Origin of the sequence: Aquibacillus halophilus (assembly GCF_009649745.1) — a bacterium.
GTDB lineage: Bacteria > Bacillota > Bacilli > Bacillales > Amphibacillaceae > Aquibacillus > Aquibacillus halophilus.
Genome location: NZ_WJNG01000015.1, coordinates 1 through 115,343 on the forward strand (window position 1 = coordinate 1; position 115,343 = coordinate 115,343).

General features: G+C 37.1%; 99 protein-coding genes and 4 riboswitches (1 of these 103 running past the window's edge). Of the genes, 27 read left to right on the plus strand and 72 right to left on the minus strand.

Annotated elements, in window-relative coordinates:
* Positions 1 to 276 precede the first annotated feature (276 nt).
* Positions 277 to 423, plus strand: coding sequence for a hypothetical protein (locus GH741_RS16305; RefSeq protein ID WP_153737825.1), 147 nt, complete (start codon positions 277 to 279; stop codon positions 421 to 423).
* A 115-nt stretch (positions 424 to 538) separates the two neighbouring features.
* On the opposite strand, the gene GH741_RS16310 is transcribed toward GH741_RS16305, so the two are convergent.
* Both GH741_RS16310 and GH741_RS16315 read right to left on the minus strand, forming a co-directional pair.
* Positions 539 to 2,212 carry a catalase gene (locus GH741_RS16310; RefSeq protein WP_153738024.1) on the minus strand — a complete coding sequence of 558 codons (1,674 nt, stop codon included), beginning with the start codon at positions 2,210 to 2,212 and terminating at the stop codon, positions 539 to 541.
* A 112-nt stretch (positions 2,213 to 2,324) separates the two neighbouring features.
* Positions 2,325 to 3,896 carry a bifunctional metallophosphatase/5'-nucleotidase gene (locus GH741_RS16315; RefSeq protein WP_153737826.1) on the minus strand — a complete coding sequence of 524 codons (1,572 nt, stop codon included), beginning with the start codon at positions 3,894 to 3,896 and terminating at the stop codon, positions 2,325 to 2,327.
* A gap of 135 nt (positions 3,897 to 4,031) precedes the next feature.
* Between GH741_RS16315 and GH741_RS16320 the strand changes: the two genes are divergently transcribed.
* A complete protein-coding gene (locus GH741_RS16320; protein WP_153737827.1) occupies positions 4,032 to 4,778 on the plus strand; it encodes a MurR/RpiR family transcriptional regulator in 747 nt (248 codons plus the stop codon).
* Between the two features lie 129 nt (positions 4,779 to 4,907).
* Here GH741_RS16320 and GH741_RS16325 read toward each other — a convergent pair whose 3' ends face one another.
* The 4 genes from GH741_RS16325 to GH741_RS16340 all read right to left on the minus strand — a co-directional run bounded on the left by GH741_RS16325 (position 4,908) and on the right by GH741_RS16340 (position 12,830).
* Positions 4,908 to 5,051, minus strand: a complete 144-nt coding sequence (locus tag GH741_RS16325) for a hypothetical protein (RefSeq protein WP_153737828.1) — start codon at positions 5,049 to 5,051, stop codon at positions 4,908 to 4,910.
* Positions 5,052 to 5,663: 612 nt separating this feature from the next.
* Entirely contained in the window at positions 5,664 to 7,109 is a 1,446-nt protein-coding gene (locus tag GH741_RS16330; protein ID WP_153737829.1) for a glycoside hydrolase family 1 protein, read from the minus strand.
* A gap of 212 nt (positions 7,110 to 7,321) precedes the next feature.
* A complete protein-coding gene (locus tag GH741_RS16335) occupies positions 7,322 to 7,879 on the minus strand; it encodes a nitroreductase family protein (protein WP_153737830.1) in 558 nt (185 codons plus the stop codon).
* 172 nt (positions 7,880 to 8,051) lie between these two features.
* The gene (locus GH741_RS16340; RefSeq protein ID WP_153737831.1) at positions 8,052 to 12,830 is read right to left on the minus strand and encodes a 5'-nucleotidase C-terminal domain-containing protein; all 4,779 of its coding nucleotides are present in this window, start codon (positions 12,828 to 12,830) and stop codon (positions 8,052 to 8,054) included.
* Between the two features lie 208 nt (positions 12,831 to 13,038).
* Here GH741_RS16340 and GH741_RS16345 point away from each other — a divergent pair, with 208 nt between their 5' ends.
* Genes GH741_RS16345 through GH741_RS16360 form a run of 4 tightly spaced genes read left to right on the plus strand, consistent with a single transcriptional unit; the run spans position 13,039 to position 17,781 of the window.
* Positions 13,039 to 14,226: a galactokinase gene (locus tag GH741_RS16345; RefSeq protein WP_153737832.1), complete on the plus strand. Its 1,188-nt coding sequence runs from the start codon at positions 13,039 to 13,041 to the stop codon at positions 14,224 to 14,226.
* Entirely contained in the window at positions 14,223 to 15,218 is a 996-nt protein-coding gene (galE, locus tag GH741_RS16350) for a UDP-glucose 4-epimerase GalE (RefSeq protein ID WP_153737833.1), read from the plus strand. Before GH741_RS16345 ends, galE begins: the two co-directional genes overlap by 4 nt.
* A 7-nt stretch (positions 15,219 to 15,225) precedes the next feature.
* Entirely contained in the window at positions 15,226 to 16,716 is a 1,491-nt protein-coding gene (gene galT / locus GH741_RS16355) for a UDP-glucose--hexose-1-phosphate uridylyltransferase (protein WP_153737834.1), read from the plus strand.
* A gap of 15 nt (positions 16,717 to 16,731) precedes the next feature.
* The gene (locus tag GH741_RS16360; protein WP_153737835.1) at positions 16,732 to 17,781 is read left to right on the plus strand and encodes an aldose epimerase family protein; all 1,050 of its coding nucleotides are present in this window, start codon (positions 16,732 to 16,734) and stop codon (positions 17,779 to 17,781) included.
* A gap of 48 nt (positions 17,782 to 17,829) precedes the next feature.
* Here the strand turns inward: GH741_RS16360 and GH741_RS16365 are convergent, their stop codons facing one another.
* The 7 genes from GH741_RS16365 to GH741_RS16395 all read right to left on the minus strand — a co-directional run bounded on the left by GH741_RS16365 (position 17,830) and on the right by GH741_RS16395 (position 26,364).
* Positions 17,830 to 19,035, minus strand: coding sequence for an ROK family transcriptional regulator (locus tag GH741_RS16365; protein ID WP_153737836.1), 1,206 nt, complete (start codon positions 19,033 to 19,035; stop codon positions 17,830 to 17,832).
* A 138-nt stretch (positions 19,036 to 19,173) separates the two neighbouring features.
* Positions 19,174 to 20,157 (minus strand): aldo/keto reductase, encoded by a 984-nt coding sequence (locus tag GH741_RS16370; protein WP_153737837.1) that lies wholly within the window; start codon positions 20,155 to 20,157, stop codon positions 19,174 to 19,176.
* A 20-nt stretch (positions 20,158 to 20,177) separates the two neighbouring features.
* Positions 20,178 to 21,032: an NAD-dependent epimerase/dehydratase family protein gene (locus GH741_RS16375; RefSeq protein WP_153737838.1), complete on the minus strand. Its 855-nt coding sequence runs from the start codon at positions 21,030 to 21,032 to the stop codon at positions 20,178 to 20,180.
* Between the two features lie 151 nt (positions 21,033 to 21,183).
* The gene (gene ade, locus GH741_RS16380) at positions 21,184 to 22,983 is read right to left on the minus strand and encodes an adenine deaminase (protein ID WP_153737839.1); all 1,800 of its coding nucleotides are present in this window, start codon (positions 22,981 to 22,983) and stop codon (positions 21,184 to 21,186) included.
* A gap of 144 nt (positions 22,984 to 23,127) precedes the next feature.
* Positions 23,128 to 23,229: riboswitch (purine riboswitch) on the minus strand.
* 317 nt (positions 23,230 to 23,546) lie between these two features.
* Complete coding sequence (locus GH741_RS16385) at positions 23,547 to 24,404, minus strand: HAD family hydrolase (protein ID WP_338079521.1); 858 nt, start codon at positions 24,402 to 24,404, stop codon at positions 23,547 to 23,549.
* 85 nt (positions 24,405 to 24,489) lie between these two features.
* Positions 24,490 to 25,278 (minus strand): SDR family oxidoreductase, encoded by a 789-nt coding sequence (locus GH741_RS16390; RefSeq protein ID WP_153737840.1) that lies wholly within the window; start codon positions 25,276 to 25,278, stop codon positions 24,490 to 24,492.
* A 111-nt stretch (positions 25,279 to 25,389) separates the two neighbouring features.
* Complete coding sequence (locus tag GH741_RS16395; RefSeq protein ID WP_153737841.1) at positions 25,390 to 26,364, minus strand: ring-cleaving dioxygenase; 975 nt, start codon at positions 26,362 to 26,364, stop codon at positions 25,390 to 25,392.
* 573 nt (positions 26,365 to 26,937) lie between these two features.
* Between GH741_RS16395 and GH741_RS16400 the strand changes: the two genes are divergently transcribed.
* Together GH741_RS16400 and thiW are read left to right on the plus strand one after the other, a co-directional pair.
* Complete coding sequence (locus tag GH741_RS16400; RefSeq protein WP_153737842.1) at positions 26,938 to 27,090, plus strand: hypothetical protein; 153 nt, start codon at positions 26,938 to 26,940, stop codon at positions 27,088 to 27,090.
* Positions 27,091 to 27,208: 118 nt separating this feature from the next.
* Positions 27,209 to 27,324: riboswitch (TPP riboswitch) on the plus strand.
* A gap of 98 nt (positions 27,325 to 27,422) precedes the next feature.
* Positions 27,423 to 27,920 (plus strand): energy coupling factor transporter S component ThiW, encoded by a 498-nt coding sequence (thiW, locus tag GH741_RS16405; protein WP_153737843.1) that lies wholly within the window; start codon positions 27,423 to 27,425, stop codon positions 27,918 to 27,920.
* A gap of 158 nt (positions 27,921 to 28,078) precedes the next feature.
* Here the strand turns inward: thiW and GH741_RS16410 are convergent, their stop codons facing one another.
* The 9 genes from GH741_RS16410 to GH741_RS16450 all read right to left on the minus strand — a co-directional run bounded on the left by GH741_RS16410 (position 28,079) and on the right by GH741_RS16450 (position 41,004).
* Positions 28,079 to 28,546, minus strand: coding sequence for an NUDIX hydrolase (locus tag GH741_RS16410; protein ID WP_338079522.1), 468 nt, complete (start codon positions 28,544 to 28,546; stop codon positions 28,079 to 28,081).
* A gap of 109 nt (positions 28,547 to 28,655) precedes the next feature.
* The gene (locus GH741_RS16415; protein WP_153737844.1) at positions 28,656 to 28,892 is read right to left on the minus strand and encodes an indolepyruvate ferredoxin oxidoreductase subunit alpha; all 237 of its coding nucleotides are present in this window, start codon (positions 28,890 to 28,892) and stop codon (positions 28,656 to 28,658) included.
* 216 nt (positions 28,893 to 29,108) lie between these two features.
* Positions 29,109 to 29,948: an aldo/keto reductase gene (locus tag GH741_RS16420; RefSeq protein ID WP_153737845.1), complete on the minus strand. Its 840-nt coding sequence runs from the start codon at positions 29,946 to 29,948 to the stop codon at positions 29,109 to 29,111.
* A 111-nt stretch (positions 29,949 to 30,059) separates the two neighbouring features.
* Positions 30,060 to 31,577: a BCCT family transporter gene (locus tag GH741_RS16425; protein ID WP_153737846.1), complete on the minus strand. Its 1,518-nt coding sequence runs from the start codon at positions 31,575 to 31,577 to the stop codon at positions 30,060 to 30,062.
* A 200-nt stretch (positions 31,578 to 31,777) separates the two neighbouring features.
* Positions 31,778 to 33,322, minus strand: coding sequence for a BCCT family transporter (locus tag GH741_RS16430; protein ID WP_338079523.1), 1,545 nt, complete (start codon positions 33,320 to 33,322; stop codon positions 31,778 to 31,780).
* 420 nt (positions 33,323 to 33,742) lie between these two features.
* Complete coding sequence (gene helD, locus GH741_RS16435) at positions 33,743 to 36,100, minus strand: RNA polymerase recycling motor HelD (protein WP_153737847.1); 2,358 nt, start codon at positions 36,098 to 36,100, stop codon at positions 33,743 to 33,745.
* A gap of 276 nt (positions 36,101 to 36,376) precedes the next feature.
* The gene (locus GH741_RS16440; RefSeq protein ID WP_153737848.1) at positions 36,377 to 37,378 is read right to left on the minus strand and encodes an LLM class flavin-dependent oxidoreductase; all 1,002 of its coding nucleotides are present in this window, start codon (positions 37,376 to 37,378) and stop codon (positions 36,377 to 36,379) included.
* 90 nt (positions 37,379 to 37,468) lie between these two features.
* A complete protein-coding gene (locus GH741_RS16445; RefSeq protein WP_205677350.1) occupies positions 37,469 to 39,286 on the minus strand; it encodes an ABC transporter ATP-binding protein in 1,818 nt (605 codons plus the stop codon).
* A complete protein-coding gene (locus GH741_RS16450; RefSeq protein ID WP_153737850.1) occupies positions 39,286 to 41,004 on the minus strand; it encodes an ABC transporter ATP-binding protein in 1,719 nt (572 codons plus the stop codon). Before GH741_RS16450 ends, GH741_RS16445 begins: the two co-directional genes overlap by 1 nt.
* Before the next feature lie 244 nt (positions 41,005 to 41,248).
* Here GH741_RS16450 and GH741_RS16455 point away from each other — a divergent pair, with 244 nt between their 5' ends.
* The 6 genes from GH741_RS16455 (at position 41,249) to GH741_RS16475 (ending at position 46,784) form a co-directional block, all read left to right on the plus strand.
* On the plus strand, positions 41,249 to 42,121 hold the full coding sequence (locus tag GH741_RS16455) for a phosphate/phosphite/phosphonate ABC transporter substrate-binding protein (RefSeq protein ID WP_153737851.1): 873 nt from the start codon (positions 41,249 to 41,251) through the stop codon (positions 42,119 to 42,121).
* A gap of 168 nt (positions 42,122 to 42,289) precedes the next feature.
* On the plus strand, positions 42,290 to 43,066 hold the full coding sequence (phnC, locus tag GH741_RS16460) for a phosphonate ABC transporter ATP-binding protein (RefSeq protein WP_153737852.1): 777 nt from the start codon (positions 42,290 to 42,292) through the stop codon (positions 43,064 to 43,066).
* Positions 43,059 to 43,859 carry a phosphonate ABC transporter, permease protein PhnE gene (phnE, locus tag GH741_RS16465; RefSeq protein WP_153737853.1) on the plus strand — a complete coding sequence of 267 codons (801 nt, stop codon included), beginning with the start codon at positions 43,059 to 43,061 and terminating at the stop codon, positions 43,857 to 43,859. Before phnC ends, phnE (GH741_RS16465) begins: the two co-directional genes overlap by 8 nt.
* On the plus strand, positions 43,859 to 44,656 hold the full coding sequence (gene phnE / locus GH741_RS16470; RefSeq protein ID WP_153737854.1) for a phosphonate ABC transporter, permease protein PhnE: 798 nt from the start codon (positions 43,859 to 43,861) through the stop codon (positions 44,654 to 44,656). The genes phnE (GH741_RS16465) and phnE (GH741_RS16470) overlap by 1 nt, the downstream gene beginning before the upstream one ends.
* A gap of 635 nt (positions 44,657 to 45,291) precedes the next feature.
* Positions 45,292 to 45,414 carry a hypothetical protein gene (locus GH741_RS22165; RefSeq protein WP_276608243.1) on the plus strand — a complete coding sequence of 41 codons (123 nt, stop codon included), beginning with the start codon at positions 45,292 to 45,294 and terminating at the stop codon, positions 45,412 to 45,414.
* 182 nt (positions 45,415 to 45,596) lie between these two features.
* Complete coding sequence (locus GH741_RS16475) at positions 45,597 to 46,784, plus strand: MFS transporter (protein ID WP_153737855.1); 1,188 nt, start codon at positions 45,597 to 45,599, stop codon at positions 46,782 to 46,784.
* 79 nt (positions 46,785 to 46,863) lie between these two features.
* Here GH741_RS16475 and GH741_RS16480 read toward each other — a convergent pair whose 3' ends face one another.
* Together GH741_RS16480 and GH741_RS16485 are read right to left on the minus strand one after the other, a co-directional pair.
* On the minus strand, positions 46,864 to 47,787 hold the full coding sequence (locus GH741_RS16480; protein ID WP_420809406.1) for a DUF1002 domain-containing protein: 924 nt from the start codon (positions 47,785 to 47,787) through the stop codon (positions 46,864 to 46,866).
* 273 nt (positions 47,788 to 48,060) lie between these two features.
* Positions 48,061 to 48,672: a phosphonate C-P lyase system protein PhnH gene (locus GH741_RS16485; protein ID WP_153737856.1), complete on the minus strand. Its 612-nt coding sequence runs from the start codon at positions 48,670 to 48,672 to the stop codon at positions 48,061 to 48,063.
* 277 nt (positions 48,673 to 48,949) lie between these two features.
* Between GH741_RS16485 and GH741_RS16490 the strand changes: the two genes are divergently transcribed.
* On the plus strand, positions 48,950 to 50,194 hold the full coding sequence (locus GH741_RS16490; protein WP_153737857.1) for an MFS transporter: 1,245 nt from the start codon (positions 48,950 to 48,952) through the stop codon (positions 50,192 to 50,194).
* A gap of 55 nt (positions 50,195 to 50,249) precedes the next feature.
* Here the strand turns inward: GH741_RS16490 and GH741_RS16495 are convergent, their stop codons facing one another.
* Positions 50,250 to 50,624, minus strand: a complete 375-nt coding sequence (locus GH741_RS16495) for a RidA family protein (RefSeq protein ID WP_153737858.1) — start codon at positions 50,622 to 50,624, stop codon at positions 50,250 to 50,252.
* Between the two features lie 111 nt (positions 50,625 to 50,735).
* On the opposite strand from GH741_RS16495, the gene GH741_RS16500 reads away from it, so the two are divergent.
* A complete protein-coding gene (locus GH741_RS16500; RefSeq protein WP_338079524.1) occupies positions 50,736 to 51,137 on the plus strand; it encodes a secondary thiamine-phosphate synthase enzyme YjbQ in 402 nt (133 codons plus the stop codon).
* 321 nt (positions 51,138 to 51,458) lie between these two features.
* Here GH741_RS16500 and arfA read toward each other — a convergent pair whose 3' ends face one another.
* The 7 genes from arfA to queF all read right to left on the minus strand — a co-directional run bounded on the left by arfA (position 51,459) and on the right by queF (position 57,999).
* Positions 51,459 to 52,943 carry an arabinosylfuranosidase ArfA gene (gene arfA, locus GH741_RS16505; protein ID WP_153738030.1) on the minus strand — a complete coding sequence of 495 codons (1,485 nt, stop codon included), beginning with the start codon at positions 52,941 to 52,943 and terminating at the stop codon, positions 51,459 to 51,461.
* 627 nt (positions 52,944 to 53,570) lie between these two features.
* A complete protein-coding gene (locus tag GH741_RS16510; RefSeq protein ID WP_153737859.1) occupies positions 53,571 to 53,921 on the minus strand; it encodes a DUF2680 domain-containing protein in 351 nt (116 codons plus the stop codon).
* An 89-nt stretch (positions 53,922 to 54,010) separates the two neighbouring features.
* On the minus strand, positions 54,011 to 55,003 hold the full coding sequence (locus GH741_RS16515; RefSeq protein WP_153737860.1) for an NADPH:quinone oxidoreductase family protein: 993 nt from the start codon (positions 55,001 to 55,003) through the stop codon (positions 54,011 to 54,013).
* A gap of 50 nt (positions 55,004 to 55,053) precedes the next feature.
* Entirely contained in the window at positions 55,054 to 55,809 is a 756-nt protein-coding gene (locus tag GH741_RS16520; protein WP_153737861.1) for a C40 family peptidase, read from the minus strand.
* A 56-nt stretch (positions 55,810 to 55,865) separates the two neighbouring features.
* Positions 55,866 to 56,513: a hypothetical protein gene (locus GH741_RS16525; protein WP_153737862.1), complete on the minus strand. Its 648-nt coding sequence runs from the start codon at positions 56,511 to 56,513 to the stop codon at positions 55,866 to 55,868.
* Positions 56,514 to 56,818: 305 nt separating this feature from the next.
* Positions 56,819 to 57,457 carry a queuosine precursor transporter gene (locus tag GH741_RS16530; protein WP_153737863.1) on the minus strand — a complete coding sequence of 213 codons (639 nt, stop codon included), beginning with the start codon at positions 57,455 to 57,457 and terminating at the stop codon, positions 56,819 to 56,821.
* Positions 57,458 to 57,501: 44 nt separating this feature from the next.
* Positions 57,502 to 57,999 (minus strand): preQ(1) synthase, encoded by a 498-nt coding sequence (gene queF, locus GH741_RS16535; RefSeq protein ID WP_153737864.1) that lies wholly within the window; start codon positions 57,997 to 57,999, stop codon positions 57,502 to 57,504.
* A 391-nt stretch (positions 58,000 to 58,390) separates the two neighbouring features.
* Positions 58,391 to 58,437, minus strand: a riboswitch (PreQ1 riboswitch).
* 169 nt (positions 58,438 to 58,606) lie between these two features.
* On the opposite strand from queF, the gene GH741_RS16540 reads away from it, so the two are divergent.
* Positions 58,607 to 59,404, plus strand: coding sequence for a histidinol-phosphatase HisJ family protein (locus tag GH741_RS16540; protein WP_153737865.1), 798 nt, complete (start codon positions 58,607 to 58,609; stop codon positions 59,402 to 59,404).
* Positions 59,405 to 59,483: 79 nt separating this feature from the next.
* Here the strand turns inward: GH741_RS16540 and purU are convergent, their stop codons facing one another.
* The 6 genes from purU to GH741_RS16570 form a co-directional block, all read right to left on the minus strand.
* Positions 59,484 to 60,383, minus strand: a complete 900-nt coding sequence (gene purU, locus GH741_RS16545) for a formyltetrahydrofolate deformylase (RefSeq protein ID WP_153737866.1) — start codon at positions 60,381 to 60,383, stop codon at positions 59,484 to 59,486.
* Positions 60,384 to 60,502: 119 nt separating this feature from the next.
* On the minus strand, positions 60,503 to 61,699 hold the full coding sequence (locus GH741_RS16550; RefSeq protein ID WP_240795543.1) for an aspartate aminotransferase family protein: 1,197 nt from the start codon (positions 61,697 to 61,699) through the stop codon (positions 60,503 to 60,505).
* Entirely contained in the window at positions 61,692 to 62,495 is an 804-nt protein-coding gene (argB, locus tag GH741_RS16555) for an acetylglutamate kinase (protein ID WP_338079526.1), read from the minus strand. The genes GH741_RS16550 and argB overlap by 8 nt, the downstream gene beginning before the upstream one ends.
* 12 nt (positions 62,496 to 62,507) lie before the next feature.
* Positions 62,508 to 63,746, minus strand: coding sequence for a bifunctional ornithine acetyltransferase/N-acetylglutamate synthase (gene argJ, locus GH741_RS16560; protein WP_153737867.1), 1,239 nt, complete (start codon positions 63,744 to 63,746; stop codon positions 62,508 to 62,510).
* 12 nt (positions 63,747 to 63,758) lie between these two features.
* Positions 63,759 to 64,796: an N-acetyl-gamma-glutamyl-phosphate reductase gene (gene argC / locus GH741_RS16565; RefSeq protein ID WP_338079527.1), complete on the minus strand. Its 1,038-nt coding sequence runs from the start codon at positions 64,794 to 64,796 to the stop codon at positions 63,759 to 63,761.
* Positions 64,797 to 65,483: 687 nt separating this feature from the next.
* A protein-coding gene (locus GH741_RS16570) for an IS3 family transposase (RefSeq protein WP_153737868.1) occupies positions 65,484 to 66,646 on the minus strand; the annotation gives its coding sequence in 2 pieces (ribosomal slippage) (positions 65,484 to 66,364 and positions 66,364 to 66,646; 1,164 coding nt in all).
* Between the two features lie 483 nt (positions 66,647 to 67,129).
* On the opposite strand from GH741_RS16570, the gene GH741_RS16575 reads away from it, so the two are divergent.
* Positions 67,130 to 69,181 carry a LuxR family transcriptional regulator gene (locus GH741_RS16575; protein ID WP_153737869.1) on the plus strand — a complete coding sequence of 684 codons (2,052 nt, stop codon included), beginning with the start codon at positions 67,130 to 67,132 and terminating at the stop codon, positions 69,179 to 69,181.
* 99 nt (positions 69,182 to 69,280) lie between these two features.
* Here the strand turns inward: GH741_RS16575 and GH741_RS16580 are convergent, their stop codons facing one another.
* From GH741_RS16580 to GH741_RS16650, 15 genes are all read right to left on the minus strand, one after another.
* The gene (locus GH741_RS16580) at positions 69,281 to 69,661 is read right to left on the minus strand and encodes a DUF4870 domain-containing protein (protein ID WP_338079528.1); all 381 of its coding nucleotides are present in this window, start codon (positions 69,659 to 69,661) and stop codon (positions 69,281 to 69,283) included.
* 385 nt (positions 69,662 to 70,046) lie between these two features.
* Positions 70,047 to 70,769 (minus strand): amino acid ABC transporter ATP-binding protein, encoded by a 723-nt coding sequence (locus GH741_RS16585; protein WP_153737870.1) that lies wholly within the window; start codon positions 70,767 to 70,769, stop codon positions 70,047 to 70,049.
* Entirely contained in the window at positions 70,766 to 71,413 is a 648-nt protein-coding gene (locus GH741_RS16590; RefSeq protein WP_338079545.1) for an amino acid ABC transporter permease, read from the minus strand. Before GH741_RS16590 ends, GH741_RS16585 begins: the two co-directional genes overlap by 4 nt.
* A 235-nt stretch (positions 71,414 to 71,648) precedes the next feature.
* Positions 71,649 to 72,479: a basic amino acid ABC transporter substrate-binding protein gene (locus GH741_RS16595; RefSeq protein ID WP_153737871.1), complete on the minus strand. Its 831-nt coding sequence runs from the start codon at positions 72,477 to 72,479 to the stop codon at positions 71,649 to 71,651.
* A 285-nt stretch (positions 72,480 to 72,764) separates the two neighbouring features.
* Positions 72,765 to 73,655 carry an NAD(P)/FAD-dependent oxidoreductase gene (locus GH741_RS16600; RefSeq protein ID WP_153737872.1) on the minus strand — a complete coding sequence of 297 codons (891 nt, stop codon included), beginning with the start codon at positions 73,653 to 73,655 and terminating at the stop codon, positions 72,765 to 72,767.
* A 146-nt stretch (positions 73,656 to 73,801) separates the two neighbouring features.
* Entirely contained in the window at positions 73,802 to 74,707 is a 906-nt protein-coding gene (locus GH741_RS16605; protein WP_153737873.1) for an AEC family transporter, read from the minus strand.
* A gap of 87 nt (positions 74,708 to 74,794) precedes the next feature.
* Positions 74,795 to 75,229: a threonine/serine exporter family protein gene (locus GH741_RS16610; protein ID WP_153737874.1), complete on the minus strand. Its 435-nt coding sequence runs from the start codon at positions 75,227 to 75,229 to the stop codon at positions 74,795 to 74,797.
* A 15-nt stretch (positions 75,230 to 75,244) separates the two neighbouring features.
* Positions 75,245 to 75,997, minus strand: a complete 753-nt coding sequence (locus GH741_RS16615; protein ID WP_153737875.1) for a threonine/serine exporter family protein — start codon at positions 75,995 to 75,997, stop codon at positions 75,245 to 75,247.
* A 238-nt stretch (positions 75,998 to 76,235) separates the two neighbouring features.
* A complete protein-coding gene (locus GH741_RS16620; RefSeq protein ID WP_153737876.1) occupies positions 76,236 to 76,946 on the minus strand; it encodes a 4'-phosphopantetheinyl transferase family protein in 711 nt (236 codons plus the stop codon).
* Between the two features lie 167 nt (positions 76,947 to 77,113).
* Positions 77,114 to 77,986, minus strand: coding sequence for an ROK family protein (locus tag GH741_RS16625; protein ID WP_153737877.1), 873 nt, complete (start codon positions 77,984 to 77,986; stop codon positions 77,114 to 77,116).
* Between the two features lie 110 nt (positions 77,987 to 78,096).
* Positions 78,097 to 79,254, minus strand: a complete 1,158-nt coding sequence (locus tag GH741_RS16630) for an MFS transporter (RefSeq protein ID WP_338079529.1) — start codon at positions 79,252 to 79,254, stop codon at positions 78,097 to 78,099.
* A 139-nt stretch (positions 79,255 to 79,393) separates the two neighbouring features.
* Positions 79,394 to 80,008 carry a flavin reductase family protein gene (locus GH741_RS16635; protein WP_153737878.1) on the minus strand — a complete coding sequence of 205 codons (615 nt, stop codon included), beginning with the start codon at positions 80,006 to 80,008 and terminating at the stop codon, positions 79,394 to 79,396.
* 886 nt (positions 80,009 to 80,894) lie between these two features.
* Entirely contained in the window at positions 80,895 to 81,725 is an 831-nt protein-coding gene (locus GH741_RS16640; RefSeq protein WP_153737879.1) for an ABC transporter permease, read from the minus strand.
* Between the two features lies 1 nt (position 81,726).
* The gene (locus GH741_RS16645; RefSeq protein WP_153737880.1) at positions 81,727 to 82,701 is read right to left on the minus strand and encodes an ATP-binding cassette domain-containing protein; all 975 of its coding nucleotides are present in this window, start codon (positions 82,699 to 82,701) and stop codon (positions 81,727 to 81,729) included.
* A gap of 15 nt (positions 82,702 to 82,716) precedes the next feature.
* The gene (locus GH741_RS16650) at positions 82,717 to 83,160 is read right to left on the minus strand and encodes a MarR family winged helix-turn-helix transcriptional regulator (protein ID WP_153737881.1); all 444 of its coding nucleotides are present in this window, start codon (positions 83,158 to 83,160) and stop codon (positions 82,717 to 82,719) included.
* 223 nt (positions 83,161 to 83,383) lie between these two features.
* Here GH741_RS16650 and GH741_RS16655 point away from each other — a divergent pair, with 223 nt between their 5' ends.
* A complete protein-coding gene (locus GH741_RS16655) occupies positions 83,384 to 84,448 on the plus strand; it encodes an AbrB family transcriptional regulator (RefSeq protein WP_153737882.1) in 1,065 nt (354 codons plus the stop codon).
* A 29-nt stretch (positions 84,449 to 84,477) separates the two neighbouring features.
* On the opposite strand, the gene GH741_RS16660 is transcribed toward GH741_RS16655, so the two are convergent.
* From GH741_RS16660 to GH741_RS16685, 6 genes are all read right to left on the minus strand, one after another.
* Entirely contained in the window at positions 84,478 to 85,191 is a 714-nt protein-coding gene (locus tag GH741_RS16660) for a CAP domain-containing protein (RefSeq protein ID WP_338079530.1), read from the minus strand.
* A 200-nt stretch (positions 85,192 to 85,391) separates the two neighbouring features.
* Positions 85,392 to 86,414 (minus strand): asparaginase, encoded by a 1,023-nt coding sequence (locus tag GH741_RS16665; protein ID WP_153737884.1) that lies wholly within the window; start codon positions 86,412 to 86,414, stop codon positions 85,392 to 85,394.
* Between the two features lie 432 nt (positions 86,415 to 86,846).
* Positions 86,847 to 87,578, minus strand: coding sequence for a ZIP family metal transporter (locus GH741_RS16670; protein ID WP_153737885.1), 732 nt, complete (start codon positions 87,576 to 87,578; stop codon positions 86,847 to 86,849).
* 85 nt (positions 87,579 to 87,663) lie between these two features.
* Entirely contained in the window at positions 87,664 to 87,993 is a 330-nt protein-coding gene (locus GH741_RS16675) for a hypothetical protein (protein WP_153737886.1), read from the minus strand.
* A gap of 291 nt (positions 87,994 to 88,284) precedes the next feature.
* The gene (locus GH741_RS22315) at positions 88,285 to 89,589 is read right to left on the minus strand and encodes an ankyrin repeat domain-containing protein (RefSeq protein WP_153737887.1); all 1,305 of its coding nucleotides are present in this window, start codon (positions 89,587 to 89,589) and stop codon (positions 88,285 to 88,287) included.
* Positions 89,590 to 89,890: 301 nt separating this feature from the next.
* Positions 89,891 to 89,995, minus strand: a riboswitch (SAM riboswitch).
* A 54-nt stretch (positions 89,996 to 90,049) separates the two neighbouring features.
* Positions 90,050 to 90,499, minus strand: a complete 450-nt coding sequence (locus GH741_RS16685) for an Lrp/AsnC family transcriptional regulator (RefSeq protein WP_338079532.1) — start codon at positions 90,497 to 90,499, stop codon at positions 90,050 to 90,052.
* 244 nt (positions 90,500 to 90,743) lie between these two features.
* Between GH741_RS16685 and GH741_RS16690 the strand changes: the two genes are divergently transcribed.
* A complete protein-coding gene (locus GH741_RS16690; protein ID WP_153737889.1) occupies positions 90,744 to 91,376 on the plus strand; it encodes a YitT family protein in 633 nt (210 codons plus the stop codon).
* A 606-nt stretch (positions 91,377 to 91,982) separates the two neighbouring features.
* Here the strand turns inward: GH741_RS16690 and GH741_RS16695 are convergent.
* From GH741_RS16695 to GH741_RS16710, 4 genes are all read right to left on the minus strand, one after another.
* A complete protein-coding gene (locus GH741_RS16695) occupies positions 91,983 to 93,137 on the minus strand; it encodes a mannitol-1-phosphate 5-dehydrogenase (RefSeq protein ID WP_153737890.1) in 1,155 nt (384 codons plus the stop codon).
* Position 93,138: 1 nt separating this feature from the next.
* Positions 93,139 to 93,576, minus strand: coding sequence for a PTS mannitol transporter subunit IIA (locus GH741_RS16700; RefSeq protein WP_153737891.1), 438 nt, complete (start codon positions 93,574 to 93,576; stop codon positions 93,139 to 93,141).
* A gap of 18 nt (positions 93,577 to 93,594) precedes the next feature.
* Positions 93,595 to 95,697, minus strand: a complete 2,103-nt coding sequence (locus tag GH741_RS16705) for a BglG family transcription antiterminator (protein ID WP_338079534.1) — start codon at positions 95,695 to 95,697, stop codon at positions 93,595 to 93,597.
* A 198-nt stretch (positions 95,698 to 95,895) separates the two neighbouring features.
* Positions 95,896 to 97,308: a PTS mannitol transporter subunit IIBC gene (locus GH741_RS16710; protein ID WP_153737892.1), complete on the minus strand. Its 1,413-nt coding sequence runs from the start codon at positions 97,306 to 97,308 to the stop codon at positions 95,896 to 95,898.
* Between the two features lie 228 nt (positions 97,309 to 97,536).
* Here GH741_RS16710 and GH741_RS16715 point away from each other — a divergent pair, with 228 nt between their 5' ends.
* Positions 97,537 to 98,964 (plus strand): amidase family protein, encoded by a 1,428-nt coding sequence (locus tag GH741_RS16715; protein WP_153737893.1) that lies wholly within the window; start codon positions 97,537 to 97,539, stop codon positions 98,962 to 98,964.
* Positions 98,965 to 99,024: 60 nt separating this feature from the next.
* Here GH741_RS16715 and GH741_RS16720 read toward each other — a convergent pair whose 3' ends face one another.
* Positions 99,025 to 100,377: an MATE family efflux transporter gene (locus tag GH741_RS16720; RefSeq protein ID WP_153737894.1), complete on the minus strand. Its 1,353-nt coding sequence runs from the start codon at positions 100,375 to 100,377 to the stop codon at positions 99,025 to 99,027.
* A 196-nt stretch (positions 100,378 to 100,573) separates the two neighbouring features.
* Here GH741_RS16720 and GH741_RS16725 point away from each other — a divergent pair, with 196 nt between their 5' ends.
* Both GH741_RS16725 and GH741_RS16730 read left to right on the plus strand, forming a co-directional pair.
* Entirely contained in the window at positions 100,574 to 102,058 is a 1,485-nt protein-coding gene (locus GH741_RS16725; protein ID WP_153737895.1) for an HD domain-containing phosphohydrolase, read from the plus strand.
* Positions 102,059 to 102,252: 194 nt separating this feature from the next.
* Positions 102,253 to 102,408, plus strand: coding sequence for a hypothetical protein (locus tag GH741_RS16730; protein ID WP_153737896.1), 156 nt, complete (start codon positions 102,253 to 102,255; stop codon positions 102,406 to 102,408).
* A gap of 725 nt (positions 102,409 to 103,133) precedes the next feature.
* Here GH741_RS16730 and GH741_RS16735 read toward each other — a convergent pair.
* Positions 103,134 to 103,430: a 4a-hydroxytetrahydrobiopterin dehydratase gene (locus GH741_RS16735; protein ID WP_338079535.1), complete on the minus strand. Its 297-nt coding sequence runs from the start codon at positions 103,428 to 103,430 to the stop codon at positions 103,134 to 103,136.
* A gap of 175 nt (positions 103,431 to 103,605) precedes the next feature.
* On the opposite strand from GH741_RS16735, the gene GH741_RS16740 reads away from it, so the two are divergent.
* Positions 103,606 to 103,833 (plus strand): Fur-regulated basic protein FbpA, encoded by a 228-nt coding sequence (locus GH741_RS16740; protein WP_153737897.1) that lies wholly within the window; start codon positions 103,606 to 103,608, stop codon positions 103,831 to 103,833.
* Between the two features lie 17 nt (positions 103,834 to 103,850).
* On the opposite strand, the gene GH741_RS16745 is transcribed toward GH741_RS16740, so the two are convergent.
* The 7 genes from GH741_RS16745 to GH741_RS16775 form a co-directional block, all read right to left on the minus strand.
* A complete protein-coding gene (locus tag GH741_RS16745; protein WP_153737898.1) occupies positions 103,851 to 105,299 on the minus strand; it encodes an aldehyde dehydrogenase family protein in 1,449 nt (482 codons plus the stop codon).
* A 14-nt stretch (positions 105,300 to 105,313) separates the two neighbouring features.
* Entirely contained in the window at positions 105,314 to 106,366 is a 1,053-nt protein-coding gene (locus GH741_RS16750) for a homoserine dehydrogenase (RefSeq protein WP_153737899.1), read from the minus strand.
* A gap of 5 nt (positions 106,367 to 106,371) precedes the next feature.
* Positions 106,372 to 107,595: a M20 metallopeptidase family protein gene (locus GH741_RS16755; protein WP_420809407.1), complete on the minus strand. Its 1,224-nt coding sequence runs from the start codon at positions 107,593 to 107,595 to the stop codon at positions 106,372 to 106,374.
* A 5-nt stretch (positions 107,596 to 107,600) separates the two neighbouring features.
* Positions 107,601 to 108,800, minus strand: coding sequence for a cystathionine gamma-synthase family protein (locus GH741_RS16760; protein WP_153737901.1), 1,200 nt, complete (start codon positions 108,798 to 108,800; stop codon positions 107,601 to 107,603).
* 147 nt (positions 108,801 to 108,947) lie between these two features.
* A complete protein-coding gene (locus tag GH741_RS16765) occupies positions 108,948 to 110,159 on the minus strand; it encodes a M24 family metallopeptidase (RefSeq protein WP_153737902.1) in 1,212 nt (403 codons plus the stop codon).
* Positions 110,160 to 110,500: 341 nt separating this feature from the next.
* Positions 110,501 to 112,180, minus strand: a complete 1,680-nt coding sequence (locus GH741_RS16770) for a PucR family transcriptional regulator (RefSeq protein ID WP_153737903.1) — start codon at positions 112,178 to 112,180, stop codon at positions 110,501 to 110,503.
* 232 nt (positions 112,181 to 112,412) lie between these two features.
* Positions 112,413 to 112,739, minus strand: a complete 327-nt coding sequence (locus GH741_RS16775; protein ID WP_153737904.1) for a MerR family transcriptional regulator — start codon at positions 112,737 to 112,739, stop codon at positions 112,413 to 112,415.
* 207 nt (positions 112,740 to 112,946) lie between these two features.
* On the opposite strand from GH741_RS16775, the gene GH741_RS16780 reads away from it, so the two are divergent.
* The 3 genes from GH741_RS16780 to GH741_RS16785 form a co-directional block, all read left to right on the plus strand.
* Positions 112,947 to 113,114 (plus strand): Fur-regulated basic protein FbpA, encoded by a 168-nt coding sequence (locus GH741_RS16780; protein ID WP_153737905.1) that lies wholly within the window; start codon positions 112,947 to 112,949, stop codon positions 113,112 to 113,114.
* Between the two features lie 40 nt (positions 113,115 to 113,154).
* Positions 113,155 to 113,289, plus strand: a complete 135-nt coding sequence (locus tag GH741_RS22170; RefSeq protein WP_276608244.1) for a hypothetical protein — start codon at positions 113,155 to 113,157, stop codon at positions 113,287 to 113,289.
* A gap of 121 nt (positions 113,290 to 113,410) precedes the next feature.
* A protein-coding gene (locus GH741_RS16785; RefSeq protein ID WP_205677351.1) for a metallophosphoesterase family protein crosses the window boundary here: on the plus strand, positions 113,411 to 115,343 show its 5' portion. Its footprint extends 173 nt past the window's final position; 1,933 of the gene's 2,106 nt are visible here — the first part of the coding sequence; it begins with the start codon at positions 113,411 to 113,413; its stop codon lies off the right edge, out of view.

The window sequence follows — 115,343 nt, forward strand, 5'->3', positions numbered from 1 at the left end:
GCTGTTCCCATAGGAGTCTACGTATTCTGCCTTTCACTGGTAGTGGCGTTCTGAATATTGAGGGAAAAATAATTAGTTGTATGTTAAGAGAGTTTCCCGATCTTCAAAACATAGTTATTTAAAAGCTTGGGTACTAAACTACACTAGTTTTGAGCTTATCTATCTCCATTTCTTTATTGTTTCGAATAAGATGATGATTGGAGCGTAGGGCAGTCGACTCCAGCGGGAAAAGCGACGGCTGAAAATCCCACAGGAAGTGGTTTTCTTCCGAGGAAGTTGAAGCGTTGCCCGCGGAAAGCGACTGCCCGGAGCGCAAATCAACTAGTAGCTAGGCTACGTCGCATTTTATATCAACTGCGAAGGTTAAAAGGCTACAAAACTTACGAAAACGGAGAAATAGCAGTGAGAATTACAGACAAATGACAACTGCTGATATATAGGTAAAAAATAAAGACCAAATCATTATTCGATTTGGTCTGCAATTGATATGTTATTTCGTATGTTTTTCTAAGCATACTGGAATTCCTTGTTCTTTAGTCTAATATGGTTCGGCGTCGTGTCCTTTATCTTGTGCTTCGCGAACTGCATCAGCAGCACCAGTGCTACCAATTGGTGACCCTCCATGCTTAGGGAGCTTGCCTTTTGTCGGTGCAATCTCTTCACTATGTTCGGTATTCATCGAGCCGTCATTGTTCATACCCATTTTCAAGCCTTCAGCAACTCGATGTCCATAATCCTCATCACATTCGGTGAACATGTCAACCATCTTTTGTTGAATTCTTGGATCACAGGGTTTTAATGTGTTGACTAGGTTAGTAATTAAATCATCACGTTCCCAGTCCTCATGCTGACGGTATGTTTCACCTGCTTGCTGAAAGTCATTCTTCTTTTCAATCGACTCTCGAGTCAAGTATCCCTCAACATATGGCTTGTAATAATCGCCTCTTTGGCTTGTTTCTTTTAAGCCATCTATTGTTGATGGTTCATAGTTAATATGAGGATTAGCTGTTTCTGGGCGATCAACTTTATACGACATTTGTCCGCCTTCTTGGTTGGTCGCAACATGTTTTTTCGCAGCATTTACCGGCAATTGCAAATAGTTAGCTCCCACTCGGTATCGCTGTGTATCGGAATAAGAGAAGGTACGTCCTTGCAACATTTTATCATCGGAAAAATCTAGTCCGTCCACTAGGACTCCTGTACCAAATGCCGCCTGCTCAATTTCATTAAAATAGTTCTCTGGGTTTTTATTTAACACCATTTTCCCAACCTTTAAGAACGGGAATTTATCGATAGGCCATAGCTTTGTGTCATCGAGTGGGTCAAAGTCTAATTCTGGGTGCTCTTTATCCTCCATGATTTGTACAGAAAGTTCCCACTCTGGATAGTTCCCTTCCTCAATTGCCTGATACAAGTCTTGAGTAGCATGACTGAAATTCTCTGCTTGTATTTTATTTGCTTCAGCCTGAGTTAAATTCTTAAGTCCTTGTTTTAATGGCTCCCAGTGGTATTTAACGATGACTGCTTCCCCATCTTTATTTACCCAGCGATATGTATTTACGCCTGAACCTTGCATTTGACGGTAGTTAGCTGGTATTCCCCAAGGAGAAAATAAAAAAGTAATCATATGCATCGCTTCGGGTGTATTACTGATAAAGTCAAAAATTCGTTCCCCATCTTGAATATTTGTTACTGGGTCTGGCTTAAATGCATGGATAAGATCCGGAAACTTGATGGCATCACGGATAAAGAAAATTTTTAAATTGTTTCCTACTAAATCCCAGTTTCCATCCTCCGTATAAAACTTAACTGCAAAACCGCGAGGATCTCTAGCTGTTTCTGGTGATGAGTTACCGTGAGTCACTGTAGAAAAACGAACCAGCACAGGAGTTTTTTTACCAGCACCCGAAAATACTTTAGCCCGTGTATATTTTTCTACTGGCTCATCTCCGACTTTGCCATATGTCTCAAAATACCCGTGAGCTCCAGCGCCTCGAGCGTGAACCACACGTTCCGGTACCCGTTCACGGTCAAAATGGGATATTTTTTCTAAAAACTCATAGTTCTCTAGTGTTGATGGGCCACGTTTACCAACAGTTCGAACGTTTTGGTTGTTCCTAATTGGATGACCTTGTCTATTGGTTAGTGTTGTTTCATTTTCATCCTCTGCAAAACGCTTATCATTTGCTCCACCCGGTCCATTTTCTTCCATTTCTTCATCCTTCATCAGAAAATCCCTCCTACAAATATAAATATACTTGTCTAATATTTGTCTAGGAGGGAATTCTATTCATTTTATGGAATATTTTGATATGAAGGATTAACTATTTTATTACTTTCCAATTATAATCACATGTCGCCTCGATTGTTTCCCTTTGCAAAATATAGTTTGCGATTAGCTCAGTCATATCAGTAGGAATATCCTTCACAACTGGTTTTTCCTGGTACATCCTAAAGTTACCGCCACCACCAGCACGATAATTATTCATGACCACGTCATAGTGTTGGTTGTAGTCGATTGGTTTTCCTTGATAATTAAAGTGTGTCACCCGCTCACCAATCGGATTAGATATGTTCAATTCATACTCAATCCCTTCCCACATATCGTAGTTATAGTGTTGGGGTTTAGGTTCGACAAAAGCAGGGTTCACATCAATTTCACCATCCACATTTATGATAAAGTAGGTTGCAGACTGTTCTAAAGCTAATTTGATATCCATGCCTGAAATACGAATAACCTTCAATGTATTTGGATAGATGTAATTGGAAACAATGTCACGCATAGTTACATTGGATTTAAACCCTGGTGAAGCATTATTAAATAATGATGTATTGGATATATCTACATTTGCTATATTCATCTGTACTTTATTAATGAATTCTATTAATGGATTATCCTGTAAACGAATGGAAAATGAATCAGTAATCGTCATATCTCCATTTATTTTTCCAATTGGCTTGTCTAGCCAAGCTTGGGTAGCATCCTCGTAATCCTTAATTAAATCTACTACCTCTTTATCTGCTTCGACTCTATCATCAATTTCTATTAATGAGGGAACTGCTTCTTTTACCGCCCAAGTCTTATCTCGTTTTTCTAATTCAATGTCTACTTGTCCTAATAATTGACCATTATTACTTGGTTGAATAATAGTTACTCCATTAAGCTTGTCCGCTATAGATCGGTGCTGATGCCCTGTCACTAGCACATCGATGCCGTCTATCTCCATACACATCTGATAACCCTGATTCTCACCAGTCAATTCTTCAGTGGGTTCACCAGAATGGATGTCTCGCTCGAATCCACCATGATACGAAACAATCAACAGATCAGGTTTTTCAATCTCATGAATTTGATTCACCCATTTTTTTGTCGTCTCGAAGGCATCATTGAATGATAAGTTTTCAATGTGCTTTGGGTCCTCCCAATTCGGAATATAGTGGGTTGTTATTCCAAGGATTGCTACTGAAATTTCATTAATATTATGTATTATATAAGGCTTTCCAAATGCTGGTTCCTCATCAGATTCGTTCACTGTAGTAGCTGAAAGCCAAGGGAATTCCGATTGATTTATAACCTCTTTTAAATATTCTTGTCCATAGTTAAATTCATGATTACCGAGAACAGATGCAACATAGCCCAAATGGTTAGCAACCTTGACCATTGGATTGGGCGTTTTTGATTGGTATTTTGCATGATAAAACGTTAAAGGGCTTCCTTGAATTAAATCACCGTTGTCTAGTAACAGTACATTTTCTTTTTTTCTTTTTCGTTTAATAAGCGTTGATAGTTTTGCTAGACCGAGGTTTCGATCAACATGATCGCTATAGTTTGTTGGGTTAATATATCCATGCACATCACTAGTTACTAATAATGAAATATGTTTGTTATCACTCATTGATAATTCCTCCTAATAAAAGCGCAATGTTATTGTACCATGTCCTTCTTATGAAGGTAAAAGTCATAAAACCATTTGGGGAAAAGCATTTATCATATTATAATAGAGATAACTACTTTTGAAATGAGGAACACCATGTTTACTAGTGAACAAATCTCAGGTTTTTCTGAACTTGAATATGAACTTTATAATTATATTATTCATAATGAAGATAAGATTATATACATGAGAATACGTGATTTGGCTGACGAAACACATGTTTCAACCACTACTATTCTTCGTTTTTGTAGAAAACTAGGTTGCGAAGGGTTTTCAGAATTTAAGGTGAAATTGAAGCTAAAGCTAAAAGAAAATACAAACTCTAACAAACTAGCTAGCACAAAAAGCTCTGCGACAGAATTTTTAGAACGGACACTTACTCATGACTATGATGAAAAGATTGATAAAATAGCTTCCGTTATCGCTATAGCTAAAAGCGTTGTATTTATTGGTGTTGGCAGTTCCGGGATCCTTGCAGAGTATGGGTCACGTTATTTTTCTGGATTAAAGAAATTCGCTTTGTATATTAAGGACCCCTTTCTTCCCATTCATGGTCAATACCTTAAGGATAGTATTACTATCGTATTATCTGTGTCGGGTGAAACTCCTACAACACTTAGAATTGTCAATCAGTTCAAGCAAGAAGGTAGTACTGTAGTAAGTATAACGAATCATTCTGATTGCTCATTAGCTAAAATATCTGACTACAATTTATCGTACTATATTTCAACTGAGTTCGTTGAAGATGTGAACTTAACATCACAGATTCCAGTTTTATACTTACTCGAGAGCCTTGCCAAAGCAACCTACACAGCTATGGAGGCAGCAAAAACTTATGAATAGGGTTTGATAGTATCAATCAGTAACTACTTATCATAAATAAAATCCCAGTTCTATTAAGGTTGTTTTCTAAAAAACTATTGTTTTAGAAAGAATATCGATAAACTACGGCGTAACCTTTTGATAATTTTTTCACCTTTCCATAATCGGCTGTTGACTTGCGCTCCGGGCAGTCGCTTTCCGCGGGCAACGCTTCAACTTCCTCGGAAGAATACCACTTCCTGCGGGATTTTCAGCCGTCGCTTTTCCCGCAGGAGTCGACTGCCTCCGCTCCAATCATCATATAAGCAGAGTTATTAACAGTACTAGCATTGTAAATACACTAAGACTCATAAAAAGGTAGAAACCTCTACGCAATGAATTTTTCAAATTAGTAAGTAGTGATATTTCATGATATTAAGCATTTTTTGGAGTTTCTCAATTAAACATAAAGCGACTCTAAGCTGCTGATAAACACTCCCTTTCAATTGGAGAAATGTCCGTGAAACTTACTGATTACGGGTTTTTACTATCGCTAATCAGAACACCGCTACCAGTGGAGGTAGAATACGTAGACTCCTCGAAAATAAAGTTCAATTTTCTTCGTGCGATGTATTGCTACGTAGCATTCCTTGTCCTGTGGGAACAGTGCGTTCCGAAGACCCCGGAAGAATCGTTCTTTGATTCTGAGGAGGCTGAGGTCGTGCCCACGGAAAGCGAAGTATTCTGCCGAAACGGTGTATAGTAGCAGACGATTTAAAACATAAGGTAGAAAGCAAACCAGAAGCAAAAGTTACGACGCAATTTATATCAACTGTGAAGATCCAATAGAAACATAAATTATGAAAAGAGCCTTCATTAAAATGACTGTTCCTACTTTACGGAACAGTCATCTTTAATTCACTAGATTTAATTTCTATCTACTAATCCATTGGCTTCAATTACATCTTTATACCAATAAAAGCTTTTCTTCTTAATTCTTCTTAAATCCTTTGGTCCATCTTCATCACGATTTACATAAACGAAGCCATATCGCTTTTGATATCCATTTAACCAGCTTAGTAGATCCGTATAAGACCATGTGCAATAACCCATTACCTCTACTCCGTCAGAAATAGCATTTTGGATTTCTTTTACATGGCTCTCAAGGAAATCAATACGGTAATCGTCGTTTACTACGTCACCTTCCTCTAATGTATCAAAAGCACCTAAGCCGTTTTCTGTTATTAAAACAGGCAACTGATAGCGATTTGCTATTCTTCTCAATGCTATTCGCAAACCCTTTGGATCAATTGTCCAATCCCAATCCGTTGTTTCTAGATATGGGTTTTTTACTGTTTTATATACCCCAGGTAATCCAGAATCCTTCGATGTACCTTTTTTACCGCTTGTATTCATCTTTGCAGCACCAACGCCACCTTCTAGCGGGTTATGCTCAAATGTGCCTGTTTGATAATAGTTAAGACCCATAAAATCAGGTTTAGCATTGGCAAGCAGATCCATATCACCAGCTTCGATTATGGGTGCTAGCCCATTTTTCTCTAAATAGTTCCAGGCAGATTTAGGATATGTACCCCATACATAGATATCCATCCACCAGTGACTGTTCATTTCTTCAGCATTTTCTGCTGCAATAACGTTATCTGGATTACTATCAAATGGATAAGCAGGCCCGTAAGCAAAGCTTGGTCCAACTTTTCCATCTGGAACCAATTTTCTAAATGATTGAATTACTCTAGCATTTGCTAGATTTGCAATATGATTTGCCTGATACATTCTCTTCAAATCTTTTACACCCGGAGGATGAATTGCATCACGGTAGCCTAAACCAACGAAAATATTTTGTTCATTTAATGTAATCCAGTACTTGACACGATCGCCATAGCGTTCAAATAGGATGGAACAATAGGTATCGAAATCATCAATAATTTCGCGTGATTCCCAAGCTCCATATGCATCCATTAACGCCTGCGGAACGTCCCAGTGGTAAACAGTAACAAGTGGGGTAATGTCATGCTTAATTAACTCATCAATTAGATCATCATAGAATTGTAAACCTGCTTCATTTACTTCCCCACGGCCTTCAGGCAAAATTCTACTCCAAGCGATGGAAAAACGATATGCCTTCAAACCCATCTCTGCCATCAGTGCTACGTCTTCTTTATACCGATTATAGTGATCTACGGCTACATCACCGTTTGTGTCTTTGTATGTAGTTCCTTCTAGTTTTGTATATACGTCCCAAACAGAAGGACCTTTTCCGTCTTGATCCCATGCACCTTCAATTTGATATGCCGCCGAGGCTGAACCCCATAAAAAATCTTTTGGAAATGGCGTTAGTTTCTTATGCTCCATCTAATTACCTCCTATTAAAAACAGTATCTTCTTACCTTTATAGTAAACGAATAACTATATAAATAAAAATAGATTTGTAAATATAGTACTTTATTTCCTAATATGATACTCGTTACATTTCAGGAACGCTGTGTTTCTAATAGAATCAGGCTACTATTTTAAAAATAGTAGCCTGATAGGATTTATAAAGAAACTATAGTGATGGACTTCTTTTAATTTAATTCTGTAATTCGATTCGCGGCTTCCACTCGAGGTCTTGCTTTTGGTACTTTAGCAGGATACCCCATTTGGAGCATGCCAACAACTCTCTCGCCTGGTTTTACACCGACTATGCTTCTAAATTCTGGATGAATGGTTATCGCACCAGTTTTCCAAATCATGCCGATTCCTTGTTCCCAAGCTAATAAGCTAAGGTTTTGAATAACACAGCTAGTTGCAGCATAGTCTTCTTCACGAAGCTTTTGGTTTGGATTTTCTTCCATTAACACCATTACGAGTAAAGGTACATCATTTATCTTTTTGTATGCCTTTTCCCCGCCCGCTTTTTTCTCTTCTAATGTGTTACCTGTCTCTCCTATTTTTCTATTTACCTCTGCAACTCTTTTTTTAGTTTCCCCATGGACAAATACAAAGCGCCAAGGCTCAGTCATTTTATGATTCGGGACCCATATGGCAGCTTCTAGCATTTCTTTTACCTCTTCAACAGGAACTGCGCGATCCTCATATAATTGGATAGATCGTCTTTCTTGGATTAATCGGGATAAATTCATATCTCTACTCTCCTTACTATTTATAGATGGATTACAAATGAGAATGATTTTCAATTAAGTATAATACCTTTTTTCTTTTCCTGTCAACCGCGCTCTAATAATACTATGATGTAAATTATTAAAAATAACCCTTTCCTCATTTTGCAGGAAAGGGTTATTTGAAAATAAGTGATTAAACTGTTTTTCTTCTGTGATAAATAACGAACATCATACCTGCAAATATAAGCATTACACCAACTAGTAAAATATTAAAAGTATTTGTCGAAGTACCAGGTAGTTCTTCATCAGAATCACTATCTTCATCTTCTGATGAACCATCGCCTTTATCTGACTCATCCGAATTATCTTCCTCAGGCTCAGGTTCTGGAGTTTCATTTGAATCATCCCCTGGTTTTTCTTCATCCGGTTTGTCATCATCTTGAGCAATTTCAAATACTGCAAATTTACTAAAGTGACTTGTTTGAGCAGTTACAAATCCACCTTCATAAGTTCCGCCAATAGACTCCCACTCACCAGTTGCTTCATTAAAATAGCGAACTTCTAATCTACTGTCGTCTGAAACTTTGGAAGCATCTACTAGAAATTTTAATGTTACAGGTTCAGTAAACTCGTGTATTTCACCATTATTAATCGTGAAATCAAACACTTTGGTCACTGCACCTTCAGAACCCTCTACATCTGTTACTACTTCAACTTTAATAGAGACAGCTCCTGAAGGGAGAATGTTAGATGGAATAGAAACGGTTGTTTCACTGTTTTTAATCGTAAGTGTAATTCCTTTAGCTTTTAGTTTTTCCACTTGTCCGCTATCCAGATCTAAATCAACTTCCAACCCATCTCCTACATCAACCACTAGTTCTCCTTGATCCTTAACTTGATCAATACTGTTTGTGTCAATTTTTGCTTTGCCGTTTGTTACTTGTGGTTTTACTGTAATTTGTTCTTCTTGTTCAGATGGTTCGTCTTCAATGTGTTCAACAATGTCGTCAGCTTGTGTAGGTTTTAATTGGTATTCTCCGTTAAATACACTAGAAATACCCGTGATATCCACCACATCACCATCTGTAAAAGTAAAGTCTGAGAATGCTAATCCAGTACGGTTATCAACACGTACGAGGACACTATCATCACCTTGTGTTGCTATGAATTCAAATGTACCATAATCATTCACTTCTTCAAGACTAGAAATAGTAGCACCTTTAACAACGACTAGTTGTCCTTGGTTGGTATCATCAATTTCTGCCGGTGACAGATCTAATGCTGTAGGAAAATCAGAATTTCCTGTAATTTCTAATTCAGAAACGTCTGATAATTGGAACTCGCCATTATAGCTTGCAGCTTTAGCGGTTAATTTAACCGAATCTCCAACAGAAACACTGTCATCACCAAACACATACGTTCCTCCAGTGTCATCCTGAAGATAAAATCCATTACTACCCCAAGCCCCTGGTGTTGTTGTAACAATTCCCTCAACAGTTACTTTAGTACCCATTTCTGCGGCTCGTGCTTCAGCAATTGTTACTTCACCTAAATCTTCTTCTGAATCATCTTCTATCTCTACAATTCGACCTTCTGGACCGTAATCAATTGGATTATTTTCAGTACTTTCTAAACTCTTTACAAAATCTACAAAAGAATCTAAATCCATTGGACCCATTATTTCATTCTGACCAAGATCTTTAATTGGTCCTTCAGAAGTACCCATATAATTATTGACTGTTAATGTATAGGTTGTTGTATCTTCTTCAATCAGAGTACCATCCATAAACATGATATCGATCACTTCATTTGTTGTCGAATCCCATGTGTATTTCATCCCACTAACACTATAATCAGGGCCATACTGAGCAGATATTTGTTCATTTAAAATGGTGTATAGATCTGCACCTGTTACTTCAAACTCCATCAGTGTATTACCAAATGGCATGATGTTGTACAAGTTACCCCATGTAACTTCGCCTTCTAATAATTGATCTCTAATTCCTCCACCATTCATCATTGCGAAGTCACTACCCATGGAATATAACATTGCGTCGGCAATTAAGTTACCTAAACCATGGTCGCCATCACCTGTATAACTACCTGTCATGGTATTAGCGTTATATCCTAATACTTCATTCATCTTATCTGCAATTAGAGCTGCATACTTTTCCAAAATGTTAGTTACCGCTGGATCTGGTCCCATGACACTTTGATCAACAAATACAATTTCAGCTTCTTTGTTAACAATATCTCCAGTTGTACGGTCAATTTGGATATCCACATCTGCAAAAGCTTTTCCATATTCAGATGCCTGAACAATTAATTTGTTATCTACTACTGCATCCACAACTTGGTGATTATGTGCAGCAAAGATAATATCAACTGCATCATCGACACTGTTGGCTAGGTTTGCTGAATCACCAGTAGCGGAAGCACCACTTTGATCAGCAGGCATATGAGCTAAGACAACAATTGCCTCCACACCATCAGCTTTTAATTCAGAAACAGCTTTATTTACTGCTGCAGCTTCGTCAGTAAATTCAATGTCTTCTATTCCAGCTGGCATTACCATACTTGCTGATGCCTGTGTATTGACTCCGATAAAGCCTATTTTCTCTCCATCCACTTCTGCAACAGCATATGGTGGTAAAATCGTTTCACCTGAATCTTTATACACGCAATTAGCACACAAGTTAGCAAAATCTATGCCGTCATAATCAGCAGTTCCTAAACCTTCTGGGTGTTCTCCTCCATTTACCATGCGGAGTAATTCATCAGTACCTTCATCAAATTCATGATTACCAACTGTACCAAAATCAAAACCGATTTCTTCCATAATTTCTACAGTAGGTTCATCTTGGTATAAGCCCGATACTGGTGAGCTTCCACCAATCATATCACCTGCATGGACAATTAATGTATTCGGGTTTTCTTGTGCACGGTCCTTGATGAATGCTGACGTATAATCCATACGCCCAAACATTCCATCATCCGTACCATCGTCATCGATATCTAACTCGTATTCTTGATCAATTTTTCCATGGAGGTCGTTCATGCTTAACAATTGTAGCTCTAAAACATCTTCAGATGGAGGATCTACAGGATCTGATCCTACTGCGGTATATCCTTGCGCTTCTGCTTCTTCTGCACTTGCAAAGAAAATGCGTTTATCTACAGACACATCCTCCCATTCCAAAGGCTGGACATATTCTTTTGTATCAGAATTTCCTACATACCTATGAAAGTCTCCACCTTCAAGAATTGCACGGTATTCAAACGGAAGTTCAATCAATGGGTCTGCAGGATCCCAAATACCTAGTTCATTATCTAGCGCTAGTCTTGTAGCCGATTGATATAATTCATATTCAGCTTCATCCCCGACCGGCCAAATGAAATAAGAAACTGCATAACCTTTTTCAACCATTTCTAGATTCGTATTAATACCATCTTTATTAATTACTTGCGCCAATAATCTTCCATAGGCATCTGTTGGTTCTTCACCAACCTTAAGTGTTACTTCGTCGCCTTCTTGTAATAAAGTTTTCAAATAAGCGGAAGCAGCTTCACCGTGCTGGTCTTGATTATCACCATGAGCTCCGTTTGCCGAGCCCATATCCGTTTCTGGTGTATCGATATTGACAAAGCGAACACGATCTGCACCAAGTACTGGTGAATTTAAACGAATTGTATCCCCATCGGTTACATACATAACAGTTGATGTATATTCACCAGCAGCAGTTGGTGCTTCAGGCTGCTCATCAGCTAATTTAATATCAGCATCTTTTCTTGGAATTAGTTGATAAGAATTGTATTGACTTAAAATAGCCGTTACATCGTACCAACCTACCTCTAATGCCGTTAAATCTAATGTTCCTTCTATTACTCGTAATGTTGTGCCTTGGAAATTTGCATCAACAAATGAAATATTATAACCACCACCAGCAGGGCTATCTGGAATATTAGAAATGTACCCCGATACTTTTACCAGTTGTCCTTCTAGTGGTTCAGCAACACTTGCATCCTGCAAGTCTGCAATCGATATTTCTACAGGTTCCGGTAAAGCATTATCCTTACTTATTACTTCTAAGTCTTCTGAACTAGATGGCACAATTTCAGTAAGGTCATTATATACTGTAATTTTTCCAGTAACCTTTACTTTGTCCCCTTCTTCTAGCTCTGTGAAAATAGAAGCGTCAAAGTTAAATAGGTTAATACCAGCTGTATCATCTTGTATATAATTTGAAAGCTGACTAGTATGTAAATTACCAGATAGCACTAGCCCTTCAACAGTTACTGTTTGTCCTTCTAGTGACCTAGCTTCCTCGATTGTATATAAATCTTTTGGTTCCGTTGGTTCTTCTGTTGTATCCTTAAGGTGTGAACCTAAATGACTAAAGTCATCTTGCGCGAAACCCGTCCATTCTACTGAAGGGTCAAAAACATCACTTGGATTTGTGTCTCCAGCTAGAATTGATGTATTACGTACCAAGGTGGAATTCGCCGTGCTAACATCGGATCCCCAAGCACTACCTGGGTCCACTCCAACTTGTCCAAATGAATCAACAACACTATCATTATTTTTCAACACGATAGCGTCATCCCCGTTGAAATTAATAACAGAGCCTGTTTCATCCGTGACTGCCATAATATCAGCACTAGCTCGGGAATTTGCTAACACATATACCTCACCGCTAGCTAGAGTTCCCGATAATGTCATCGTACTATTCGGTGAACTTCCGCCATTAGTGTAAAGCTCAAGGCTATAAGTCGATAAATCTACTTCATTACCAGTCCCATTGTAAATTTCAATAGCCTTGTTGTATGAGCTCCCCTCAATATACTCCGATATAAACAAATCTTGGGATGTTTCTGCATTAACAGTGATTGCCAGTGTGCTAGAAAAGTTTGCTAGAATTAGTACAGCAATCAAAAAAACACTAATAAACTTTCTTTCGACAAAATTCCTCATTTGCTACCCCCTTGGTATATTTTCTTGTTCAAAGCCCATTTTAACACATAAAAACCGAATAATATTAAGTTATTGTTAAGTTATCTTACGGTTTTAGTAAAGATAGTACTTGTTTCCTAGACCCGATTTATTTATTGAGTTTTGCCTAATACTTTCGTATAATTAGTTTATAAATTAATTTAATTAAGTTTTGTTAGGAGGCTTTTAAATGAATACTGAAAAATTAATCTCCCAGTTTCAAACAACCTTCACGACAGACCAGTCCCCAAGAATCTTTTTTGCACCTGGACGGATCAATCTAATCGGTGAGCATACTGATTATAATGGTGGCCATGTTTTTCCTGCATCGATATCCTTTGGTACTTATGCCCTAGCATCTAAGCGAAGTGACAACAAATTACGTTTTTATTCAATAAACTTCCCAGAGAATGGTGTGATTGAGTGCGACTTATCTAATCTTAAATTCGATGATGGACATTACTGGGCAAACTATCCAAAGGGAATGTTTTATAACTTTTTAAAAGATGGATTCGATATACAAACAGGGGCTGACATACTTTACTATGGAAACATACCAAATGGTGCAGGTCTCTCATCCTCAGCTTCTATCGAGATAGCAACAGGTGTGTTAATTGAGAATTTGTATAAGCTAGACATAGATAGGATTCAAATGATACAGCTTGGACAATCGGTTGAAAACCATTATATTGGAGTAAATAGTGGAATCATGGATCAGTTTGCTATTGGAAAAGGTAAAAAAGATCACGCTATTTTACTCGATTGCCAGACCTTAAACTATTATTATGCGCCAATTCAACTAGATAGACATGTTATTATTATCATAAATACAAACAAACGCAGAGAGCTATCCGGTTCAAAGTATAATGAAAGACGAGCAGAGTGCGAACGAGCTTTAGGGGATTTACAAACCGAGCTTTCTATACAAAGCTTAGGGGATTTAACCGAGGAACAATTTGAAGATTCTAAACACCTAATCAAAAATGAGATTGACCGAAAAAGAGCTAAGCATGCGGTCTATGAGAACCAGCGAACACTACAAGCACTTGAACAGTTAAAACAAGGTAATTTAGAGCGATTTGGCTTATTAATGAACCAATCACATTTGTCCTTGCAGGATGATTATCAAGTGACTGGGATAGAGCTAGACACCATAGTAGAAGCTGCTTGGAGTCAAGAAGGTGTCTTAGGCGCGCGCATGACGGGAGCTGGATTTGGCGGTTGTGCAATAGCGATAGTACCTAAGGATTCTGTTGATTCATTTAAAAAAAATGTTAACCAAACATATAAGAATAAAATTGGCTATGAAGCTACTTTCTATGTTGCAACCATTGGTGATGGTGCAAAAGAAATATTTAAAAAGGAGTGTTACGAATGAGTGTATTAGTACTAGGTGGAGCAGGATACATTGGCTCTCATGCTGTATACCAGTTAATAGATCAAAAGCAAGAGGTTGTCGTGATTGATAATTTACAAACTGGACATCGTGGTGCGGTTCATCCAAAGGCGACTTTTTACCCAGGTGACATAAGGGATATCAATTTTTTGAGAGATGTTTTTGAAAACGAGTCGATTGATTCTGTGCTCCATTTTGCAGCCAATTCACTAGTTGGCGAGTCTATGGAGGACCCAATCAAGTATTTCGACAATAACGTTTACGGAACCCAAGTGCTTTTGCAAGCAATGAAAGAATTCAATGTGAAAAAGATTGTTTTCTCATCAACTGCCGCTACTTATGGGGAGCCAGATACTATTCCCATTACAGAGAATGAAAAAACCGCACCGACAAGTACCTATGGCGAAACAAAATTAACCATGGAAAAACTAATGAAGTGGTGCGAGGTTGCTCATGGCATCAAGTATGTATCTTTACGTTATTTCAACGTTGCTGGTGCGCGGAGTAATGGGGAAATTGGCGAAGACCATCAACCAGAATCACACCTCATTCCAATAGTACTTCAGGTTGCTCTAGGCCAACGTGAGCATATAACTATTTATGGAGAAGACTACAATACTGATGACGGAACTTGTATTCGCGACTACATTCATGTTGAGGATTTAATTGATGCCCATCTTCTAGCATTGGACTACCTCGATAATGGTGGAAATAGTGATGTGTTTAACCTTGGTAGTAGCCTAGGATTCTCAGTAAAGGAAATTATCGACACCGCACGGAAAGTTACCGGAAAAACCATATCCGCCAAAGTAGGGGAACGTCGGGCCGGAGATCCTAGTACTCTAATTGCTTCGTCAGACAAAGCGAAAAAGGTATTAGGCTGGAGCCCTAACAAAACTTCAATTGATAAAATTCTTGAAGACGCATGGAACTGGCATCAGGGGCATCCAGCAGGTTATGGGAAGGAAGTGTAATCTAATTATGTCTATTTTTCTGCAGGTTGCTCAACTAGTAGAAAAAGGAGTAGAAGCTCAATTAATAGAACGAGAAGATACTATCTATATTAGAAATCAGTTACTCGGACTCCTAAACTTGAAAGGCTTTGAAGAGGTTACAATCGTTGCAACAGAGAAATCTATCCCCGATTTATTGGAGGACATTGTTAGCTATGCAATTACAGAAGAGGTTATCGAGGATGTACTAGATGATAAAGAAATTCTCTCAGCTAAGCTTATGGACTGTTTCCTATCAAAGCCGTCAGAGGTAAATCAAACCTTTTATTCTAAGTACGAGGATTCTCCGGAACAAGCAACTAATTATTTCTATAATTTAAGTAAAAGTAGCAACTATATTCAAATGAATCGCATTAAGAAAAATATACACTATAAAACCGAATCACCTTATGGATCGTTAGACATTACCATCAATTTATCGAAGCCTGAGAAGGATCCTGAACAATTGAAGCGTGAACGAGCGATGAAACAAAAAATCACTTATCCTAAGTGCCTTTTATGTATTGAAAATGAAGGTTATGTTGGGCGTACTGGACACCCAGCTCGTTCTAACCACAGAATTATTAATGTGCCATTGGAAGGAGAAGATTGGTTCCTTCAATATTCTCCTTATGTTTACTACAATGAACATTGTATACTTTTATGTGCAGATCATCGAGAAATGAAAATAAACAAAGGAACTTTCCAACGGTTAACTGCCTTTGTGGAAAAGTTCCCACATTACTTTGTTGGTTCTAATGCTGATCTACCGATTGTTGGTGGCTCAATATTAAGCCATGATCATTATCAAGGTGGACACTATACTTTCGCAATGACCGATGCCAAGGAAGAATTTTTCTTTAAAATTAATCAATTTGACGATGTTGATGCTTCCATTGTTAACTGGCCATTATCTGTTATTAGACTAAGAGCTAAAGATAGAAACAAGTTAATTGATGCTGCTACGCATATTTTAGACAAATGGAGAGGTTACAGTGATACAAAAGTAGAAATACAAGCGTTTACTGATGACACACCACATAATACCATTACACCTATCGCTAGAGTACGTGATGGCTTGTTCGAATTAGATCTCGTATTACGAAATAACCGAACCACTGAAGAACACCCACTAGGGATTTTTCACCCACATCAGGACGTCCATCATATCAAGAAAGAGAACATTGGCTTAATTGAAGTAATGGGACTTGCCGTCTTACCCGATCGTCTCAAATATGAATTAGAAGAAATACGCAGATTTTTGTTAGATAATACAAATCATGTTACGGATTACCACGAAAACTGGGCCCAAGAAATAAAGGAAAAATATAGTACCACCGTTGATCCTAAGAGTGTTGATCGTATTTTGGAAGATGAATTGGGTAAAAAATTCACTAAAGTATTAGAGGATTCTGGTGTTTTCAAAACGAATAAAGAAGGTAGAGCTGCATTCGAAAAGTTCATTACAGCCCTTAACTAGGAAGGAGTATTATTTATGAAAATAAACACTAAAAAAATAACGGTACCTAATCAAGAATGGAAGCTATTTACTTTAGTTAATGACAACGGCATGGAGGTTAGTTTTCTTAACTATGGTGGCGCTATTACTAAGATACTAGTACCAAACCGCGACAACACCTTTGAAAACGTTGTCTTAGGATACAAGGAATATGAGGATTATATCGAAAATCCAGTCTTTTTAGGAGCACTAATTGGTAGAGTAGCTGGTAGAATTCAAGGATCTCAATTCGTCTTGGACGGGACTACCTACACACTACCTGCTAATAATGGGGAAAACCATCTACACGGAGGTCCTACCGGTTTTCACTCAGTCGCTTGGGAATCAGATGCTTTCGAAACCGAAAACGAAGTAGGGGTTAACTTATCTCATACTAGTAACGATGGTGATGGAGGTTATCCAGGAAATTTAACTATGAAAGTAACCTATACATTAGATAATAGTAACAATTTCTCAATCACCTATGAAGGAAGCTCGGATCAAAAGACAGTTTTAACAGCGACGAACCATTCCTACTTTAACTTAAGCGGGAATCTAAAAGAAAATATTCTAGAACATGAAGTGACACTAGACAGTAGTTCTTTTGTTGAGTTGGATGAAGATTTAATTCCAACAGGGAAAGAGATTGCAGTGGAAGGTACTTCTTTTGACTTTAGAAACGGCCAACGGATCAAAGTTGGAGCAGAATCAAATAATCCACAGAACAAAGTAGCAAGTAATGGCTATGATCAGAACTTTATTTTTGATGACAACAAAAAAGAAAAAGCAATTGTAAGGGATTATACTAGTGGCAGAGAATTAGTTGTAACAACCGACCAACCAGGTGTTGTACTTTATAGCTCAAATAGTATGGACGAAAGCCTTAACTTAGTTGAAGGAAGCTCTAGAAAATATTTGGGTTTATGCTTAGAAACCCAGTCTTCTCCCGCTTCTTTAAACCATGAAGGCTTTCCTGGAATTGTTTTAGATAAAGGCGAAAAATATCAATCCAAAACAACATTTTCGTTTAATTTAATAAATAAATAAAATTAAAAGATGGATAGGTCAGAAGAGCCTATCCATCTTTTAATTCAATTACCTAATTGTGACAGGTTGAAAAAGTTCGACTAATAATAAGGCAACTGCACCAATCGCGGTTGAGTTTTCTCCTAAATCGGTTAGGACAACCTCTGTTTGTTTTGCTGTAGTGGTAAGTACCCGCTCTTCAATCGCGGATTTTATTGGATCTAAAATAAATGAACCGGCCTTTGCTACTCCACCTCCAACGACAATTTTCGTTGGATTAAATACATGGATTAGATTAGTTAGACCTACACCAATAAAAGTTCCTGTCTCTTCAAGTATTCGTTTAGCCAAAGCATCACCCTTTTGTGCTGCTTGAAAGACTAATTCACCTGTTAGTTCGTGACCATCTGCAATCATTTCTGTTAATAAGCTTTTATTTGTTGTAATAGCGAGGCGTGCTTTTTCTACCATTGCCGGTCCAGAAGCAACAGTTTGTAGACACCCACGGTTACCGCATTGGCATTTTTTGCCGTTCATATCTAGAGTCATATGGCCTATTTCACCGGCTATACCATGCTCACCATGGTAAAGTTTCCCGTCAATTATCATTCCAGCACCGATACCTCGTCCAATGTTAATGGCAAGCATGCTACCTATCGAGTCATTTTGTCCAAACCACGCTTCCGCTAAGGCATAAGCTCTAGCATCATTTTCAACCTTGACGACCAAATCAAACGCCTCTTCCAATTCTTGTCTAATTGGAATGTCTTGTAAGTTTAAATTGGTTGCAAACAATGATGTTCCCGACTTCACTTCTACTACTCCGTGCATAGCCACACCTATACCAATGATTTTTTCTTTTAAATAATAAAACTCATCCATAAGTTCTGTTATTGCACCCTTTAATATACCTAGAAACTGCTCATTTGATGATACATTTCCTATTAAACTAGTGGATTTGCTTAAGATATTACCAGTCAAATCAGAAAGTATAACTTCTATATTACTTGGTCCGGCATCAACACCAACAATATAGAATTCACTATTGTTAATCACCAGCATTGTAGGCTTTCTACCGCCTTGGGAAACACCTAAATTGCTTTCTTTAACAATACCTTGCTCAATAAGCTCTTTTATAATAGTACCGACCGTGGGAGGGGTTAATTTCGTGTCCTTAGCAATTTGCGCTCTCGAAATTGGCCCATTTGTGCGAACTTTATTTAAAATAATAGATTTATTTAGTGACTTCATCCATTGGAAGCTGCCTCTTTGCATAAACAAACCCTCCACCGAAAAACTTTTACTCTATTATAACACATTATAAAATTAATTTATTAACTCTATAGGTAGCACCTTAAGACAAAAAAGGTAATCAACCTGTTTAGTTGATTACCCTTTTCTTCTTGCAAAAATTTAATATGGTCCACGAATATGTGAATGGATTTCATTTTGATAAAAATCTGCTAATTTCTTCATTTCATCGTTACTATAGTCTTTAACATCCACAGCACCTAAGTTATCTTCCACTTGTTTAACCGTCTTAAAGCCAGGGATTACAGAAGAAATGGCATCATGTTCTAAAATCCATTTTAATGCTGCTTTCGTCATGTTGCCTCTACCTTCAGCTATCCACTTTAATTGATTACTCAATTCTACACCTTTTGAAAACTCAATTCCTCCAAAAGTTTCACCAACGTTAAATGCTTCACCATTACGATTAAACTTTCGATGATCATCTGATTCAAATTGATGGTCTGTTGTAAATTTACCAGTAAGTAAGCCGCTTGCTAATGGTACTCGCGCTAGAATTCCTACTCCTTGTTCTTTCGCTTTAGGAAACAGTTCTTCCAAAGGCTTTTGACGGAAGATATTAAATATTACTTGTAGCGTACTGACATCTGGCTGCTCTAAACAAAACAGACCTTCTTCCACGGTTTCAACACTCACACCGTAATTGCGAATCTTCCCTTGTTGTTTTAATTTATCTAATACTTGAAAGACACTTCCCTCTTTTAGAATCTCTAGCGGAGGACAATGGATTTGAAATAAATCTAAGGAATCACGTTCTAGACGCTTTAGACTCGCTTCACAATAATCCGTTACTGCTTTCTCAGAGTATGTGTTCAGGTCGTGAATATCCCCAGCACGGCAAAACTTAGTAGCAACATGGATTTTATCTTCTTTTCCTTTTGTTGCTTTTGCCAGTAATTCTTCACTGTGTCCACCACCGTAAACATCAGCTGTATCAAAAAAATTAACACCAGCATCCATCGCTTTTTCTAAGCCCTTTAACGCCTCTTCATCACTCGTTTTTCCCCATGAGCCGCCAATAGCCCATGTACCAAAACTTAACTCACTTACTTCCATACCAGTCTTTCCTAATGGACGGTATTTCATATTAACACAACCTTTTTGCTTTATTTATCTACCTTTACGTAATCTCTCCAATTATGCACTGGCTTCCAGCCCAAAACCCTTTTAGCTTTTTCACTGCTAAATAATGTGTCGTAGCCTGTTATGTCTTCCCGGAAATCAGTTACATTTGGGTAAATCTGTGCCATTAAATCTCGGCTTTCTATATCCATACTAGAATTATCTGCACCAACATTTAATGCAACAACTCCTAAATCATCTTTTTCGACAGATAAACGATAGGCTGATGCAGCATCTCTAGCATCTATGTAGCTCCACATGATTGTTTTTCTTTCCTCTGGATTATGAATAAATCCCGGGAAATTTTTATACATATGCGGTGCGATTACGTTACCGATACGCAAAGATACCACTTGCATTCCAGTTCTATTATGGATCATTTCTGCAGTCTGTTCATTTACAATTTTAGACAGACCATAGCTATCCTCCGGCAATCTCGGATGGTCTTCATCGACAGGTACATACTGTGGTGTTAAACCCTTCTTCGAGAACACGACTCCATAGGAAGATTCGCTTGATGTAATTACCGCCTTCTTTATTCCTAAAGTTCCAGCGGCTTCTAATATATTATAAGTTGATACAGCATTAGTGCTAAACGTTACGTCACTTGGAAACATATATGCTCTTGGTATAGCAGCCAAATGGACGACAGCATCAGCTCCAGCTAGAACATCATATACTTCACCTAAGTTTGTCAGGTCTGCTAAGATTGTTTCGCAAAGTGGATTTTCAGGTAACTTTTGATCGACATTTAACACATCATATCCGTGATTTAAAAACTCCTCAATTACAGACGGTCCTAACAAACCACTTCCACCAGTAATAACTACCTTTTTCATCTATTTCACTCTCCTCGATTTTGTTTGCGCTTTCACATACTATTATACAGCCTATTAAGTGCTATTTGAATTAAAATGACTCAGGATAAACATAATTCTCCTCTTAGATGTGCCACAAATTTTTGTGAAACTCGAAGACTCTTTAGGTCATCTATTTATCTACATCATCTATTTCGACGCCGATTAGTTTAAATTTTGTTACATCGACAATACCACGATTAGAGATGCGACTATCCGGTATAACTGGTAAAGCAATCAGAGAAAAAGTCATGAAAGGAGCATTTAGTGGACAACCAATTTGATACCATGCCTTCTCCAATGCATTAACTTCCTCAACAACGACCTCTAATGGTTGATCTGACATCAAGCCAGCAATCGGCATTTTCACGTGGGCCAGTACTTTACCGTTTTCAACAACAGTCATCCCACCACCTGATTGAACCAATGTATTCGTAGCAACCGCCATGTCTTGTGGATTTGTCCCCATGACTAATAGGTTATGACTATCATGGGCTACCGTTGAAGCTACCGCACCTTTGTTTAATTTAAACCCACTTACAAACCCCAAGGATATTTGGCCCGAGGCGTGGTGCCTATCAATGCACGCTAGTTGAAGAACATCATGTTCTAGGTTAGGTTGTATTAATCCACCCAATACCGACAGTTCTGTTTCAATTCTTTCTGTTCTTGCACTGTTTTCAATAACCTTTATCGTATTTACTTTTGTTGTAGATCCTGCATTCTTTGATTTCATCAGAAAATCATCAACCAACAGTTTTCTACCCAGATTCATAGAATTTTTTACATGGTCCGGGTAATTAAATTCCGGAAACTCAGTGACTAGCTTATTATTGTCAACAACAACATCACCGTCAGTAATAACCATTGAAGGTTCGACTTGCTTCAGGTCATCAATCAACAAAATATCTGCGCATCTCCCTGGTGAAATACTACCCAAATCGCCTTCTTTCCTAAAATAACGCGCAACATTTATGGTTGCCATTTGGATCGCAGTTACTGGATCTACCCCCTCTTCAATCGCTCGGCGAACAACATGATTCAAGTGACCCTTTTCCACAAGTGTTTGCGGATAAACGTCGTCAGTAACTAATAATATATTACCTGTATGGACATGGTCCTCAGTAACAATCTTAATTACCTCTTTTACATCATGCCACGCAGACCCTTCCCGAATCATTACATGCATACCTAGACGTAGCTTTTCCAACCCTTGCTCCCTTGTTATTGTTTCATGACAAGAACTTACCCCAGACGCAATATACGCTTGGAGCATACGATCGCTTCCATCAGGGAAATGTCCAGTAACAGTCTTATCCACCTTAATTGTTTCTTCAATTTCACCAAGCATTTTTTCATCTCCATAAATCACTCCAGGAAAATTCATAACTTCACCCAAACCTACGACATTTTCCCATGTTAGGCCTTCTTTTATATCCTCGACATTCAATTGTGCACCTGCATCTTCTAAGTCCTCTGCTGAAGGAACACAGGACGGAAAGGTTGTAAAGACTTTTAACGGTAATTGCCGACCTTCCTCATGCATCAAGCGAACACCTTCTACTCCAATAACATTTGCTATTTCATGAGGGTCCATAAATATACCTGTTGTACCTTTGGCAAGAGCAGCTTTAGCAAACTCAGTAACCGAAAGCATCGAGCTTTCCACATGCATATGCCCATCCAAGAATCCCGGCGTAATATACCTTCCATTAGCATTGATTATTTTTGTCTCAGGGCCTACAGTGTGATCAACGTTTCCAACATATGCAATTCTTCCATTACTAACAGCAACATCATAGTTATTTAGTATCTCTCCTGAAATAACGTTTACTAGTCTTCCGTTTTTAATAACTAAGTCTGCCTTTGTTTCGCCTAATGCTACCTTTGCAAGCAGTCTGCTTACTTCATAAAGTCTTTTGCTATCTGCCATATAAGATTGCTCCCCCTTGAATAAAAGTATCTTCTGCTAGCAACCGACAAAACACAAAAAAGCCTTAGGCGACGTCTTCACCTAGGCAATCATGATATGGGATGCACGAGTTATAAATACACCTTTAGCTAGATATGTTTTATATCCTGTTCATTCCACACATGTAGTCCAGTGATTTTCGGTCAGTCGGTAGAGACGCTTGGACCATATTTCCAAGCTTATACATGAGTATTAAATTAAAATCAATTATACAGGATTCATGCTAGCAAAGACTAATAATTACTATTTTTCTCAAAAAACCAGATAATTAGAAGCTATCTGAAATTAACCTATTTTTATTCATTTGATTGTTACACGCGAACACGACATCAATTCAGCCACTTTTGGAACTGGCTAACATTTTATCGACAGACATGTCACAATATGGATAGGTACTTCTCCATATATCAGGTTGGCCATTTATTTTCAAACAAAAAACCGAGTGTCACTAAGGTACTGACCCCGAAAGTAAAATTTATTCACTCAAACTTTTTGGGGTAGCCACCTAAGCATTTAGTTTTTATTTATATATTTGATATTTGAAACTTATTCTTTAGATAGCGACAAACTCCATCTTCATCACATGAAAATTCAGTAACTTCATCAACAGCTTGTTTAATTTGGTCCGATGCATTTTGCATGGCAACTGAATATCCTGCAATCTTAAACATAGGTAGGTCGTTATTACTATCCCCGATCACAAGAGTTTCCTCTTCACTTATCCCAAATTCCTCGAGTATTCGTTTTATACCAGTTCCTTTATTCACATTAGCTACCATTACTTCAACATTATGTTCAGATGAGATAGATGTTGTGAAGTCTATCTCTTTCTTGAGCTGTTCTAGTTCATTTTTCCATTCATTGATATGTTCCTTACTTCGACTAAAAAAATAAAATTTAGAGAAATTATCAATTTCCAAAGCATCTTCCCATTTTATTTCTTTTTCTATTGCTTCTTTACGTGATAACCACTCATTTATTCCTACACTGTCCGGTTTGGGCTCAAGAATCTCAGCTTCAAGAATCGCTTTATCTTCTTTTAGCGATATCCTATCTCCTTCAATTGGAAAGAGTTCATAGTAAACCTTATTCTCACGTGCTTTATCGATAATCATCTTAACTAAGTCAATAGGAAGGGTGTGTTTAATCAGTATATCGTCATCTATTTGCGCCATCATTCCATTGGAGCTTATAATTCCATCCACTTTAAATCCAGCTGGAACTAATGGAGCAATCTCACCAAAGGATCGTCCGGTTGCAATAAAGACCAGAATACCCATGTCCCGAAGATCATCAATCACTTGTTTAGTATTTTGAGTCACTTGATTGTAATGATTCAAAATCGTTCCGTCCATATCTAGAAAAACCGCTTTAAATTTCAAGATGTTAATCCCCCTGTATTACTATCGCTATTTATCTTTCAAGCCCATTATTTAGTAAATCTCACTTAAATATAGAAAAACAAACTTATAATAACGATTCTGCACCATCAATATATAATTCCGTTCCAGTTACATGACTGGATGAATCAGACGACAGGTAATGGACTAAATCTGCTACTTGCTCCGGTTCACCCGGTTTGTGCTCCAGGGGCTGATTACCTTCAGGAAATTCGACTGGAATTTTGACCTTTTTTAAGTTGTTCTTATCCTGATAGGTGTTATCTCCAATATTTGTCTTTATTGAGCCTGGACAAATGATGTTCACCCTAATATTATATTGTGCCAATTCTAATGCTGCCATCTTTCCAAATGCCATTTGACCGGCTTTACTAGAACTATACGCCGACATACCTATGCTTGAAAACTTTCTATTTCCATTAATGGAACTAGTAATAATCACACTACCACCTTTTATTTTCATATGAGGAATGGAATATTTGACAGTCAAAAATGTACTTTTCAAGTTGGTTGTTAGCGTCTGGTCCCACTCCTCAGGACTTATATCTTCAATCGGGGCAACCTTCCCATTTATTCCTGCGTTAGCAAAGACAATGTCTAATCTCCCCCATTCTTTTGCAATTAGTTCGATACTTTCTTTTACTCTTGATGGATCCGAGACATCAGTATCTGTAATAATCGCTTCCGCACCAACGGCTTCTACTTCTTGTTTAACAGCCTCTGCCTTCTCTTCCTTTAAATCAATTAACCCGATGTTCACCCCTGCTTTTGCTAAACGGATAGCAGTAGCTTTGCCTATTCCTGAGCTTGCTCCTGTGATGATTGCTACCTTACCTAGTAAGGATTTATTCTCCATAGTGCACTCTCCTTTTTTATTTTATACTCCCCTATTTATTCCTCACTATGTCAAATCCAAAACAAATCAAAAGAAAATCCCGGTCAGTATTAACCGGGAGAAAAACACAATTTAATATAATTTCGTATTTAGTGGTTGAAGCTTAGCTTCAATCTCTGCTCTCTTATCCTCTAAGAAAGGTGGTAGAGCCACACTCTCACCGAGATGTTCAACATCTTCATCCGTTGTAAAACCAGGACCATCTGTTGCTAGTTCAAATAAAATCCCATTTGGCTCCCTGAAATAAAGAGACTTAAAATAATAGCGATCCACAAGGCCTGAGTTGGGAATCCGAAGTTGTTTAATTTTATCTTTCCATTCAGCTAATTCATCATAATTATCTACCCTAAACGCGACATGGTGAACACTTCCACGACCAGGTTTTTCTTGTGGTAAGTCTGTACGATGCTCGAGGTGAACCTCCGCGCCCGTTCCGCCTTGTCCAGTCGAATATACTTGAATATCTGGCTGTCCATCAATAAACGCTGGGTAGTCCCCCACATGGGTAAAACCTAAAACCTCAGTTAATATTTGAATAGTTGGTCCAGGACTTGGGACGGTTAACTTAGATGGGCCAAGCCCTATTATCCCTTTATCTTGTGGAACAGGGCTTTTATCCCAAGGTACTCCACCTGCAACACCTTGATTCTTTTCATCTGAAACCAAAGCTAAGCGTTGACCTTCTGGATCTTTGAAATGAATGGCCGAGCGACCAAATTGCTTTGAAATTCCTTCATGTTCAACATCGAGTTCTTCAAACCTCTTTATCCAATAATTAAGCGCATCATCACTTGGTACACGTAATGATGTAATGGATATACTATTGTTCCCTTCATAGGTATGTCCCGCCCTTGGAATTTCAAAGAAAGTAAGGTCTGTTCCTGGATTACCAACTTCATCAGCATAGAATAAGTGGTACATGCTTGTGTCATCCTGGTTAACAGATTTTTTCACTAAACGCATTCCTAGTATTTCCGTATAAAAATGATAATTATTTTTAGCGTTGGCTGTTATTGCTGATACATGGTGAAGTCCTTTTATTTCCATTAATCTAACACTCCTTCTTAAAATCTTTTTATTAATTTACGTTGCCATTACAATCTTAATCCTGTTATTTATACTTTAAATTTTATTACATGGTTATCTCGAATTCAAGACAATCGCTTTTACTATGCTCTTTTCTAAGTTGTTTTGCAAATTAGTTACGTCGCATTTGATATAAATTGCGTCGTAACTTTGTCACGACTTATCCCCATCCTTTATAGGATGAGTGATCATCCATCGCTTCGGAAAAACACTCCCTTTCCATGGGGAACGCCTCAGCCTCCTCACGAGAAAAAACGCTCGTTGCGGGGTCTTCAGACTGTTCCTTTCCCATAGGAGTGTCGCATTTTTTCCGAAGCTTAAAGTAGTTTTCTGTTCAAGTAAGATGGTACCCAAAGAAACGTTAATTCATAAAATTTCACTATTTACAAATCTGAAAATTTCATTGCATGGAGGTTTGTATTTTTTTATGAGTCTTAGTTTATTTACAGCGCTAGTACTGTTAATAACTCCACTTATATGTGGTTGATTGGAGCGGAGGGCAGTCGACTCCTGCGGGAAAAGCAAATGTTTTCGATGGGACGAGTAATCGCAGTCCCAACGGCTGAAAATCCCGCAGGAAGTGGTATTCTTCCGAGGAAGTTGAAGCGTTGCCCGCGGAAAGCGACTGCCCGGAGCGAAAATCAACATAGCAGCCGATTAAGGAAAAGTGAAAAAATTATCAAATAGTTACGTCGTAGTTTATGGATACTTAGTCACAACAGTCTTTTTGAAAATAGCCTTTTATTAATTCTGTTTATCTTTACTTGAACTCATGGTAATCTTATTATGAAGATTTATAACTGAATAATTCTACTAGGGGTGCCTATAAGTATAGGCTGAGAGAAAAGCACTAAAAAGCTTTTTAACTCTTACGGACCTGATCTGGATGATACCAGCGGAGGGAAGTAGTATTTGCAATTAATATAATAATATTAACCAGGTCCTAGTTCTCAAATGGGACCTGTTTTTTTATTCCTGCGACCGCCTAGTAGCTTTATCAAAAAGGAGGAGAGATTCATATGAACAACACACGACTATTAACAACGATGGCCGTTTTCGTTGCAATTGGAACAATCGGTTCCTCGCTACTTTGGTTTCCTACAGGAATAGCCAAGGCATACCCAGTTCAACATGCTGTTAACGTAATGTCCGCAGTTATTTTGGGGCCAATTCCTGCTATGGCAATAGCCTTCATGATAGGTCTACTACGGAATCTGCTTGGTTTAGGTACCTTGCTCGCTTTTCCAGGCGGGATGATTGGTGCATTATTTGCAGGCTTTCTATATCGGTGGACAAAGAAAAAATACATGGCAGCGACCGGTGAAATAATTGGAACAGGAATTATTGGTTCTTTATTATCCGTACCTTATGCCAACATCCTTATGGGGCAATCATTAGGCGCTATCGCCTTTGTTCCTGGTTTTCTGGTAAGTAGCTGTACGGGAGCAATAATAGGTTTATTTGTACTTTCAAGAATCAAGCATACTCAGTTAGTCTCAAACCCACTTAAAAATTAGTTATTAGAAGATGTTCAAAAAGTCCGGGAAAAATAGCTGCCGAATTTCTACGTCAGTTTGCTGTTCCGCTACTGCACTACCTTGAACTTCTCAGCTCTTTTGTTCCTCCTTTTTGAACACGCACTATTAGGATTAGCGGCGTACTAATGACGCCGCTCTTATCTTATTATCGGGGTCTCTTCGCCTGAAAGTAGATCCTTAAATACTCTATAATGGCTTTCAAAAAGGTTTTCGGGTAGTGCATCTAGCGGGAAGAATGATGCATCTAAGCTTTCCTCATTTTGGATAACAAGTTGACCCCGGAAATCAGTACAAGTAAACCACAGTTGTACTAGTGAGACTTGATCTCCACTTTGCAACGTTTTCTCATTACCTGGTCCTGAGTAGACACTAAATAGTTTTAGCTTTCCTAGCCGCAAACCTGTTTCTTCAAAAACCTCACGTCTAGCTGTGTCGGTAATTGATTCCCCTAGTTCCATGTAACCTCCAGGCAATCCCCACTTATTATTATCAGTACGTAAATGGAGTAACACGTGCCCTTGCTCGTTAAAAACTAATGCCCCCGCAACATTCATGATCACTTTTTCGTGTCCAACCATTGATCTAAGATAACTTATATAGTCCACTTCTACCGCATCCTTATCAATATTTTCATTGTGTCGCCTCTAGAAAATTGAGATTTAGCTCAAAATAAAACGACCAGCCAAGATAATAAGACTGATCGCTTTATGATAATTAATTTCCGAAATATTTTTCTGCCTTCTCCAGGTAAACTTCTTGCGCTGGCGTTAAATCGTACTCTTCCACAATCGCATCAACTGGACAAACTGACACGCAAGCACCGCAATCAATACAAATATCTGGATCTATATAAAATTGATCTTTTCCTTCTTCAATACAATCAACTGGACAAACAGTTACGCACTCTCCTGCCTTCTCTGTTTCGCATGGAGCTGTAATTACAAAAGCCAAAGTTGTTCCTCCTAACTTAGTAAAGAAATCATCCTACACTTAAATTAAATAACATTACTCAGTAGGTGTGCAAGGAATTCGCTTGTCGAACTTTAGATAGTTTTCCTCCAAACCTGACTTTTTACTAAGTTTCGGTGAGATTGACTGGGTTTAATTAATCCCAAAAATCTAAAAAGGAACTAAAAGAGACGCCCAGGAATCAGGCGTCTCTTAGTACTATGCTTTATTGAATTCATCTGGATCGGCAAATGCTCGTTCATTTGTATCTAGTCCATCAATTTTAGCCATATCCTCTTTTGTCAACTCAAAATCAAACACATCTGCATTAGCAATAATACGGTGCTCTTTCGTTGATTTTGGAATCGTTACTACTCCACTTTGTAGATCCCAGCGAATGATTATCTGCGCAATACTTTTCCCATGCTTTTCTGCAATTTCAGAAAGTGTAGGATCATCCAAAAGTTCCCCCTGTTTCAACGGTGACCATGCTTCCAGTTGAATTGCATGTTGTTTACAAAAGTCACGCAATGATTTCTGAGCAAAATTAGGATGGAACTCAACTTGGTTTACCATTGGCTTAATTTTTGCATCCTTCATTAAATCTTCTAAATGATGCTCTTTAAAATTACTTACACCAATTGCACGGACTTTTCCTTCATCGTAAAGCTTCTCCATTGCTCTCCATGTTTCCTTATATTTTCCCTGTGCTGGAACAGGCCAATGAATTAAATACAGATCCAAGTAATCTAAACCTAACTTATTAAGGCTTGTTTCAAACGCAGCCAATGTTGATTCATAGCCTTGATCCGAATTCCAAAGCTTAGAGGTTACGAACAGTTCATCTCGAGAAATTCCAGACTCCTTAATCCCCTGTCCTACGCCTTCTTCATTTTTATAAATTGCAGCTGTATCAATACTTTTATAACCATTTTTAATGGCGGCTTTTACAGAGTTAACTGCCTCACTTCCGTCTTCTACCTTAAAAACTCCTAAACCTAGCCAAGGCATCTTTACACCATTATGTAGTGTCGTTGTATCCTGCAAATTTTTCAGCATGAATGACTCCTCCTTATTATTTTATTATCTCAATTTTCTCATAACAAATGGATAATATAAATTTTATTGCTCAAAAACAATAAATAACTCCCCCAAAATTAGGGGGAGTATTTATTTTATTTTTTGTTCAACAGCTAATTTCCGCGCGCATTGGATAGCGCCCCATAATGTCGGTAGCATAATGAGCGAGACAGGAACTGCTGTTACGACTATAGAATTTTGAATTGCCGAAATACTGTTCTCACCAATTGCTAGTAGCATAATGGACATTAAACCAAATATCAGTACCCAGAACACTCGGATCAATTTATGCGGTTTATCATTTCCAGTCAGCGATACAGCAACTGTATATGATATCGAATCGACTGTCGTTGATACAAATACGAGTGTTACTATTAGAAACCCTAGTGCCAGGAAGAAGCCAAGTGGCAGTTGATCCATTATTGACATTACTGCTGCAGGCATTCCACCCTCAGCAAATGGTACAGAGATTGCTCCAGGCTTATCTAACTCAATTTTGAGTCCTGTTCCTCCAACAACGGTAAACCAGAAGTTAGTTATAAGTGGAGCGACAATTGATACCGCGATAATTAGCTCTCTTATTGTTCTACCCCGAGAAATTCGAGCTATAAATATAGCCATCATTGGACCATAACCTAAAAACCAACCCCAGAAAAAAACAGTCCACCAGCCTAACCAAGCTTGGTCGCCTTGATAAAGGGCCATCGTTAACATATTTTGAATGTGAAATCCTTCTGCTGATACAAATTTATTTAAAATAAACATGGTTGGTCCAACAAGTAAGATGCAGATTGCCAAAAATATCGTTAAACCAACATTTATTCTGCTTAAGAACTGAATTCCTCTATCTACTCCTGTTGCTACTGAAATTGCAGCAATTACTACTAGTGCGCTTACAATGATAATATTTGTTGTTAATGTATTAGGAATGTCGAATAACCAATGTAATCCATAGCCTAACTGCAAACCAAGAAAGCCAATTGGCCCCATTGTACCGGCGGCAACAGCTACAATTGAAACAACATCAGCAAAACCACCAACAATACTGTTATCACGGAATATTTTTTCTCCAAATACAGGATATAAAAATCCTCTTGGCTTCATCGGATAACCTTTATCATAATGAAGATACATCAGCACGATTGTGGCAAGCGTTCCTAGAATTGCCCAGGCAAGGAAACCCCAATGTAAAAAGCTTTGTGCCAAGGCCGGCTCAACGCCTGCATATGTGGATGAGACATCGTCAAATAACGGTGGGGTTGTTATAAAATGACTTAGCGGCTCAGCTGCAGCCCAGAATACCCCTCCACTAGCTAGTAGTGTACACAGGATCATTGCAATCCAACGATAATACCCATTATCAGGCTTTGCTTTTTTACCCAAACGAACTTTTCCTAGCTTACTAACAGCTAAACCTATTCCTATTACGAAATTTGCTAATAACAGTACTTCCCAGTATGAGCCAAAGTACTTGGCACAGAAGGCAAATGATGTATTTATCCACGATTCCACCATGTCCAGATCAATCATTGCTAAAACAACGAATAGTACTAATAATCCCCCACTTATAATAAAAACGGGTTTATCTGTTTTATTATCTTGTTGCATTATAAAGCCTCCTAAATTACAAGTGTATAAACCTGTTATTACTATTAACTACCCTTCCCTTAACATAATTTTTAATTAGTAAATTACCGATTATTTAAAAATATGAGCAAAAAAAACCTCTTTGTTCATGCAAAATGTAGTTGCATGAACAAAAAGATATAAAGTAGATCATATAATAGCTTGTGTAGTTCCAAGTACCATTACTTAGAAGTGATATTCTGCTCAGCAGCCAATTTGCGAGCAATTTGAACTGCTCCCCAAAGAGTCGGCAGCATGAGTAATGAAACGGGAACTGCAGTTACGACAATAGAGTTTTGGATAGCTGAGATACTGTTTTCGCCAATAGCTAATAATACACTTGATAGCACACCAAAAATCAATACCCAGAACACTCGAATCATCCTGCTTGGTTTATCACTACCAGTTAACGATACCGCAACAGTATATGAAATGGAGTCAACAGTTGTTGCGACAAATACTAAAGTAACAAATAGGAAACCAATTGCAAGGAAAAATCCAAATGGTAATTGATCCATAATTGCCATTACTGTAGCCGGCATTCCACCTTCAGCAAAAGGAACAGAAATCGATCCAGGATTATCTAACTCAGCTTTTAGGCCAGTTCCACCAACCACAGTAAACCAGAAATTCGTTACTAGTGGCGCAACAATGGATACGGCAATAATTAACTCTCGAATTGTTCTTCCACGGGAAATTCTTGCAATAAATATAGCCATCATAGGTCCATACCCTAGGAACCAGCCCCAGAAGAAGACAGTCCACCAACCAAGCCATGCTTGATCCCCTTGATAAAGAGCCATTGTCAGCATATTTTGGATATGAAATCCTTCTGCAGATACAAATTTATTAATAATAAACATAGTTGGTCCCAGGATTAGCATACAAATAGCTAAAAAAATCGTTAAACCAACATTTATTCTACTTAAAAACTGAATACCTCTATCAATTCCGGTAGCAACAGAAACAGCAGCAATTGCTACTAGTGCACTAATAACAATAATGTTTGTGACCAATGTGTTAGGAACATCGAATAAAGAGTGTAATCCATACCCAAGTTGTAAACCGAGAAATCCAATCGGCCCCATTGTACCTGCCGCAACAGCTACAATAGACACAATATCAGCAGCATTTCCAAGAATACTGTTTTTATTAAAAATTTTCTCTCCAAAAACCGGATATAGCATCCCTCTAGGCTTCATTGGATACCCCTTGTGATAATGAACATACATTAACACAATCGTAGCTAATGTTCCTAAGATTGCCCAGGCAAGGAAACCCCAATGTAAGAAGCTTTGCGCTAAGGCAGGCTCTACACCGGCCAAGGTTGATGAATTATCATCAAATAATGGGGGACTTGTAATAAAATGGCTCATTGGTTCCGAAGCAGCCCAGAAAACTCCGCCACTAGCAAGTAGTGTACATAAGATCATTGCAACCCAACGGTAATAGCCGTTCTCAGGTTTGGTTAATTTTCCCAATCGTACTTTACCATACTTTGAGATTGCTAATCCAAGACCAATAACAAAGTTCCCCAATAGTAACAGTTCCCAATAAGCACCAAAGAATTTAGCAGAAAATGCGAATGAGGTGTTAATCCATCCTTCTACCATACTTAAATCAATTATTGCTAAAATTACAAATAGTACTAGTAAACCTCCACTTATCAAAAATACGGTTTTGTCCGTGGAGTTTCTTATTATATTATCACTTTCTTTTTTTTGCACTTTTTTTCCTCCTAAGTTTGGTTAGGAGCAAGTGCCTACAATTCCTCTCTATGTCTATTCATTGCAGACAATTAGATGGAAATTATTCATTTAGTAAACTTCATAAGAACAAAAGATCAGAAAAGAATCGAATAATTTATCAAGTCCGAAATTCATCGGCTTGCTCACTAATAGTTTTACTACAATTTAACTGCAATACTTTTTCTTTCGTTCAAATGCCGAAAACCATATCTCTCCCTTCAAGATACATAGTATTACATAGCATACTATTATATATATAGGTTACTAATTCGTCAAATATTACCTAAATTGACAAAATTTAATTCGACATCCCACCAACTTGAAATCCGTCCTAGAGGGAAAAAGAAGGTCATTTAAAAAGGAACTGTCAGTATCAACCAACAGTCCCTCATGTAATAATTATTGTCCCTTATGCACGGCATGGATTTTATAGTGAATGAATTTGTTTCTAGGTACTACGTTGATGAATGCCGTTGGTTCACCTAACGAGAACATAGTTAACTCATGCATTGCTCTGGTTCCTGCTGTATAAAAAAGATTGCGTTCGAGTTCTTTACTGTATTGTGTGTTTGAAGCGTTATAAATAATAACAGCGTCAAATTCTATACCCTTTGCCAAATAGGCTGGGATTACTACGAGTCCTTTTTGAAATGTATGTGATTGTTGGCTCATTAGCTTTACTTCTATTTTGTTTTCCAACATCCGATAAACCATTTCGCTTTCCTTGACCGTTTTACATATCACAGCGACTGTTTGATGCCCTTTAGACTGAAATTTTTCAATTTCCTGAAGTAGTTTCTCATTTAAGATATCAGTATTTTCCACTTCAATCAAAACAGGCTTTTCACCTTCTCGGTTAAATGGCTCAATTAACTCACCATTCGGCATAAACGACTTAGTAAATTCGACAATTGGTCTCGTAGAACGATAACTTCGGGTTAAAGTTATTCGCTCATGCTTTTCCTTCATTTTGTCAGATAACAAAGTTTCCTGGTGTAGTGCGTGCGCATATATTGCCTGGTTTATATCACCAAGAAGCGTCATCCTACTACTTGGGAATAGTTTTTTAAGATAAGCGAATTGAATTGGCGAATAATCCTGAGCTTCATCAATAAAAACGTGTCTGATTGACCTATTTTCATGAAATCCTACCAACATTTTTTGAAAATATAGATAAGGGGTTGAGTCCTCCCAAGTAAGGTATTTATCCTTAATATTTTCAATTGTCTGTTGTGCGATAGCTGACCAGTTTTTAGGTAGATCAGCACCTTTTTTCTCAGTTTGGTAGGATTGCTTTAAAAGATGTATATAGGTATTTTTAATATCAACAAAGAACATCCGCTTAATTTTTTGCTTAAGTGGCTTTAATCTGTCCTCGATAACTAATTTCCTTAGCAATTTTTCCTCCCTTTCGAAATCATCAAAGGTATCATCGGAAAATTTGTTCTCCTCTTGCAACTGACGGTGAACGTTCAAATAGTCTTCTTTATCTAATAGCTCGCTTTCTTCAATTACCCAATCTTTTTCCCGTTCGATTCGTTCGAACTCGCTGATTTTGTTTAATAACCATTTAGCAACAGACTCCATTCGATTCGGAATGGCTATATTATTTTCTAAGGAATAAAAGTAAGATTTAATTTCTTGATTGGAAATTATTTCTTCTCCACGAAATTTAATGTTTCTGAACCTTAATCCCTCGTCTCCAAGCTTGTGAACGAATTCTTCAAGTTGGTGTTTAAATGTTAAGCTTGCTTTGTAACTAATTCCATCCACTCTTGTAGAATAGTCTTCACCTTTTCCAGTTAAGTAATATTCCATTTGATCAAAAGGTGATTCTATCGTGAACTGCCTACCTAACTGTGCGTCCACATACTGAAAAAAAGTTGTCTGTTTCATGTTTTCTTCCCCTAGTTCAGGTAAAACAGTAGCAACATAACTGTTAAACAATGGATTAGGAGAAAATAAGATAATGTCTTCTGATGAAAGCACCTCACGATAGCTATATAACAAATAGGCTATACGTTGAAGCGCTGCTGATGTCTTTCCGCTTCCAGCAACACCTTGCACAATAAGTAGATCACTTTTTTCGTTACGGATTATTTGATTTTGCTCACGTTGAATGGTGGCAACAATACTTTTCATGTTTGTATCAGCATTATTTCCTAAAACTGTTTGTAGGAGATGGTCTCCAATTGTTAAACCGGTATCAAATAATCCTTTGAGTTTAGAATTCCTAATAATGAATTGACGCTTGAGCTCTATTTCTCCATCAATCGTCCCTTCAATTGTTTGATATTGAGCATGGCCAGGTGGGTAATCATAATAAAGGCTTGATATCGGGGCCCGCCAGTCATAAATTAAAAATTCCTCGTCCTTCTCATCCATTAAAGATGATATTCCAATATAAATTGGCTCTGCTGTTGATTCTCCGTCTTCGGCAAAATCAATCCTGCCAAAATAAGGTGAGTCCTCCATGCGTTCAAGTGTTTTTAATTGCTCACTTACCTGACCATGGCTTCTTTCTCTTTCCGATAGGAACTCTGCCTGTTGCTTAAGACTTGCCTGTGTTTCTATAATATCATCCGGCTCATCTAAATTTACCGTAACATCATCCCAAAAATTCTTTCTTATATCGATGACCTTTTCCTTTAACCCTTTTGCTCTTTCATTAAAACTGGTTATTTTACTTTGTATTTCTTTTACAACTTGATCAACACGTTGTTGTTCTTCTTTCCATTCTGTATCTTTTTCATCCATGAATGACACCCCCAGTTTAGCGCTCTACTTATTATCATGTTCTTTTATCTATCATTAACAATTATTAAATTGACAAAAATATTTATTAAAGTAAACATAACAATCCAGACCTACGCTTTCAAGCATTTAGTATAGACTATTGGTGAATAGCCTAAACAAAAAAGTTACCACCTTGCATCATTGAAGCGAGGCGGCTTATATAATGTGTTATGTAGCTTAGATAGCAAAAGATCAAAACGAACAATAAGTTCTTTGAAGTCTAAATCATCTCTATTTTTATCTTAGATTAAAGACATCTGATAATAGCTGATAGCTTTTTACTTTACTATGAAAATCATACATGATGGTTGCCAACATAAATTCATCTGTTTGATACTCTTGACTATACCTAAGTAGTTGACTTTTGATTGTTTCCGGTGAGCCAACCAGTAATCGTTTGCGATTCTCCTCGACATAGTGCAGGTCAGTTGTTGAAAATGGATATTTCATCGCTTGTGCAGGCGAAATCACTCCGCCGCTTTGCTCCCCTTTAGCTATTTTAATAAATTGCACATCCAAACTAGAAGCTAGTCGCTCCGCTTCCTTATCCGTTTCTGCGCACACCACAAAAAAAGCTGCGATTGAGCATGAAGCTTCCTGCATTTGCGAGGACCGGAAGCCTTTCTGGTAATTTTTAACTATCTCTCCGCCATGCTGACCACTGATAAATTGCGCAAAAGCATAAGAAATACCATACTTAGATGCTAACCCTGCACTTCCGCCACTAGAGCCCAGCACCCAAAGCTCTGGAATTGTATCGATTTCAGGCATAGCTTTTAGTCCTCGGAAGCGATGTGTTTCATCTTTTGATCCAGTTAGATAGAAAATTAGATCTTCTATTTGTTGAGAGAAGTCATCGTGATGAATCGTTTTATTTTCTTGTAAAGCGCTTGTTGCAAGGGGAATCCCTCCAGGTGCTCTACCAACACCGAGATCGATTCGGTTAGGGTACAACGCTTCAAGTAGCCTAAAGTTTTCAGCTACCTTATAGGCACTATAATGTGGCAGCATCACGCCACCTGAACCTACTCGAATTCGAGAGGTATTAGCAGCTATATGTGGAATGAGTACTTCTGGGCTTGAGTGCCCCAATGTCTCTAAATGGTGTTCCGATATCCAAAAGCGATGGTATCCTAACCGCTCAGCAATTTGTGCTAGCCTTACAGTATTTAATAATTCTTGTTTGGCACTACTTCCTTCAGGAATTGGGGTTTGATCTAATATGCTTAAACGAATCATATTTTATTACCTCCCCTGTATATAACACAGTTTAAAGTTTGTTCTATCTTTATTTTAGTATTGTAGACAGTTATTCATGCATGTACTACCTTAATTCATTGTTCTACCCAGCTGAGAATGATACAAGGCTGCATAATGGCCACTCTTGTTCAATAGTTGACTGTGATTTCCTTGTTCCACTATCTCGCCCTGTTCTAACACTAAAATTTTATCGGCACGTTGAACTGTATTAAGGCGGTGAGCAATGATAAAGCTTGTTCTACCATGCATCAATTTTTTGAGTGCATCATTTATTTTTATTTCCGTTATCGTGTCAATACTACTTGTTGCCTCATCTAAAATTAGCATTGCAGGATTCGCCAGCATCGCTCTAGCAATCGAAATTAATTGACGTTGACCGTGGCTGATTTGTCCGCCGTCGGCATTTAGAACGGTGTCATATCCATTAGGTAAATCCGTGATAAAGGAATGCGCATTCGCTTCTTTTGCTACCCTTACAATTTCCTCGTCACTCGCATCTAGTCTTCCGTATCGAATGTTTTCGGTGACGGTTGTATTAAATAGAAAAGAATCCTGTAGAACAACTCCGATTTGTCTCCTCAAACTACTCTGAGTAATCTCGGTAATATCATGGTTGTCAATGAAAATCTGTCCTCTTTCCACTTCATAGAACTTTGATAACAAGGATATAATTGTCGTTTTACCTGCTCCTGTAGGACCTACTAGAGCTATCGTTTCTCCTTTATTCACATGAAAGTTAATATTTTTTAATGTAGCTACATCTGATTGATAGGAAAACGACACAGAGCGAAACTCAACCTCACCTTTTATGCTAGGTATCGACTTAGCAGAAGTGTCATCTTTTTCCTCTTCAGGTTCGTCAATAATATCAAAGACTCGCTCCGCACCGGCAACCGCTGACAAGATAACATTAAATTGATTAGCTAGATCGTTTAATGGACGAGTAAATTGCCGTGCATAGGCAGAAAAAGTAACAATAACACCAATCGATATCATTCCATTCAGAGCAAAAACCCCACCAACACCAACAATAATGGTAAAGCTAAGGTTATTTAGTGAATTCATCACCTTAGGAATGAATCCAGAATAGACTTGAGCCCAATACCCTGAATGTCTGACACGCAGATTCTTTTCATTAAATTCATTAATTACTCGTTCTTCTTGAGAAAATAATTTCACCATTTGATGACCTGACAGTGTTTCTTCAATGTATCCGTTCATGTCTCCTAAATTTTTTTGTTGTTCCTTAAAATATCTACCTGTTCTATTTGTAATCCAGTTCATTCCCCATATCAAAAGGGGAACAATTAGAAGTGTAAATAACGTGAGCAAAGGACTAAGCCAAAGCATGACACCAACCGTGCCTATTAATGTAAGAAAACCAGTTGCCAATTGAATAACCGATGAGTTAAGTGTTCTACTAATATTCTCCATGTCATTTGTTAATCTACTCATCAATTCCCCGCTAGACCTAGTTTGAAAAAATACAAGGGACAGCTTTTGTAAATGGGAAAACAAATGATTTCTCATTGTGAACACAGTATTTTGGGAAACGGTTATCATCCAATAATTTTGAAACCATAACACGATTGAATGGCTTATGAAAATGAAAACAAGTGTGTAAACTATTGTAAGTAAGGCAGACTGATTAACACCAGACACTAGTAGGTCAACTGCCACACCAAGTAAATAGGGACCTAACAAGGATAGGGCAGAGCTTATTAATACAAATCCAATGGCAAAATAAAACAGAATCTTATCCTCAGCCATGTACTGCCAAATTCTCTTCAAAGTACTACCAATCTTGTCAAGTGATGGCCTTTTCGGTTGGAGGTGTTGACGGTCTGACGAATCGGTGTTTTGGTTATTTTTATTACTACGGACCATCATAATTCACTTCCCTGTTGCTGCTGTGACTTAAAAATCTCTTTATATACCGTGTTGGTTTTCAATAAATAGTCATGACTACCTTGGTCGATTAGTTTGCCATGATCTAAAAGTAGTATTTTATCAGCCTCAATAACTGAGCTTATTTTTTCGGAGACGATAAATGTTGTACATGATTTGCTTTTGATTGAGTTAAGAACACTCGCTTCAGTTTTTGCATCTAACGCACTTGTACTATCGTCTAATAGCAGTATGCTAGGATTTCTGACAAACGCCCTTGCCAAATTGATTCGTTGCTTTTGACCACCTGAAAAGTTTACACCCCGTTGTCCTATGATTGTTTCATATTGATTAGGTAGGCTCATTATGTAGGGGTGAAGGTTAGCATCCGTTGCCGCTTGTATGATTTCTTGTAAACTAGCATTATTATTTCCCCAAGCGATATTTTCAAAGACTGTCCCAGAAAACAACTGTGATTCCTGCGGTACCATTGCCATTTCCTTTCTTAGAGCTTGTGAATCTAGCGTGTCTATTGGAACACCATCTACTAAAATCCTTCCAGATGTTACTGGGTATAGGCGGGGAATAAGTTTCAACAATGTAGACTTACCTGACCCCGTTTCACCCATAATCCCAATTGTGTCACCAACTTTAACCCTAAAGGATAGATCTGACAGTGCATTTACCCGTGAACCTGGATACCTGTAATTTACTTGATCAAACTGAATTTCACTTTGATTGCTCATTACCTTTGACTCACTATTTTTTGCTTCCTCCACTGGAGATGCCAATACTTCTGAAATCCTTGAAGCGGATGCTTTACCTCTTGAATAATTCATAATTAAAAAAGAAAAGACTCCGAAAGATCCCATTATCCTCGTTGCGTAATTAATGATAGCAACTATTTCACCAGTTTGTGCTCCTCCTACACTTATTTCAATGGAGCCAAACCAAATAATGAGAACCATTGCTATATTCATCCCTAGCATAACAACAGGCATAGTAATCTCCATCAGACGCAGAGCCTGTTTGTTGTCATCCATTAACGACATGTTGGAAGCGTTAAAACGTTGATTTTCATGTTCTGAGCGATTATAGGACTTTATCAAACGTATCCCTAATAGATTTTCTCTAAAAATTGAATTTAACGAATCTAGCTTCTTTTGGACTCTCTGAAATAACTTGACGCCTTGGATCATGATCCAAAACATAATAATAAATAGAATTGGGACTGCGACCAATAGAATCAGTGCTAAATTGACATTGACCGTAAATGCCATTACTACACCACCAACAACAAATAAAGGAGCCCTGAGCATAATACGCATTGCCATAAAAATGAATCCCTGAATTTGGGTTACATCGTTAGTCATCCGTGTACTGAGGGATGAAGTCGAAAATTTCTGTATTTTTTGAGTAGAGAGAAATTGAATATGCTCAAACAAGTCTCTTCTCACATCGTGACCGATTCCTTGACTTACGTTGGCTGCAAAGAAAGAGCTTGAAATACCGGCTATAAATGCCACTATAGTCAGAGCTAGCAGCACACTTCCCCAGGTTATAATCGTCCTCATATCACCATTCACAATACCTTCATCGATAATTGTAGCCATCACGATTGGCTGAACAAGCTCCACCACTAACTCTATGAACATTAAAAGTAATGCTATAAATGCTGAAAACTTGTATGTTATTATGTAACCTAGAATTTTTTTCATGTAAATTCCTTTCAAATAACAAATAAATGATAATATTATTATATAGAAAGTTAGTCTTAAACTCCATTTATATATTTTGTCGAAAACACGAACGATGGTGTTACATTTTCTAACAAACATTAAGAATTTACTGATGAGTTTGTAAATAGTTTGTAAAATTTCATTAAAAAGTCTAGTAATATAAGACAAACTATTGCATAATATGAATTGTCATCAATAAAACATATTTTAGGGGGATAAAAAAATGAAAAAGTTTCTATCTATTATTCTAGCTACACTTGCTTTGGTTGCTATCACTGGTTGTAGCAATGACGATACGCTTGTTATGGGGTTTGTACCTTCACAGGATTCTGACGAAATTGCAGATACGGTCGAACCGTTAGCTGAAAAACTTTCTGAAGAACTAGGTGTTGAAGTAGAAGGAAGAGTAATGACTAACTATACGGCTCTTGTGGAAGCGATGGGAACTAACGAGGTTCAGATTGGTTTTATCCCTGCATTTGGTTATGTATTAGCAAATCAAGAACACGATGTTGAAGTAATACTTAAATCAGAACGTTTTGGTAGTGGTACGTACAAAGCACAATATATCGTAGGTGCTGATTCTGGAATTGAAACACTTGCTGACTTAGAAGGAACTACTTGGGCATATGGTGATCCAACATCTACAAGTGGCTACTTATTCCCAGCAGCACAAATTATGGATGAGTTTGGCGTAGAAAATCCAGAAACTGAATTTTTTGCTGAATCTAAACAAACTGGTGGGCATGACCAATCTGCTATTGCTGTATTAGAAGGCGAAGCTGATGTTGCTACAACATTTGATGATGTAAGAACTGGTCTTGAAGAAGATTACCCAACAATTATGGAAGAAACAAAAATATTAACTTATACAGACGAAATACCAAATGACACTATTTCTGTAACAAAAGAATTAGATGACGAGTTAGTACAAGAAATTAAAGCAGCATTCTTAAGCTTTAATGATAACGAAGAAATGATTACAATTATGAATGAAGTATATAACTGGGATAGAATTATTGAAGCTGAAGACAGCGAATATGATGTTGTTCGAAGCACATTTGAAAAATTCGGTGATGATATTTCACTAGATTAATAGATTACTTTAATGTAATGCTACAGGAGAGAAGCTAGCTTCTCTCCTGTTTTACAATTTTCTCTAAAAATTGTTATTTTTTTCTGAACACAATGTTCTCATATATTTCTTACAAAAACTAATAGGAACTTCTTGACTTATGTACACCAACGACTATGGAGGTAAATCATGATTGAATTTAAAAATTTGTCCCTAGTATATCCGAATGGTAATGAGGGTCTTAAAAATATAAACATCAAAATTAATGAAGGCGAATTTGTTGTTATCGTTGGTTTGTCTGGAGCGGGTAAATCTACATTTATTCGTAGTATTAATCGATTAGTAACACCTACAGATGGTGAATTAATTGTTGATGGCGAAGATATATTAACGCACAATGGCAAATCCCTTCGTGCACTTCGCAAAAAGATTGGTATGATTTTTCAAAGCTACAACCTTGTAAAACGATCAACCGTGCTAAAAAACGTAATCTCAGGTAGATTGGGTTATACAGGTACATTGAAAAGTATATTTAACATGTTTCCAAAAGAAGATATGCAATTAGCATATGATAATTTAAAACGAGTAAACATTGAAGATAAATTATATAGTCGCGCCGATGAATTAAGTGGCGGACAGCAGCAACGTGTGAGTATTGCACGTGTTCTTACTCAGAAGCCTAAAGTAATTTTAGCAGATGAGCCTGTGGCTAGTTTAGACCCACCAACATCTCATCAGGTTATGAAGTACTTGAAACAAATAAATAAAGAGGACAACATAACAACAATTGTTAATCTTCACTTTATTGATATGGCAATGGAATACGCCGATCGAATTATCGGTATGAGAGCTGGTGAAGTCGTTTATGACGGCCCTGCCTCTGAAGTAACAGAAAAAACCTTTGAGGAGATATATGGCCGAACCATCCGCGAAGAAGATATGCGTGGAGGCGAGGATAATGAGTAAAACAGACCAGTTCACGCCGAACAGTCTTTATCCGGCTAAAACAAAACGGACCATTACACTGGCTTTCATTGCAGTCATAGGTTTTTATTTAATCAGCTCAATAACAACGGAATCTTTTATCATTAATTTCTTCTTGAAGCTTAGCAATATCACTGATTTGGTTGGTCGTTTCTTTCCACCCGATTGGGGATACGTCACTTATGTGTGGCCAAAACTATTTGAAACCATTCATATGGCAATTATTTCTACGACAATTGCCGTTATTATAAGTGTACCATTCTGTCTACTAGCTGCTCATAATATTACCACTAATAAATGGTTGTATAACTTTATGCGAATGGTTCTAAATATTATCCGTACAATACCTGACATCATTTTAGCTGTTGTTTTCGTTGGGCTATTCGGAATTGGTGTTTTCTCAGGTATTATAGCATTAATCATTTTTGCTGTAGGTATTTTAGTTAAGCTAATGAGCGAGATAATAGAAGCAATTGATATGAACCCGTCAGAGGCTATTAGAGCATCTGGTGGTAATACGATTCAAACAATCTGGTATGCAGTTGTTCCGCAGATACTGCCGCAGTTCATCTCCTTTAGCCTGTATGTGTTCGAAATTAACATTAGAGCATCGGTTGTACTGGGGCTAGTTGGTGCAGGGGGTATTGGACAATTAATCAATAAAGAAATTAACTTTTTAAACTATCCAGCTGTTTCAACGATTGTACTAATTATTTTTGCAGTTGTTGTTGTGATTGACTGGATTAGCGGAAAACTAAGGGAGGGAATCGTCTAATGAGTTTTAAACTTCCTCCTAAACCTAAAAACCGACCGGCAGTGGCTAAGAGAGTTATTAGTTTGCTTGCGTTACTTGCTCTATATATTTGGACAATAACGAGCGTTAATATCGATTGGGGTAGAGTTTTTAGTGAACGAACCCTTGAGAATTTTGATCGAATCATACCACAATTCTTCGATCCTGCCTTTGAAGAGACTGGTACTATTTTAGTTAAAATGATTGAAACTATCTTCATAGCTTACACAGGATCACTGGCAGCGGCTGTTATTGCTGTTCCACTTGCATTCTTGTGTGCTACTAATATGGTTAAGAATAAATGGTTAAACACTATTGGAATGTGGATTTTAGGTGCCGTTCGTGCATTTCCTGAAATTATTCTAGCAATTATTTTCGTTGCTGCTGTTGGACCGAATCCTTTTGCAGGTGTACTTGCGATTGCGATAGGATCGACCGGGATGCTTGGGAAATTATTCTCAGAGGTAATCGAATCAATTGATATGAACATCATTGAAGCACTTGAAGCTAGTGGTGCCAATAAGATGCAAATACTTTTTTACGGCATTATGCCACAGGTGTTACCTGAATTCTTATCTTATGCGATTTACAGATTTGAAATTGATGTACGTGCTTCCTCCGTACTTGGTATCGTTGGTGCTGGTGGTATCGGGACATTAATTACATTCGCATATCTAAACCGTAACTGGGATGAAGTTGGTATGATCCTACTTGTTATCATTATTGCAGTTACTATTATTGATCAGATATCCGGTTTTATCCGCAGACGTCTTGTTTAATAGACTTTATTAGACCACTTCCAAAGTTTTGGAAGTGGTCTTTTTATTTCTTTCGTTGTTTGCTTCGCAGTTGATGTAAAATACGACGTAACTGTTTCTTTTCCACCTTTATAAGATTAGTGCTTAATCAGCGTTGTTGAAAAACACTCGCTTTCCATGGGGAACGCCTCAGCTTCCTCGCGAGCAAATGTTTTCGATGGGCCGAGTAACCGCAGGCCCAAAATGCGCTCACTGTGGGATCTTCGGACTGTTCCTTTCCCATAGGACTAGCAACTACATCTCTGAATTTGCAACACACGAAGAAAATTGGTTTTTATTTTCGAGGAGTCTCGCATTTTTCCACAGCTAAAGTAGCTTTCTGTTCAAGTGAGATACAACACCATGAAACGTTTATTACATGAAATATAACTACTCTCTCGAAGAAACGATTGTATTTTTGAGGAGTCTTTGATTATCTGCACGTAGTATAATTTTGTGTTTAATAACTTAATAACTTCAATATCACAACAGCTGCTTACTCTTATGTAATGGTTGATTTGGAGTGCAGGGCAGTCGACTCCTGCGGGAAAAGCGACGGCTGAAAATCCCGCAGGACAAGAAAACGCTTCGAAAGCGATACATCGCACGCAGAAAAAGTGTTTTCCTTTTTCAAGGAAGTCGGTTTTCTTCCGAGGAAGTTGAAGCGTTGCCCGCGGAAAGCGACTGCCCGGAGCGGAAATCAACATAGCAGCCGATTAAGGGAAAATGAAAAAAAATAGCAAATAGTTACGTCGGAGTTTATAGATTTTCTGTTAGAAACAATTGCCTTATAGTACAAATCGCTTCAAAATTCATCAAACATTCGTTAGTATTAATATTTAGTGTTTCGAAATATATTTTCTGAAAGAAGTGATCGTTTATTTCACACCACGATAAAACTATCAAGCAAAACCTGCTTATCATGTGGTTTGCTAACTTTTTTATTGCTGGAAGTATCACTATGGTTTTGCCATTCTTATCGCTATACATTGATACATTAGGTGACTTCTCCGACAAATATGTTCAAAAATGGTCTGGACTTACCTTTGGAATTACCTTTGTTGCAGCATTTATTTGCTCTCCTATTTGGGGAAAGCTTGGAGATCGTTACGGAAGAAAGCATATTCTAGTTATCTCGGGAATAGGACTAGGTGTTTCCGTTTTCCTCATGGGTTTTGTAACCTCCGTACTACAGCTCTTTATCCTTCGATTTTTCATGGGTATTTTCACTGGATTTATTCCAATGTCACAAGCGCTTATTTCGACTCAAACGCCAAAAAACATTGCTGGAAAAGTGCTTGGAACCTTGCAAACCGGAAGTATTACTGGGAGCTTAATGGGACCATTGCTTGGAGGTGTATTGGCAGATACTTTTGGCTACGCTTCTACGTTTAAATGGATTTCTATTATCCTTATTGTATCTTCCGTACTAGTGTTAATTGGTATATATGAGTATCGGATTGAATCAGAAAAAGGGGATAAAACCAACTATTCGAGCAGAGAGGTGATATTACACATTGTTAAAAATCCACTACTATTAGTGGTCATGTTAATATCCATGTTCATTCAAATTGCTCACTTTAGTATCCAACCCATCTTGTCCTTATACGTTGGAGAGTTACACGGACCTGCCAACCTTGCTTTATTTTCTGGGATAGCATTTTCTGCGGCTGGACTAGGAAATTTAATGATGGCTAGAAATTGGGGCAAGCTTGCAGATCGGGTAGGATATATAAAAATTCTCATTCTACTATTGTTTATGGCTGCACTCTTCTATCTTCCCGGAGCCTTTGTAACTAATATTTGGCAGCTTGTTGCTTTAAGATTCCTACTTGGAATTGCTATTGGTGGTATTATTCCAGTCAGAATCGCCTATATAAGGCAGGAAGCACCGATTGCGATGCAGGGAGAGGTTCTTGGTTATAATACGAGTATTCGTTTCTTCGGTAATATAATTGGTCCGATAATGGGCGGTGCTATTGCTGGTTATTACGGATTCACAGCAGTGTTTATTGTGACGAGTAGTTTGCTTTTCATTTGTGCAGTTATTTTACTAGGCGCCATGCAAAGAACATCAACTGTCGCACAAAGGCGTTCACAATCAGCATAAAAAAGTCTATTAATCCAGAGTAATTATTTATTTCGCATCAAAAAGGCGCTATTGTATTTTCACAATAGCGCCTTTTTGTTTAATTAGTACTAAATAGGTTGCTAATTCCTGCAAATAAATCCTCGAAAAACGTGGCGACGCTTTTCCAAAAACCTGTATTTCCTGTTACCTCTTCTATCTTACTTTTAATGTCACCAGCAATATCCTCAAGCTGACTTTGCACATTACCAAAGTCGATATTTATCGCACGCATTTTTTCAAATAAGTTTGTAAGCATTTCACGATCTTCCGGGCTTAGTTCTATATTCAACGCATCTAATTGTTCTTGAACAATTCGTTCAATGTCCTCTTTTGTTGCAGGGTTTTGTTCAGAAATCGCTTTTTTAATCTCTGTCAATAGTTCACTTACCTTTGCCTGGTCCATACCTTCTTCATCAGCAAGATCAGTTGCTATTTCTAATTCTTCATTAGCCACTTCCATTCGATCCTTATCTAATGATTCACCATCAACATTGTAAGCTTTATATATTCCTGTTAATGCTGAATGCCCACTTACCTTCAATGGGGAAGCTACTTCGACCAACGCATTTTCAATTCCTGCTGTTAGTAATGCATTTGCATACATTTCAGTAGTTACTTCTGTGATGTTTTCAGAGCTTACTATATCTATTACCAGACCATTTCCCGGGTCTTTTCTCGTAATCTTAGCAGATGAATACATATTAGAGCTTGAATCCCCTCCAATATAATTCGCGAGGTCTTCACCAGTTACAATGTACTCTTGAACCATATCAGGGTTATCTACACCTAATAAGCTTCTTACCTCATCCTTTTGCGCATCAGACAACGCCTCACCTAGTACTAGAATTGGCAACCCATATTTCTCATTTATACTATCACTATTGTTGTTACCATCACTAGCAGCCACTTCTCCAACTATTGAAAAACTCATCGCCAGGAAAAATGCGCAAGTAATTGCCACTATGTTAAACCATTTAATCATAAAGTCAATCTCCTTTTTTAAGGTTGTCTTACACTTTCATTATGCATATTTTGATTAATTAATGGAAGGGGATATATAACTAACTTTCACCGAGAGGATTTACTGCTTTGATTAGTAGATTTAAATTAGAACGTAGTTAGCAATCAATTTATTGTTAGTATTAACATAGATTAAAAGATCGTCAATTGTCAACTAATACTGTACTACATTATGGAAAATATTGGGGAAAGGGAGATTTAAAAGGAGCCAAAACATCATGCGAGGGCTAGTCACTCATTCTACTTCGATCCTTGCTGTATGAGGAATGAAAATATATCGGCCTTGTTGATCAACGACAATCATATCTATTCCCTTTTGGTATTGACTGTTTATTATTTGCCTTTCTGCAATCCACCAGAACTTAAGTCCTCTTACACTGCAAATTACTTTACTTTCAGTATCCTCATCCGTTATATATAAAATCAATCCAGGATGATCCGTCGGTTTGCAGATATGATCAACCTGTAATATCAGTGTGACAGATTCTCTTGGATGAAGGTTAGGGGCTGGGAATATCCTTCCGATCGTGTCGTGAATTTCTAACTCCTGTAATTGTTCTGGCAAAAGAATATACTGTGCATAATTCAAATCCTCGATTCTTGCCTTAGTTTTCCACTCTAAAAACTGTGAAATTTCTAGACCATTACTTGATAGACAAGCAAAATTTGAATGCTCATTCAAGATAGTTAGAGCTATAGTGGCAAGGGGCTTAGATAAGCCTAAGCTTTGTAGGACCTCAATGGTTACATGTGGGTGAAAGGTATGGACTTTTTTTATAAATTCTAACTTATTGCAGGATAAAATTCTCGGTTCATTGATCAGAAAAGCTTGATTGAGACTCAACATGTTAACCCTCCTCGATTTGTTTGTAGTTTAACTGTATCTTAATCAAGACTACTTTTGGTTAAGCCACTGTAAAAGTTGTGTAAATTATTATTAAAGGCTACTCCTAACCTATATAAATCAACTCTTAAAAATTGTGAATCTGCTACAATGGGAATAAAGTGAAAATTAAAAATGATATGGAGAATTTAAATGACGATAATAGCTCAATGTAAATTCCAGGATAGCTTCGCAAAACAGCCCAAACAATATAGCCATCAGCTTAAATGGTACATATAAAATGGAAAATCTAAATTTAACAAAAAAATCTATTCTACTTCCCTATTTGATTGTATTTACGGGGTTCTTAGTGTTTGGCTTTTCAGAGAATGTTAGGGGACCTGCAATTCCAAGGATTCAGTCTGAGTTTGCTATCGATGAATTACAGGTCGGAATCCTATTAGCCCTTAACTCCTTTGGTTACTTACTCGCTTGTAGTTTCACAGGGGTGTTAACTACTAAACTTGGGATTAAACTAACATGTCTGCTAGCTTTTGGTTCGATTGCCATATCGGGCGTCTTCATCTATTTTTCAAACAGCTATTTCACATTTTCTTTTTCATACTTTTATATGTATATCGGAAATGGGATGCTTGAAATTGGACTTGCTATTTTAGCTGCAAGAATTTTCACCAAAAACACAGGGTTTATGATGAACCTATCTCATTTCTTTTATGGACTTGGTTCAACAGTAGCCCCTTTACTTGCTACAGGCTTAATGGGGTGGCACGTATATGGCGGAGGAGAGCTCGGATGGAGAGGCATGTATGTTGTCATCCTTTCCTTAGCTATTATTCCAATGATTCCTACTATTGTTGCCAAGCTTCCTGGTAACTCCATATCAGCAGAGGATCGCATGCCGCTAAAAGTTTATGTGAGGGATCCTATTGCATGGCTAATTGTAGGTATCTTGTCACTAGGAGTAACTGCCGAATTATCAATGGGCGGCTGGCTAGTCAACTTTTTAGAAAAATCATATGATTGGAGCTCAACCGCTTCAGCTTCTATGCTGTCTGTATTCTTTTTTTGCTTTATGCTATCTAGGTTGATTCTTGGGTTCATCACAGATAAAATTGGATTTCTAATATCGTTAATCATTTTCTCAGGAGTTGCTGGTTTTTCAGTTATAGCAGCTATTGTGATTGGACCTTCTGCTGTATTTTTATTTGCACTTGCTGGTGTTGGGATTGCGCCAATATATCCAACGGTTATGGCTTTGATAGCTAAACGTTATCCTAACGGAAGTGATACTGCTATTACCTTTACTGTCACAATGATGGGGATTGTTGTAGTGGTAGCTAACTTTTTAGTAGGAGCTATTATCGACCTTTTCAGGCATTGGTTCACTAATTTTAGCGGGGAAGAGATAGGGTTAATTCGAGGGTATCAAGCCGGATTTATCTTTATTGGACTATGCGCCATTTTTTGCTCATTGATAAGTGTTATACTGTATCGCCGTTTGCAAAAAGTAAACCAGATTCTTTAGCTCAAAGAAATTCTCCAATACAAGGAGTATTGGAGAATTTTCTGAATTACATCACTTATCTTTTTGCGATTACATCCATTTCGATGCTAACATCCTTCGGTAGCCTGCTAACTTCCACTGTTGCTCTTGCTGGGTACGGTTCGGTTAAGAATTTCGCATACGCTTCATTAATTGTAGCGAAGTCATCCATATTGGTAATATAGATGGTAAACTTGACAACATTCGTAAATGACAAGTTAGCTTCTTCGAGTACCGCTCCAATGTTTTTCATTACCTGTGTTGTTTGCTCTTCAATACCCTCTGCTATTTCTCCTGTTTCCGGAATCATTGGAATTTGACCAGAAACAAATACAAGGTCTCCCAAATCAATTGCTTGAGAATATGGTCCAATTGCTTGGGGTGCTTGATCGGTTTGTATCGCTTTTACCATAATTTATCAACCTCTCTAATTTGTAAATACTTTAATACTTAAAATTTTAACATACTATTGTTTTTTAGTAGAATAAACAATATCTAGAAAAACGGAAAGGACGTGGATGAAGTGGAAGGTAATTTACAAGTTAAAACGAGTTCTCATTCGCAAATGATTGACATTACGGACAGCTTGGAGAAATGGTTAACAGATAAGGGAGTAAAAAATGGGATACTAATTGTCTCCTCTCTCCACACTACAGCCGGGATAACAGTAAATGAAAATGCTGATCCAGATGTGAAAACAGACTTTTTAAGGAGATTAGACGAGGTCTATCCTTGGGAGCATCCTCGAGATAAACATATGGAAGGGAATACGGCATCTCACTTAAAAGCCAGCACAGTTGGACATGCGCAAACTCTAATAGTCTCAGATGGAAAACTTGTACTAGGTACATGGCAGGGCGTTTATTTTTGCGAATTTGATGGTCCAAGAAATCGTAAATATGCACTAAAAGTGATTGAAGGTTGACTAATAAAAAAACTCGGTTAAAGTAACCGAGTTTTCTTATGTTAGCTTGTCTGATTAATTTATTAATATAAACCCTTACATCTTCTCTCAGGTTAGAGAAAAACCATCTACAAATACTTCATCAAGCCTAAAGTTTTGGGGTGCTACCAACTATAAGCATAGTCAGTATTTTGAGCAAAGCAATCATTCAATTGCTAACCCTCAAAACTGCAGGTGGTTCGTCAACACTAATTGAGTTAAGGTTTAATGAAAACTTGGTAAGCAAGAGGTTACCGAAAGCACATACATATACCCCCTCACCTCAATCATTTACAAAGTTCATTACTTTTTCAATCGGATAACATTCCATGAAGTACGAGATAATCTGACTTCTAGCATACCGTTTTGTAATGTTGACGTTCCGTTTGTATGTGGTGCTACCGATTGATTGTCGGCTGTATTTACAGCTTTTAGGTCATCATTCTCAAGTACAATATGCTCTATTAAACTGTAACCTTCAAAACTTCTAACATCACTTGTTATAGTGATAGCATCATCTAAATTCTTATTCACCATAAAGATTGTTACTTCTTCATTTTCCTCATTATAAACTGCTGCACTATCAATGTACGGCACATCAGTAAAATCTTTACTGTCATACTTTGGAGATGAAATAATTGGTTTCAATGAGATACCTCTGCCATAAACCGATGCGTGCATATAAGGATAAAAAATCGTCTGCTTCCATGAGCGCCCATTATTCTCAGTCATTATTGGAGCAATAACGTTTACCAATTGAGCAAGACATGCCATTTTCACTCTGTCTGCATGTTGTAAAAATGTAATTAACATACTTCCAACAAGTAATGCATCTTCAAAATTATAATGATCTTCCAACTGTGGCGGAGCTATCGACCAAGGCTCAATCCTCTTATCAGCATCATTTGAGTGATACCAAACATTCCATTCGTCAAAGCTTAAGTTCATTGTTTTCTTACTTCTATGCTTAGACTTAATATAATCACATGTTGATATTACTGTTTTAATAAAATTGTCCATATCCATTGTTTTTGCTAAATAATTAGCAGGATCATTTTCTTGATTACCATAATAGGTATGCAGCGATATGAAATCAACTTCGTTATACGTATGATCTAACACAGTTGCTTCCCATTCAGGAAACGTGGGCATGCCTGACCCTGAACTACCACATGCAACTAGCTCAATAGAAGAGTCGACTAGACGCATTGCTTTAGCAGTCTCCCTTGCTATCCGTCCGTATTCAACTGCTGTTTTCTGGCCTACTTGCCAGTCTCCATCCATTTCATTTCCCAAACACCATGTCTTTATATTGTGAGGTTTCTCATACCCATGTGATTTTCTTAAGTCACTCCAATAGGTACCTCCAGAGAGATTACAATATTCAATAAGATTTTTAGCAGCTTCAATCCCCCTTGTTCCAAGGTTTACCGCCATCATAACTTCTGTGTTTGATTTTCTTGCCCAATCAGCAAATTCATTCGTGCCAACTTGATTTGTTTCAATAGTCCTCCAAGCAAGCTCAGTTCTTCTGGGGCGATTTTCCTTTGGACCGACACCATCTTCCCAATTATAACCAGATACGAAATTACCACCTGGATACCGGACAATAGGTACTTGCAAATCCTTCACTAGGTTTATAACATCCCTCCGGAACCCTTGTTCATCAGATTCGGGGTGACCAGGTTCATAGATGCCTCCATATACTGCCCTTCCTAGATGTTCAATAAATGATCCATAAATTCGTTCATCCACCTTAGCAATTTGATAACTTTTGTCTAAAATCATTTTTGCATTCAATTGATTTGCCACTTTTGCATTCCCCTTTATATGTATTTACATTATTGGTTCAGAAAACTATGTTAATTATTCTAATATTTTAATATTGATAAATTTTAACGATAATTCTGCCTCAGACACGAACTATTTACATTTTACACCAGTTAATTGTAAGTGAGACCTCCCCCCTCTTTATCGTAATCGCTTACATTCACCTCAGTAAAAGTTCCAAAAAATCAGGGCTAAATTCGCACTCTAAACTTACTTTTTCAACAAGTACCATTTACACCTTTCTAAACACAATGCCCCTTGTACGTATATCCTTACATTATAATTATATGATAATACTATTGGTACGTATATTCAATGGTTTTTGAAAATATTAATATTTTTCCTTCTTTTAATTTATTAGTTTTATAAATTTAATTGGAACACTGCGGGATCAACTGATGTCAGAGAACCCATATGATGTCCCTACGTGTTCTAGTAATGCTTAATAGTTTGCTTCCTCGGCGCAAGGAAACAAAAAAGTCTATTCATGTAGTACTTTGACTGAGACTGACCCACGTTTTTCCTATTAAAAAAGACTCAATCATTAGCCAGATTGAGTCTTAAAATTGTTTATTTTTGAGTTTCCTACTCGTTTTCCTTATGCTTCTTTTCATGATGCTTATGCATATCCCATTTCGGGATAAATCCATCTTCTTCTATTTTTGAAAAATATGCATCTAAATGTTCCTTCATTTTTAATGCATCCTCTTCCTCTAGTACGCCAAACTCTTGGTATTTGTTAATGATACCTTTACGCTGATTAATTAAATTTTCATAAAGTGTCTCCAGCTCCGTTAACTGCTGTTTTGATAGCTTTACATCTTTAAACTCTGGTTTATGACCGTGATCTTCCTCAGCCTGCATTTGCATGGTTCCAAATCCTAGTACTCCGACCGTCATCATTATAGCCATTACTATAACCAAAAATTTTTTCATTTGTTTTCATCCTTTCCAAATTAGTCACCTTAACTTTTACTATTGGAAAGGATACTATGCACTTGCCTAAAAAAAACCATTTATTCTATTTAATGTATCCTAACTATGGTTCTCCCCTGGATCTTGCCATTCAATATATTGCTCAACGTTTCAGGTAATTCTTTGAACGTAATTTCAGTCGAGAGGTATTCTAACGATTTTGGTTTTAGATCACCAGTCATACGTTCCCAGACCTGCTTCCTTACTTCCATTGGACAATAGGCAGAGTCTATCCCTATTAGACTAACTCCTCTTAAAATAAACGGAAAAACGGCCGTCGGTATAGCTGTTCCACCAGTTAAGCCACTTACTGCCACGGCTCCACCGTAGTTTATTTTACTAAGAATGGACGCTAATGTTTGTCCGCCAACCGGATCAATGGCAGCAGCCCAAAGTTGTTTATCTAGTGGCCTTACCTTATCTTCATACACTTCTTCACGTGAGATAACCTCTTTGGCACCTAGTTCGTATAAAAACGGATGAGCACTTTCTTTTCCTGTACTCGCTACCACATGATAACCAGACTTTGCTAGCATTGCTACTGCCATACTACCAACTCCTCCTGATGCACCCGTCACTAGAACTTTCCCTTTATTAGGTGTTAGGCCAACCTGTTCTAATCGGTAAATGGAGAGTGCAGCTGTAAATCCAGCTGTCCCATAAACCATTGATTCTTTTAATGACATACCTTCTGGCAAAGGAACAATCCAGTTTGCTGGAATCTTAGCATATTCACTATAGCCCCCATAGTGCGATACGCCAATCTCGTAGCTAGTAGCAATTACTTGATCCCCTCGTTTAAACCTTTCATCCTTTGATTCTACAACAATACCAGCTAAATCAATTCCAGGGACAAAAGGGTAACTCTTTACAATTGAACTGTTTGGCGTACTAGCTAATCCATCCTTATAATTTACACTTGAATAATGAACTTCAATTAATACCTCTGAATCTGGTAAATCTACTAGCAATAGCTCGTCCACCCGAGCAGAAAAGTCTTCTCCTTGTTTATCTAGACGGAAGGCTTTAAATGACTGTTTCATTGTATGTATTCCACTCCCTTTCAAAAATCACGTAGCGCAGTTTAGATGCGCTACGTATTAATGATAAACTCAACATCCTCATGTTCATAAATTAATTCAAAGTCGACACTAGCTAGCAAGTTTGTATATAAGTCTTCTGGTGAGTACCAAAGATAATCATTATCTAACTTATAGCTTGCACCATGAAAATAACTTAGCCAGATTAATTTAGAACAGTAGATATGCTCCCAAGGATCTTCTATTGACTGTGACAAATTATAGGAAAATACCGGTTCCTCAATCCCTTGATCCAAGTTATCCTTATACTTTTTCAAATAATTTGTTGCATATTCCACTGCAGCTTTACCATTCTTCTTTGATCTCGGTCTAAATTGTGCATGCACCGGATGTTTATCAAGAAATTGTTGGATTGTATCTTTTCGAATTGCAGGATGACCTCCAGGAGATTCAATTAGATTATCTTTATCAATAACTAATGCTGAATGCCCGATGTAACCTGTCATTGTTTCATTCAAATTATCACTAGCAACTAAAATGTCCCCTGGTTTGAAGTTGCGATCACGGGTACCCAAAGAATACTGTTCGCCGACCGCGGTTGGAAACCCTCTATCTAGATTATATGCAGCTATAATTAAGTGGCTAGGAGATGCTCGATTACTAGTGTGCAAATAAAAAGTATCACCTCTATAAAAGTTTGCCGCTAATTGGTGATCTAAATAAATAGCATAATAATTGAAGGGTATGTTTGATATCTGTCTTATTCTTATCCAATCTTCGTATTGTTCCACTGAAAAATTTCTATCCATTGTTTACCACCGCCCAACACCAATATATTCAAGGGCGGTAAAAAGTGTTAATTAATTTATTTAGACTCACTTCCCTTTTTAAGTCTAGTCTTTCTCCGAAATATACTGAACCAACTTGATTGATAAACGAGATCTATCGTCGTACTTATAACAAACCCGTGTAGTATCACTCCAATAATGGTTAATACTACGATTAAAATATGCGCATAAACAGTCGTTGGCTCAAAATCTGATTGACCAAAAAAAGTTAGTGACATCAAACTAGTCCCCAATGCATGCCAATAACTAGTTAACTTTGATTCTATTAGATAAAGCGGAATGTCAGATAAAAGTAAAATAAGTATGGCAATAGAAGAAACTAAAAACATGTTTTGCTTTTTTAATAGTTTCATAAACGGCATGGTATAGTATTTAGTTATGGTCTTTAATCTAAGCAAATGTAATATTCGTGCAAATCTAGCTAACTGGAACATTGCGTCTAAGGGAATCGCTGCAATTAGTAGGAACGGATTACTTTTAATGTATTGCCATCTGTTATCACTCTTATATAGACGATAAGCAAAATCAACTGCAAATATCCCCCATGTAATCCACACAATAAAGCTATTATATCCGGTATTATTCCAAATTGTTGCGATTGATAAACTGGCTAACAAGACCATGAATAGTTCATAAATGGTTTGTTTATGTTTGAAAATTTTCATGGTAACCTCTCCAAAATCACTGCATTGTGTTCAATAATACTATTATAAAGAAATCTTAGCTTTTAGAACAGCCCAACCACAAAACCACCTCCCATAATTTCTGGAGGTGGTTCCCATCATATAAGTCATGAGGCTCTTTTTCAAAAAATAGAGTTTTAGGTGGGGGATCAATTTGAAATCATATTTCTAGGATTTCCTTCCTATTTGCGTTAGACATTGGAAATCAATCTTTGTTCTGTATTTAATTAGTGTGTCTTCTAGGTAGAAAAGTGGTGTTTCCTTTTAGAAAGAAACACCACTCGTTATTATGATACTTTTATTTCAGACGGATAAGGATAACTACCTTTTTCTTTTTTGCCAAGCTTTACTAACAAATACGTAATTGGAGTATCGACAATCGCTACAATGAATTTAAAAACATATTGAGTTGCAATCATTCCAAGTAGAACAGATGTCGGAACTATTCCCCAAAAGGCAATGGTTATAAAAATAGTTGTATCAACCAATTGGCTAGTCATTGTGGATAGGTTGTTTCGTAGCCATAGCTTATTATCTCCATGCTTTTGCTTTAGACGGTGAAAAATAGAAACGTCTAGGTTTTGACTTACAACATAGGCTGCTAGACTAGCAAGCATGACACGGAAACTACCACCAAGAATAGTTTCAAACTCAGCTTGTAAACCAAAGATTGGTGCCGATGGTAGTTGAATAGCGATAAAAACAAATAATATCGCTATTACTTGGGTAAAGAATCCAGCTTGAACTGTCTTACGAGCCGCTTCCTTACCATATACTTCACCAATCACATCTGTGATTAAATAGGTAACAACATATACAATTGCTGCAGCAGGTAAAATAAAGTTTCCTACACTAAACAATTTCACACCCAAAATATTTGATAGAATCAAAAGACCAACAAATAACGCATTCAAATAAATAAACATTTATACTTCCCCTTTTCAATCCGGAGATAACTTAGCTAATCCTCTTATCTATTATCAATTTTCTCAGGATACATATCGTGATTCATCATTCGGTGATCTGCCATTTGTTCGAACTTAGTGCCAGCCTTGCCATAGTTGCAGAATGGATCAATTGATATACCACCACGAGGTGTAAACTTACCCCATACCTCTATATACCGGGGGTCCATTAATTCGATTAAATCATTCATAATGATATTCATGCTATCTTCGTGAAAGTCACCGTGGTTTCTAAAACTAAACAAATATAGTTTTAAAGATTTACTCTCTACCATTTTTTGATCTGGAATATAGCTTATATATACCACCCCAAAGTCAGGCTGACCTGTTTTTGGGCATAGTGTTGTAAATTCTGGGCAATTGAATTTTACAAAATAATCTCGATTTGGGTGCTTGTTATCGAAAGACTCTAAAACTTCAGGGCTATAGTCGAAAGAATACGTTGTTCCTTGACTTCCTAATAGTGATAGATCTTTTAAATCTTCATCTCTTCTTCCAGCCATATAAATTCCTCCTTATTTTTAGCTATTCAAAACCAAAGACTAATTTCTTAGTTATGTTGTTGATTTAAAATACGACTAAATATACCGCTTCGGAAATACACTACGCTTTCCGCGGGTGGCTGTTGAGCCTCCTCGTGCTACGCACTGTGGGGTCTCACCTATGCCTTTCCATCCCGCAGGAGTCTCCGTGTATTTCCTTTGCTCGTATAGTGTTGTGCTTGACAACTACATTAAATCCAACATCAGAGGGAGTGAACTCCCCGAAAATAAAACCAATATTCTTCCGTCAATGTTGATTCAGGAAGAAATTCAAGTTTTAATCCAACTTAGAAAACAGCCAAATAACAAAAAAGACCACGCCCCTAAGGGACATGGTCTATGATCACATGATATGTCCTTAGTTTTTTATAGAGGGTTTAAGCTAAGAACCTCTGCTTTTATGTGTAATTAATAATACTCGATTTATTATATAGACGACAGTAGTAGATGTCAACTAGAGTTTTTTGTTTCTGTTCATACCTCGATAAATGATAGAATAATATTTAGAGAAATTAAATTATATAGCTAACCTATAAAATTTAGATTTTAAAAGGCGGCGGTTCTATTTATGTATATGATTGATTACCACCATCATACCGATAATTCATTTGATTCCAAGGCAAAGATGGAGGAAGTGTGCGAGCAAGCGATTAAAAATGGGATTAAAGAGATTTGTTTCACCGAACATTACTCCGTTAACCCTGTAGCACCTACCTATGGACATATGGATTTCAGCAGATATCTCGGTCAAATTAATTATTGTCGAGAAAAATATCATAAATATCTCACTATTAAAGCTGGTATTGAATTATGCGAACCCCACTTGTTAAAAGGTGATTACGAAAATAAATTAAGAAAAAACGAATTTGACTTCATTCTTGGTTCCATTCACAACATAAACAATCAAAAACTACGAATCTATTTAAAAGATAAATCCGCCAATGAAGTATATCGTGGTTATTTTAGCGAATTGTACCAGTTAGTAGCCCATGCAGATATCGATGCTCTTGCGCATTTTGATTTAATGAAAAGATATGCTGTCAAGACAATTGGTACTTATAATTTTGATGATTTCAAAGAGATAATTGCAGCTATCTTGGAAAAAGGAATTGAGAGAGGCATCGGAATTGAAATAAACACCTCTGGTTTAAATAATAAACTGCTTGAAGAAACATTACCTTCAATCGAAGTTCTAAAGCTTTACAAGGACCTTGGAGGTGAATTACTTACGATTGGTTCTGACTCCCATCGCGCGCATACTGTTGGTGCATATCTGGGCGAGGCGATTTCATTGGCTAAACAGGCTGGATTCACTCACCTTTTTACTTATGATCAACGAACACCCAAAGCAATTAAGATCAGTTAAAATATTCACATGTTTAAGGGTTTCAGCCAATTGGTTAAATACAAATGGAGTCAGTTTAGAACTGACTCCATTCACTGGATTAAAATACAATTGTTTTGTTTCGATCAACAATTATTCGGTCTTCAAGATGCCATTTGATTGCTCTAGATAATACACTACGCTCTATTGATTGACCAATTTTCTTCATATCTGCCGCATTATCCTTGTGGTCCACCCTACTTATGTCTTGCTCAATAATCGGTCCTTCATCTAAGTCATTCGTAACATAATGGGAGGTTGCACCAATTAACTTAACTCCACGGTTGTATGCTCGTTCATATGGATTTGCTCCGATAAATGCTGGTAAAAATGAATGATGAATATTTATAATATAATTTTCATGCTGAGCAACAAATTTTGGTGTTAATATTTGCATGTATCTTGCTAAAACAATCACATCAACATCGTATTTCTTTAATAACTGTAATTGTTTTTGTTCCACTTCTTCTCTAATATCCTTATTCGCTGGAATGTAGTAATAAGGAACCCCTAAGGATTCGACCATATCTCTAGCTACTTCATGATTACTTATTACCAGGGAAATATCTGCCATTAAATCTCCACTTTGCCATTCCCACAGGAGTTCTAATAAACAATGTGGTTCTTTCGAAACAAAAACGGCCATTTTTTTAACTTCAAATACGTATGTAAATTTCCAATCCATATCAAAGTTGTTTGCAATTAATTGAAAGTCCGTTTCCAATTGATTTGCCTTTTCTTTTAAATTAGGACACTCAAATTCAATTCGAATAAAAAATTCGCCACCCTCTGGATCAGCAGTGTATTGGCTTGACTCAATGATATTTGCTTCATGGTCATATAGGAATTTTGATACAGTAGCAACAATACCCGGTTGGTCTGGGCAATTGATTAACAGCCTAGCTCTATTCTTGTTTTGGTGTTTGTAATTATCAATCTTTTCCTTTATATAAGCTTTCATACGAACCCCACTTTACTAATTTCTATCTACTGTATGCTATTATTCAGATATATTCAAGTTAACAACCCTTGTATTTTCAGACTAATTACAAAAAATCCGAGCGATGTGGCCCGAATTTTTCAATTTCCCATTTGTTTAAGTATTGCTTCAAACGAAAATAGAAACTGGTCCATTTCCACTTGTGTTGTCGTTAAAGGGGGGAGTATCCTTACAACATTAGGTCCCGCAACAAGAATTAAGAGGTTGTGTTCTTCTCTTGCCTTCGTGACATAATCAATTGCATTTCCCTTCACAACTATTCCAACAAGTAACCCTTTGCCTCGAATAGTGTCAATTTGGTCATATTTATTCTGTAACAGTTCAAGTTTAGAAACTAGATATTCACCCATTTGCTCAGCTTTGTATGCAATATCATTGTCTACCATATAGGTAATCGTTGCTAGACCTGCTGTCGTCGCTACAGGGTTACCACCAAATGTACTACCATGCGAGCCAGGTTCAAATGCTGCGGCAACCTTTTCTTTGGCAATAATAGCCCCGATAGGAATGCCACTACCTAAACCTTTCGCTAAACTGATTACATCGGGTTCAATTCCATATTGTTGATAAGCAAACAAGGATCCGGTCCGTCCCATACCTGTTTGGATTTCATCGATCATTAAAAGAATATCGTGTTCTTCGCACAAGCTTGCGACCTTCTTCAGCCATTCGGGATTAGCAGGAATGACTCCTCCCTCACCTTGAATAACCTCAAGCAAGACTGCACATGTGTTTGGTTTAACCAATGAAGATAAAGCTTCCGAATCATTATAAGGGAGATAACGAAAGCCTGGCATTAGTGGTGCAAAGCCTTGTTGAATTTTTTCCTGACCTGTAGCTGCTAGTGTAGCAAGTGTTCTACCATGAAATGAACTACTAAAGGTAACTATTTCAAACGACTCTGTTCCTTTTACCTTTTGAGCATACCTTCTAGCTATCTTAATTGCCGCTTCGTTTGCCTCTGCGCCACTGTTACAAAAAAACACTTGATCCCCGCAACTATTCTGAACGAGCTTTTCAGCTAGTTTTATTTGAGATGGTATTTCGAACAAATTGGAACAGTGCCAGAGCTCTTGTAATTGTTCTTCCACTTGTCCCTTTACAAATTCAGGAGCATGGCCAAGGTTGCATGTGGCAATTCCGGAAGTATAGTCTAAATATTCCTGGCCTTTATCATCCCACACAAAACTTCCTTTCCCTTTTACAAGTGTTAACGGGAAGCGATTGTACGTATGCATGACTGGATCAACTTTAGTTGAGAACATATTTTCAGACATAACGAGTCTCCTTATCTAAGGTAATTCTAGTACCAACAGCTCTTCCATTCATAAATTGGATCAGACCATCAACTTCCAACCCATTAACAATAGATACCTCTGGTACATTATGCGCCAAGGCCTTCAAAGCGGATTGCACTTTGGGAACCATTCCACCTTGTATGACGTTATCTTTAATTAATTCTTCTATTCTTTGTTTACCAATTTGGTGTAAAGTAACTTTCTTGCCGTCCTTCTCCACATATATTCCAGATATATCACTGATAAAACATAATTTTGCACCTAATGCCTGTGCAATCGATGATGCGGCCATGTCAGCATTAATATTGTATCTTTGACCGACCTTATCGATTCCTAGTGGAGAAATTACTGGAATAAAACCTTGGTTAATTATCTGGTTAATAATTTCGGTGTTTACGCTCTCTACTTCACCTACATACCCAAGTGAAGCAGCCTCGCTCGTTGGAACAGCACGTAATAAGGCTCCATCAACCCCACTAATCCCGTACCCACTTCCACCTGATGTCATTAATTTGCGGACAATTTGTTTATTCATCAACCCACTTAAAGCCATTTCTACAATATCTAATACTTCATTTGTTGTTACTCTTAAGCCGTTGACAAAGGTTGTTTCCACACCTAATTTTTCTAAAAAAGACCCAATTAACGGACCACCACCGTGGACAATAATTGGCTGCCATTCACCGTTTTCATGCAACTTCACGATATTTTCATAAAACGATTCTGGCAATGCATCGAACACACTACCTCCACATTTAATCACTACATAATTCACAAAAGGTCCTCCCTAGGTACGATATGAGGCATTAATTCTTACATATTCGTAGGACAAGTCACAGCCCCATGCCGTTGCACTACCTTGACCATTCCCAACTCCCGCAAAAATGGTAATCGTATCTTTTAGTAGATAATCTTTGGCTGCTTTTTCATCAAATGCGAATGGCATTCCATTTTCTACTACTTTAATCGGTCCTAAAGATACGCTCACTTCGTCTGGGTCTAGTTGTTGTCCACTATAACCAATTGCAGTAATAATTCTTCCCCAGTTTGCATCGGCACCATGAATGGCAGTCTTTACAAGGTTAGATGAAATAATAGACTTACTAATTGCTTGAGCTGCCTCTTCACTTGAAGCACCGTTGACCTGAACCTCAACCAATTTAGTCGCGCCTTCTCCATCACGAGCGATTTCCTTTGCCAGTAACTCACACACAAGTTTTAATGCCTCAAAGAATGTGTTCCATTCTGGATGACTTTGGGAGAGAGCGTTGTTTTCAGCCTTTCCATTTGCTAGAACTAACACCATATCATTGGTACTCGTATCCCCATCAACAGTAATCATATTAAAAGATTTGTTTGTAATATCCTTAAGAGCAAGTGATAGAGTTTGGTCATCTATATTAGCATCTGTAGTAATGAAACTTAGCATTGTCGCCATCTTCGGGTTAATCATTCCTGAGCCTTTTGCAACACCACCGATAGAGACTTCTTTTCCATCTATCTCAAACTGTACTGCCACACCTTTTTCACGTGTATCTGTCGTTAAGATTGCCGTTTCAAACCGTGAAGCTTTATTGTTTTCTTGCTCGTGGATTCGATTAATACCTTCACTTATTTTATCCATTGGTAACAGCTCTCCAATTAACCCTGTTGAAGCAACTGCTGTGTGAGTCTCGGAAACATTCATTTTTTCGGCAAACAATCGTCTCATCTGATATGCATCTTCCAACCCCTGCATACCTGTACAAGCATTGGCCACTCCAGAGTTAACTAATAAAGCCTGTATCTTGTTTTCCTTTGCAATACTTTCCTGGGTTACTTTTAGTGGTGGGGCTTGAAAAAGATTTGTCGTGTAGACTCCCGCAGCTTGAGCAGGAACATCTGAGTAAAGCCATCCGAGATCAAGCTTCTTCTTTCTGATTCCACAATGAAGGCCGCCTGCAGAAAAGCCTTTAGGAGTAGTAACATTCCCGTCCGGTACTAGATATACCTTTTCCTTTGTTGCTAATTGATTTTCATGTTTCATATTGGATCCTCCTTAAGGATAAATCGGTAAATAGTTTAAACCAGTTGTAACATCCCAACCGTATAATAAATTCATGTTCTGAATTGCTTGCCCTGATGCACCTTTTACTAGATTATCAATGACAGAGATTATAATTAGTTTTCCTGTTCTTTGGTCTGAATGGAAACCAATATCACAATAGTTACTTCCATAGACTTCTTTCGTAGTGGGAAGTGTACCCTCAGGACGAATCCTTACAAATGGGTGATTCTTATAATATTCTTTATATATATCAATGATGTCTGCTGTGCTTTTCGTTTCAGTTAAATCAATGTAAATCGTGCTCATAATACCGCGAGTCATTGGGACAAGATGGGTCGAAAAGGTAACCTGGATATCCTCACCACTTTGCTCCTGTAAAGTCTGTTCAATTTCAGGTATATGTTTGTGCTCTCCTAATTTATAAGCTTTAAGGTTATCATTAGTTTCAGAGTAATGTACGTTCAAAGATAAACTTCTACCAGCTCCTGATACTCCAGTTTTCGCATCAATTATAATGGAGTTGTTATCTGTAAAGCCCTGTTCCATTACTGGTATTAAAGCTAATAATGTAGCCGTAGGAAAACAACCTGGGTTTGCTATTAATGACGCACCCTTCACTTGTTCTTCGTAAATTTCACTCAGACCATAAACAGCTTTGTCTATGTAGTTTTGGTCAGCTGGAGATGACTGGTACCACTTTTGATAGGCATCTGGTGATTTCAGTCGGAAATCTCCCGACAAATCAATACACTTTACTCCCTTTTCTATGAAACTAGGTATAATGCCTTTACTGATATTGGATGGTGTCGCAAAGAATACTAAATCGATAACTTCACTCAATGCGTCTATATCGAGTTCTTCCATTTTTATATTTATTAAATCAGTTGTATGTGGATATACATCAGAAAGTTCTACACCACTTTGAGAATGTGAAACAATCGCTTTTAGTTCTGCATATGGATGATTATTTAAAAACCTGACAAGTTCTACTGCACCATATCCAGTTCCACCAATGATAGCTATTTTCACTATTTTTTCACTCCTAACAACACGTATGATTGGTTAATTATTATACTTTATTATGTATTTTTATACAATACCCTTTTATCAAAAATCATTTACTTTAGCAAAAAAAATTTCTAATGGCTATTTTCTAATAAAATTGTTGTTTATGGCATAAAATCCATAGACTCCGACGTAACCATCTGACTTCCTTACGGTCTTTATGGGAATAGTGCTATTTCGCCGCTGCGGAAAAACACTCCCTTTCCATGGGGAACGCCTCAGCCTCCTCGCTCGTAAAGAACACTCACTGCGGGGTCTTCAGACTGTTCCTTTCCCATAGGAGTGTCGTATTTTTCCTCCGCTTTGAGTAGCTCACTGTTCAAGGGTGGATCCTTGAGACAATAAATTCATGGGTTTTTTCTTTAATAAAAAAACACTACTACTAGCGTAGGCGGAATCCATGGACATCTCGAAAATACCTGGGTTACTCGTCGCATGAGAACTTTGTTACTTTTCACTCTAGAGTCGATTGTCTAAACCACAATCAACCATTTTAAGTATTTAGCTCTGGTTGGTTTAATGTAGTAGTTATCAAACACAACACTATACTAACGCAGGAAATACACGGAGACTCCTGCGGGAGGGAATGGCATAGGTGAGACCCCACAGTGCGTAGTGAACTGACTTAGTAAAATGAGACAAGCAAAGCACCTATGCTACCTTTGCCCTGAATGCAACGGGGGAAAGGCAGTCAAATTTTGCAAATGGTCGTATAAAGTTGTAATAATACATGTAAGATTCTATTTTTTCTAGTACAATAGAATTTGTAAGTCGCACCTTCTGGTGTGTGTAGAATTCTTCCGACTTTATGGTGGAGTGGAAGGATTCAATGACGGCATTATCAAAGCAATTACCTTTACGGGACATGCTTGTGATAATGCCTTTTTCTTCAGCTAAGTTTTGAAAGTCATAGGAAGTGTACTGTGCTCCCTGGTCACTATGAAGAATTAGATTCTTCGTTTCACGTCCATTACAAGCTGCTCTCAATGTTTCTAATACTAGTTCTTTATCTTGTCTATCACTAATTCGATAAGCAACCACTTCGTTGTTATACAAATCCATGATAGTTGATAAATACATCATGGAATTGCCAAAGGGTAAGTAGGTGATATCAGTAACCCACTTTTGATTGAGGCGATCCGCCTTGAAGTTCTGCTCCAATAGATTTGGGACAATACATCTGCTCACACCAGCGATTTTTGATTTTCTTTTAGGTTTCACTCGGCATTGAATATTGTATTTTTGTATAATTCTTTGAACAGTATTTCGGTTCACTTTTACATGAAAGTCTTCCTTTAATAATTTTTTAACCATTCGGTGTCCTACACGGAATTTAAGAGATTTACAAATATTAATTATTTGTTGTTCTAACTCTGTCGGTTTCCATGACTTTTGTGCCCAACGATAATAAGTAGCTCGCGCAACCCCTATACAATCACATATCATGGTTACAGTGTAGACATTCTTTAATGACTCAACAAGTTCAAGAACTATTTCTGGGACCAACTCCTCTCGATTTCCTGGTACTTTTTTAAGATTTCATTTTTAATTTCTAAATACTCAACCTTCTTTTTCAACTGATCTATTTCACTTAGTTTTTCTGACCCTTTTCGGAAGTAATACGGTTGTCCTGGTGGTTGAGAAAGTCGATATTCTTCCCCTGATCTATACCATTTCATCCAACGCTTGATTTGAGTCTTATTACGTATTCCTAACTGCTCCATAATTTGTTGGTTTGTAAATTTTTCAGATAACTTCATTTCAATAGCCCGACGTTTTATTTCTTCTGAATACACATTTAGCTTTTCTCCCATGAAAAAACTACCTCCTAATGTCTTTTTAATATATATACGACTTAGGGGGTGCTTTTTCCTCTGTCTCATTAAGTTAGGTCCCTTCATAGCACGAGGAGGCTCAACAGCCACCCGCGGAAAGCGTAGTGTATTTCCGTAGTGGTGAAGAGCGTGGTATGTTACGACGCTTTTTACATCAACTGTGGAGCTTAATAAGCAACAAACTTATGAATAGTCTTTCTAACAAACACGTATCAGTAATTGATCGCAGATATAGTAATTAAATGATTAAACAACAATAAGGTCTGACCGTATTTTCAATCACACCCTTAAACTACTGCTTTAGTTTATTAATTTTTTAGCTATTATAATCACATTCATTTAGTTATTAGGAATACAATAGGAAAGACACTAACATTGACGGAATTATTTGACAATTTTAGCACTTATACCTATAGTTATAGGTAGGGAAAATGTACCAACGCAAGGTAAAGGGGGGTTATTTTGCCAAAAAAGAAAAATATAGAAAACCATATCAATAGTGGAAGTTATCAGTCCATAATTACACAGGAAGAACATAATTCATTTGTTGGCAGGGAAACCGAACTAGCTTTATTCAATCAGTGTCTTGATGAAAAAGAAAAATCAATGAAAATCCTTAACATATATGGAACTGGAGGGATTGGTAAAACCTTTCTATTATATGAATTTAGTAGAATAGCAGAAAATAAAAATTGTTTATTCTTACATTTAGACAGTCGCGATTTTATTCACACTCCACTTACTCTTGCAGAAAACCTCCTAATTCAAATAAATTCCAATTCAGAAAATCTCAACGACTTTGAATCACTAACACTACAAAATTGTTTTCAAGTACTAAGAAGCCTATCAATGAAATTAAAAGTCGTCATTGCTATTGACTCTTACGAACAGATGGGAGATCTTGACCGATGGTTTCGAAATGTTTTTCTCCGGCAGCTACCTGAGAACATAGTCATCATTTTATCTGGTCGTAAACGTTTAAAAGGTGAATGGGAGGAATCTCCCGCTTGGCGAAAACTAATTAAGCAACTAAAACTTGAAGATCTTAATTATGATCAGACAAGATCGTATCTTGCAAACTTAAAAATTAAAGATGAGTTCTTAATCAATACTATATGGCTTTTTACAAAAGGACACCCATTGACTATTTCCTTGGCCGCTCTTAATGTGGAGCAAACTGACTCACTTCCAGCTACTATTAATATCGAAGATGAAATTTCAAATATATTAATTGAATTGACTAGAATATGGCTACAAGAGGTTCGTGATCAAGAATTAAGTAATGCATTGGAAGCTGCAGCAATGCTTCGATCCTTCGATCAATCTAGTCTTTCCTACGTGTTAAATCAAAGCATTTCCATAGATATTTTCACAAAACTAACCACTTTATCGTTTGTAAGAAGACGGAAGGGCGGATGGGCAATTCATGATCTAATTCGAGATGCTATCAGAGTTGAGTTAAAAGGTAGAGATCATCAAACATATCAATTATTAAACCAACGATGTGCTTGGCTATATCATTCCAAAGTAAGTCAAACGAATTCTGTTACTGATATTGCAGAGTTTTTTTATCACCTTGGTGATGAGTTTATTAAGTCTACTTTTTTTCAGAATGGTATTGATCCTGACTTGTACCTGGAACATGTAGGAGAACATAATATCATCGAGGTGAAAGAATACTTCGAAAAACGACAAAAAAATATTGCGGCAAATAAGGTACATTATGTTAATCGTGAAACTAGCAGTAGTTATGATTATTTTGTTTCGCAATACCATAATAAGAGAGAGTCAGAGTTAGTTGATTTAAACTATGTAAATCTAATGGGACATAATGTGGCCCGCCTACTAAAAAATGATAAGGAAGAAACTATCGGTGTTTCTATTGTCATCCCAATTAATGAATCCACCTTAGAACAGTTATCTAGCCAGCCTGTTTCTGCAAGTTTTTTTCAAAGCTTGAGTGACTCAGAGCTTAATGACTATGCCGTACCAAGTCATCAAAACTCCGGATATTTTATTAGAATGCTCGATTGCTTAGATCCTGCAGACACTTCTGCGAGGTCTTTTCTCCTTTATAACTTATTTCCATTGCTACTTTCAGGAGGGAGAATTGTAACATCTACACCTTTACCATTTTTCCAGCGACTCTTAAAAAGCTTTGGATTTAAGGAAGTACCGAATGCGACTAATTACGATTTCGGAAAAGGCTACCCTTCACCTTCCTATATTTTAGACGTTAGAGGACAGCAGCTACTGAAGTACTTAGGATCATTTGCCCAAAAACGGGATACAAATGATCGGATGCAGGAATTTAGTGGGACATATTCTTTTACAGACCGTGAAAGAGAAATCGTAAAGCTCATCCTTGATGAATTTAGTAATGCAGAGATTGCTAATCGATTATTTGTTGCAGAGGTAACAGTAAAGAAGCATGTTAGTAGAATATTAAAAAAGGTACAGGTTAAAAATCGAGCTCAGCTTATAAAAAGGCTAATGGAAGTTAATTATTTTTAATAGAGTTAAGGTAGAATTGCGATTATGCATTCTACCTTAACTTTTGTTCTATCTAAGAATAACAATTTAAAACAGTAAAGCTTCTCGATTATCGTTTTACTACTTAATTAAACTTATTTTTCCTAGCATTGGCAATTGCTTCATTTCACCTTTAGAAGCGTTAATTATGCCCATAATCGCTAAAACTAACACTAATATGTTTCCAATTGGAAGGATAATTAACCATCCAAGAATCGGTACGATGGTACCTACCACGTTAACAGCTAAGGCTAATAAGAAAACGTTTAGTCCTTGATTAGCATGATACATAGCAAACTTTGATTCCTTAGCAGCTAGAAGCGGGATAAAGAAAATAAGATAAGCTAAAATACCCATGGCTTTATTATCTTCTGCATCTTTTTCCTCTTCACTTAGAGCTGGATCTACTTTTTTCTCTTCTTTTTCTTCTTCATTCGTTTCTGTATTTAAATTTTCTGTCACTTCGACGACCTCCTTAATACGTTATTTATTAAAGAATATTTCTTGATGCATACACTTTTGTACTATTACTATGTGATTCTAAAAACTAGCCCCCTGAAAGGCTACTTGATGATGGGTCTCCACCATCTTTAGACTACCTGATTAGCAGTCTATGTATAAATGAATAAGCGACATAAAAAAGTGCAGTAGTGCAAAACATCAACATAACTGAAATTAGAATGGCCTTTTCAATTAAATATATTTTGTGCACTAAAAAAATAGTACCACAACAATCACAGTTTGTAATGTATCCCTAGGTATATAATTTCAAAATATACAGATAATTTAAAATATTTGAAGAAAAACTACCTTTTCAATGGAAGAGGTAGTTTTTGTTTCATTGCACTTATAATATTTTACTTAAAAATGCCTGTGTTCGTTCATTCTGGGGATTCCCAAAGAGTTCAGATGGTTCGTTTTCTTCAACAAGAACTCCTTCATCCATAAATACAACACGATCCCCAACCTCACGAGCGAAGCCCATTTCATGGGTAACAACCACCATGGTCATTCCCTCTTTAGCGAGTTGTTTCATAACCTCCAACACCTCACCCACCATTTCTGGATCAAGAGCTGAGGTCGGCTCGTCAAAAAGCATAATCTTTGGTTCCATTCCAAGTGCTCTAGCTATTGCGACCCGTTGCTTTTGACCACCTGATAAAGAATCCGGGTATACGTCTGCCTTGTCGGATAAGCCTACTTTTTCTAGTAATGCATATGCCTTTTCTTTAGAATCTGCCTTATTCCATTTCCTTACGACCATCATTGGTAAGACGATGTTTTCTAAAACCGTCTTATGAGGAAACAAATTGAATTGTTGAAAAACCATGCCCACTTCCGTACGAATGTTATTTATATCGGTTTTTTTGTCTGTAAGATCGACACCCTCAATATAAACATGTCCCTCGGTAATTGATTCTATTAGATTTAAACATCGAAGAAAGGTTGATTTACCCGAACCAGATGGACCGATTACGACAACCACTTCTTGAGGGTGGATATCAATACTTATATCCTTTAGGACTTCTAGTTTCCCAAATGACTTTTTGAGGTTCTTGACTGAAATCATTCTGTATCTAACCTTCTTTCAACATAATTTAAGACGTACGTCAGCGACAGAGTTAGCATGAGATAAATTAGTGCGACAGTTAAATATGGTTCCCAGACACGGTAGTATTGTCCTGTTGCAGCTCTTCCCCAATATAAGAGCTCTGGTGCAGCTATAATTGCACCAAGTGATGAATCTTTTAGCAATACGATAAACTCATTGCCTAGTGGCGGAATCATACGTTTAGAAGCTTGAGGTAAAACAACATATCTCATTACTTGAACTTTATTCATACCTAGAGAATGTGCGGCCTCAGCTTGTCCTCTGTCAATTGATTTAATACCTGCACGGAAAATTTCTGCTACATATGCTGCAGAATTAAGTGATAACGTCACTATCAGTGATGCTATTGTACTTGAACCTGATGGCATAACAGCAAAGTGTATGATAAATAACTGCACAAGTAATGGTGTCCCTCTAAAAAAATTAACGTACCAAACAAAAGGTAACTTAATAATCCAGGATTTAGCCATTTTTCCCATTCCAATAAAAAGACCTAATACCATACCGATAAATATCCCTGCAAGTGATACTCCTATGGTTATTAATGTCCCTCTAAGGAAGAACGGAAGATACTCTACTATTATGTTCAACTTAAAATCGATGCCTACGGTGTCTAGCATATCTTGAATCACCAAAATAAAATCATTCATATTACTACTCCTTTAAGAAAACTCGGGTGTTTGTTACCATGAACCTTCTTATTATATCTAATACTTTATTAGCTTCTATATAGAATTACAACTTTTATATTTTTTATTATTAAAATTCCTTATTAAATACTAAAAGGAAAAAAGTAGCGTAACGGTAATCGTTACGCTACCTTACTATAGTATATAATTACTCAGCTGCATTTAATAATGCATCTACATCAGGCTCTTTTCCAAACCACTCTTGATAAATCTCTTCATAAGTTCCATTTTCAATTACAGTAGTTAGAGCTGCACTAAGGTCATCTGTATATTCACTACCTTTTGGAAACATTAAACCATAAAATTCTGAATCAAAGCTTTCCGTATCTGTAATAGCTTCTACATTAGCATCTGGATTATTTTTAGTATATTCAGCTGCAACTACGTTATCTGTTACGACTGCTTCTACATCACCATTTGCCATAGCTACAAATGCAAGAGCTGTAGTATCATACTTAGAAATATTACTACTATTTTCACCCACTACCTTTTCAGCAGCGTCTTCTCCAGTTGTTCCGTTTTGCACACCAATTTTAATTCCTTCTAGATCAGCAGCACTCGTAATTCCTGCACCTTCATTAAAGACAATCATATGTGTTGATTCAAAGTATGGTACTGAGAAATCATATGATTCTTTACGATCATCATTAATTGTTATTGCTGAAATACCTAAATCAATATCCTCTGCTTGTAAAGAAGCAAAAAGTGGGTCCCATCCTACATTTTCCAATTCATAGTCATAACCTGCTTCTTCCATAACTGCGGCTAACAAGTCTACATCGAATCCTACAATTTCACCAGTTTCCATATATTCAAATGGAGCAAATGCTGCATCCGTACCAACTTGTAATACTGGCTTTTCGTCTGTAGTGGTGTCATCTCCAGAAGCACCATCGTCTGTATTAGTACCACATGCCACTAACACTAGCAATCCAGCTAGTAGTATTGATAGATAAATATAAGATAAGTTCTTTTTCATAATTATTCACTCCTGATTATTTATAAAATATTTAGTAATCAAATAATAACCTGTAAACGTTAATTTATCAATAGTTTTTTAAAATAAATTTAATTACAAATGTCTACATTTTTGCATTAATATACATAAGTGTGTATTTTAAGTTATTAAACCCCTATAAAACAGGCTAACTAATGTTGTTCAATACAACTCTCTTTGACCAAAAAGATAGAGCCAATTAGAAGTTATCTTACTATATGGTTCTAACTATGTATTCTATTCCAAAAACTTAGATTAACATTGTTATTAACTTAATGTCTTATGAATCCAAATTGCTGCTTGTAATCCATCTCCCATGGCGATCGTTACTTGTTCTGAATGAGGTACAACATCACCTGCCGCCCAAACATTATCAATCGTTGTCATCATCGTTCTGGGATTTACAAGTATATGATTATTTTTGTGTAATTTAGCTCCAAGATTTTTAGCAAGGTCCGACCTGACTTTGTTACCACCAAATGCGACAAATGCATGGTTCGCTTCAATTTTCTCACCATTAACTAATTCTACACCTTGAATATGGGAATTGTCTGTTATCAGTTTAGTAATAGATTGATTATAGACAGAAGTTCCAATGTCTTTTAATTTATTAAGATTTGCTTGAGAAACCGGAGCTTGTTCATGATTTATATAAATTAGTTCATTTGTCCAATGGAACAATGATAATGCCATAGTCGCTCCAACATTACCAGATCCTAAAACTAAAGTGCGCTTACCTTTCACTTCATATCCATCACAATCAGGACAGATATAGACACTGATTCCTAAGCACGGATACAAATTTTCGAAATCAGGGAAGTTATCTTTAACTCCAGTAGCAAATAAAATCCTTTTTGCGTAATGTTTATTCTTCATTCGGTCAACAACAATAAATTCATTGCCATCTTTATTAACTTCCTCAACTACTTGATTGGAAAATTCTATTCCGTAACTTTCAGACTGCTTTTTTCCTATCGTCCGCAGAAACTCTCCACTCACACCATCGGGCCAGCCAATCAAATTGTGATAGCATCTGCATAGGTTTGAGCGACCATCATTGGAATCAAAGACTAATACTTTGTGTTGATACCTACCTAACTGTATTGCAGCCTGCAGACCGGCTATACCACCACCCACAATCACGCAATCATATATCAAATAAACACCCCAAATCTTAACCGATTACTTGTTCTTGTCATTATTATCTATAGCGAGTAAAAAATTATACAAACAGGGTAAATCTATTCGGTCTATTCTCAAACAAAAAATCACCCGAATAAATCGAGTGATTTTCATTAAAATTGTTAAATTAACAGCATCAGGATTAACGGTAATGTGATCACGCTAAGCAATGTGCTAATTAGTGTTGCACTTGAAACAAACTCTGGTTTTGCATCAAACTGCAAAGCATACATCGTTGTGTTAGCAGCAGTTGGCATAGCAGCCATTAGTATCATTATATCCTTAACCATTTCGTCCACTGGTAATGCCAAAGTAATAAAATAAGCGAGAACAGGAGACAGTATTAGTCGTAGCAATAAAGCTACGGATAATTTTCCAAATTCTAAGTTTTTCAGAGTGATTTTCGCAAGCTGCATCCCTAACACTATCATGATTGTAGGGATAGTAGCATCGGATACCATGTTTACAGCGGTCATTACTTCGGCCCCGATATTCACATCAATAGCATTTAAAGCAATTCCAAGTAACGCTCCATACATTATCGGAACTTTGATGACTTCCTTCAGTGGTGAGACTTTTACTCCGTTACTTTCGGAACCGCCTTTTGCTGCAAAATAAATCCCAATTGTACACATAATCAGTTGTTGGAGCACCATTAAAATAACAGCATAATGAAAACCCTTTTCACCAAATACAATGAGAACTAAGGGGGTGCCGTAATTCCCATTGTTCATAAATGAGGAAGCAAGAATTAACCCGCTAGTATTCTTTTTATCCCACTTTTTTATAAATCCAATTACATAACAAATAAAAATAGAAATAATACAAAGTAAAATTAAATATAATCCAAGATAAACATAATCCATATTTAACTGATTTTCATAAAAAGTCCGAAATGCTAAGAATGGAGACATTAAGTATATTGCCATAGTTGAGATCGGTTTAATATCAAATTTTAATAGTTTGATCCCGATAAATCCGATTGCAAACACACTAAAAATCGGAATTAGTACAGTTAAAAAGTTCAAAAAGCATCACCTTTTTTGATTATACGCATTGATAAAGGATGCCGCTATTTAGAGCTATCCGATTTTAACATGTAAATCAACATTATTTTACTTACCAAAACGTGATCTCCGAATTACTTGATTAATCACCTCAGAGAAAACTAGTCCAATTGCAATCGCGCCAGAAATTAAAAAAGCCTTTGCAGCTAACTGAAGGGCAACATTATAGTCATTTTCTACAAAGTTGCGCATGGCATCATAAGCTAAGCCTCCAGGTACTAAAGGAATAATTCCAGATACATTAAATATGATGATCGGCGTTTTATATAGTTTGGCACATAACTGACTTAAAACGGCAACTATAACAGATGCAGCTACAGTTGACGGTACTGCATCAATCCCTTGATTAGTTAGCAGTACATACATAAGCCAACCGAACATCCCAACCAAGCCACATTGTATTAGTGACTTTTTAGGCGCGTTGAATAGTACTCCGAATCCAGCAGCTGCAAAAAAGCTGGTTACTAGCTGTTCTAGTATCATCTGAAAATCCCTTTCTTAAATAAATGAGAATGCGACCGCAATCCCTGCACCAATTGCAAAAGCAGTTAAAAAAGCCTCCGCACCTTTAGATAATCCAGACACAAGATGTCCAGCCATTAAATCTCGAACAGCATTCGTTATTAATAAACCAGGTACTAAGGGCATGACAGAACCGATTATTATTTTATCCAATTCCTGTCCTATATCTAGGTGAATGAATAAAAGAGCGAGGCTTCCAATAATAAGAGATGCTAAAAATTCCGCAAAAAATTGAATTTCTACGATACGATGAAAATAAACCATTGAAGCAAACCCAATCCCTCCAACAATCAGCGCGGGGATAAAATCTGTCCACTGACCCTGGAACATAATTGTGAAACAACCGCTTACTATTGAAGCAGCAAGGACTTGAATAAAAATTGAGTAGGTATGTGTCTTAGCATCCACCTCTTTTAACAACCGATTTGCTTCAATTAAAGTGAGCTCCCCACTAGTTATTTGTCTTGAAATACTGTTAACCACTGTTACCTTATGTAAATCGGTAGATCGTTCTGAAATCCGAACAAAATTAGTTGCTTCTGTTCCTTCGATTGAAAAAAGAATACCAGTAGGAGTCACATAGCTTTGTGAATCCCTGCTACCAAAGGAAGAGGCGATTCTCATCATGGTATCCTCTACTCGGTGTGTTTCAGCACCACTTTGTATCATGATTTTTCCAGCCAATAAACACACTTTTATAATTTCATTCTTATTTTGATTGTTTGTCATAAAACCTCTCCGAAATCGCACATAGTTATAAACGATATTATAATGGCTAGTGTTACGAAAATACAATAAAAATACAGAGGTTATTGATAATGAATTTCTCGCCATGTTTAATTCTATGGTAGTTTATTTTCTTAGGTCCAACCAATTAGACACTATATTTTTCAAGTCTTGGTCTAGGGGAGACTTCATTTGGTTTTTCTATTTGATACATTAAAACTACGATCTAATTAGCTTACAATCAAGTTGGATAGCGAAAAAATCGAACCCGCTCTATCTCCGTTCGGTATGCTAATGTTCCTTGATAATTATCCCCACAATAGAATGGTAGACTTGTGTATTTATTTATAAGGCTATCAACAGTACCCTCTTCAAAGTCAATCAAGCCTGTACCGTGGGCTTTTAGAATTGCTTCTTTATTTGTCCACAGGTTTAAAAATGCGATTACTTGATCCTCCTTAGGTATTTCTTTCAAATAACTAAGTTCTTTAGATGTAAAATACAGGTTCGCAATACTGTTCCAGTCAAAATCTGATTTAACATATTCAATGTCAATTCCCACCTTATTTTTAATCGCTAACACAAAACAAGCCTTGTCTTTAGAATGAGTCATATTAAATTGAATGACACCCTTCTCATTTTTAGCGATTAAAAATGGCTTCCCATACTTTGTTCTAGCAAATTGTATGGATGAAAAATCACAATTACTATACGCTGCTAATATCATCCTCAGAACAGCATGACGAATGATATAGCGTCTTTTATCATGAACAAATCTAAGTTTCCCTACTCTATCTTTTTCTTCTGATGATAGTTTGTCATAATAATCTGCGCTAGAATCTAAATTTGTCTGCCAGACATGAACTTCCTGGCCATTATGAAATTCCTCCATAGATGACACTGCAGTGATATCGTAAACATCTTGCCAATTTGTAAGTGGTCGATCTACCATTTTTATCCCTCATAAGAATTTATTTATTCTATTCAAATACTAGATAACCAATAATAAGTGTTTTCATTATACCATCGATTGTACTCCTCTTTAAAAAACACCATCGATGGTATATATTTCTCAAAAAAAAGAGACAACAAAACTGCTGTCTCTTTTGGTAACTACCTTTATGAAACTTTTCCATCTGCAGATTCAGCGGCCAAAAGTAGACATCCAGTGATTCCTGCGTTGTCACCCAAACCTGGTTCTACAATATATTGATTAAGGTCAGGAGTTGCTACATAGTCACCCAACAGTTTACCAAATTCAGTACGGATTAATGAGAAGAGTTGCTTTTGCTTCATTACACCGCCACCTAATATTATTCTTTCAGGTCGTAGAATTAATGTGTAGTCTACTAATGCTTGTGCCAAATAATAGGCTTCCATTTCCCATACTTTTATATCATTTTCTAGTTCATGTCCTTTTTTATTGTACCTACTTTCTATCGCGGGACCAGCGGCAAATCCTTCTAAGCAATTATCATGATACGGACATGATCCTTGATAGGTTTCATCAGGATGGGGTTGAACTAATACGTGTCCCATTTCCGGGTGCCCAAACCCTGCTTGTATGTTTCCATTAACCACTGCACCACCACCGATACCAGTACCTACAGTCAAATATATACAGCTGCTACTATCTTGGGCATTCCCTTTCTTATACTCACCATATGCAGCTGCATTAACATCTGTTGTCCAGGCAACAGGAATGTTATAGCGCTCTTTAATATTACCTAGAAAATCAAAGTTAACCCAGCCCTTTTTAGGGGTTGTAGTAATATAACCATAAGTCTTAGAACTTCTATTTACATCAATTGGACCAAACGAGCCAATCCCAATTGATTTTAAAGAAAACCGATCAAAGAAATTAAATACCTCACTTATCGTTTCAGCTGGAGTTGTAGTTGGAATACTAACCCTATCTAAGACCTCAAAATCATCATTACTTATTGCACATACAAACTTTGTACCACCAGCTTCAATTGCTCCATAATACATTATTTAGCCTCCCTAAACTAAACCATAAGATTAGTCACAAAACAGAACTAGGATCCGATTCGATACTATACTTTTTATTTTACTCTTTTTTAAAAAATTGTTAAGTAAATTTAGCTTTTTCCAAATGGTAACACATGATAAATCGTCAGGAGGATACTTCCTAGAAGCGCCAAGAATCCCATGATTAGGTATAGTGTTTCCGTTCCAGCAGTATCAATTAATGCTCCTCCAATTAAGGATCCAATAATACCAGATAGTCCGAAAAAGACCGATACGAATAGGAGGTGGCCAGTTGATTGCACATTTTTCGGAATCAACCTTGTTACATATTGAAAGGCTGATAAATAAAAGACTCCGAAGGTTAAACCATGCAGTACTTGGAAGGCAACAACGATGGACGGATCATCAATAATAGAGTAACTGAACCACCTGAAGCTATATAGCAATCCTGCTGCGATTATAAAGATAAGTGGGTGAAATTTACGGAACCAAAAAGCAGCAAAAGCAAACACTAATGCTTCACTTGTTACTCCAATAAACCAAGATAGTCCAATTATACTTTCCGACCCGCCAAGGCTAGCTATGTATATACCTATAAAGCTATCATTTGCACGGTGTGTAATAGTCAAAAACATTATGAAAAACAAAAAAATTATAAATGGCTTGTTCTTAAGTAGTACTTTCACATCACTAAATTGAATTGGCTTTGTTTCGACCTTAACATCTTTTAAGATAAAGGTGACAAGTAATGCTAGAGTTGCAAAGAATAAATAGGGCCACAATATGTGTTTAATTCCAACAACTGATAGTATTTCTCCCACAAGTAAGGAGGATGTTGCAAAACCAATAGAACCCCACATTCTAATTCCACCAAAGGACTTGCCTAATGCATCCGCCCTCCGCTGTGATAAACTATCACCCAATGCACCCACTGGCGCCGCAAAAAAGAATAGGCTTGCTCCCATAATGAGAATGGTGGTTAAACTATCCATTTGAAAGAAAATGGTACTGAACAATAAAACCCCTATCAAGCAAATCATTATTATTCTTTTTACTGTTTGGTATTTATCACTCATGTAACCCCAAAATGGCTGAGATATAATGGCAGCCATCGGGCCAATAGCTAACACCCAGCCAATTTGTGTTCCATTTAAGCCTTTGAACTGTAAAAATAGCGGCAAAAAGCTTACTATCACAGTATTCGCAGCATGGAAGCTGAATAAAAGCATTTTTAATGGCACTAATGTGTCTGCATTTTTGTTGAACACCGATGTCTCTCTCCCTACTTTGGTGTAATTACTAGCTATTTATCTTTAAAGTTTCCAACTTTTTAACGAGCGTTAAAGAATCAACATCTAGCACCAGTATCTATTTACTTTGATACAGATTAGTTCATAGACATTGGCTTTAGTCGCCTTTATCAAACCTTGGATTTGGTAATTCAAAAAAGTCCCGAATATATGTATAGTCTCCAGCCATGCGTCCTATTACATTTAGTTTTTCTGGATCAACTTTATCATTATCCATGCGAATATCATCTTGAATGTGATAACAAACTAGTCGACCAAGAATAAGATATCCTTCACCCACTGTCACAATTTGATCTAGTTCACATTCCATTGAAACTGGAGCTTCAGAAACCCTTGATGATTTTACTAGATTACTTGTAGCTTTTTTTATGCCGGCTTTGTCAAATTCATCATCGGAAAATTGATAAGGTTTACTACTTAAGTACATCTTATTTGCTAATGTTTCGTTAACAATATTAATCACAAAGTTACCCGTCTGCTTTATGTTTAGTAACGTGTCCTTCTCACCATTGGTTCGTTCTTTTGCCGATGCTACCGAAAAACAAAAAGTAATGGGATCCATTGAAGCAACAGTAAAAAAGCTAAATGGCGCGATATTATCATTACCATTTTCATCAACTGTCGATACCCAAGCAATTGGCCTAGGGACAACTGCACCTTTCACTAGCTTGCTCATATCATGATCCTTAAATTGCTTTTGATCTATAATCATCGTTTTCACCCTCAAGTTTGTTATTATTTTCACAACATATGTGCTAACCGCTCCGGAATTTCGTTATTATCTATTCCACATATTATACGGTTAAATTTATGTGATTGAAAGTAACACTACTTAATATATGAGGCAAAAAAAGTAAACCAGCCTTTTTCGGCTTGGTTTACTTTTTAATTATTTCCATTTTTAATTAAGCCCTTTTCGTAAGTTTTGTTGCTTTTTAATCGTCATATTTGATGTAAAAAGCGTTGTACCTTCTGCATTTATTTGCTTTTTTCGCTCTAGTTAAATCGGCGCTATACTACCGTTTCGGCAGAATACTTCGCTTTCCATGGGCACGACCTTAGCCTCCTCAGAATCAAAGAACGATTCTTCCGGGGTCTTCGGAACGCGCTGTTCCCATAGGAGTCTACGTACTCTGCCTTCACTAATAGTAGTGTTCTGATTATAGAAGAATAAAACCACTTATCCGCAGCTTAGAGAGGTTTTCTGTTCAAGTGGGATATATATCACCAAGAAACGTTTATTTAATGAAAAATACTCTCTCTAAGAATAATGGTTGTATTTTTAAAGAGTCTTTCGTTTATTCTCTTACGTAGTATAATGTTATGTTTGATAACTTCAATAAACCAAACAATAGCCTTTAGTTCTTATATGGTGGTTTTGGAGCGGAGGGCAGTCGACTCCAGCGGGAAAAGCGACGGCTGAAAATCCCGCAGGAAGTGGTATTCTTCCGAGGAAGTTGAAGCGTTGCCCGCGGAAAGCGACTGCCCGGAGCGCAAATCAACATAGCAGCCGATAGTGAAAAAAATTATCAAAAAGTTACGTCGGAGTCTATAGTTACTCTGTCAAAAACAACCGTCTTTTAGGAAAAAGCCTTTTATTATGCTTCGATTCTTGAAAATCGGATGGTTGCCAAAATAACAAAAAACACACTTAGTAAGCCGACAACCAGAATTTCTTCTGGAAGCGTTATGACATGGTTGAAAACAGATAAGTTTAACCCCATCGCTTCTCTTAATGCTGGCGCCATTTGTTCGGGCTGAAGAATAATTTTTTTGAACATATCAACAGAATAAGTCAGTGGGTTAATCTTAACAATAAAATTCATCCAAGCAGGCATCCCGCTTAATGGAAATAAAGCACCAGATAAAAACAACATTGGGAAAATTAAAACCTGTACCACCATTTGAAATCCCTGAGATGTCTTTAAAGATGTGGCGATTAGTAACCCAATAGATGAAAGTGCAAAAGCCACTAAGAACATTACAGGAATAAGTTGCAGAATCATCGAAAAGGAAATTGAGATTCCAATAAACGGAACAAAAATAAGCATCATTAGCCCCTGGAAAAGTGCTACTGTACTTCCCCCTAGTACTTTTCCTATAGCAATTGAAACTCTGGACATAGGGGAAACCAAAATCTCGCGCATATAGCCAAACTCTTTATCCTGTACTACGGATAATGCAGAAAATATAGCTGTGGTGAATACTGTCATTCCAATAATTCCAGGAAACATAAATTCAACAAAATCAAAATCAGCTAATGGACCTGACGCTTCACTTCCACCCATCATTGATGACATCGCTCCACTCATTCCACTTCCGAATAAAATCAGAAACATGAAAGGCATCGCAAAGGAACCAACAAGCCGTGCTCGGTCTCTAAAAAATTTAATTACATCTCGTTGCCAAATTGCCATAATACCTTCCATTTTAATGGCGCCCCCTCATTTGTTGTTTTGCAAGATCTTTTTTCGACAATGTTTCGTCTCTAATTTCTCTTCCCGTTAAGTGTAAAAATACATCATTTAATGTTGGCCTTCTTAAATTCACACTAGTAATCGGTATATCGAACTCTTTAACAAAATTGACTAAGAACTCACTACCTTTACTGACCTGGAAGGTTAGCGTTTTGTTATCTGATTCCGTAACATCTGTTTCGTATATTTTTTCTATTCTTTTTTTAGCCTCGATATTATCTTCTGTTGAAATTTCAATAATGTCTCCACCTACGTTATTCTTCAGTGCTTCTGGTGTATCTAATGCGATTAATTCACCATGATCCATCACGGCAACACGATCACATATTTCTGCTTCATCCATGTAGTGGGTTGTTAGGAATATAGTAATCCCTGCTTTTTCCTTCAATTTTAGAATATACTCCCAGATATGGTTACGCGTTTGTGGATCAAGTCCTACTGTCGGTTCATCAAGAAATAATACTTTGGGATAATGAAGCAATCCTCTCGCTATCTCAAGTCGCCTCTTCATCCCCCCTGAAAAAGTTTCCACTATGTTAGAGCGCTTATCTGTTAAATCAACTATCTCTAATACTTCCTGAATCCGTTCTTCTCGCTTGTTTTTATCAATACCATAAAACTTACAATGAAGCATTAGGTTTTCATTCGCTGTTAATTTAACATCTAGTGTTTGCTCTTGAAAAATAAGACCAATGCTGGCACGAACATCGTTTTTCTGCTTGACAACGTCGTAACCATTTATCATAGCTGTTCCACTCGATGGCCTTATAATCGTTGACATCATATTTATTGTTGTACTCTTTCCTGCGCCGTTTGGCCCTAAAAAACCAAATATTTCTCCTTCTTCAATCGTTAAATCAACGCCCTTTACTGCTTCAAATTCTTTATAGCTTTTTTTTAATCCTTTGACCTCTACGATATTAGTCAACTGTCTCACTCCCCTTTAATCTTTCTGTTTTTCTCGATTGAGCAATTTTTGCAATGTATTTAATCCCGTCATCACTTCTGTTATTTGTTTGTCTGTTGCATCTTCTACAATAGTCCCCAGAAATTGTGTGACCGTATCATGGAACAATTTGTGGAGCTCTTCTGCTTGCTTGGAAGGTTCCACATGAACCACACGGCGATCGACTTCACTTCGAACCCTTTGAACGTAACCTAATTTCTCAAGACGATCGATGATTCCAGATACTGTGCTATTTGCTAAGTTCATTTTGGTACTAATTTCGCTAACTTTTAATTTTTTTTCCTCTGATAGCATAAACATAATCATCATCTGAGGTGGGGTTAAGTTATTCTCCTTGAATGCTTCTCTTAATTGAGCATTTAACGTAGCGTTTATTTCCCTGATCAAAGAAGCAATTTCTGAACCTTTTTCGTGTTTCATCAATAAATCACCTTACCAATTAGTATATTTAGCAAACTAATATTTCGCATACGAAGTATTATATCATAGTATTTTTTAATTTTAAATTCAGAACAAAAAAGCTCGACACTGAAAAGTGACAAGATGGCATATTTCTAATTTTTCTGTGACCATTGTGCTATTATTTTTAATAAGATAATACTTTTAAAACATTGAAGTAACTAGGAAGAAGAGAGTTGATATCTTGCTTAGGAAGTCGATATTTTTAACTGCAGCATTCGCGCTTGGATACGTTTTTTCCATTTTTCATGTTCCTGCAGGATGGCTGATCGGGGCTGTCGTTGTCGGGATTTTCTATCGTTTTGTTATAGGTGAGCTATCTTTTCATTCTTTTTATTTTGATATATCTCTCGCCCTTATTGGGGTTAGTATTGGCTTGACCATTCAATTTGAAATGTTTCGTGCCATTACATCCTACATCGTTCCTCTTATCCTATCCATGTTTGCTATTCTAATTGGAGCATGGGTGTTAGGAAAAATTCTATATCATTACTCAAATCTAGATAAGAAAACCGCTCTTTTTTGTTGTGTTCCAACTGGTGTTTCAATTATGATTGGCTTGAGCAATGATTATAAAGCAGATACTAATGTAGTAGCTGCATTTCAAACAACTAGAGTGCTACTATTTGTATCCACCATGCCTATTCTTGCTGGAATTATGTCTTCTCTTTTTGTTGAAGAATCAACTAGTACTACAACTAATCAACTAGAACAAACAATAGCGATGCCTTTTCCAGGAGCGGAGTTTGTCATTTACACTACTTTAATCGTAATTACGTTAGGGCTAGCATTTATATGGAAAATTCCTGTTGCATCATTCTTATATGGTCTTATTGTCGGGTTTGTATGGAATCAATTTGTCTATGAAGTACCACCGATGCCGAATCTATTTATCGGCGTGGGGATGGTGATATTAGGGGTTATGATTGGCTTAAAGTTTGATAAACAATCATTAGTTCAGTTGAAACAAATCGGTCGGATTAGTGTCATTGTTTTGGGACTGAACTTTGCTCTAGTGTTTGCTGTCTCCTATATGTTTTACATGTTTACCGATGTCGGTTATTTTACTAGCCTGTTAAGCGTTGTCCCTGCAGGCGCACCGCAAATGGCATCGATTGCTGCAGTTATTGGACTTGATGCAACTGTTGTCTCTTCCATGCAAATTATTCGATTGTTAGCTGTCGTCGTACTTATTCCGACAGTTATTCCGTTTTTAGTTGATAAGCCAGTAAAACAGCGAAACTTATAATCCAACAAGGTGAAAAAGGGGAGCCATTTTCACCTCTTGATAAAAAGCTGTGTCCAGTAATTACCGTTTTGTGCATGACCTACACCAATATGTGTAACAGATTCATTAAGGATATTTTTTCGATGACCTGGACTATTCAACCACATCTCAACTACAGCTTCAGCTGATTGCTGTCCTGATGCAATATTTTCGGCAGCTGTCATATAATCAATGCCGAATTGCGCTAGCATATCAAATGGTGAACCATATGTTGGTGATGTGTGTGAAAAGTAGTTATTAGTTTCCATATCCTCCGATTTAGCCTGTGCTACCTTTGTTAGTTCTATATCTGGAGATAAGCTTGGTAGGCCATTTTGCTGTCTAGCTTCATTCGTTAATCGAACCACTTCATTCTGAAAATCGCTTATCTCATAGGTGTTAGCAGCACCACCATGATTTCTTACGTCATTGGACCCTCTACGTATTCCATTGTGTTCTGGTTGATTACTTTGCTCCTGATAATTTTTCTGACCCCTATCAGGATCTGCTGTTAAGTTAAATTTATTTGGTGATTCCGGACTGTTTTTTTGATTTAGTTGATTGTCAGGATCAAAGCCAATTTCATTTGGACTAAAATTAACGTTATTCGGTTCTATCGTTCCATCATTAATAATCTCATCATTCAGGCCTTGTTCATTTGTGTTACATGCTGAAACGAATAGCATGAAAGACATTATTATTGCTAAACCTATACCTTTTTCCACGTTGCTCATCCCTTTCATTCTCTTCATTGATTGGTACTAATATTCACAGTATTATTGATGTTATTCACAGTTTCGCTAGCAGTAACGATTTAATTGAAACAGAGGGAATAGTTATCCACAGGTTGTCAACAATTTAATTTTATAAAAGAAAAAGACTACAGCCTATGACTGCAGTCTAAGAAAATACCGATATATTTTTGTTAAATCATAGTTAATTCAAAGTTCGGTTTAATGACCCCAATTTTCTCGTTCCTAGCATTTAATACGGGTGCATGATGATAAGAGGATAACTGTTGTAATATACTGGATTCACCAATACCTAATTGATGGATAACTTCCATCGCAGCTACATTCGTTGCTCTTTCATTACCATCCTCAACTTTAATCGCTACACCTATGCCGGTTTCTCTATCACCAAAGCAATAGACCCCTTCAGCCCCAACCTTTGCAACAATTCTCCCTTCAAATGCTTTCATTAAATCCGTGTCAAACCGCTTGGTACCGGCAACCATCTCTGGTTCCGCTACCATAGCATCACTTATAAGTTGTAACGCTCCTTTTCTAGCTGGAGTTCCTTCTATCCATTTTTCCGGGGTAGCCAAACGCCCAAAGGCTAATGCTAAATGATAGAGTGGTAGACGATGAACTGGAACACCACATCCATCTACAGAGGTTTTTATTTTTTCTCTTTGGTATCCAGTTACATTTGAAATAACGTCAATAATTTGTTGCTGATAAGGATGCGTTACCTCACGATAATTGCTTGTATCAAAATGTTGTTTTACGACACCTGATAGCATGCCTGCATGTTTACCAGAACAATTACTATAAAATGGAGTTAGTTCTTCTCCTTTGTGGATAAGTTGTTTATAACTTTCAAAATCCTTGGGAATATGGGTTCCACATTGTAAATGTTTCTCTTCAAGATCGATTTTTTCCAATACACTCTTAACCGCTTGTCTGTGAAAATCTTCCCCATTGTGGCTAGCACAAAATAACGCTAATTCCTTTTGGCTAATTTTATACTCTTCCAACGCACCTGATTCAGCCGCAGGTACCGCTTGAAATGGTTTCATGGAAGAACGTGCGAATGTATTACGATAAGAGTCGCCATAATAGCCTAGTAATTCTCCGGTTACATTCACAACAGCAATGTTTATATCGTGATTGCTTTCTATGTAATCTCCACGATACACTTGGATTGGTTTATTCTTTGATTGCATCCTTTTCTCCTCCTCAATCATAAAAAAACCAGTTAATCTAAATACTTCCTCTTTATCCTATATTACTACCGATAGCCTCCACAACAAAATTCTTTACCCAAGGCTGTTTTCTAAAAGATTGTTGTTTTTAATGCAAAATCTAAAAAACTGTTCTTAGTTACATCTTGGTATCCGATCCGGACAGTCGATTTCTTTCCTTCTTAGTAGTTTCATAAACGAAAGAAACTAGCTCCTTACTCGTAAATTCGTAGGTTAAGTTGGTTAGAATGAATACTACCAAATCAGAGCTACATTACGGAAGAAGCTAGCCATTATGAAGGATGCCATATAATGGGCAGGTTTAAACCTGCCTGTCAAAAAAATTTATCAAATGCGTATATTAAAAAATGAAAAGATTTATCCAATTTGAATAACCCTACAAATTAATGGTGTTTAAAGATGGTGAAGCCATAGGGATATGAAAACTCCAATTGCCGTAATAAATCCTACCCCTGGCCCACCTTCCTTAAAAGCTTCTGGCATCATGGTTGAGGCAACCATTGAAATAATTGCACCTCCAGCAAATGCACTCATAATTGCTTTAATATCATTGGAAGCACCTTGTAGCAGTACCCCGCCTAATGAACTTAATGCTGAAAAAAATACAACTAACAACCATAAGAGTATTATTTTCTTTTTAGAGTAGCCACTCTTTTGCAACCCGACAGTACTCGACAATCCTTCTGGCAGGTTACTTATAAATATTGAAATAACCAAAGCTAGGCTAACAGATTCTCCACCAATTAAACTCATACCAATCATTGCTGACTCAGGTAACGTATCCATTATTGTACCTATAAAGATCCCTAGGCCTGAATTAGTCGAGTCATCCTCATTATTTTTTTCTGGTTCTTTTCTTTTCTTTCCACCTTTACGAGAGACAATGATATCCACAACAGTAAATGCTAAGGCGCCACCCAGAAACCCTATTGCTATTTGTAAAAAACCACTCATCTCAAGAGCACCCTCTAAAAGCTCATAGGTTGTTGCACCTATTAATGCGCCTGTTCCAAGTGCCATAATATACCCTATAATCTTTTTAGGTATAGAAAACTGTAAAACAATTAATGCACCAACTAAAGTGGCCGATGCAGCAATTGTTCCCCATAAGATGGCATTCCACATTGAAGAGGCCCCCTTATTTTAGTTATAAACAAAGCCCTTTTCATAAGCCTCTTCATTTCTGGGTGATTTATACTCGCGACAATATTTATTTATTGAAAACTGTATCTATATAATTATCCTCTTTAATTTTAATACCCCGTTCTGTTAGTTGTTTCCATATTATTTGATCTAATGAATAAGGATTTCTATCTCTTAACATCGAAATAGTTGTTCCTTTAAGCTTTATTGAAAAAATTGCATTATTAACATGAAAAACAATTAGACAATCTTCATCGTTATTCCAACTGGTAATTACCTCTGGGTTATAATCTGACTCTATTAGTTTTCGTGTCACACAATCTAAAACGTGGGCTAAAAATTTTTCCTTCTCTAAATTTTTAGCCATTAAGCCTCTTGCCATTCCATTTGCATTCATAAAATACACTCCTTAAGTTTCAAGTGCTTTGTTGGATAAAGTTAACCAAGTATTTGTAAAATAAAAAAATCCAATTGCTCTAAATGCAAAAGGATTCTTATCACGGTTCCTTATCAGTGAACTTCTCCAACTAAATCAACAGATTTTGAAGGGGGATCCGGCGCTTATTTTTGTTCAACTGGAAATGTTAGAATACCATTGTCGATAAGCGACCATCCTACGAACGAGATGTAGATTGAAGATAAAAAATAATAAAAATAGGCAAAAAATAAAAACGTCATTAAGACGTTTTTATTTGTATTTTTTAAACACACGAAGCATCTCATTATACTTGTCATAATCAGGGTTTGCCATATCAAAAACAGTTTCTCCGTTTTGATTTTTTAGAGAAGTATTTGCACCGATATTTAAAAGGTAATCAACAACCGTTGAACGGTTATATGTAGCTCCTGTCATACTAGCTGTATCACCGAATTCGTCTTGCTGATTGAGAGATGCACCTCTTTCAACCAACAACTTAACCATTTCGAGGTTATCGTGAATAACTGCATAAAAAAGTGGTGTCTTCCCTCCTATTAAGTTATGAGGCGAACGATCTTTTACAACGAAGTTAATATCCGCACCTTGTGCCAATAAATAGTCAACAACTTCAATATGTCCACCAATTACAGCATAAATAAGTGCATTGAATCCAGCAGTGTCAACTAACTGTTGATCTGCACCATACGAAATAAGAATCCGTATGATTTCCAAGTGGCCATTTTCAGCAGCACGGTCTATTAATCGTAAATCAGCATAACTCTCTTCATGTATAACAATGAGTTCATTAACATCATAATTCGCACTACTCAATAATTTCTTCACCTTTTCTACATCGCCATCACTAACAACACGCAATAATTCATCATCAACTTCAGCTACTTCTTTGCTTTTTTCAAGAACATCTGGCGCTTCTTCATGTTGTTCTTCAAGAAATTCTTGTGGACCTCGATGTTCTGGTTGTTCTTCTAAACGTTGAACCATTTCGACCATTTGTTCAAATGTAATTCCATTCGCTTTAAAGAAGAATTCTTTTTCGGAAATAAAAATAAAATCTACTTCATTTTCTGGTGTGAAATTAAACAGTAAAAGAGTTGTTTCATCATGTGCTAAAAATATTCTAGTATCTGCAAAATAAGGATCATATTTATAATAGTGTCTCATCACATCATCAAAACTACTTCCAAGTTTTATCCCTTCTTCTGTTTGGTAATTTTCTTTATTGATGCCAAATGACTTTACGAGGTGTTCATCTTTTAAAAAAACAATTTCAAGCCCTTTATCTACATACTCATACTCGTAATAATCTTCTTCTTCGTTTACCTCACTCGGTTCACCGAAGGCGGATTCCACATCATTCACAGTAGAACCTAAGGAAATCCCGTTAATAACTAGGCTGTCTTTCAATTGTTTTTCTTTTGTTTGAAAAAATGATGGTTCTATTTTCTCTTCGATTTTCTCTTTATTTATATTACTACCTTTAGGTGTAGCATCACCCTCTATGTTACAAGCACTTAAAAAAAATAGACATGCTCCAACTATCATTAAATTTTTCACGTTTCACCTCTTTATATATTCTTCAACTGCATTAATTTTCACTTTTGGCAACAAAAAAAGAAACCACAGTTTACCCCTTTCCTAAAAACCTTTTCTTGATGAAGATAAAACAATCCACATTACTCTCCAATTATACCAAACTAAGAGGAGAATTTAATAGAACGAACCCGTTCCTGTTTGTTTATTAACAAAGCAAGAGCGGGTTCGTTCTATATTCATCCGCATAAATTTTATCTATTTCCTTGTTAATTTCATGTGAACCTCTCCAACTAAATCGAAGATTTTGAAGGGGATTAGGCGCTAATTTTTGATCAAAGCCTAATTACTTTGCTGGTGGGAGCACCATGTTTAAAACAGGTTGCTGTGGAGTCAAAGAGCCAGTTCACTCGTCCACTCTGGATATTTATTAAATTTCCATAGATTGTAATATACTACCCTCTTCAATGTCTTGCATTTCCCTTTATTCGATATCGTCTACTTCTGGCAAAATATAGCGGTAAGAGACTGGAGATGTCAAAACTGTTGATGTATTAATTGTTCCATAAGGCATTAGACTGTCTATCAATAACCTCATTCGGTTCATACCTGTTACCGCTGCTTTTAGAAAATAACTTACATCCCCAGTAACACGATGACACTCGATAATATCCTGCTTTTGTTTAATAATATTTTCAAATTCTTGTGGAGAAACTTTTAAACCACTAACCTGAATGATTAGAAGTATTTCTCTTCCAACTGCTGGGAGGGATATTCTTGCGCTAAACTCTTCAATAATACCTCTTTCCTGCAGTCGATGAATTCGCTCGGTTACACTTGGTCTGCTAAGTGCTAATTCTTTAGAAAGCTCACTGATAGTTATTCGTGCATTTTTCTGTAGAATTTTAAGCATTTTAATATCTATTTCATCCACGCAAACACAATCCTTTCAATTTGTTATTATATTTCAACATTTACCTTCAATTATACATTATATAACCCGTTTTTAATGCATTATTGCATACAAAAAGTAATCATTTACCTATAAAATAGAAAGTAGATAAATAAATAGGGGAAGTCATATAACGTATTGTAAGAAACTCGACATTCGTCTCGTCATGAAACGAGTGTCGAATTTTTTCTTTGCAAATTTTAAATTATATCAAAGGAGCATGGCCATGAAAAAAATATTATCCATATTACTTGGGATTGTGTTAGTAAGTATTGGGGTCATCATCCTTAATCACTCTCAAATTGTAACCGGTGGAACAGCAGGACTCGCTTTAAACCTCTCCTACCTTTTTTCCTCACCATTTTCAATTATATTTTTCCTTGTAAACATTCCTTTTTATATTTTTTCTGTTATGCGAATGGGTTGGAAGTTTACATTATCCACGATATGCTCTGTAAGTTTATTGTCTTTATTTACTATGGTAAATCAATGGTTACCGGACTTTACTATTCCAATTTGGCTCGGTGCAATTAGTGGTGGTTTAATCATAGGTGTCGGTTTATCTTGTTTATTTGCAAATGGCTCCTCACTTGGAGGCGCAAATATACTAGCTTTATTCCTACACAAAAGGTATAACTTAAATCCTGGTACAACAACATTTATCTTTGACTTTATAATTGTTATAACAAGTCTTTATACCGTTGGAATTGTTAAAGGGTTAGCATCAATCTTATCGATCGCGATTCTTTCCATGGTAATTAGCTCCTTTAAAAATAGGATTGCTGACAAGGAAGCTGTCGTCGAGCCTAAAATAAAAAAGAAATATGTGGTCAAACGGGGAGTTACAGCTACCCAATAATACAAACAAACGCCAAATACTCAATGAGTACTTGGCGTTTTTATTTTGGCTTTTTTGATAAAGATTATTGTATATAACGCAAATATCTATTTATTCTTCATTTATATGCTTAATTCAATCGCTTCGGTAAAAAACTTCGCTTTCCGTGGGCACGGCCTCAGCCTCCTCGTAGAAAACCACTACTGCGGGGTCTTCGGACTCGTGCTGTTCCCACAGGAGTCTACGTTTTTTGCCTACGCTGTTAGGGGAATTTATAACCAACGTTTCGTGGAGCCCTTAAAAAGAACAACCAATTTTCTTAATCCAGTGTAAATTATCGTTTCAAATCCAATGGAAACTGAACAGCTTGAAGGAACCCCGGTAAACTAATTTTGATCATGAATAAGTATTCTGTAATTCATCTTTCATTAGTGTCATGTATAAGAAGGTAATTGAAGCGGAGGGCAGTCGACTCCAGCGGGAAAAGCGACAGCTGAAAATCCCGCAGGAAGTGATTTTCTTCCGAGGAAGTTGAAGCGTTGCCCGCGGAAAGCGACTGCCCGGAGCTGAGATCAATGTACGTGGCATTTTACATCAACTGCGAGGAACAATTAGCATTAAAAAGCCTTATTTGTTCTTCAATTGTTCTAATTGATTCATCACTACTGGTATTAATGGATGATCTCCGCTTAGACCTGATATTTCCCGTAATGTCTGTTCGTAGCCTTTTTCCTCAACCTGTTGTTGAAGAGTAACAGCTTCTTCATCTTGGTCATTCTTATACATAAGTGCTGCTGCAATAGCTTGCGCTAAATAGATCGGTTCTTTTTTTACTTTTTCTAGGTAAAGACTAGCTGGTCGAATTAATCGATCATTTCCTCCAAGTTTACGGATGGGACCACGTCCAACTCGTGTGACTTCATCTGAAATATACGGATTTACAAATCGATTTAGAATCTTAGTAATATATGCTTGATGATTTTCTTTTTCAAACTGATACATGTGAATCAAAGCTTCACCTGATTCATTTAATGCACCCTTAACCCAGTCCTGTATTAGTTCGGTATCCATTGCTTCTTTAATTGTTTTATAATCAAGGAAATGACCTAGATACGCTGCAACGGCATGACCAGTATTAACTGTAAACAACTTCCGTTCAATATAAGGTGTTAAATCATTTACATAAGTAAGTCCATCTATTGCTGGTTTATTTCCTTTAATTTCTGTGTCTTCAACAATCCACTCATAATATGGTTCAACAGAGACTGTTAGTAAATCCTCATTCACTTGGTTGGGGACTATGCGATCTACCGCAGAGTCAGGAAAACCGTATAATTTAACGAATTCGGCTTGCTCTTGGTCAGTTAAGTGCTCAAAAACCTTTTCTTTCAGAAGCGTGCTCGCCCCTATCATATTTTCGCAAGCAATAATATTTAATGGTCGATCAGTAATTGATTTTCTTTGAGTTAAACCCTTTGCTATAATTTCTGCAATTATTGGTAAAACATTAGGGCCAACAGCAGTAGTTACGATGTCTGCTTTTTCAATTGCCTCAATAACTTGTTCTGGGTTCGCAAGACTATTAATTCCTGAGACATTTTTGACTAACAGTTCCTCTTTGTTCTCATCAGCCAAGACAACCTTGTATTGTTGTTTTTCGTTTAATGCATCAATCACATCTTTATTAACATCGACAAAATTGATAGTAAAGTCTGATTTAGATAACAAAGCGCCAATAAAACCCCGGCCTATATTGCCTGCTCCGAAATGAACAGCTAACATATTAATTCACCTCATCAAACATACTTATAATATCTTCCTCAGATTTTGCATTTACTAGTTTTTCAATATTTGACTCGTCAGAACATACAATTGCAATCTTAGATAAAACTTCTAAATGTTCATTACCTTTGCCTGCAATTCCGATTAGAATTTTTGCAATATTTCCACCGCCGAAGTCGACACCCTCAGGTACGGTTACAACTGATAATCCAGTTTCTTTCACTGCCGTTTTTGCATCTTCTGTACCGTGTGGAATAGCAACATTATTGCCAATAAACGTCGACGTCACTTCCTCACGCTCTAGCATTTTTTCTACATATGACTCTTCTACATAGCCGTTTCTTACCAGAATATCACCTGTGTAACGAATAGCTTCCTCTTTATCATTTAATGACACTTCTAAAAAGATGTTTTCCTTAGCTAATATTTGCTTTGTCATTGTTGAACACTCCTTCGTTTATAACTTTTGATTAATAAATTCATTTAGATGATGCGATAGGTATTGATTAATTTTATTTTCATCCTTAGATTGAAAAGTACTAATGCTTTCTTGATCTCGAATTAATAAAGCACTAATAAAGCTTAACAGCTCCAGGCTTTGCTCAGAAATATCTCTTGGTGCTAGCATAAGAAGAATGCTCTCGACCCGAACTTCATTATCATCCATAGATCTAATAGCAATCGGATGATCCAAGGCATAAACACTCAGGATAGGTTTTCTAACTGAATCACTTCGAGCATGATAAAGAGCTAGTGAGGTACCCGGTATTCCTAACCCACCAAGCTTCTCTCTTTTAATTAATTCTTGAAAAACTGCTTCTTTATCATTGATTACTTGGTTTTTCTCTAATTGAAAGCAGGCCACTTCCATTATTTCTTCACTGTCTTTCTTCTCTTCTATATGGTATACCCGAAGTCCTAATAATAAATCTAAGATTACCTTCGAATATTGCTGCATCGACTGAAGTCTTGTTACTAGATCATCTTTTGATTTCACTTCAACACTTTTGATTTTTTTAGGTTGGGCACGCTTATTAACTTTTAACCGCCTGACATACCTTTTAATCTTATGAATTTCCTTTTCTGTAAGAATTGGCGAAGCTAAAATATATTCATTTTCCATATCCTTTAATGGAATAGTAGAAATGATTAAGTCATAGTCGGATAAATTCATCTCACTTAGTTCAAACAGCGACCTGTTACTGACCTGTTTAACTTCAGGTATGTGTTGATTTAACCGTGAAGCTAACATTCTTGATGTACCAATTCCACTTGAGCATATTACTAGTGCATTAACCTCGACATTCTCTTCTTCGCCCATTAATGCTGAAGCGAAATGCAATACAAGGTACCCTATTTCTTCATCTGGAAACTCAGTTTCTGAAAATACTTCGCCAACACCATCTTCAAGCATCGTGAATAACTGTTGATAATCTTCTTTTATTTCTCGAAGTAATGGATTTTTTATATTCATACCTTGTTTAAGGCGATAAATCGTTGGTTTTAGGTGTGCTACTAAATCACTTAGTAATCCTGAATTATCCGTCAGATTTTTTCCTAACTGCTCACCTACATAGCTAATTAATTCCCTAGCTTTATATGCAATATCAATCGAGGATTCCTCTAACAAGTACTCATTATCATTACGTAATTTCGCACCCATTAAGTGCATCGTTATATAGCCGATCTCATCCTCAGGAATAATCATTCCAAAGGCTTTTTCCAAATCAAAAATCATCTTCTCAGCTATTTGATATTCCTTAGTTTCTTTCATATCTCGCAAATAATTTTGATCAAATTGGATATTTTCACCCTGTTGAAGTCTCTCAATTGCAAGTGCTAAATGGACAACAAGGCCAATATAGGCACTATCTGCGAGTTCATATGGCAGTTCTGATCTTATTCGTTCCACACTTTTCTCAATTGTTTTTAATTTGTTTTGATCAACTAGGCCTAATAGGCGGCTAGAAATTGTGTTTAAGTGTTGCTTTGATTTCTTTTCGATGTTTTCACGTAGAAGAGCAACAAAATCAGACTCATCCATATGTTGTGATATCAGATAACTAAGGGCCGCTCGTTTACTAGTCTCTTTGCCTTCAACACTAACTCCGTATCCTCTTTTGCGAATGAGCTCAATCTGATACTCAGACAATTGATCAGCAATCTTATCAAGATCATTGCTAACTGTTGCAATCGTGACATCTAGTTCATTAGCTAATGTAAACAATTTAATTGGTTCATTTGTTTCCAACAAAGTGGATATGATGATCGCTTGTCTCTCTTCAGGTCGATAATCTGTATGCTCCACACTAAACAATGTCAGCTCAAGGTTTTTTTTATTCACTTTATCGCCAACGATTTGAATACCTACTCCAGACTTCTTATTGAGATTTAGTTGAAAATGCTCAAGAATGTCCTCCACACTTTTTAAATCACGATGAATTGTTCTAGAGCTAACCTCAAGACTATCTGCAAGATGTTTAATTGTAACGTCATCTTGTTGATTCAACAAAAACTCTAAGATTTTACGTTCCCTACCAGAGATGTACAGGCTACTCACCCCCTAAATTGTTTTCACTCACTAAACTAATGCCCTTATAACGATGATAAACCCATCAGACTAGATAATACAATCAAATCAATTTCTAAATTAGTCTCAAGAGTTGTTGACATTTTTTAACTTAGACTTCTATTAATAATATATTAAATAACCCCCCAAATAGACGTCTGTATGTCTACTTGGAGGGATTTTGTATCCTTATTGCTTAAGCTTTTGTACTAATTCTTCATATTTTGGACTATTTAAGAAGTTTTCAACTGAGATGTGCTCTGCCGTTGGTAATTTAGCTTTTGCACGGTCAGTTAAATCTTTGTGAGTAATTACAATATCTGCATCACTTGGTATTTGATTAATAGCAGTATTGGTTACATCAATACTAATACCAGCCTTTTTAAATTTATCTCTTAATAGCGATGCGCCCATTGCACTTGAACCCATACCGGCATCACATGCAAAGACCACTTTATCTACATCTTTAGCAGATACGTCTGTTGGTGCAGCGGCAGTATTAAAGTTATCTGACACAGAACTCTTCTTACCTTTTAGATCTTCCATCTTACCTGTTGCAGCGGAGATATCTTCTTCTTCATCTGATTTGCTAGCTTTCAATATGATAGAAGCGATTAGGAAAGAGACTGCTGTTGCAGCAATTACACCTAATAGTACGCCCACATGATTTCCTCTTGGAGTCATCGCTAGTAAAGCAAAGATACTACCTGGCGACGGTGTTGCAGATAGTCCTGCATTAAAGATCGTGAAAGTTAGTACACCACTCGCGCCACCACCGATAGCTGCTAGGATTAATGCTGGCTTCATCAGGATGTACGGGAAGTAAATCTCATGAATACCACCCAAGAAGTGAATAACTGATGCACCATATGCAGAGCTTTTCGACATTCCTTTTCCGAATACCATAAATGCTAGTAAAATACCGAAACCTGGTCCAGGGTTAGTCTCTAGTAAGAACAAAATTGACTTCCCTGTCTCAGCCGCTTGTTCCACCCCGAGTGGACTTAATATACCGTGATTAATTACGTTGTTTAAAAATAGTACTTTTGCTGGCTCGATAAATAAACTTGCCAGCGGCAACAATCCAGCATTAACAATTGCTTCTACACCTGCACCTAAAGCATTATTAAGACCCTCAACGATTGGCCCAATAATTTTGAAAGCAATTCCTGCTAGAAAAGCAGCTAGAATACCTGCCGAGAAGTTATTGTAAAGCATTTCAAATCCAGAACGAATTTTAGGTAAAAGTACGTCATCAATCTTCTTGATTAAGTAACCACCAAGAGGACCCATTAACATTGCACCAAGGAACATCGGAATATCTGCTCCAACAATTACCCCCATCGTTGCTGTTGCACCTACGACACCACCACGGATATCGTAAACTAGTCGACCACCTGTAAAACCAATTAATAATGGTAGGAGGTAAGTAATCATCGGTCCAACCATTTCTGCTAATTCAGCATTAGGCATCCAACCTGTTTCTATAAAAAGAGCTGTAATAATACCCCAAGCAATAAATGCGGCAATATTTGGCATAATCATACCGCTTAGGTAACTACCAAACTGTTGTATCTTTGATCTCAATCCTTTTTGAGCCATAAATAATTCTCCTCTCAAATTATGATCTTAATAATAAATTCCTTATATTTAGAATAAAGCGTTTGCAGGGGTAATATCAACACTTACTAAAAGGCCTTTTGTCAATAGCAATGTTGACATCTTTTATATTACCCTGACAAATATTCATTAAACGGACAAAATTCTATCTATTGCTATAACATTTATTTATAATTGGTACATACTCAAATTGCAAAAGGAGCCGACTAAATGAATAAAAATTATAATACTATAGAAGAAATCCAACTAGCATTTGACAAAGGCGCGGAAACTTCTCTAAGTCTAACAAAGAGCTACTTAAAAATAATTTCCAAATACAATCAAACCGGTCCAAGCATCAACGCCATACTTGAGATTAACCCGGACGCTTTACATATTGCAGAAGCGTTAGACATTGAAAGAGAGCAACATGGTGCTAGAGGCCCACTTCACGGTATTCCAATCTTATTAAAGGATAATATCGATACTGGTGACAAGATGCATACTAGTGCTGGGTCGATTGCTTTAGCAAATAACTACGCAAAGGAAGATTCATTTGTTGCTCTTAAGCTCAGGGAAGCTGGAGCCGTCCTATTAGGTAAGGCCAACTTGACTGAATGGGCTAATTTTATGACTGAGGGGATGCCGAATGGATATAGTTCAAGAGGAGGTCAGGTTCTAAATCCCTATAGTCCTTTATTTGATGTAGGTGGATCTAGTTCTGGACCTGCCGCTGCTATTGCTGCTGGGTTTGCTACAGGAAGTATCGGAACAGAAACAAGCGGTTCAATCCTTAGTCCTGCTAGCAGTAATTCACTCGTTGGGATTAAGCCAACCGTTGGGTTAATTAGCCGAAGTGGGATTATTCCGATTGCTCATAGCCAAGATACTGCAGGACCAATAACACGAACAGTGGCTGATGCTGCAGTCATATTAGGAGCACTTACTGGATTAGATGATAAAGATCCTGCAACTCGAACTAGTGCTGGAAAAGCAAAGACAGATTACACGAATTATTTAAATTCAACAGGGTTAAATGGAGCTCGAATTGGAATTGATCGTAACTACCTTACTGAACTTGACCACGATGAGTTGGCACTTGTTGATAAAGCCATCGAAGATATCAAAGCTCAGGGTGCAGAAATTATCGATTCTACTGAAATAGCTACAAACCCTTCCGATTATAGCGTCTTATTCCATGAATTTAAATGTGACTTAAATGCCTATTTAAATGACTTATCTCCTAATGTTCCTGTTCACTCGCTTGCAGAGGTGATTCAATATAACTTAGAGCATGCTGAGAAGGCGTTGCAATATGGTCAAAAATTGCTAGTAGAGTCTGAATCAAAAAGTGGAACATTAACAGATGCAGAATACATTAATGCCCGATTAGAGGATATAGAGCTTGCACAAGAAAAAGGCATTGATGCTGTTATGAAGGAACACCAATTGGATGCATTATTGTTCGTTAATAACTACGGCGCTGGTATTGCAGCTAAGGCTGGTTATCCTTCCATTACAGTTCCTGCTGGTTATACTCCTGAAGATAAACCAGTCGGTATTACATTTACTGGGATGGCTTATAGTGAGGCTAAGCTTATTGAGTTAGCCTATGGATACGAACAAGCAACAAAACACCGTAAAGATCCAATTTTATAAGGACAAACAGACACAAGCGTGCAACAACGCTTGTGTCTGTTTTATTAACCTTATAAAATATTAGGCTCTTGATGCTTTTTCCTTAAAAATTTCCTTCTGTTGCCACTTGCCATATCGGTAGTATAAATAAGCAAGTACACTGCTAATAACAAAGCTTATCCCCATTCCATAAGCTATTCCATCTTCGCCAAATAAGGATGAACACAAATATGTTAAAGGATACCTTAGCACCCAAAAAGAGATTATATTTAGCACCAATACTTGGTACATTGCTCCCGAAGCTCTTACCACACCATTTAGAATAAAGTTGATTCCAAGGAATGGATAAAAGAATGCCACAATTGTTAAGTATCTCGCTCCGAATTCAACAGCTTCTGGGTCTTGAATAAACAACTGAATGCCATAATTTGCAAATAATACAATCACTATTGTAAAAAACAACATGACAGACAGGTTATACAGCACACCATATTTGGAAATCCGATGGACTCGGTCCCATTTGTTCACACCGATATTTTGACCTGCCATACTATTCACTGCAGTTCCTAATGCATGGGCTGGGAGCATAAATAAACTATCCAACCGTTGAGCAGCACTAAACCCAGCAACAACAGCTTCTCCGTGAGAGGTTACGACACTCATAATTGCTGCTACACCTGCTGATATTACAGACATTTGCAGCCCTGAAGGAATACCAAGATTTAAGATTAACTTTACCTCATCCTTTTTAGGCCAACTTGGAAGAGTAAAGGGAATTAAATCATTTCGGATTACATGAACGATTCCATATAGGAATGCAACACCCTGAGCTGTTACCGTCGCATAGGCTGCACCCGTTATTCCAAAATCAAGTACCGCTATAAATATTGGATCTAATATGATATTTAAGATCACAGCTAAAATTACAAATCGTAACGGAGTTCGACTATCTCCTACCGCTCGTAAGACTGTACCAATAAAGTTATAACCAAGTAAAAATAGAATTCCCAAAGCATTTATTTGCAAATACACCTTAGCATCCAGCAGCATAGACTCCGGAGTTCCCAGTAATCTTAAGATTGGCTCTGAGGCAGTATAGCCAATAACCCCAAGAACAACCGCCATCATGGTTAGGGTAACAACAAATGCATTTAAATATCGCTTTAACCCTTCATCACTCTCTTTCCCCTTTTGCTGGGATAGAACAGTTAGGGTCGTATTATTTATTCCGATAATAAATGATAGGATAGTAAAGATAACTGTACCTGAAATTGCAACTGCCCCAAGAGCGTTAGCCCCAAGCAAATTCCCAACCCATAAACTATCCACAAACTGATATGAAACCTGTAGTAAGTTGGTAAGCATGATTGGTCCAGAAAACCAAAATAGCTGTTTAATTATACTTCCATGGGTGAAATCGTGTTGCTTTGCCATAAAAATATCTCCTTATAATTTCTTCCAGATAATTTTATCATTCTCTAATCAACAAGACATTTCATCTGCCTCTATACCCTTGTATTTGACTAGCAAATTTTTAGGTTACTATTTATAATAGTAAGATAGTCTTGGTTTCTAGCTTTCAAATTAACTAGCACTATTCTATCACCTTCTAAAGAAAGCGAGATTATCTATGAATTTCAAACAGTTCCAAAGAACAATTATCCGTAACTACATTGTTGGTTCATTAGTTGCAGTTATCATCGTCGGCAGTACATTTATAAGTCAGACACTTAACGTCCCTTCTCAGGACATGACGTTGTTGTTAGCGATACTACTATTCTCTCTTTTCTGTATGTTTACTAGTGAGTTTCTTGTATTTCGACTGCACATCAAACCGATTAAGAGGGTTTTTACCTCTAACAACGCTTCAAAGGAGCACTTGAGAAGTGCTTATTTGAGAACACTTCATTTTCCCATTTTGACCTTTAAACGGATTATGCTACCTCATTTTTTAGGTATAGCAATTCCTTCATCTATTCTTACCTCATTATTTATTTTTAACGGTCTACTGTCTATCCCGTATTACTTCATTATCTTTGCTTGGTTGGGCTCATTTTTAATTGCCTTTTTACACGCTATCATTGAGTTTTTTTTAACAACAAATGCAATAAAACCAATCCTAAAATCATTGAAAGAACGTACATTAATTGAATACAATACCGATCTATCTTTTGAAAATTATGTCCTGATAAGCATTCAAAAGAAATTCTTCCTCAGCACTCTATTTATTGGCGTGTTTCCCGTAACGCTTTTTAGTCTTGCAACCTTTATTCGGCTTCTTCAAATCGACCCTTTCTTGGTTGCTGACTATTGGCGTTGGGCCGGGATAATTATCATTTTAGTTGTCCTTATTTCTGTTTATTTTTCTGTTTTATTAAGTCGAGAAGTACAGCAACCAATGAATCAACTTCAGCTAGGGATGAAAAATGTTCAAAGTGGGAAATTGGAGCCAATTGATGGGTATTATTCTGATGAGTTCTCTAACCTGATTTCTGGATTCAATCACATGACCCAATCGATTATTGAAAAGGAAAATCTAAATGAAGATTTAGTCGAAAGTTACTTCTCTGTTTTTGCTGCAACACTAGATGCCCGTGATAGCTATACATCTGGACATTCTACTAGAGTTGCACACTTCGCCTACCAAATTGGAAAAGAAGCTGGTTTAGCTAATGATGAGCTTAATTTACTAAGAAAGTCTGCTTTGTTACATGATATTGGCAAAATAGGGGTTAGAGATGAGGTTTTGCTAAAGGATGGCAAACTAACAGAAGAAGAGTTTGAACAAATCAAATTGCACCCGACAATTGGTGCTGAAATTCTAGAAAAAATAAACCCTAAAGAAGCCATGGAGGCATTTATACCTGGGGTCAAATATCATCACGAACGATATGATGGGAAGGGTTATCCAGATGGGTTATTCGGAACTACCATTCCTACTTTTGGTAGAATCCTAGCTGTTGCGGATGCTTATGATGCGATGACTTCGGATCGAACTTACCGTAAAGGAATGGCAAAAGAAAAGGCATTATCTATTTTGGATGAAGGAAAAGGCACTCAATGGGACCCTTATTTTGCTCAGCTATTCATCGATTGGATGAAAACGAATAATTAGAAGACTTTTACCAGGCAGGCTTACACATTGCTTTCTTTACAAAATAAATTAGAGTTGCCAAATGAAAATTAGGCAACTCTATTTACTTTTTAACTATGACAACATAAAAAATACTTTGTAAGATAAGGTTACAAGAATAATGAAAGCTCATAGTTTTTGATTTAAAATAACAAATAAAGAAAGGAGAAGATTGAATGTCTTACTTAAAAGATTCGTTTGAAAAACAAAAAGGGTTGTTAATTCGAGTTTTACTTAAAAAGGGGGCTGTTGCATCTACTGACAACACTATTTACAAAAAGAGTATCGGTGAGTTAGTCACTGAATATAGAAAAATAAGAATGATGGATTAAAATTAAATCAACAAGTAAATATCCCCAATGAACTCTTCTACTGTAATGAATCTATTAACATGACCTTCAAAGATCCACTGCTACTAATAATCAAGTAAATCTAGAATGATCTTCAAAATAAGCTACCTTTTCGAAAAGTTTCGCTGATCTTTATCTTTCGGAGTGATGATAAGATGCGACGTAACTGCTAGTTGATTTGCGCTCCGGGCAGTCGCTTTCCGCGGGCAACGCTTCAACTTCCTCGCGAGCAAAAAGCGCTCACTGCGGGATTTTCAGCCGTCGCTTTTCCCGCAGGAGTCGACTGCCCTACGCTCCAATCACCATCATGTTAAAGAAGGGAAGATTGATTTAGCCCAACAACTAGCGTAGTTTAGTTCAACAAATTTTAAATAGCTATGATTTCAAGAGTGGGAAATTCTCTCAAGATACAACCATAGACTTTTTCCCTCGATAATCAGAACACTATTAACAGCGTAGGCAAAAAACGTAGACTCCTGTGGGAACAGCAAAAGGTTTTCGATGGGGCGAGTAATCGCAGTCCCACGAGTCCGAAGACCCCGCAGTAGTGGTTTTCTACGAGGAGGCTAAGGCCGTGCCCACGGAAAGCGAAGTTTTTTGCCGAAGCGATTGTAGAAAGCATATATAAATGACGAATAAATAGATGTAAATTATGTCGTAGTCTATAGACATTGTGTCAAAAACAGCCTTCCTATTAAATTGTTTATCTATTTCTCTCCCTTTTCATACAACCACTCAAACTGATGTGCCATATCAAAGTCTAATTCTGTTAAACCCTTCTCTTGCCATGACGATAGCTTAACCGTCACCTTTTTGTAGTCAATTGAAATCAATGGATGATGTTTAATATCTTCAGCATAATTAGCAATCTCCTGAACAAAGCGGACACCAGATAAGTAATCTTTGAAACGATATTGCCGCTCTATCCACTTCTCATCAACCAGTTTCCAATCAGTTAAATTATTTAGCTTATTATTAATTTTTTCTTCGTTTAGCCGTTCCACAATAATCCTCCTTTTATAGAATATAGAATGTTAATCATTTAATTATAACTAGCACCTCTTCATTCCAATCATCACAAATTTGTTGAAAAGCCATTAAATAAAGCGTTTACATCTGTATATTTTTGGAAAGACTACTAGTAACGTTACTAATACAATTTAGAAAGAGGCGACTGTAATGGCTTATTTAAGAGAAGCTGTTCAAAATCAGAAAGAATTTTTAATCGCACAATTAGTCAATCAAGGAATTGCTCAGCCGGAAGATAATGAATTGCACAATAAAACGATATCAGAAATCATAAATGAGTATGACCAATTTACCATCACAACTAGTAAAAGTAGTAAAAATTCACTACGGTTTATTCGATCGATCCATTTTCAAGAAAACAGGAAGCCCTACAATTGAGGCTTCCTGTTTTTTGATTACAGTGTATGTTGTCTAAGTCTAAAACTAACAACCTTTTGTTCTGTCATAGCCTCAATAGTTGATTTTACGCCTTCTCTTCCAAGACCTGAATTTTTAACTCCGCCAAACGGCATCGCATCAATTCTGTAATCACTGCTATCATTAACCATTACTCCACCAACTTCTAATTGCTGGATGGCTAAGAAAGCTTTCTCAATATCTGCAGTAAATATACCGGCTTGTAGTCCATAATCTACAGCGTTAGACTGTTGAATTGCTTCATATACGTCCTCTACAGGAGTAACCAAAACAACTGGACCAAAAATCTCTTCCTGTGCAATTTTTGCCGATTTAGGTACATTTGTTAGAATAGTTGGGTAATAATATGCACCATCTCTGTTTCCACCGACCTCTATCCTTGCACCATCTGCTAAAGCTTCTTCCACCCATGTCTCGACTCTTTTTGCTTCCTGCTCATTAATCATCGGACCAACATCTGTTAATTCATTCATTTTATCTCCGACTTGTAATTCTAAAGTGCGTTCCTTAAATGATTCTAAGAATTTACTATAGACACCTTTTTCCACATAAATTCGTTGAACGCCGATACAATTCTGACCGACCGCTGAGAATGATCCCGATACGCATGATTGAACCGCATCATGGACATCCGCATCGTCTAGGACAATAACAGGAGAATTTGATCCAAGCTCCATATTTATCCGTTTGATGCCAGCTTGGTGAGCAATCCGTTCACCTGCATTCGTTCCTCCAGTGAAAGAAATCATTTTTATCGATGGGTGAGTTACCAATGTCTCACCTACCTCTTTACCAGAACCGGTTATTACAGAAAGCATTCCGGCTGGTAATCCAGCATTGGTAAATGCTTCAGCTAATAATAGTGCACTTAATGGAGTGACTGATGCAGGTTTTACTACAATCGCATTGCCTGCAGCAATCGCTGGACCCACTTTATGTGCCACTAAATTAAGCGGATCATTAAATGGAGTAATGGCAGCGACTACACCAATTGGAAATCGATAATAATAACCTACTCTGTTTTCACTACCTTCATTTTGATCAAAGTTAATCGTTTCTCCGTTGATTCGTCTGGCTTCCTCTGCACTAATTCGGATTGTTTGTATTGCTCGCTTGACCTCACCACGCGCCTCATTAATTGTCTTACTACCCTCGGACGCAATTGTTTTTGCATATCTTTCTTTATTATCTTCCATAAAGGAAGCAGCTCTATTTAGGATACTTATTCGTTCATGTGTTGGCCATGACCGATTGGTTTGATAAGCCTCTTCTGCTTTCTCAATTGCAAATAACATATCGTTTTGTGATGCTAATGGCACCTTCGCGATCAGTTGATTATCCTGTGGATTAAACACATCAAATGTCCGTTCTGCTGTTATCCATTGCCCTGCTAAAAGCATTTTCTCTTGTCTTGCTTGTAGTTGCATTGTGATCACCCTCCTTAAATTTTTGTTAGGGCGTGTTGCCTATGGTAATGAATCATGTCTATTAATAAGGAATAAGCTGTTTCTGTTAGGCCGGCTCCGGCTCCTGTTAACATAATAGGTCCTGCTAAATCGCACTCGTAAACTATCGCATTCGTTGGACCTGAAATACCAGCTAGCGGATCATCGTTATCAACTAGTTCTGGTTTTACCGAGGCCTTGACCGTACCATCTTCTTTGGTAATTCGAGCTAATAAACGCCACTTTTGATTGTTGTTTAAAGCCTCTTTTATCTGATCAACAGTCAAATCGCTTATTCCTTTACAGTAAATATCCTCTGCAGCTATTGGTGTATCCATTAAATAGTTAGCTAGAATTGCTGCTTTATATCTAACGTCGTGCCCTTCTATATCACTTGTCGGATCTGCTTCAGCATAGCCAAGACTTTGAGCCTTCTCTAATGCATCTTGAAAGGTTTCTCCTTTTTCCATTTCCGTTAAGATATAGTTTGTTGTTCCATTTAAAATCCCCTTGATTTCTGTTATCTCATTGCCCGCTAAGGTTGTTACCGGCATCCTAAGAGCCGGGGTACCACTCATAACAGTGCCTTCAAATCCCCAGAACACATCGTTTTCTTCAGCTAGTGCTGATAGCTCATTGTACGCTAATGCAACTGGACCTTTATTTGTTGTTACAACACTTTTTTTATGATTAAAAGCAGTTTTACAATGATCAATTGCCGGCTGACCTGTATTTACATCGGTAAAAGTAACTTCTACAATTATATCCGCGTTGGAATGTTTAATTGTTTCTAAGCTACTCCACCCCTTCACTAAACCTTGCTGGTTTGGATAGTTTTCTACGTTACCTGTTTCTTTAACACTATCTAACACCTTTTCCATATCAAGTCCTTCAGAATGATAGATAGATCCCTTCATCAAATCTGAAACAGCAACAACAACCGGATCAAAGCCGTATTTTTTGTTTAAGCTTTCTTTTTGTTTTAAAAATAACCCTGCTAGTGACTGACCAACTCCGCCAAATCCAATAAATGCTACTTTGGTACTCATCTAGCTCACCTCCACAATTTTCCGTTATTTGCTAGGAGACGGTGGGAACATTCCGTTAACAGTGCCACACCAATTGGCAACGCATCCTCGTTAATTTGAAAATCAGATGTATGCAAACTACCTGTCGTATCACCATTTAATGCGCATCCAAGAAAGAACATTGCTCCTGGTATATCATTGGTAATGTGACCGAAATCTTCTCCTCCCATGCCGAAGGGCTCTTCATAAATTGGCATGTGTGGATATAATTCATTAGCAACCTCTCTAAACATATCTGTGATGTCTGCATTATTATGAAGAGCTGGTTCCCCGTGTTCAACATCAAGCGTGTAGTATCCACCTAGGGATTCTGTTATTTTCGCTATTGATTGCAATTCATCAATTAGCTGTGACCGAACCTCGGGTGTATAGGATCTAATCGTCCCATTTATTTGAACACTTTCAGGAATAACATTTGAAGAAAGACCTCCATGAACTTCACCAATACTAATAGTCCCCACGTCTAACGGATTTACTCTTCTACTTATCAGACCATAAATTCCTTGAAGTACGAACGACGTCATCCAAATAGGATCTGTTCCTTGATACGGATAACCACCGTGGCCACCAGTACCGTTTATCGTTAGAAAAAAATTGTCTATATTCGCCATACTAGGTCCTTTATTTATTTGAATTTCTCCCGTGTTTCTCCAAGGACATACATGTAAAGCAATGGCAGCTTCTAGGTCATTTATTGCACCTGAACGGAGCATGTAGGGCGCCCCGGTTAAACCGTATTCATCCGCTTTTTCTTCAGCCGGTTGGAAGATAAATTTAATTGTACCGCTTATTCTTCCTTCCTTATAATCTTCTGCTAATAATTTTGCTGCACCTAGAAGCATTGTCATATGAGCATCATGGCCGCATGCATGCATGACGCCTGGATGCTCTGAGGTATATTCGACTCCTGTCTGTTCAACTATTGGTAGCGCATCCATATCAGCTCGAACACCAATTGTAGGACCACTGCCTGAGGACAGGGTAGCGACAATCCCATGACCCGCTATCCCCGTCTGTATATCAAATACTTGCTCAGCTTCTAGTACTTCAAGAATAAAGTCGCTTGTTTTTTTCTCCTCAAAGCTTAATTCCGGAAAACGATGCAAATGGCGTCGTATATCTATTAAGTCTGATTTCAAAAATTCTGAGCGTTTTGTGATATCCCATTCTTCCGTCCGCAAAGGGATCACCTCCCTTAACTATTTACAAATAGGCTTTCTGGTAATGTTTGAAATGCTTGCTCTAGGTCATAAATGAGATCTTCGATATCTTCAATCCCCGCTGAGTAACGAATTAAACCTTCTGGTATGCCCATCGCAGCTCTTTCCTCAGGTGTACATTCCACGTGGCTAGTTGTTCGAGACGGGCCTACGATTGTTTCAACTGAACCAAGGTTGGCTGCACGATTAGCGTATTTTAATTTCGGAAGCAAATGTCTTAACGTATCTACTCCGCCTTTAACCGCAAAGCTCAGCATTCCACCAAAATCATTCATTTGTTCCTTGGCAATTTCGTGACCAGGATGGTCTTCGAGTCCTGGATAGAAAACTGATTCTACTACATCAACTGTCTGTAAATAACGAGCAACAGCCATCGCATTTTCCGATTGTCTATCAACACGTAATTTTAATGTCTTCATTCCTCGTAAAAGTAAGTAGGCTGACATTGGATCAAGCGTTGCTCCATTTATTTCACGGTAATGATAAATCGACTCTACTAATTCCTTTGATCCACAAACAGAACCACCTAGTGCATCTGCATGCCCACCTAAGAATTTTGTTGCACTGTGAATAACTAAATCGGCGCCTAGTGCTAAGGGATTTTGATTAATTGGAGTAGCAAAGGTGTTATCAACAATCACGATTGCTCCTGCTTCTTTACCTGCTCTTGCCATTCGTGCTATATCTGTTATTTTGACCGTTGGGTTTGTTGGAGTTTCTAGATACAACACCTTACATCCCTTGGCGATTTCTTTTTCAATTTCTTCATGATCACCCGTATCACATAAAGTAACGTCTATTTTTTGTTTAGGTAAAAATTCAGTAAATATTTTATTTGTTCCACCATACGTATCTTTAATCGATACAACTCGATCACCCGGAAATAGTAATGTGCCAAGCGTGTTACTTATTGCTGCCATTCCAGTAGAAAAGCTAGTAGCAGCCTCTGCGCCTTCTAGAATTCTTATCTTTTCTTCAAAAGCTTCGACGGTTGGATTAGTATTACGTCCGTAAATGTGTCCTTTCTTTTTACCGATCGCCACATCATACCATTCATCCATATCGTCATAGCCAAAAGATACACTGTGCACAACTGGAACCTGTGTAGCACCAAATGCTAATTGATCTTTCTCTCCGGCCCAAATCGCACGGGTTCCCATCTTTGTTTCTCTCATATAAATTCCTCCTTGCAACAGATTTATTCAATAATCGGTATGCATTAAGCAGATTGCCGCACATAGAATTTCTATTCCGGTCAGTTGGCTATACATACCGTTTATATGCTTGGTTGTTGTTAAACTACTGCTTAGTTCAGCGCCCTTCTAGCTGATCTTTCCACCTTGATGATTGTATGGCGGATAGGGGTCTTGAACAATTAGCTCTCTTGGATAATTGGTAAAGGTTTTACAACCTGTTTCTGTAATTCTAATCGATTCACTAATTTCAATTCCATAATTATCAAACCATAATCCTGGAATCAAATGAAATGTCATGTTTGGTTGCAGGACCGTTGGATCTCCCATTCGAACACTAGCTGTGTGCTCTCCCCAGTCTGGCGGATAGTTTAGTCCAACCGAGTATCCTAATCTTGCTTCTTTTTCAATTCCGTGCCTTTTTATACTTTTTCTCCAAACAGCCTCTACGTCACCACATGTCATTCCCGGCTTAATGGCATCTAGCACCTCGTTTAGGCCTTCGACAACAATCGGAGTAATAGTTTGTAGCTTTTTAGAAGGAGTTCCAATCGAAACAGTTCGCGCTAAAGGCACGTGATATCTTTTGTAGCAACCGGCTAGCTCGATAATTACCGATTCACCTTCTTTAAATGGTCTCTCCGACCAAGTAATATGCGGGGCACCTGTATTTTCCCCAGAAGGTAGTAACGGAACAATAGCCGGATATTCACCACCATATTTGTCAGTACCTGAAATCATGTGATAATAAATTTCAGCTGCTGTATCACATTCGCGATTTCCAACGTGAATACTTGCTGCACCCTTATACATTGTTTGCTCTGCGATTTCAGCTGCTCGATTCATATATTCAATTTCTTGATCTGACTTAATCATCCGAACATGATTGACAAGTAAGTCCGCATCCTTAAAGGTCGCATTAGGCAGACCTTGTTTTAATCTTTCATAGGCTTTAGCAGTAAAATAATAGTTATCCATCTCAACACCAACGTACCGATTCGCTTGCCCAATTTGCTTCAATATTTCTGAAACAAAGTCCATTGGATGGTAGATCGATGACTGTACATAGTAGTCTGGATATGGAATGACATTGTCATCATAAATCCAAGTTGTTGCCTTCGCTCCATTTGCATCCTGGTAACGACCAATCCAGATTGGTTGTGGTTCATCAATTAAAATTACTAGCATTTGATGCACATAAAACGACCAAGCATCATATCCTGAAAGATAATTCATATTTGCAGGATCCGTGACAAGCAAAACTTCAATTCCACTTTCAGCCATCTTCTGTTTTGTCTTACTTATACGGGTTTGATATTCGGTAATATCAAATGGAAGCATTGGCCTCACCCTCTCATCTAACTGAATATTTTAATAATTCTTACTATTTATCTTATTAAAATACTTAACAGAATGTAATGTAAAAATTGTATGAAGTTTTTTCTGTTTCTGTTATACAACATGTTGCATTTAAGTCGATATAAGATTGTATTTAGGCGAATATCATGATTATCATTATTTTTTAGAGTTTTAGCCTCAATTACTATCAATTAGACAACATCTCTAGCTATTCTGTTTTTATATAGGTTATACTTTTCCTTACCCGCTCAAGTGGTGTTAATAAACATAGCATTTTCCACAAAAAAAATGCCCTGTATTATGACAGGGCATAGACCGTTTATTCATTTTAATTTGTTTAACATCCATAGCCGTACACTTAATTCCAAAAGAAAGGAATCATCAGACTCTATTAATGATAGCTTTGTTAACGATTCTATTTTTCTAAGCCGATGAAGTAATGATTGTCGATGTAGATTTAATTCTCTTGCAGTTTGGCTTACATTACCTTTGTACTTATTATAAGTCTTAAGTGTATAAATTAGATCTGTTTGTCTCTTCTTATCATAATCGAGCAATGGTTGTAGAGTATCTTTAACAATAGAAGCAATTTCGCTTTCCTCGGAAATTGCCATCAAAAGCCGATTAATTCTCGTATCACTAAAAAAAGTCCTTTCACCTGTTCCATGATGTTGTAACCCAATATCTAATGCAGTACTTGCTTCATCGTAGCTTTCATAAAAGGCAAATTCACTTTCACTATCAGCAGCCACCCCCCACGATATTTCTACATCTGTTAGTAATTGGCTTAACCTTCGTTCAATTGTATCTAAAAACTGATTTGCCACATCTCCATATGGTAGGTGGTCTGCCTCTAGATATAAGATAACTTCCCCCTCATCAAAAGTGGTCATTGTCCTGCGACTAAAAAGTTTTCCTGCATAGGTGATTTCTTTTTGAATGTAGTAGTTCATACTTTGTAATGAAGAATTAGACGGATTCTCTTCTTGCTTCTTACTTTGTTTGGAATCTTTATAACTAATATTTCCGACAATACAAATGTATGAAAGATTTAAGTCATACCCAAGCAATTTAGCCTTTGATGATAGCTGCTCATCTACCCTTGTTTTATTTTTCGCCAAATTTAGGACAAAGTTGTCCTTTAATCTTATTTCGGTTAATTCAATTGCATTTTCTTTAACGAAATAGAGGGCACATGCGGTTAAGGCATGCTCCAAAACATTCATGACAAACCAAGAAAGCTGGGTACTTTCACTTGGCTGAAAGATAACATATCCTTGAGTTTTATGATTATTTAATATTTTAAGCTGAAAGAATACTTCGTTAGCGTACTTATATTCTTTCATATGATAGTACAATGGATGTTCACTAAATTGGATATCTAATAGAGGAGTTCGTTGAAGTTTATTTTCCTGATCCTCACCGCTATAAGCTTTTATAATAACTGGACTAAAATGCTTATTGGCCCGAACAATTCTCGTAGCATCGGTGATGGCAACAGGGATTTTTATATGTCTGTATAAGGAGTGTGCAATCTCTTCTAATCCTTTGTCATGGAGAACGCAATTAATTAATTCATGGCGAACGTCCTCAGCTTTTTCACGTTCTTTTTGTTTATCCACCGTGATTTCATGCATAACCGTTTGCAAAATGTCTGCAAATCTTATTTCCCATGGTACATCGATAATAACGAGGTCATGTTCATCAGCTAGTTCTAAAACACGATCGGGAATATCGAAAATATATCTTCCTGTAGCAAAAGCTAAAACAGATGCCCCTGACTGAATAACATCTCTAACAAACTTTTCTAGTAACTCTGGCTTATCTTCACAGCCGATCCCGGTACTTAACACAAACTCATTTTTCCTAACAAAGTTTTCTACAGGCATTTCGATAACAGAAATCCATTCGATTGGTTTTTCCTTCATAATATGGTTAGATGTTTTAACCTTACATGACTTCATAATTGGTAGCTTTAGAACACCACCTGCCGACAAACCCATAAATGCTCACCTCATTCTGACAATTCGATACTCTTGGAGCACATCATTGGATGATTGAACGAACTATTCTTATTAACTATGAAAGTAAGATTGTCAAAGGTGGTAATGCAAATGTCAGCAACCATTTTTAATATCCATAGACAACCTTTTATAAGAATATTCAGTCAATTAAAATTGTCTCATGGATTGAGGCTTATTACAATATATCCTAGTCACTTTTAGTTTGTTTATATTAGTTTTTTTGAATTCCAAATCTTGCGTTAATTTCACCCCGTAGTAATTCTTTTCGATTTCTTTTTTCATCTCGAAGTCTTTGAGCCTTTAACATATCCTGTCTAATTTCGTATGTTTGGACTCCTTCTTCTCGTTTGTTTGCAATCTCAACTAATTGTTCTACGTCTGCAAATGAATATTTTCTATTTCCCCTGGGGGATCTCTCCGGGAAAATCAGCTTTCGTTCTTCATAATATCGTATTTGCCTTTCTGTAAGGCCTGTTAATTCACTAACGACTCCAATAGTGATTACTTTTCTTTCTTTATATGAAGGATTATCAGTCATTTTTTTCACCACCACTACGTATGATTTAAAATCATTATATCTAGCATTATACATGCAATTTTCTGAAAGCTTAATGGTTATGTAAGAAAATCTTACATTAAATTATCTTACACAAATATAAATAGTTCGTAAAAAAACCTTACAAAACTGGTGTTAAAGCTAGCAAACTTTATTAGAATGGTTCCATCACGAGAGAGGAGTGATTAATTGTCATACTTAAGAGCTGCAGTCGATCAACGGAAAAGCATCCTCATAAAAAAATTAATCCAAGCAGGTGTCTATAACCATGCTGATACTACAATATACAGTAAAACAATCACTGAATTAGAACTTGAATATAAGCAAAATGGCTTGAACAAAAAGGAATTCATGTAACATCCTATACAGAAAACCAGTTGGAGAGGAGTATTGATTAGTGGAAAAAGAAGCAGTTGATTTAGCGAAGAAAATTGTAGAACTTGATCTTTTAAGAGATGAAATCTGGGAAAGTTTAGCTATGCTTGCTGGTGACAAGGCATATGAACTATTAAGAGTTGTTCAAAATAGTTGAAGATAAGGGGGGTGCTAAGAAGCATCCTCTTTTTAAATGCTAAATCACACTGACACAGGTTCGGAAAAGAATGAATAAGCTATCTTAATATTTTATTCAGGATTTGGAGTGGTGACATTCTATGAATTTACCAACGATTTTATCTGGACCAATCATCCGTAGAGCAGAAGCTTCTCAAGTTTTCATCTGGATTGCTACAAGTGAACCTTTCCAGATTGACGCAAGTATTTATGATATGCAGTTTGCCAAAAACAGTAAAAATCATGTCGTTAGCGTTCGTTCTGAAACAGAAATGATTTCCGTTGGAGCAAAACTTTATATCCATTTAATAAAAATTAGCCCTAAAAGAAATCATTTTCCTACCGATTTATTGTTAGGTTATAACTTGTTTTTTACTAAGGATTCGAAAGTGCTTGATTTAAAAAGCTTCGGCCTCCTATCACCACAAAATCCACATACCATTGTTTATGGTGATCTAAACTACCCATCATTCTACATTCAGCAACAGGAAGACAACAATAGAATTCTATACGGGTCCTGCCGTAAGCTTCACGGAAAGGGAGATGACGCTTTAGTAAGCGCTGACATAACGATTGACGAACATCACCTAAATCTAGCAGAGCGTCCAAATGCCTTATTTCTTATGGGTGACCAAATCTATGCCGACGACGTTGCCGATCCAATTATTCGCTTTATTTCCGACTTAGGAAAAGAATTAATAGGGAAAGATGAAAACCTAGGTTTACTAGATTCCCGCCTTGAACAAGAACCGTTTAATACATCGGTTGATAAAATAAGTGGACGACAATTTTTTATTGAACACTTTGGTAAGTTCACTTCCAGAAATGCAAGTAATCACTTGCTAACACTTGGTGAATATGCCGCTATGTATTTACTATCTTGGGGACCACAGCTTTGGGAGGTCGCAATCGACTATGGGGTATTTAGCACTAAACCTGCCTCTGAAAACTTCTATTTCATCTTCCCTAACGAAAAACGCTATCAGGATGAACGACAAAAGGAACTCAATAGACACGAAGATCGATTTAATGAACAACTAGAGGATATTCATCGGTTTCAAGAAACACTCTTCCGCGTACGTAGAACCTTAGCCAACACCCCAACCTATATGATCTTTGATGATCACGACATGACCGATGACTGGAACCTTTCGATTGATTGGGTGAATGAGGTTCGACGTGCTCCTTTAGGAAAACATGTAATCGTTAACGGCTTAGCTGCGTACTGGGCCTTTCAGGGATGGGGAAATGACCCTGATAGTTTTAGTAATTTATTTAAAAATCGGATGATAGATTATTTTGATGCCTATACACTGGATAGTCCAGTTTACGAACAGTGGTTAGAGACACTGTGGCAATTTGATTCATGGCATTTTGTGGCACCAACCCTTCCAAAGGCAATCTTTTTAGACACGCGGACAATGCGAAGGTTTGATTCCCATCCCAAGCCAACGAAAATAGGTTCTATTATAGAAGAAAACGTACGAAGTCCTCAGTTAATCAGCAAAAGAGGATGGAATAAATTAACCTCAAGCCTTAATCGAAGTGGTTGGAGTAGCGGATCAAAGTTATTGATTGTATCACCAACTCCTTTATACGGGATAGGCTTAATTGAGTCGGTTTTAGATAAGTACATTTATCCTTTACGCGGTCTTGGTATATCTGTTCACAGTATGCTCGATTTTGAAGCATGGAAATATAACGGTAAAGGGGTTAATGAGTTTCATCAATGGATTGCCAACCGGAATCCAAGCGAATGTATTATTTTGTCCGGGGATGTCCATTATGCTGCATCAGTTCGTTCAGCAATCGATTACCAAAATGGTGAAGCAGCAACCATTTATCAATTTACTAGTAGTCCGATGAACAATATGAGCTTCACTGGTGTTTGGGGTTCTTTAATGAAAAAAGTGATTTGGTTCAACGCACTTAAACGAAAACGCGCGAATATTTATCGGTATTGTGATGTTTCAAATAATCTTGTAATTGAGAATAAAAGCTCAGTTCTTCCGGAAGACTTCAATTGGCGCGAAA

Excerpts from the sequence above, each read along its gene's own strand:
- GH741_RS16310 (WP_153738024.1), bottom strand. The coding sequence starts at position 2,212 with ATGGAAGAAAATGGACCGGGTGGAGCAAATGATAAGCGTTTTGCAGAG.
- GH741_RS16315 (WP_153737826.1), bottom strand. The coding sequence starts at position 3,896 with ATGAGTGATAACAAACATATTTCATTATTAGTAACTAGTGATGTGCAT.
- GH741_RS16320 (WP_153737827.1), top strand. The coding sequence starts at position 4,032 with ATGTTTACTAGTGAACAAATCTCAGGTTTTTCTGAACTTGAATATGAA.
- GH741_RS16330 (WP_153737829.1), bottom strand. The coding sequence starts at position 7,109 with ATGGAGCATAAGAAACTAACGCCATTTCCAAAAGATTTTTTATGGGGT.
- GH741_RS16335 (WP_153737830.1), bottom strand. The coding sequence starts at position 7,879 with ATGAATTTATCCCGATTAATCCAAGAAAGACGATCTATCCAATTATAT.
- GH741_RS16340 (WP_153737831.1), bottom strand. The coding sequence starts at position 12,830 with ATGAGGAATTTTGTCGAAAGAAAGTTTATTAGTGTTTTTTTGATTGCT.
- GH741_RS16345 (WP_153737832.1), top strand. The coding sequence starts at position 13,039 with ATGAATACTGAAAAATTAATCTCCCAGTTTCAAACAACCTTCACGACA.
- galE (WP_153737833.1), top strand. The coding sequence starts at position 14,223 with ATGAGTGTATTAGTACTAGGTGGAGCAGGATACATTGGCTCTCATGCT.
- galT (WP_153737834.1), top strand. The coding sequence starts at position 15,226 with ATGTCTATTTTTCTGCAGGTTGCTCAACTAGTAGAAAAAGGAGTAGAA.
- GH741_RS16360 (WP_153737835.1), top strand. The coding sequence starts at position 16,732 with ATGAAAATAAACACTAAAAAAATAACGGTACCTAATCAAGAATGGAAG.
- GH741_RS16365 (WP_153737836.1), bottom strand. The coding sequence starts at position 19,035 with ATGCAAAGAGGCAGCTTCCAATGGATGAAGTCACTAAATAAATCTATT.
- GH741_RS16370 (WP_153737837.1), bottom strand. The coding sequence starts at position 20,157 with ATGAAATACCGTCCATTAGGAAAGACTGGTATGGAAGTAAGTGAGTTA.
- GH741_RS16375 (WP_153737838.1), bottom strand. The coding sequence starts at position 21,032 with ATGAAAAAGGTAGTTATTACTGGTGGAAGTGGTTTGTTAGGACCGTCT.
- ade (WP_153737839.1), bottom strand. The coding sequence starts at position 22,983 with ATGGCAGATAGCAAAAGACTTTATGAAGTAAGCAGACTGCTTGCAAAG.
- GH741_RS16390 (WP_153737840.1), bottom strand. The coding sequence starts at position 25,278 with ATGGAGAATAAATCCTTACTAGGTAAGGTAGCAATCATCACAGGAGCA.
- GH741_RS16395 (WP_153737841.1), bottom strand. The coding sequence starts at position 26,364 with ATGGAAATAAAAGGACTTCACCATGTATCAGCAATAACAGCCAACGCT.
- GH741_RS16400 (WP_153737842.1), top strand. The coding sequence starts at position 26,938 with ATGGGACGAGTAATCGCAGTCCCAACGGCTGAAAATCCCGCAGGAAGT.
- thiW (WP_153737843.1), top strand. The coding sequence starts at position 27,423 with ATGAACAACACACGACTATTAACAACGATGGCCGTTTTCGTTGCAATT.
- GH741_RS16420 (WP_153737845.1), bottom strand. The coding sequence starts at position 29,948 with ATGCTGAAAAATTTGCAGGATACAACGACACTACATAATGGTGTAAAG.
- GH741_RS16425 (WP_153737846.1), bottom strand. The coding sequence starts at position 31,577 with ATGCAACAAGATAATAAAACAGATAAACCCGTTTTTATTATAAGTGGG.
- helD (WP_153737847.1), bottom strand. The coding sequence starts at position 36,100 with ATGGATGAAAAAGATACAGAATGGAAAGAAGAACAACAACGTGTTGAT.
- GH741_RS16440 (WP_153737848.1), bottom strand. The coding sequence starts at position 37,378 with ATGATTCGTTTAAGCATATTAGATCAAACCCCAATTCCTGAAGGAAGT.
- GH741_RS16445 (WP_205677350.1), bottom strand. The coding sequence starts at position 39,286 with ATGGTCCGTAGTAATAAAAATAACCAAAACACCGATTCGTCAGACCGT.
- GH741_RS16450 (WP_153737850.1), bottom strand. The coding sequence starts at position 41,004 with ATGAAAAAAATTCTAGGTTACATAATAACATACAAGTTTTCAGCATTT.
- GH741_RS16455 (WP_153737851.1), top strand. The coding sequence starts at position 41,249 with ATGAAAAAGTTTCTATCTATTATTCTAGCTACACTTGCTTTGGTTGCT.
- phnC (WP_153737852.1), top strand. The coding sequence starts at position 42,290 with ATGATTGAATTTAAAAATTTGTCCCTAGTATATCCGAATGGTAATGAG.
- phnE (WP_153737853.1), top strand. The coding sequence starts at position 43,059 with ATGAGTAAAACAGACCAGTTCACGCCGAACAGTCTTTATCCGGCTAAA.
- phnE (WP_153737854.1), top strand. The coding sequence starts at position 43,859 with ATGAGTTTTAAACTTCCTCCTAAACCTAAAAACCGACCGGCAGTGGCT.
- GH741_RS16475 (WP_153737855.1), top strand. The coding sequence starts at position 45,597 with ATGTGGTTTGCTAACTTTTTTATTGCTGGAAGTATCACTATGGTTTTG.
- GH741_RS16480 (WP_420809406.1), bottom strand. The coding sequence starts at position 47,787 with ATGATTAAATGGTTTAACATAGTGGCAATTACTTGCGCATTTTTCCTG.
- GH741_RS16485 (WP_153737856.1), bottom strand. The coding sequence starts at position 48,672 with ATGTTGAGTCTCAATCAAGCTTTTCTGATCAATGAACCGAGAATTTTA.
- GH741_RS16490 (WP_153737857.1), top strand. The coding sequence starts at position 48,950 with ATGGAAAATCTAAATTTAACAAAAAAATCTATTCTACTTCCCTATTTG.
- GH741_RS16495 (WP_153737858.1), bottom strand. The coding sequence starts at position 50,624 with ATGGTAAAAGCGATACAAACCGATCAAGCACCCCAAGCAATTGGACCA.
- arfA (WP_153738030.1), bottom strand. The coding sequence starts at position 52,943 with ATGATTTTAGACAAAAGTTATCAAATTGCTAAGGTGGATGAACGAATT.
- GH741_RS16510 (WP_153737859.1), bottom strand. The coding sequence starts at position 53,921 with ATGAAAAAATTTTTGGTTATAGTAATGGCTATAATGATGACGGTCGGA.
- GH741_RS16515 (WP_153737860.1), bottom strand. The coding sequence starts at position 55,003 with ATGAAACAGTCATTTAAAGCCTTCCGTCTAGATAAACAAGGAGAAGAC.
- GH741_RS16520 (WP_153737861.1), bottom strand. The coding sequence starts at position 55,809 with ATGGATAGAAATTTTTCAGTGGAACAATACGAAGATTGGATAAGAATA.
- GH741_RS16525 (WP_153737862.1), bottom strand. The coding sequence starts at position 56,513 with ATGAAAATTTTCAAACATAAACAAACCATTTATGAACTATTCATGGTC.
- GH741_RS16530 (WP_153737863.1), bottom strand. The coding sequence starts at position 57,457 with ATGTTTATTTATTTGAATGCGTTATTTGTTGGTCTTTTGATTCTATCA.
- queF (WP_153737864.1), bottom strand. The coding sequence starts at position 57,999 with ATGGCTGGAAGAAGAGATGAAGATTTAAAAGATCTATCACTATTAGGA.
- GH741_RS16540 (WP_153737865.1), top strand. The coding sequence starts at position 58,607 with ATGTATATGATTGATTACCACCATCATACCGATAATTCATTTGATTCC.
- purU (WP_153737866.1), bottom strand. The coding sequence starts at position 60,383 with ATGAAAGCTTATATAAAGGAAAAGATTGATAATTACAAACACCAAAAC.
- GH741_RS16550 (WP_240795543.1), bottom strand. The coding sequence starts at position 61,699 with ATGTCTGAAAATATGTTCTCAACTAAAGTTGATCCAGTCATGCATACG.
- argJ (WP_153737867.1), bottom strand. The coding sequence starts at position 63,746 with ATGAAACATGAAAATCAATTAGCAACAAAGGAAAAGGTATATCTAGTA.
- GH741_RS16585 (WP_153737870.1), bottom strand. The coding sequence starts at position 70,769 with ATGATTTCAGTCAAGAACCTCAAAAAGTCATTTGGGAAACTAGAAGTC.
- GH741_RS16595 (WP_153737871.1), bottom strand. The coding sequence starts at position 72,479 with ATGAAAAAGAACTTATCTTATATTTATCTATCAATACTACTAGCTGGA.
- GH741_RS16610 (WP_153737874.1), bottom strand. The coding sequence starts at position 75,229 with ATGATACTAGAACAGCTAGTAACCAGCTTTTTTGCAGCTGCTGGATTC.
- GH741_RS16615 (WP_153737875.1), bottom strand. The coding sequence starts at position 75,997 with ATGACAAACAATCAAAATAAGAATGAAATTATAAAAGTGTGTTTATTG.
- GH741_RS16620 (WP_153737876.1), bottom strand. The coding sequence starts at position 76,946 with ATGGTAGATCGACCACTTACAAATTGGCAAGATGTTTACGATATCACT.
- GH741_RS16625 (WP_153737877.1), bottom strand. The coding sequence starts at position 77,986 with ATGTATTATGGAGCAATTGAAGCTGGTGGTACAAAGTTTGTATGTGCA.
- GH741_RS16635 (WP_153737878.1), bottom strand. The coding sequence starts at position 80,008 with ATGATTATAGATCAAAAGCAATTTAAGGATCATGATATGAGCAAGCTA.
- GH741_RS16640 (WP_153737879.1), bottom strand. The coding sequence starts at position 81,725 with ATGGAAGGTATTATGGCAATTTGGCAACGAGATGTAATTAAATTTTTT.
- GH741_RS16650 (WP_153737881.1), bottom strand. The coding sequence starts at position 83,160 with ATGAAACACGAAAAAGGTTCAGAAATTGCTTCTTTGATCAGGGAAATA.
- GH741_RS16665 (WP_153737884.1), bottom strand. The coding sequence starts at position 86,414 with ATGCAATCAAAGAATAAACCAATCCAAGTGTATCGTGGAGATTACATA.
- GH741_RS16670 (WP_153737885.1), bottom strand. The coding sequence starts at position 87,578 with ATGTGGAATGCCATCTTATGGGGAACAATTGCTGCATCGGCCACTTTA.
- GH741_RS16675 (WP_153737886.1), bottom strand. The coding sequence starts at position 87,993 with ATGAATGCAAATGGAATGGCAAGAGGCTTAATGGCTAAAAATTTAGAG.
- GH741_RS16690 (WP_153737889.1), top strand. The coding sequence starts at position 90,744 with ATGAAAAAAATATTATCCATATTACTTGGGATTGTGTTAGTAAGTATT.
- GH741_RS16695 (WP_153737890.1), bottom strand. The coding sequence starts at position 93,137 with ATGTTAGCTGTTCATTTCGGAGCAGGCAATATAGGCCGGGGTTTTATT.
- GH741_RS16700 (WP_153737891.1), bottom strand. The coding sequence starts at position 93,576 with ATGACAAAGCAAATATTAGCTAAGGAAAACATCTTTTTAGAAGTGTCA.
- GH741_RS16710 (WP_153737892.1), bottom strand. The coding sequence starts at position 97,308 with ATGGCTCAAAAAGGATTGAGATCAAAGATACAACAGTTTGGTAGTTAC.
- GH741_RS16715 (WP_153737893.1), top strand. The coding sequence starts at position 97,537 with ATGAATAAAAATTATAATACTATAGAAGAAATCCAACTAGCATTTGAC.
- GH741_RS16720 (WP_153737894.1), bottom strand. The coding sequence starts at position 100,377 with ATGGCAAAGCAACACGATTTCACCCATGGAAGTATAATTAAACAGCTA.
- GH741_RS16725 (WP_153737895.1), top strand. The coding sequence starts at position 100,574 with ATGAATTTCAAACAGTTCCAAAGAACAATTATCCGTAACTACATTGTT.
- GH741_RS16730 (WP_153737896.1), top strand. The coding sequence starts at position 102,253 with ATGTCTTACTTAAAAGATTCGTTTGAAAAACAAAAAGGGTTGTTAATT.
- GH741_RS16740 (WP_153737897.1), top strand. The coding sequence starts at position 103,606 with ATGGCTTATTTAAGAGAAGCTGTTCAAAATCAGAAAGAATTTTTAATC.
- GH741_RS16745 (WP_153737898.1), bottom strand. The coding sequence starts at position 105,299 with ATGCAACTACAAGCAAGACAAGAGAAAATGCTTTTAGCAGGGCAATGG.
- GH741_RS16750 (WP_153737899.1), bottom strand. The coding sequence starts at position 106,366 with ATGAGTACCAAAGTAGCATTTATTGGATTTGGCGGAGTTGGTCAGTCA.
- GH741_RS16760 (WP_153737901.1), bottom strand. The coding sequence starts at position 108,800 with ATGAGAGAAACAAAGATGGGAACCCGTGCGATTTGGGCCGGAGAGAAA.
- GH741_RS16765 (WP_153737902.1), bottom strand. The coding sequence starts at position 110,159 with ATGCTTCCATTTGATATTACCGAATATCAAACCCGTATAAGTAAGACA.
- GH741_RS16770 (WP_153737903.1), bottom strand. The coding sequence starts at position 112,180 with ATGGGTTTGTCGGCAGGTGGTGTTCTAAAGCTACCAATTATGAAGTCA.
- GH741_RS16775 (WP_153737904.1), bottom strand. The coding sequence starts at position 112,739 with ATGACTGATAATCCTTCATATAAAGAAAGAAAAGTAATCACTATTGGA.